This window comes from Mesorhizobium sp. M0983 (assembly GCF_040318975.1).
In the GTDB taxonomy this organism is placed as follows: Bacteria; Pseudomonadota; Alphaproteobacteria; order Rhizobiales; family Rhizobiaceae; genus Mesorhizobium.
Genome location: NZ_JAMYNH010000001.1, coordinates 105,579 through 218,360 on the forward strand (window position 1 = coordinate 105,579; position 112,782 = coordinate 218,360).

A 112,782-nucleotide genomic window follows, 5' to 3' on the forward strand; every position below is an offset into this window, starting at 1 on the left:
CGGCGCGGCGAGATCGTCGCCGAGCAGACGGTCGCCGACACCGACCTGCTGACCGTGGAAAGTATCATCACCGGCGCCGACATGTCGGCCCTGCTCAAGGAGACGAGAGCCAAGTGAAGGACGGGAGCAAAGTGAAGGAACTGGCCGTCACATGGTAGAGCTTTACGGCAAGACGCTGTCGCGCCGGCAGGTCTCGGAACGCTCGGGCATGCTGTCGCAGTTCGCCGGCGTGCGACTGATGACGCTTGGCGACGGCGTCGAGCGCGGCATCCGCATGCTCGAATTCCGCACCGGCTCGGGCCTGCGCTTCACCGCGCTGGTCGACCGGGCGCTCGATATCGCCGATTGCGACTTCAAGGGCCAGGCGATCGGCTGGCATTCGCCGAGCGGCTTTCGCAATCCCGGCCTGCACGAGTATGAAGGCGAGGACGGGCTGGCCTGGGCGCGGTCGTTTTCCGGCCTTCTACTGACCTGCGGCCTCGACCATATATTGTTCATGAACGAGGTACCCGCCGACACCTACAACTATCCGCCGAAGAAGACGGTGCGCCATTCGCTGCATGGCCGCATCAGCACCATCCCGGCGCGGCTGAGTGGCTACGGCGAGACCTGGGACGGCGACCGCTGCGTGTTGTGGGCCGAAGGCATCGTCCAGCAATCGACTGTATTCGGCGAGGATCTGCATCTATTGCGGCGGATCGAGGCCGATGTCGGCGGCAACGAGATCCGGCTTTCGGACCGTGTCGTCAATCACGGTTTCAACCGAACACCGCATATGTTTTTCTACCACATCAATGTCAGCCATCCGGTGCTTGACGAGGGCGCGCGCTATCTGGCGCCGATAAGGGATGTCGTTTGGGCCGGGCATGCCGGCGAGCGTTATGAGGCGCAAAAGGTCGGCTATCGCACGGTCCCGGCGCCGCAGCCGCGTTTCAGCGAACAGGTCTGGCAGCACGAGCTCGGCGCTGGCAGCACCGGCGAAGTCCCGGTGGCGGTGGTCAACGATAGGCTCGGCCTCGGGTTCGAGGTGGTCACGCGCAAGGACCAATTGCCCTGCACCTACCAATGGCAGAATTTCCAGGCTGGACAGTACGCGCTTGGCATCGAGCCGTCGACGCATCATGTGCTGGGAAATCTGGCGGCGCGCGAACGCGGCGAGATGATCTGGCTGGAGCACGGCGAGAGCCGCTCGTACGATGCGGTGTTCCGGGTTCTCGACGGCGCCGGCGAGATCGCCGCCGCCGAGAGCCGGATCGCGGCAATCGCCAGGCAGCCGCAGCAGGATTATCCCCAGCCGTCGGGCCGTTTTCCTGTTCTTGGAGGCAGGTCGTGATAATGGCTAGGACGATACGAGACACCAGTTGGGAGGCTGGTCCCGGCCGGAGCGGGGAGGGTTCGCGGCCGAGCTGGAATTGGAGGTCACAATGGCTGGCACGGTAAAGCGCGATTACAGCCTGGTCGGCGAAAGCACGCGCAGGGCGATCGAGACGGGACTGGCCTCGGCGGAGTGGTACCACACCGATGTCCCCCGCAAGGCGATCAAGGAGTTGATGCAGCGCTCAGACGGCCCGGCGATCCGCGACACGATCATCTGGATCATCGCCATCCTCGGCTCCGCCGCCGGCGCCATCTATTTCTGGGGCACCTGGTGGTGCGTGCCGTTCTTCTTCGTCTACGGCGTGCTCTACGGCTCCTCCAGCGACTCGCGTTGGCACGAATGCGGCCACGGCACGGCTTTCCGCACGCGCTGGATGAACGATGTCGTCTACCAGATCGCCAGCTTCATGCTGATGCGCAATCCGGTGACCTGGCGCTGGAGCCATGCCCGGCACCATACGGACACGATCATCGTCGGCCGCGACGCCGAGATCGCCGTGATGCGCCCGCCGGACCTGCTGCGTGCCGCGCTGGCTTTCACCGGCATCCTCGATTTTCGCTATTCGCTTCCGGCGCTGGTACGCCAGGCGTTCGGCAAGCTGACGCCCGACGAGAAAAGCTACGTTCCCGAGATGGAACAGCACAAGGCCGTCATCGCGGCGCGCTGGCATATCGCGATCTACATCGCGACGATCGCGCTCGCCGTGTTCATGCGGTCGTGGATACCGGTGGTGCTCATCGGCGTGCCGCGCCTCTACGGCACCTGGCACATGGTGCTGACCGGCCTGCTGCAGCATATCGGTCTGGCCGACAACGTCGTCGACCACCGGCTCAACACCAGGACCGTCTACATGAATCCGATCAGCCGGTTCATCTACTGGAACATGAACTACCACGTCGAGCATCACATGTTCCCGATGGTACCGTATCACGCGCTGCCCAGGCTGCATGAACTGATCAAGCACGATCTGCCCGAGGCGAACCCGTCGATATGGCATGCCTATCGCGAGGTCTGGCCGGTCCTGCTCAGGCAGCTCAAATACGAGGATTATTTCCTTAAGCGCGAACTGCCGCCAACGGCACGGCCCTATCGTGGCGAGTTCCACGAAGTGAACATGTCGGCAGCGGCTGAGTAGGCACTGCACGAGCGCAACGCAGAAATTTCAGGAGAAGCAGAGATGGCCGATTGGGTCGAAGCGTGCGCCGTGGACGATGTCGAAGAGGAAGATGTCATCCGCTTCGACCATGGCGGCCGCACCTTCGCGATCTACCGTTCGCCGGACGATGAATTCTTCGCCACCGACGGGTTTTGTACGCATGAACAGGCTCATCTGGCCGACGGGCTTGTCATGGACGACATCATCGAATGCCCCAAGCACAATGGCCGCTTCAATTACAAGACCGGCCAGGCGAAGGGCGCTCCCGTTTGCGTCAATCTCGCGACCTATCCAGTCAAGGTCGAAGCTGGCAAGGTGATGATCCAGATCGCCTGACCGGCCTTCTGTCACGTAGCAAAGGGGACCAAAATCCATGAGCCGGAAAAGACCGACCGTCGCCGACCTGCGCGCCATGAAGGGCAAGCGGCAGCTGACGATGCTGCGCGTGCTGACGATGGACGAGGCCGAGGCCGCCGAACGCGCCGGCGTCGATATCGTCTCGGTGCCGCCGGAGCTGGTGCTCAATCCGCAATATCGCGATGCGGCACCCAGCCTGTTCACCATGCCGGGCGAGAATTTCTTCGAGATCGGCACCGCCGATGATTTCGTCCGCTGGGCGTTCCGGCTCTACAAGGCCAGCGCCGATGCGGTCTATTGCAGCGCCGGCTACGCCACCATCAAACGGATGGCCGACGATGCAATTCCGGTGATCGGGCATGTCGGCCTCATCCCGTCACGCGCCACCTGGACCGGCGGCTTCAAGGCCGTCGGCAAGACCGCCGATACCGCCATGCAGGTGTTCGAGGCGGTGAAGCAACTGGAGGCCGCCGGCGCGATCGGCGCCGAGATCGAGGTGGTGCCAGTCGAGGTGGCCAAGGCGATTTCGGAACGCACATCGCTGATCATGTTGTCTATGGGGGCGGGCACCGGCTGCGATGCGCAATACCTGTTCGCAGACGATATCCTCGGCCAGAACCGTGGCCACATGCCGCGCCATTCCAAGGTCTATCGCAATTTCGCCGCCGAATACGATCGGCTGCAGGCCGAACGCATCGCTGCCTTTTCCGAATATGTCGCCGATGTGAACAGCCTGGCGTATCCCGAAGACAGGCACGTCGTGCACATGGACCCGGACCAGCTCAGCCTGTTCCTGGAGAAGATCGAAGCCGCATGAGACACGCCGGCAGTGGCGCGAAGCGCCATCGCGGATCGTAAAACGCCGGTTCGGCGGCAGGGCCAGGTCATCGCATAGCCGGGCTGCGATGCCACACGAAAGTTTGTTGGTCCATGTCTGGACGGCACCGGCCAAATGCTGTTGAAACCGGTGCGTCATCGGTTTGCCGGACATTTGTGCGGCTGCCGATGGGGCGGGAGAAGATTCCCCTTCGGACAGTTCTACGCATGACCGCCATTCCCGAAGACAAAGCCTTACCCGAAACCGCGCCGGCGGCGCGGCAAGCCCGGCGGGTGGCGCTGATCGTCGCCGTCGCCTTCTTCATGCAGCTTCTAGATTCGACCATCATCTCGACCTCGCTGCCGCAGATGGGAGAATCCTTCGGCGTGCCGGCGGTGGCGATGAGCATCGGCATAACCGTCTATATGCTGACCATGGCGGTGTTCGTGCCACTGTCCGGCTGGCTCGCGGACCGTTTCGGCGCGCGCAACATCTTCCTCATGGCGATTGCCCTGTTCACGCTGGCCTCGCTCGCCTGCGGCGTCTCGCAGAACCTGGCTGAATTCGTCGCCGCACGTGCCGTGCAGGGCCTGGGCAGCGCGCTGATGACGCCGGTCGGCCGCATCCTGGTGCTGCGCAATGCGCCGAAATCCGAGCTTCTCAACGCTACGGCGCTGATCACCTGGCCGGCGCTGTTCGCGCCGGTGGTCGGGCCGGTGCTTGGCGGCTTCATCACCACCTATGTCTCCTGGCACTGGAATTTCTTCATCAACATTCCCCTTGGGGTTGCCGGTTTGGCGCTGGTCGCCCGCTTCATTCCCGGCGACCGCGAAGCTGGGGCCAAGCCGCTCGACTGGCCGGGCTTCCTGCTGACCTCGGTAGGGCTCGCCGCGATGCTCTATGGCCTCGAGCGCATCGCGCATCCGCGAGGGGGGGTGTTGCCGACCGTGGCACTGCTCGGTACGGGCATTTTGGTCGGCTGGCTGGCGGTGCGGCATCTGCGACGCGCCAACCATCCGCTGCTCGATCTCACAGCCTTCAAGGTGCAGACCTTTGCCATCTCGACGCTTTCGGCCGGCACGATTTTCCGGATCGCCATCAACGCCACGCCATTCCTGCTGCCGCTTTTGTTCCAGGTCGGCTTCGGTCTGAGCCCGGTCGATGCTGGCATGATGATCCTGGCCTATTTCCTCGGCAATCTCGGGATGAAGGCGGTGACGACGCCGACGCTGAGGCGCTTCGGATTCCGTTCGGTGCTGATTGTCAACGGAGTGATCGCCTCTTTGTCGATCATGGCCTGCGCGGCGCTTTCGCCGCAGACGCCGCAAGCATTGGTGATGGTGCTGATGCTGATCGCCGGACTGTCGCGTTCGATGCAGTTCACCGCGCTCAACACGCTGGCTTTCGCCGATGTTGCCTCACCGCAGCGCAGCTCGGCGGCGACGTTGTCCAGCATGCTGCAGCAGGTGGCGATGCTGTTCGGCGTAGCGGTCGCGGCGGCACTGCTCAACCTGTCGCAGATCGCCAGGGGCGTGGCGGCGCTCGGTCTCATCGACTTCCGCCTTGCCTTCCTGGTGATCGGCGCAATCGGGCTCGTCGCCTCGTTTCGCTTCCTGGCGTTGCCGAAGGCCGCCGGCGCCGAGGTCTCGGGCCATGTTTTGCGGATTTAACGCAGGAACTGCGCGGCGAGCGCGGACGTAAATTCTGCCTGCTCCGCTCGTCCGGGAGCAAACCTTTGCCAGCGGTTCGATCAGCGCGATCAATTGCAAAAGTGCTTGAGTTCCAGGCATTGCGCCAGCCTCGCAATCGGTGCGTCCAACCGCGGAATTTCCTCGCAAGCCGGCCTGCAATGCGCGGATTCATTTGACGGATTGGTCTTGAGCCGATTAGCTTTCGTTCCGATGGCCGCAGAGGGAGCAGGGCGTAGCCATCGCGGGTGAAAGCGGGCAATGAACGCGACCGGCTGGCTAAACTGGAGAAGCCTGAACCAGGAGGGCATTGTCTTTGCCATCGCGGTCGTGCTGTTCATTGCCGCCGCCATCGGACTGCCTGGTTTTATCAACTCGAACAATCTTGTTGCCATCGTGCGCTCGGTCTCGGTGCTGGGCATATTGGCGCTCGGCATGGCGGTCGTCATTATCGGCAGGGGCATCGATCTGTCGGCGGTGGCGATCATGGCGATGTCGGTCGCTTGGTATCTGCAATTGCTGAGTTCGGGAATGTCCGACGGGCTGGCCTTCGCCTATGTGCTCGCCGGCGTTCTCGCCATCGGGCTTTTGAACGGCATTTTGGTCGCCTACGCCGAGGTTCCGGCGATCTTCGTGACGCTGGCGACCGCGTCCTTCGTCTTCGGCTATGTGCGCTCACAATTGATCACACAGGACGCCGTGCCGGTGCCGCCCGGCCATTGGGTCGAGCTTCTGGGCGGGCTTCGGTTCCTCGACATCCCGGTCGAGGTTTTTGTCTTCGCCGGGCTGGCTTTCGCCTTTTTCCTGTTCCTGCGCTACACCAAATGGGGCCGCTACGTCTATTTCGCCGGCGACAACCCGGTTGCGGCGCGCAATATCGGCATTCCAGTGCGCCCGATGCTGGTGCTGCGCTACGTGTTGTCGGCCTTGGTCTCGCTGATTGCCGGCTTGCTCACCGCCGCCAGCCTGCATTCGATCAACACCCGCATCGTCAATTCCACGCTGCTCTACGACATCGTGCTGGTGGCGGTGATCGGCGGCATCGGTCTATCGGGCGGGCGGGGCGGGGTGCGCAACGTGCTGGTGGGTGCCGCGCTGATCGGCATCCTGCTCAACGCCATGACCATCATCGACATTCCGCTGCTCTATCAGAACCTGATCAAGGCGGCGATCCTGCTGGCGGCGATCATCGTCGATGGGTTCATCAATCCGCGCGACGAGCAGACCGCGCAGCAAGGCGACATTTAGACTGACGCGAACGGTTGGGGCCGGCCGCGAACGACAACGACCAAACCAGAGGATGTGACATGAAAATGATCAGGACGTTTATGGCCGCCGCGGCAGCGCTTGCCGTCTCCGCCTTCGTGGCGCCAGGCTTCGCCGCCGAAGATCCGGGTCCGGGCGCCTATTCGCAAGCGCTCAAGGGCAAGCGCGTGATGCTGGTGCCGATGGCGATGGGCTTCGATCTGGCACAGGGCTGGGCGCATTACCTGAAGACCGAGGTCGAGGCCTGGGGCGGCGTGTTCGAGACGCGTGACCCGAACTGGGTGGTCGATGCCGGCGCGCAGGCGATAACCGACGCTATTTCGTCTGACACCAGGCCGGACGTGCTGATCATCCATTCGCCGGACCTCAACTCCTATGCCAAGCTGATGAAGAAGGCGCAGGCCGCCGGCACCTATGTCCTGCTGGTCGACAATCCGGCGAACTTCCCGGCCGATGCCTTTGTCGGCAGCGACTGGGATCGGCTCGGCCAGCTGGAAGCCGATGCGGCGATCAAGGGTTGTGGGCCGAACTCCTCCAAGAAGATCGGGCTGGTGCAGGGCGACCAGGCCAACTCGTCGAGCCTCTATCAATATGCCGGCATTATGAAGGTGCTGGACAAGAACCCCGACTTCAAAGTCGTGGCCAAGCCTGACTCGAACTGGGATGCGACGACCTCGCGCAACGTGACGACGACGATGCTGCAGCAGAACCCCGACATCTGCGCCATCATCGATTTCTGGGACGGCGACGCGACGGGCGCATCTGCTGCGATCCGCGATGCCAAGCTCGAGGGCAAAGTCTTTCTGGTCACCACCGGCGGCGGCGAAAAGACTGCCGACTGCGACAAGCTGCAGGACGGCACCTATGGCGCGGTGGTGATGACCGACCTTGCCCGCCAGTCGGGCGACATGAACGCCGTCATCAAGTTCCTGTTGCAGAGTGGCCAGCCAGCCGGCACCTCGCACACCTACATCTACACGCTGGAGAAGGCGACGACCAAGGCCGACCTCAAGCCAGACAGCTGCTGGGACTTGAAAGCACTGCAAGCCCAAGCTGCGGCCAAGTAAACCGCGGGTCCGTTGCAAGCATCGACGAGGTGGCCGGACCTTGTTCGGCCGCCTCTTTCTCTCTTGAGTGGCAGCAGCAACCGATGTCCTTTCGCGAACGCCTTCAATCCTGGCGCTACAATCTCGTGCCCGACCACCTTGTCGGCGAGATCCTAAGCAAACGCTGGACTGATAACGCCATTCCGTTCCTGGCGCTGGTGGCGACGCTCAGCGTGTTCGGTTCGATCATTCCCGGCTTCTTCAAGCCGATGTCGCTGCAGGAATCGACCCGCCAGCTCGGCGAATTTTCGCTGGTCGTCACCGGCATGACGGTGGTCATGCTCGGCGGCGGCATCGACCTTTCGGTCGGCTCGATCTTCGCGCTGTCCTGCTTTTCCGCCGTGTTCGTCTTTTTCATCCTCGAACAATCGGTATGGCTGGCGCTGGCCGCCTCGATCGCCACCGGGCTGCTGTTCGGCGCGATCAATGGTTATCTGATCGGCTATTTCAGGCTGCGCGCTTTCCTGACGACACTGGTCACCTTCATCTTCGGGCGGGCGCTGTTCGACATATTGGTCACCACCTATGCCGCCGACGTCCAGCTTTCCGATGCCACATCGGATGTGCTGGACTTCATCGGCGACGATACCTTCTGGGGCCTTTCGGTTGCGGTGTGGGCGGCGATTATCCTGGCCATCATCACCCATGTCGCGCTGACGCGCTCGCGGCCCGGCTGGCATGTGCAGGCGGTGGGCGGGTCGCGGCGATCGGCCCACAATGCCGGCATCCGCGTGCGCCGCACCGTGTTCATGACCTATGTGTTCTCCGGCTTCTGCGCCTCGCTCGGCGGCTTCCTCATCGCCTGCCGGCTGAGCGGGGCAGGGCCGGGCACAGGGCTCAATCTCGAGGTCATGGCTTTGACAGCAGCGGTCGTCGGCGGCGTCAGCCTGGGCGGCGGCCGCGGTTCGGTGATCAAGGGGCTGATGGGCGCGATCATCGTGCTGACGATGACCAACGGGCTGATCCGGCTGGGCTATGGCACCGGCACCAACCAGATGGTGTTGGGCATCATGCTGGCCGTGGCGGTCACCATCGACATTCGCTGGCTGAAGAACCGCCACAAGGTGCTGGACGAGGTCTATGTCGCACCGGTCTATTTGAAGATGGGGGCAACGCAGTCGGCCGCACCGGGCTCCGGCACGCCTTACGAGCTCGACAATCGCCTATCGGAGGCCGACCATATCGGGCTTGGCGAGCTGGAAGGGCCGGAAGACGTCATCCTCGACCGCGACGACCATCTCTATTGCGGCACCAGGCATGGCGAGATCGTCCGTTTCTTCGCGCCGGACTACAAACGTTCGGAGGTCTTTGCCCATATTGGCGGCTTTCCGCTCGGCCTGGCCTTCGACAAAACAGGCAATCTGATCAGCTGCGTCGGCGCGATGGGCCTTTATTCGGTCTCGCCGGACCGGGAGGTGAAGCGGCTATCGGCGGAAACATCGCGCTCCTGGACTTCGATCGTCGACGATGGGCGGCTGCGCGACCCCAATGATTGCGACATCGCGCCGGACGGCCGCATCTACTTCACCGATTCCACCAAGCGCTATGACGCCCACGACTGGGCGCTGGACTCGATCGAGAACCGCGCCACCGGGCGGCTGCTCGTCTATGACCCGAAGGACGGTTCGACGAAGACATTGCTCGACGGCTACCGCTACACCAACGGCGTGTGCATGGCGCATGACGGCAAGTCGCTGTTCTTTGCCGAAAGCTGGGCCTGCCGCGTGCACCGCTACTGGCTGGAAGGGCCGAAAGCAGGCACCGCAGAATGCGTCATCCGCGACATGCCGGGCTACCCCGACAACATCAACCGCGCCTCCGACGGCAACTACTGGATGGCCTGGCTTGGCATGCGCACGCCGAGCTTCGACCTGTCGCTGCGGCATCCCGACATGCGCAAGCGCATGACGCGCCGGCTGCCGCAGGACGAATGGCTGTTCCCCAACATCAACACCGGCGGTGTGGTGAAATTCAACGAGAAGGGCGGCATCGTCGAAGCGATGGGCGACCTGTCGGGCGCCGTGCATCCGATGGTCACTTCGATGCGCGAGCACAAGGGTTTTCTGTTCGTCGGCGGTATCCTCAACAACCGCATCGGCCGCTACCGGATTGCCGCTGCCGATCCGAACTGGACCAGCCCCGCTTCCTATTGGGGAGCGAAGCCATGATGCTGGACCCGATCCTCGACATCTTTCGCGGCAAGGCGGTGACCATCCCGCCGCTCGATGGCGCCTTCAGGCCGAATACGCTGCTGGACGATGTTGCGGCCTTCGCCGAACTGCCCGAGCCCGATAATCTGCTGGTCGCCGACGGCCGGCTGCTGGTTTCCAGTGCCAATGCCGTCTACGCGGTCACCGCCGGTGCCGCGCCGACGATAGTCGAGACATTTCCGTCCCCGGTCATCGCGCTCGCGCGCTCGCCCGCCGGCGAACTGACGGTCGGGCTCGAAAGCGGCAGGCTGTTGATCGCAGGCAAGGAGGCCGCCCTGCCGGCCGAGATCCGCTGCATCACAGCGCTCGCCTACGCAGAAGATGGCACGCTTTGGCTGGCCAATGGCTCGGCCCACCACGCGCCGTCGCAATGGGCCGCGGATCTGATGAAGAAGGGCGCTTCCGGTTCGCTGTGGAAGCGCGATCCGGCAGGCAGCGAATTCCGCAAGCTCGCCGGTGACATCGCCTTTCCCTATGGGCTGTATCCAACCGGCAAGGATGTGTTGGTCAGCGAGAGCTGGCGGCACCAACTCGTCCGCTTCGATAGCGCGACAGGCAGCCGCTCGACGGTGCTGGCGCATCTGCCTGGCTATCCCTCGCGCCTGTCGCCTGCCGCCGGTGGCGGTGCCTGGCTGGCGCTGTTTGCGCCCCGCAACCGGCTGATCGAATTCGTGCTGCAGGAAACGCACTATCGAAACGACATGCTGGCGCAAGTGTCACCCCAACACTGGATCGCGCCGGCACTTGCCTCCAACCGCAGCTTCCTCGAGCCGCTGCAATGCGGCGGCATTCGCACCATGGGCATTCACAAGCCATGGTCGCCGAGCCGCTCCTACGGCCTGGTGGTCAGGCTCGACCGGGAGATGCGGCCGCAATTCAGCCTGCACAGCCGCGCCAACGGCACGCGCCACGGCATCTGCAGCGTGGCGGAGAAAGACGGTCGCCTGTTCATTGCCTCGAAAGGCGGCGATTGCCTGCTGGCCATCGACTTGGGTCCAGGAGGACATCGCTGATGGAACCGATCGTCCGCCTGGAGAACGTGACCAAGACCTATCGCGGCGTGCCCGCGGTGAAGAATGTCAGCTTCGAGCTGCGCAAGGGCGAGATCCACGCGCTGCTCGGCGAGAATGGCGCGGGAAAATCGACGCTGACCAAGATCATCGCCGGCGTCGTCGACGCGACCTCGGGAAAGATGTTCCACAACGGGCAGGAGATCGCCTACGCCTCGCCGCATGCGGCCCTTCAAGCCGGTATCGCCATGGTGTTCCAGGAGACCAGCCTGGTGCCGTCGATGACGGTGGCGCAGAACCTTTATCTCGGCACGGAAAGCTTTCTCAACCGGCTGCGCGGCACCTACATTTCAGCGCAGCAATTCCTGCAGTCGTTGAACTTTCCCGTCGACCCGAACGCCATGGTGGCGACGCTGGGCGCGGCCAAACGGCAGATGGTCGAGATCGCGCGCGCCGTCCACCACAATGCCGAGATCATCATCTTCGACGAGCCGACGGCGACGCTGACGCCGGAGGAGAAGCGGCACTTCTTCGCGCTGATCCGCCGGCTCAAGGCAAGGGGTGTGTCGATCGTCTTCATCAGCCATGCGCTCGAAGAGGCGCTTGATGTCGCCGACCGCATCACCATTCTGCGCGACGGCGAACTGGTGATCACCGACGACACAGCCGCCTTCGATCGCGACAGGATCGTCGCCGCCATGGTCGGGCGCACGCTGTCGGGGCAGCTCTACAGCCAGCGCGACGAGGCCAAGCTGCGCAAGGCCGGCAAGAAGGTGCTGTCGGTGCAGGACATCTCGATGAGCAATGTCGTGCGCAACAATTCCTTCTCGATCTTCGAGGGCCAGATCACCGGGGTGTTCGGGCTGATCGGCTCGGGTCGCACCGAGACGTTCAAGATCGTTTCCGGCATCTACAAGCGCGACTTCCTGCGCGGCGGCACCATAGAGCTGGACGACCGGCCGGTGCGCTATCTCGTTCCGAGCGAGGCGGTGGCGGACGGCATCGTCTATGTCACCGAAGACCGCAAGAGCGAGGGGATTTTCGAGACCATGGACGTTGCCGAGAACCTGTTCGGCGGCTTTTTGGCGGCCGGGCGGGAAAAGGGCTGGGTGATCAATGCGCAGGAGATGCGGGCGCTGTCGGCCGAATGGACCAAGACGCTGAACGTCAAGGCGATCAACGACAATGCGCGGGTGGTCGAGCTCTCGGGCGGCAACCAGCAGAAGGTGGTGATCGGCAAGGGGCTGGTGCAGAAGCCGCGCATCGTCATCTTCGACGAGCCGACGCGCGGCGTCGATGTCGGTGCGATCGCCGAAATCCACCAGATCATCAACCGGCTGGCCGATGAGGGCCTGGCCGTCGTCGTCATCTCGTCCTACCTGCCGGAGATCATGAACCTGTCCGACCGCATCCTGGTCTGCCGGCAAGGCCGCATCGTCGAGGAGTTCTCGCCGGCCGAGGCGACGGAGGAGAAGATCATGTATGCGGCGGTTCATTAGGTTCCAGGCGATGCGTACTTCGACAATTGGCGGAGTCACCAGTCCATTCGTCATCGAGGGGCGAAGCAAGGAGCGCAGCGACGCGGCGCAGACCCCAGGATGACGACGGTGAGGGCCTCTGCATTTCCAGGGTTCTGGGCCGGCCTGCAAAACGTGAATCACCAGAGCAAGTTAGCCGCATTCGCTACCAAGCCGATTCAACGACCTCTCTCATCGATTCAAACCGAAAGGAGCCTGCCCATGGCCACCACAAGACTTCTGACCGATGCCGAGGTCGAGGCGATTCCCGCTGTGAAGGCCGTGTTCGACGACATCCGCGCGACGCGCAAATCCGATTTCGTCAATAATTTCTGGCGCGGGCTGGCCAATGATCCGGTCTCGCTGAAGCGGGTGTGGGAACAGCTCAAGGCGGTGATGGTCGCGGACAGCGCCATCGACCCGCTGACCAAGGAGATGATCTACATCGCCGTCTCGACCGCCAATGGCTGCTCCTACTGCGTCCACTCGCACACGGCGGCAGCCCGCGCCAAGGGCATGACCGAAGCGCAACATGGCGAGCTGGTGTCGATCATCGGACTGGCGGGGCAGACCAACCAGATGGTCACTGCGATGCAGATCCCGGTCGATCCGCAGTTCGAGGTGCGGTGAGGCGCGGCGCCTTCCCTTCTCCCCTTGTGGGAAAAGGTGGCCGAGCGAAGCTCGGTCGGATGAGGGTGCCGGAAGGATTGCTAGCTTGAAGACGTAAGTGCTTCAAATTGCCTGTATTTCCACCGCCGCGTTCCTTCCAACACCCCTCATCCGTCTCGGCGCTGCGCGCCAATCCACTTTCTCCCACAACAAGGGGAGAAGGGAATGCGCGCTACACCGGCCGATAAACCCGCTCCGCCGTGTTCCAGTAGATATCGGCCTCGGCGGCTGCGCCGTGCTTGCCCACCGCTTCCCGGTGCGCCTTGATCAGCTCGGCGTGGCTGGTCCACAGTTTCTCGATCGGGAAGTTCGAGCCGAACATCAAATGGTCGCTGCCGAGGATGTCGATGGCATTGTCGACGATATAGCTGATCAGCGCCGGGTCGTTGCGGTGGACGAAGGTGCCGAGGCCGGACAGTTTTGCATAGAGGTTGGGGGCCGCTGACAGCGTGCGCAGGCCGGCTTTCCAGGCCTCGGTGGTCTCTGGCTCCATGTCGGTCAGCATGCCGGCGTGGGTGAGGATGAAATTGGTCTCGGGGTTCTCGCCGACAAGCGTCAGCCCGTCCTTCATCTGGGCGGGGAAAAGCTGCAGGTCGAAGGACAAGCCGTAGTCCTTCAGACGCGCCACATTGGCCCGCACCTTCGGGTCGATGACCTGATCGGCCGAGGCAGCGAAGCGGAAGGCCGGCATTTCGTGCCAGTGCAGCTGCATGCGCACGCCGCGCAGCAGGGGGTATTTGATCAGCCGGTCGATCTGGGAACGCACGTCGTCCACGGTCATGTCGGCATAGCCGACGATGGCGTGCGGCCAGCCGGTTTGTTCCGCGGTTTTCTGCAGGAAGGCGACCTCATTCTCGAAATCCTCCTTGGCCCAGTTGGTCTGGACATAGACCGCCTTCTCGACGCCCGAGCCTTGCTGGTCGGCGAGGAATTCCCCGATAGGATAGTCGCGGCGGATCGGCTCATACGGTCCGAAGATGCGCGGCACCATCGGCCCGACCAGCCAGGGCTGGTCCTTTTGGCGCCAGATGTGGAAATGCGCGTCGATCGCCTTCTGCATCACGAAACCCTCCTCCAGATTGCCGCGGCCGCCGGGGCTGGGCGGGCGAGCGACAGGATGAAATCGGTGAGGCCGGCGATCGACGAACCGTCGACCAGGTCGTCGAGCACTGGCAGGATGGCGCGAAGCGCTGCCGTCGCCGGCCGAAAGCGTGGATCGCCGGCCAACGGCGTCGCCAGCGAAAGCCGAAAGGCGCGGGCGCTCAGCCGGCGCATCGCCGTCTCCAGCTCGGCATGATCGCCGCGCTCCAGCGCATCCGACAGGATGACGATCGCCGCCCCGCGCGCAAAGGCCGAAAAACGCGGCACCGAGAGGAAGGCAAGCAGTGTCGGTCCCATGCGGGTGCCGCCGTCCCAGTCGTCGACCTGGGCAGCGGCGCGGGCCAGCGCCTGGTCGCGGTCGCGAATGCGCAGCGCCGAGGTGATACGGGTCAGTCGTGTGCCGAAAGTGAAGACCTCCGCCCGGTCGGCGCCTTGCACGGCCGCATGCGCCAGCTTGAGATAGTCTGAGGTGTAGAGTTTCATCGAGCCCGACACGTCGATCAGGATGAGTAGCTTGCGTGGCACTGTCTGCCGCCGGCGCAGCAGCGGCGAGGGGATATCGCCGTCGGCACTGACGATTTCGCGCAGCGAGCGGCGCAGGTCGAGCTTGCCGCGCGCATGCGTGCGCACCGTGCGGAAGGAGCGGCGGGCGGGCAAAGCGGTGGCGAGCTTGCGGCGGAAGGCGGCAAGCCCGTCGCTATCGCGGCTGAATTCGCGGACGCTCAACTGTTCGCTGGCCGAAGACAGTTCGCCGCCTTGCTCCTGGCGGACCACCTCGATTTCTTGTTCGCTGGTTTCGCCGTCATCCTTGATGCGGGTTTCCTCGTCGGCCTCGCCTCCGACCACTGCCGCGGTGCTGCCATAGAAATGGCTCCGAAAATGCGCCTCGAATTCGTCGCGGCGGTCGGGCGGCGGCGCCAGCGTGGCGAGCGCCGCTTCGCGGATGTCGGCCATCGAGCGCGGCCCAAGCAGCGTCACCGCTTGCATGAAGCCGGAGACCTGCTCGGGCGCCACTGAAAAGCCATAGCGGCGCAGCAGCCGGCCGAAGCCGAGGAAGGGCGTCGCCCCTTGAGGCAGATCCGCGGGGCTCACGCCAGCGCCTCCTCGACAATCTTGCCGAAGTCGGGCGCGATGCAGGAAAGGTCCTCCTCGTCCTTGATCAGCACGCCAATGGCGCGGCGAAACGCTTCCGGCCACGGACTGCCGCCTTTTTCGAGGATCGTCGCGGCGTTCGCCCATTCGACCGCTTCGGCGATGCCGGGCGGCTTCGCCAGCGGGCGGGCGCGAATGTCGCGCACTGCGGCAGCCACGGCGCGCGCCGTGGCCTCGGCGACGTCGCCGGCGCGCAGCATGATGATCTCGGCTTCGCGCCGGGCGTCGGGATAGGTGATCCAGTGGTAGACGCAGCGCCGCCGCAGCGCTTCGGCAAGCTCACGGGTGCGGTTCGAGGTCAGGATGACGATCGGCTGCGCAGTCGCGCGAATGGTGCCGCGCTCGGGAATGCTGATCTGGAAATCGGACAGGAACTCCAGCAGCAGCGCTTCGAATTCATGGTCGGAACGGTCGATTTCGTCGACCAGCAGCACGCGCTTTTCCGGCGCTTTCAGCACCTGCAGCAGCGGCCGCGCGATGAGAAAGCGGTCGTCGTAGATGTCGACCTCGTGCTCACCGGCATGGCGGATGGCGAGCAACTGGCGCTGGTAATTCCATTCGTAGAGCGCATGTGCGGCGTCGATGCCCTCGTAGCATTGCAGCCGCACCAGGTCGCGCCCGAGCACCTCGGCAATCGCCTTCGCAGCTTCCGTCTTGCCGACGCCGGGTGCGCCTTCGAGCAGCAGCGGCTTTCCCAGCCTGATCGCCAGGAAGATGGCGGTGGCCAGGCTTTCATCGGCGAGATAGCGCGAGGCGGCGAGGCGCGACGCCACCGCCTCAGGCGAGGTCGCGACTGTCTCAGCGCTTCTCTTGGGCATTTTCAGCACTCAGTTCGGGGCTTGCGCCTTCAGCGCCCGCAGGATGCGCTCCGGCGTGATCGGCAGCGTATCGATGCGCACACCGACAGCGTCGAAGACGGCATTGGCGACCGCCGGGATCTGCGGGTTGGCGCACATTTCGCCCGGCCCCTTGGCGCCATACGGCCCGTCCGCCGAGGGCCGTTCCAGCACGATGATCTCGGTTTGCGCGAGATCGCCAGGACCCGGCATCAGATATTGGTTGAAGTCGGTGCCGCCATGGTCGCGGTTGGGATAATAGGGCTCGGTCGTTTCGTAGAGCGCATGGCTGATGCCCATCCACGAGCCGCCAACGAGTTGCTGCTCGACCATTTTCGGGTTCAGCGCGCGGCCGATCTCAAACACGTTCTTCACCGTCAGCACGGTGACCTCGCCGGTCTCGTCGTCGACCTCGACCTCCGCCACCGTGCAGGCATGGGCGTAGCAGGTAGAGGGCTTCATCGCTCCGGTCTCTTTCTCCGGATAGGAGCGGGGGATCAAAAACATGCCGCGGCCGGAAATCGAACGGCCGCGCTTGAAATGCGCCGACAGCGCGACATCGAAGATCGAGATCGATCTTTGCGGCGCGCCCTTGACCAGGATGTTGCCCTCGCCATCGGTCTCGAGGTCCGAGGCGTTTACCTCAAGTTCCTCGGCCGCCACTTCCAGCATCACCTGGCGGGCTTCCCTGGCGGCCTGGATGACCGCATTGCCGGCCCGATGCGTGCCGCGCGAGGCGAAGGTGCCCATGCAGTGCGGGCCGGTGTCGGTGTCGGCGGTGTCGACGACGACGCGGTCGGTCGGTACGCCGATCGTCTCGGCGCAGATCTGTGCCATGATCTGCTTCATGCCCTGGCCCAGGTCGACGCTGGAGAGCGTGACCATGAAATTGCCGGTCGGCGTCGAATGCACCAGCGCCTGCGTCGGGTCGCCGCCGAGATTCATGCCGGTCGGATAATTGATCGCGGCGACGCCGCGTCCGCGCCTGATCGCCATCTCAAGCTCCCTTCGCGTAAGACGACATCGTCATGAACTTCTCCGCCACTGGCCAGTTGGCGGCGCGCGAGGCTTCCTGCATGCACTCGATCAGCGCCGCCCCCTCCGTCGGCTGCCGGTGTGCCTTCATGTCGCCGTCGCGGTAGGCGTTGATGAAGCGGAATTCGAGAGGGTCCATGCCGATCAGCCGGGCGAGCTTGTCCATCTGCACCTCCAGCGCGAAGTCGCCGATGGTGACGCCGAAACCGCGCATCGCCGAGGACGGGGTACGGTTGGTGTAGACGCAGTAGGTGTCGATCCAGACATTCGGGATCGTATACGGGCCAGGATAATGCCCGGCGCCCTTCTGCGCGCCGTAGGGCGAATGGCGCGAATAGGCGCCGGCATCGGTGTAGCCGGTCACTTTCCGCGCCACGATGCGGCCGTCGTTCATGACGCCGTCCTTGATGACGACCTTCTCGGCGGCGCGCGGCGAGGAAATCTGCATCTCCTCCTCGCGGCTATAGACAAAACAAACCGGTCGTCCGGTTAGTTTGGCGCCGAGGATGGCGATCGGCTCGACGATGACGTCGACCTTGCCGCCAAAACCGCCGCCGACGGTGCCGCCGACGAAATGCAGCTTGTTGCCGGGCATCTGCAGGATGATCGAGGCGTTGTCGAGCGTGAAGAACATCGCCTGCGTGTTGGTGTAGCAGGTGAAGCGGTCGTTGCCCTCCGGTGCGACGATGCAGCCGGTCGTCTCGGTCGGCGCATGCTCGATCGGCGAGGACTGATAGGTCTGTTCGAGCACGTGGTCGGCTGTGGCAAAGCCTGCCTCGACATCGCCAAAGCGCACCTTGCGGCATTCGCCGCTGTCGTAGAGGTAATAGTTCCGGCCGTGATACTCGTTGACGATCGGCGCGTCGGGCTTCAGCGCTTCCTCCATGTCGAAGACGGCCGGCAGCACCTCGTAGTCGACCTTGACCTTGGCGGCGGCTTCCTGCGCGGCGCGCTCGGTCTCGGCCAGCACCGCCACCACCGCCTCGCCCTTCCAGCGCACCTTGCCGTCAGCCAGCACCGTCTCGTCCTCCGGCCCGATCTGGATCAGGATCAGGATGGTGTAGACATTGTGCGGCACATCCTTGGCGGTCAGCACCTTGACGACACCCGGATGCTTTTCCGCCTCGGACGTATCGATGCTGCGTATGCGGGCGTGATGGTGCGGGCTGCGCACCATCTTCAGGTGCAGCATGCCGGGAAAATTGCGGTCGGCGAAATAGGTGGTCTTGCCAGTGACATGGCCGGGTGAATCCGAACGCGGCCGCGGCTGGCCGATCTCGTGCAGATCGTCCTTGCGCTGGTCGGCGAAATAGCTCTTGCGGAGTTCCATTTCTTAACTCCCTCAAACCGCGTTCTGCGAATTGGAGCGCGCGGCGGTCAGCACCGCCTGGATGATCGGCTCGTAACCGGTGCAGCGGCAGATATTGCCCGACAGCGCCTCGACCACGTCCTCGCGGCTGGGGTTCGGCGTGTGATCGAGCAGTACCTTGGCTGCCATGATCATGCCCGGCGTGCAGAAACCGCATTGCGTGGCGAAAGCATCGAGGAAAGCGCGTTGCAGCGAATGCAGCACGCCGCCTTCCGAAAGCCCCGACGTCGTGGTGACGGCCGCACCGTTGCAGGTCTCGGCCAACGTCAGGCAGGACAGCCTGAGCTCGCCATCGATGATGACCGTGCAGGCGCCGCAAGTGCCTTGATGGCAGCCGCCTTTTGGCGAGGTGTCGCCGATCTTGTCGCGCAGCGCGTGAAGCAGCGTCGTGCCGCTGTCGATGAACTCGGCCTTTTCGGCACCATTGAGCGTGAACTGAACCGGGACCTTCGCCATCTTTGTTACTCCTTGCGCCGCAGCCAGGGCGTTCAGGCGAGCAGCAGCCGGCCGAGATGGACCGGCAGGACTTCGTTGCGATACCAGGCACTGGCGATCGGATCGGTTGGCGGCGAAGTGCCGTCGTGGGCAACGGCCAGTGCCGGTGCGATGCCGTCTGCGGTGAGTTTGCGGCCAATCAAGGCTTTCTCCGCCGCCCTGGCACGGATCGGCCGGTCGGCCATGCAGCCGAGCGCGATCCGCGCTGACGTGACAGTGCCGTCCTGTGCCTGTTCCAGCACGGTGGCGATGCTCAGCACCGCGACGCCCTTTGGCTTGACCCGCGACTGTTTCAGGAAGCGAAAACCGCCTTCCTTCGGAAGCGTGAAGCCGACCGCAGTGACGATGGCGTGATTGCTCTCGCGCTTTGCCAGAAAGGTTTCGATCGGCAGCTCGCCGTAGTCGGTGGTGACGGTTGCGTCCAACGCCAGCAGTGCAACGGTGAAATCGCCGTAAGGCGTTGGCGCGAAGAGATTGCCGCCGACCGTAGCCATGTTGCGGATCGCCGGTCCGCCGACGGCGCGCGCGGCGTGGGCCAGTGGAGCGAGATCCGGGTGACGGGCGATCGCCGCCATGGTCACCGAAGCGCCGATGCGGACCTCGCCGCCGGAAATGCGGATGATCGACAGCGCCGGTTCGGTCGACCGGATGAAACCGGAAATCGACACGTCGCCTTCGTTGGCGGCGCGCACGACCAGTGTGCCGCCACCGAGATAGCGGGTGCCGGCGGCCTTCAGCGCCGCGCCAGCGTCCTCCACCGTCGGGAAAGTCTGCAGTGCAAGCGCCATGGAACGCTCCTGTTTGTCAGCTCAATTCAGTTCAACCTTGCCGGCGAAATGGGCCTTCAGGGCGTTGAAGCCGCCCTGGAAGACGTTGGCGCCCATGCCTTCGGCCAGCTTGTCGGCTTCTTCGGGAGGGGCGTCGAAGCTGGCGGTCCATTCGGCATAGGTGCGGTCGCCGTCGGTCACCCGCCGCAACTGCAGCGTCGCCTTGTGGTTGGTAAGCGGTTGCGGCGTCTCCAGGATGGAGTAGCTGACGAGGAAATTCTCGTCGGAGAAATCGAGCAGCTTTTCGCGGAGGCGGGCGCCGCTGGCGAGCTGGAAATTGCGCACGCAGCCGATCGTGCCGGCGTCCTTGCCGTCCTCGATGTGGCTTTCGACCATGCGCGGATGCCAATTCGGCAGACCGTTGAAGTCGCGTATGCGCGCCCAGACCTTTTCGACCGGCGCATCGATGACGCTGGAGATGGTGACTTTCGCCATAGGATCGTTCCCTTGCAAATCAGCTGCTTGGGAGGGTAGGGCGGCGGGCTACGCGGCGCTTATCAATGCGTCTTGAATGCCTATCAATTAGTCTGAAAAACGGGCGCTCAGCTGATCGCCCGCGCCGCCTCGCGGTAAAGCGTCGGCGGGACGCCGACATGGTCGCGGAAGAAGCGCGAGAAATTGCCCTGGGTGGTGAAGCCGAGATTGCAGGCGACCGAGATCAGCGGCTCCTGCGACCACTGCAATTGCCGCACCGCTTCCTCCATGCGCAGCGTGTTCCAATAGACGTTGGGCGTCAGATTGGTCTGTTCCTTGAACAGGGCGAAGAAATGCGGCCGCGACAGGCCGACGCTGCGCGCCACGTCGTCGAAGCAGATGCGCTCGCAGACATTGGCTTTCATCAGCTGGATCGCCTTGCGGACGCGAAAATCCTGCATGGTGTTGACGCGGGCGCGCACCGTCTGCGGTGCGCAGGCGTCGGCGGCATCGAGCACGCTGTCGATGAAGCGCTCGATCTCGTAATTGGCGATGTCGTCGATGCTCTCATTGTCGCTGAGATGGTCGAGAAGGTTGGCCGCTGCCTTGTGCAGCCAAGGCTCGAGCGTGATTGCCGGGGCGGAGAACAGCGGCGCCGAGGAAGGCAGCTCGCGGCGCCTTCGAGCCCAGTCCGGATCAATGTAAAAGGCGAGGAACAGGCCGGGCGTGCCGTCGCGGGACAGAGCGTGGCTGTGCGGCTGGAAGGAATTGATGCCGGCGGCGGTGCCCGGTCCAAGCCGCACCGTCTCGCGGCCGATGGTCATCTCGCCGGCCGTGCCTTCCAGCCAGATGATGATATGCGCCTCGACATGGGCATGGGTGACGAAGTCGCTGGCGACGTTCAGGACAGAAACATGTCCGAACCGGCCCCAGTAGAGCCTGATCGCTTCCGTCATGGGTCTATCCTCCCGCAGGCGACTGGCCTCCCTTCGCCTGCTGCGAGCGATTGTGCGGCTCAGTTCGGGCTTGCGTCAAGACGGATGTGCACGCCCGGGCGCCGGCCATGCGCCGCAGCGGCGGATTTTCAGACTCGGCGATAGGAAGAAGGCGAGCGTTTCCAGGCCGGTATGGCAAGACCGGTGCGGTCGACGGCAACCGGCACTCCCTTCGAGGCTGAGCAAGGACTTTTGCCAGCGAAGCAACTTTGCCCCGCCGGCGGAAAAGTTCAGTCGTTGCGCCTGAAATTGCGGATGCGGTCGAACAGCACGGCGAGCAGGATGGCGCCGCCGATGAACACGCCTTGCCAGAAGGCATTGATGCCGAGCAGGCCGAGGCTGTTGCGGATGACCTCGATCAGCGCCGCGCCAACGACTGCGCCGAAGGCTGTGCCCATGCCGCCGGCCAGGTTGGCGCCACCGATGACGGTGGCGGCGATCACCTGAAGCTCCATGCCGTTGCCGAGATTTGTGGTGACCGCGCCCAGCCAGCCGGTCTGGATGATGCCGGCAAGGCCCGCCGCCAATGCCGAGATCATGTAGACGACAACCTTGATCTGGCGCACCGGAACGCCGGTCAGCGTCGCCGCATGCTCGTTGCCGCCGATGGCGAAGATGTGCCGGCCGAATTTCGTCCAGCGCAGCACGAAGCCGGTAATCATCGCTAGCACGATCATGTAGAGCACCGGATTGGCGATGCCGAACACCCAGGCGCCGCCGCCAAGCGCCAGCAGCTTGTCGTGGTCCGGCCCGAACTGGAAGACGACGGTGTTGTTGGAGGCGACCATGGCAAGGCTACGTGCGATCGAGAGCATGCCAAGCGTCACCACGAAGGGCGGAAAGCCGAGATAGGCGATCAGAACCCCGTTGAAGGCGCCGATGATCAGCGCCGTCGCGATCGCTGCGGCAATGCCGGTCTCGATGCCGTAGCCGGCATGCATGGTCACGGCCAGCACCATCGAGCACAGGCAAAGCACCGAGCCGACCGACAGGTCGATACCGCCGGTGATGATGACGAAGGTCATGCCGAGCGCCACGATGGCGACGAAGGTGATGTTGCGGGTGATGTTGTAGAGGTTCTTGGTCGTGGCGAAGGAATCCGTGGCCACGGACAGGAACAGGCAGGCGAGGATGACCGCGATCACCACCCAGAAGGTCTGGCTGGCAAACACCTTGCTCAGCAAGGTGTGCTGCTTGTGCGCGATCGTCTGATCAAGGGTGACTGCCATTATCGACCTTTTTTACTCTGGTTGAGGCGTCAATCATACCTGTTCGATGGCGCCGGTGATGAGTCCGGTGACTTCTTCCGGCGAACTCGATGCGATCGTCTTGTCGGCGACCTTGCGGCCGCGCCGCATGACGATGACGCGGTCGGCGACGTCAAAGACGTCAGGCATGCGGTGGCTGATCAGCACGACGGCGATGCCCTGGTCGCGCAAATGGCGGATCAGGTTCAGCACCTCGGCGACCTGGCGCACCGAGATCGCTGCCGTCGGCTCGTCCATCAGCACGATCTTGGCCTGCGAAAGCATGGTACGGGCGATCGCCACCGCTTGCCGCTGGCCGCCCGACATTTGTTTGACCAGGTCGCGCGGGCGCGTTTCGGATTTCAGCTCGGCGAAGATCTGGCCGGCACGTTTGTACATGGCGGCATAGTCGAGGATGCGAAGCGGCCCGAGGCCGCGGCGCAATTCACGGCCGAGATAGACGTTGGCGGCGGCCGTCAGATTGTTGCACAGTGCCAGGTCCTGATGGACGATTTCGATGCCGTGCTGGCGCGCCTCGACCGGCTTGTGCAGGATCAGCTCCTTGCCGTCCATCTGCATCGTGCCATGGCTCGGTGGGAAATTGCCGGCGATCATCTTGACCAGCGTCGACTTGCCGGCGCCGTTGTCGCCCATCAGGCCGACAACCTGTCCGGCCTCGATCGACAACGAAACGTCGTTGACCGCCTGGATGGCGCCAAAATGCTTCGAGATGTTGGTGAGTTCGAGAACCGCCACCAGCCTTCTTGCCTCCCCGTGCTTTGCGGCCTGCGGTTCTGCCGCGGCCTTTCGCTCTCCCCAGTTCCTCCCGGAAGCAGCGATTTTGCCCATTTACGCATAAGCCACCTTGGCGTCAACCACGGCTTCTTTCGAAAAATCAGTTTTGTAGGACAAATAGCATTGACGTCGGTGACAAGGCGATATTAGCTAAGTGTCGGAGGAGCTTGCGCCGATCCCCCGGGTTGCCGGAAGGAATCGGTGAAGGTTTGTCGGTCAGGGATTTGGTAACCAGCAGTATCTGTCGGTGCCGGTCTGAGACTGAATATGAAAATGCTTATCGACCTGGCTTGGCGACACGAGTGCGACGTCCTCTGTCATCTTGCTCCGGGTCGATCTGTGTGTGGCGGGCACGTGGTGTCCGTTTGTTTCAAAAGGGAGGACTGACATGAGGAAATCACTATTGCTCGCTGCCGCCGCCGTCATGGCGTTGGGTGCCGGGCCGGCTATGGCCAAGAAACAGCTCGTCATCGTCGTGAAGGGTCTCGACAATCCATTCTTCGAGGCCATCCACCAGGGTTGCGAGAAATGGAACAAGGAAAACGCCAGCTCGGAATATGAGTGCTTCTACACCGGACCGGCATCGACCTCGGACGAAGCCGGTGAAGCCCAGATCGTCCAGGACATGCTGAGCAAGCCCGACACTGTGGCGATGGCGATTTCGCCATCGAACGCGCCGCTGATCGCGCAGACGATCAAAAGCGCCAATCCGTCGATCCCGATCATGACCCTCGACGCCGACCTCAGCAAGGAAGATGCGGCGCTGCGCAAGACCTACCTCGGCACCGACAACTACCTGATGGGTCACAAGATCGGCGAATACATCAAGAAGGCCAAGCCGAATGGCGGCAAGATCTGCACCATCGAAGGCAATCCGGCGGCCGACAACATCCTGCGCCGCGCGCAGGGCATGCGTGACGCGCTTTCGGGCAAGGACGGCCTCGCCGCGCTGGCAGGCGAAGGCGGCTGGACGGAAGTTGCCGGCTGCCCGGTGTTCACCAATGACGACGGCGCCAAGGGCGTGCAGGCGATGACCGACATCCTCGCTGCCAATCCCGATCTCGACGCCTTCGGCATCATGGGCGGCTGGCCGCTGTTCGGCGCTCCGCAGCCCTACCGCGACCTGTTCAAGCCGATGGCCGACAAGATCGCCAGCAACGCCTTCGTCATCGGCGCCGCCGACACGATCGGCGACGAGGTGGCGATTGCCCGTGACGGGCTGGTGACCGCGCTGGTTGGCCAGCGGCCGTTCGAGATGGGCTACAAGGCGCCCTCGGTGATGATCGACCTGGTCGAAGGCAAGCCGGTCGCCGATCCGGTGTTCACCGGCCTCGACGAATGCACCAAGGACACGGTCGACACCTGCATCCAGAAGTAGGTTCGCAGTTTCGGGGCGCCCTTCGACGGGCGCCCCGTCACAGACCGTCCATACAAACGCACGAGGCGACGCTGCTTTGGAGCGTAGGCCGCTGCTTTGTCGTGTCCTGAGTTCAGGCTTTCGACAAGCGGCTGCCGGGGAATACGAATGCCGGACGCGACATCAAAAAAGCGACCCGCCAAGTTGAAGGCAGAGGCTGAGCGGCCGGCCGGCGTTCGGCGTGCCGACGCCGCACACTTTCCCGGATCGAGCGTGCATGCCTCGCTCGCCAACGAAATCGGGCTGAGGATCGTGCGCGGCGATTATCCGCCGGGAACCATCCTGCCCAACGAAGCCAAATGGTCGGAGACCTTCGACGTCAGCCGCTCGGCGGTGCGCGAAGCCATAAAAATGCTCATGGCCAAGAGCCTGCTTGCGTCACGTCCCAAAATCGGCAGCTGGGTCGAGCCGAAGGAGCGCTGGAACCTGCTCGATCGCGACGTGCTGGCCTGGTACGCGACCTCGCCGGACCGCGAGGTGTTCCTCCGGACGGTGCAGGAATTCCGCCACATCATCGAGCCGGAGGCCAGCGCTTTTGCCGCGATGCGGCGCACCGACGAGCAGATGGCCGAGATCAGCCAGGCCTGTCGCGAGATGGGCGAGGCGACCAACCTGCAGGAGCGCACCCGCGCCGACACGCGGTTCCACCTCGCCATCCTGCGCGCCTCGGGCAATGATCTGCTGGTGCCGCTCGGCGTGCTGATCGAATCGGCGCTCGATCACCTCTTTGTTTTCGTCACACGCGAAACCAGCGACCAGCGTCGGGCGCAGGCACTGCACGAGGCGATCGAGAAGAACATCCGCCTGCAGCGGCCCGCCGCAGCCCGTGCCGCGGTGCACAGGCTTCTCGCCAACACCGACGATGTTATCGGGCGGTCGCGGCGGTGATGGTTGCACCAGGGCTGGCATTGCTCCGAACGATTGTAAAACTCGGCATTCCTTCGCGCCCCTCTCTGTCCTGCCGGACATCTCCCTCACGAGGGGGGAGATTGGATGCCACTTCGGCTTTCGCTAATCATCAACGTTAGGCAATGAGGGCGGCGACCTCGGATGGGCCAGGGATTCGGACTTTTTTACCGCCGCAGCGTATTTTGTTCTTGCTTTGTGCCGGCAGCTATGCTACTAATCTGGTTATGGTGCTGATTGGCGCCGGCGACCCGCCTACCGAGGCGGGTTTTTTGTTTCTGGCTTTGAAATTGCAGTGTTGCCGATCTGAGGTCTGAGGGACAGCACCCCCCTCTGCCCTGCCGGGCATCTCCCCCAACAAGGCAGGGCAAATCGCGTAAGGAGTCCCCCTCATCCGGCCGCTTCGCGGCCACCTTCTCCCCGCTGGGGAGAAGAGGCTGACGCCGGCGCTGGCGATCTCCTCTCCCCTCGGGGAGAGGTTGGATTGCCCCGAATTGCCCTTCGCAATTCGGTTGGCAATCCGGGTGAGGGGGCTCTTGCCTACATGCGATTGCACTGCCTCAAGGGGGAAGATTGGCAGGTTCGCCAGTGGCGCTGACGCCTCGGAATGTTGCGGCAAGCTTGCGTGGCCAAAAGCTGATCGGCCGGCTCAGATCGTCTGCTTCTTGCCATCCCTGGTCGGCATCAGGTCGACGCCGTTGACCTTGCCGATATGCGTGGCCAGCATCGGCACATATTGGTCGGCGGGGCCGGCCGCGAAGGCGCCGGCGAAGGCGTTTTTGGTGGCGTTGCCGAGTGGGTTGGCGATGCCGGCAGCACCCGCCATCGATTCGAGATAGGTGAGATCCTTGAAGGCGTTGGCGATGCTGAATTTGTGCGCGTCGCGGTCGCCTTCCAGCGTCCAGCGCATGAAGGTCTGGTAGAAGCCGCAATCCATGCGGCCGTTGCGGATGACGCTGTCGAAGCGCGGCGGCGAGATGCCGACCTTCTGCGCCAGCGCCAGCGCCTCGGAATAGATCGCAGCGTAGCCGAGCGAAATGAAGTTGTTGAGCAGCTTCATGCGATGGCCGTCACCGGTGTCGCCGATATGGACGATGCGCCCGGCCCAGGTGTCGAGCACCGGCTTCAGCCGGGCAAAGACCGCGTCGGGCGCGCCGACCATGGCATCGAGCGTGCCTTCCCAGGCCTCCTTCGGCGTGCGGCTGAGCGGGGCATCGACATAATCGACGCCGAGCGCCTTGAGTTCGGCGGCCAGCGCCACCGTCGAGACAGGATCCGAGGTCGAGCAGTCGACGACAACCGATCCCTGCTTCAGGCCTTCCTTGAGGCCGCCTGGGCCGCGGATGATGGCTTCGACCTCGCGCGAGCCGGTGACGCAGATGAAGACGATATCGGATGCCGCGGCGACGTCGCGCGAGGTCGCCGCTTCCTTGGCGCCGCGGCCGAGCAGGTCTTCCGCCGGTGCGCGGTTCTTGCGGCCGAGAAACGTCAACGGATAGCCCTTGTCGACGATGTTCTTCGCTATGCCGTGCCCCATCAGGCCCAGCCCGATGAAGCCGATCTTTTCGCTCGCGGCGGTCGTGTTCATGTCGTTTCGTCCTATTTGCAGTGATGGATGACGGCGCTGCACCTTGCCGGCGAATTGTTGAAGCGGGTTTTTGCCGCATGCCGTGGCAGGCGATTGCAGAGTTCGATATTGTCTGACAATACACGTGAATTCCAGGGAGAGCAAAATGACGAAGCGGATCATGTTCACCGGCGGCAGCGGCAAGGCCGGGCGCCACGTCGTGCAGTATCTGGTCGAGCAGGGCTGCCAGGTGCTCAACATCGACACCAAGCCGCTCGACAATCCCAAGGTGCGCACGCTGATCACCGACATCACCGACAGCGGGCAGGTGTTCAACGCGCTGTCGAGCTATATCGGCCTGCATGAATTCGATCCGTCGCTGCGTTCGCAGCCGGTCGATGCCGTGGTGCATTTCGCGGCGATCCCGCGCATCATGATCACGCCCGACAACGAGGTGTTCCGCATCAACGCGCTCGGCACCTACAATGTCATCGAGGCCGCAGTGAAGCTCGGTATCCGCAAGGTGGTGATCGCCTCCAGCGAGACGACCTACGGCCTGGTCTTCGCCAACGAACCGCGCGATCCGACGCATTTTCCGCTCGACGAGGAGTACGACGTCGATCCGATGGACAGCTACGCGCTGTCCAAGGTCGTCAACGAGAAGACCGCGCGGGCGTTTGCACAACGCGATGGCTTCGACATCTATGCCTTGCGCATCGGCAACGTCATCGAGCCGCATGAATATTCGCTGTTTCCGAAATGGTTCGCCGATCCGGGTTTCCGCAAGCGCATTGCCTGGAGCTATATCGACGCGCGCGACCTCGGCCAGATCACGCTGCGCGCCATCGAAAAGGACGGGCTCGGCTATCAGGTGTTCAACGCCGCCAATGACGACACCTCGTCCGACCTGCCGACAGCCGAACTTTTGAAGCGGTTTTACCCCGATGTGCCGGTCAAGGGCGAACTTGGCGAATACGAGACGCTGCTCTCCAACCGCAAGGCACGCGACATGCTCGGCTTCCGGCCGGAACACAGCTGGCGGAAATATGTCAAGACGACCTGACGGGCGTACGTGATACGGAGCCGGCACTGGGCCAGCCCCGACGCGCAACGTTGAGAAGGCTCTGACTCAACCTCGAATTTGACATAGGCTATCTGCTGGCTGGTAATAACACGTTTCCCCCTTCGAGAGGAACGGTGCGGCCTGCGGGGGAATTGTTGACTTTAAACGCAACTAACTCTATTCTGTATCAGCGGTCGAAACCGGTCGGCTCGTCGCGCGGCCTGCACTTAACCAAAAGGTGGAGGCCAAGCGGTTTCTGTATGTAACGCCAAATGTTTATAGAGGATTGGCTGGGAAGGATCCCGACTTAAGCCATTTGCCGATGGCGAAAATGGAAGAACTGATAGCAATTTTTTGTTTCGGTTGGTTCGTGACGGCAAGCCTCAAAGGAGACCCAGACGAGCGGGGGCCAGACATCGAACGATTGCATTCTGTTGACGAGGTCTGGGTAATTTGTGCGCGAAAGCCTAGGCATGTCCAAGTGCGTCTGTTCGGTAGGTTTCTCGACGCCGGGGTATTCATAGGTTTAGGACTGCATTGCCGACATTGGCTAGGGATCAAAAAGAACTATAGCGAAACCGTCGCTGGAATCCCCGATCTTTGGGGCAACACCATGGGTAATGCGCAACCTTTTCGTGCAGCAACGGCGTTAGAGTACGTGAAGGGAATATGTCGAGATGTGGATGAAAAAATCTAATAAGGTTTCCGACCAAGCGTTCGTTGAAGAGTTCGAACGCGGGATACTTCGTTCGGCTTTTGTGAGCGCCTTTTGGGCGGTCATTCAAGCCAGGAAAGCGGAAACGGGGCTCACCCTAAGTCAGCTTGCCGATCGCCTCGGAATTAACAAGTCTGCGGTCTCTCGCTGGTTTTCAGGAACAAAGCCGAACTGGGAAATAGACACTATCGCGGACCTCGCGACTGCCCTTGAGGTAGACGTAGAGGTTGTGGTCGTAGACAGAAAAATGAACCGTCGGTTTGGGCCTGCGGGCGAGATACAGCCGCTTACGCTCGGAGCGGGGACCACACTAAGTTCCGGGCAGCATTCCATCCTGCCGGGAACCGATGCCGTGAGTGCGGTGTCAATACGCCTTGAGGCAGCATGATTTTGAACCCCCATGCTAGCGTCGTGTTTTGCGATGACCTTCGACAGGAGGCCAACGGGAAGCAACTGCACATAGGGGTCTATAATGATGCCGTTTTATTCGACGGACCTTTGCCGTGGGCATTGCCCACGGGGCTGTGGTGTCTGATTAAGTATCTTGAACCGTATCCAGAAACTTTGCCTACCCTCGCGATAAAAGTTCGTCTTGAATCCAAGGCCGGTGGGGTAGTTGATTTGATAGAAGCTCCAGTGCCGAAGACCGACATCATCCCCCAGAAAGGACCCCTCGAATTTGAGAAGGATACAGTCAAATTATTGGCCCTTAGCATGAACATTCAACTGTCAACCTTGGTCTTCCAAGAGCCTGCAAAACTCGTGGTCGTAGTCGTTCGGGACGGGGAGGAAATCTCAGCTGGCCGATTGCGCATCTCGCAGTTGAGTAGGGATGGAGCCGGCAACCCCATCCCCGCTGTTTAGGCCCAAACGGGTCAAGGTTCTCCGATACTTCACTTGTTGAAGGGGCAATACCCTTGATCAATAAGTTCTGAGCCTAGCCCTCACTCGTTTCCTGCCGTGCGGCAATTAAGCTACTTGTCTTTCCAGAATTCGGCCTGGAGTTGCGCCGCCTCATCGGCAAGCAGCGGACCAACGACTTCAGTCGGACGCTGCCCAGCTTCGAAGACGATCCTGCAGGGCAGGTCGAGTGTAGGATTCTCGACATGTGCACCCGTCGATGCCTTGAGGTCATGTTCGCTCTGGCCAAAGACGACCCGTCCGATGCCCGCCCAATAGATTGTGCCGGAGCACATCGCGCAAGGTTCGGCCGAAGTGTAGAGTGTGCAGGAGGCCAGCTTTTCGAGACTGAAATTCATCCCCGCCCATGAGGCCAGCAGCCTTTCGGCATGAGCGGTGCGGTCGCCCCCGCCGGCTTTGTAAGCGTTGGGCTGCTCGCGCAAAACATTGCCGTCCTTGTCAGCGAGGAGCGAACCAAAGGGATGTTCGCCGGCATCGCGGGCCTTGCGCGCGACTTCGAACGCCTGACGGAGCAGGCGCTCATCATAGGGGCGTTGTGGCATCGGCGGATCCTCCGGCTATGCCGCTGGACCATAGTGCCGAACAATCCGCCGACACAAGTCGGCGGCCTAAAACGCGTCGCGTTCGACCGGCCTCATGCTACGCGCTTCAGGTTCTTGTTTTGATGCATGTCGTATCGCAAACCCGCTGCACACTTTTGAGCGACATGCATCAGGACTCGTTGCGATTGGGGCGTTGAGCCAGCCAGATGCTGCCGATGACGAAAACGACGCCGGCGATCTGAGGCAAGGTCAGCGTCTGGTCCAGGAATACCCATCCAAGCAGCACGGCGGTCACCGGGCTGAGGAAAAGCAGCGATGACACCACGGCAGATTCCAGTCGCGCAATGCCCCGGAACCAGAGGACGTAAGTCAGCGCCGCACCGATCAGGCCGAGCCACACCAGTCCAAGCAGGTTGGCCGCGGTCGGGAGCGGGATGGAGGGCTCGAAAAGCAGGGCCACCGGAACGAGAAGCAGACCGCCGGCGGTCAGCTGCCATGCCGTAAAGGTAAGCAGCGATACTGGCGGTTGCCACTTACGGGCCAATACGCTTCCGAAGGCCATGGAGGCCGCCCCGGCGAGGCCGGCGGCAACGCCGACCGCATCGAGCGTCGCGTTCGGGGTCAGCACCAGCAATGCAACACCGGCGATCCCGACAAGGGCGGCGACGATCGCCAACCGACGGACAGGGCTGGCAAGCAGGGCAGCGGCAAGGAAAATCACGATCAACGGCTGGACCGACAGCACCGTCGCGGCGACCCCGCCCGGAAGCCGGTAGGCGGCGACAAACAACATGCTCAGGAAGATCGAGATGTTGAGGGCTCCGAGGACGAAACTGCGCAGCCACCAGATGCCCGTCGGCAGTTGCCGAACGATCGCCAGCAGCAGCAATCCGGCTGGCAAGGCACGCAGCATTGCGACCGTCATCGGCGAAAAGTTGGGCAGGAACTGGGTGGTGACGATATAGGTGCTGCCCCATATCGCGGGTGCAATGGCTGTCAGCAACAGATCGAAACGGCGCGTTTTCATAAGATTTCCAGTACTTCGGCAAGAGGGCGGCGCGGCTTTTGCGGCCAGTTGCCGGGCGCGGCGCGGCCGACCGCGATGAGCATCACCGGCACTTCATTCAGGCCAAGGCCAAACTCGCGGGCCACGCCTTCGGCATCGAAGCCTCCCATCGGACCAGCGACGAGCCCCAGCGCTTCGGCTGCAAAAATCAGCGTTGCAGCGCCAAGCGTTGCAGAGCGCACCGCTTCGTCGCGGGCAGCCCGAGGATCGGCATATTGTGCGCGGGCGCCTTCCTGCCAGCCCGAAGCCATATCCGCCGGCATGAAGCCGGCTTCGACGAAAGGACGCAGCCTTGCATTGAGGGCGGCGTGGTCGGGCAGTACGCCGCAGACGATGAAGGTGACCGCTGCTTCCTGCACCTTGGCCTGGCCATGGGCCACGCTGCGCAACCGCGCCTTTGCTTCCGGCGTCCGCACGGCGATGAACCGCCAATTCTGAAGGTTGTAGGCGGTTGGCGCGCGCGTTGCGAGACGTGCCAGTTCCTCAACCTCGGCATCCGTCAATGCGTACGAGGCATCGAACCGATTGGCCGACATGCGTCGCTCGATAAGGGAGATTGTGGGGTTGGTCATCATATCATTCCGAAATTGAGAAAGTTGTTCGGGAAGCAGATATGGAATTTACCAACAGACGATAATATGTGACAATTGAAAGACATTGTTTACTGGGAGAGAATGGTGCAGTGGATCGCCTGACTGCGTTGCAGGTTTTCCGTCATGTGGCGGAACTGAACAGCTTTGCCGAAGCCGGACGGCGGCTCGGTCTCTCGCCTCCCGCGATCAGCAAGAACATCGCCGAGCTGGAGGCGCATCTGGGGGTGCGGCTCATCAACCGGACGACGCGGCGGATGGCCCTGACCGAAGAAGGCAGGATCTATCTGGAGCATGTCACGCAGGGGCTCGATGCGCTGGCCAGGGCCGACCAGGTCCTCGGCCCGATCAAGACGGCGCCGAGCGGCACGTTGCGGGTCAGCGCGCCGATGACTGTCACGTTGACGCGGCTTTCGGCTGCCATTCCCGCGTTTCTATCGCGCTATCCCGATTTGAAACTCGATTTGCATCTTGATGACAGGCGCGTCGATATCGTGCGGGAGGGATTTGACCTTGCCATTCGCGGCAGCGACAATCTCGAGGATTCCAGCCTGGTCGCCAGAAAGCTTGCGGTCATGCCGCACGTGCTTTGTGCAGCTCCTGCCTACTTCGAGCAGCACGGCCGGCCTCAAACGCCTGCCGATTTGAAGGCGGCCAACTGCATCCGGTTCAGCCTCTCGGGGCATGCGGACATATGGGAATTCCGCAAGGACGGCCGCAGCGAGCGGATCGCCATCGACGGACGATATTCGGTCTCCTCGAGCCTTGCCGTACGCGATGCGCTGCGCGCCGGCTTCGGCGCCAGCCTGATCCCCTATCCCTATGTCGAAAGCGACCTGAAAGCAGGCCGGCTGCAATCGGCTCTGGATGACTGGGACAAGGTCGAAACCACACTCTACGCGGTCTATCCGGCACGGCAGCATCTTGCCCCGAAAATCCGCGTCTTCCTTGATTTCCTGATCGAGGAATTCAGTCGGGACAAAGAGAAGCCGTTCGTGCCTCCCCGGCGTGAACGCCCGGCAAAGCGCGGTGTCGGCGAGGCGACGGATACGGAAAATCAAACCGAGATATTGCCGTCGATTTCATCTCCTTGACACGCCTCCAAATCCGGACTTTGTGGAGCCATGCAGGACGCGAAGCCGAATAAGGGAAAGACAGCGGCCGAGGCGTTCGCCGAACGCACGAGCGGTATTCGCCGCGCCGATGCGGCGCGCATGCCGGGGTCGAGCGTGCATGCGTCGCTGGCCAACGAAATCGGGCTGAGGATCGTGCGCGGCGACTATCCGCCGGGCACCATCCTGCCCAACGAAGCCAAATGGTCCGAGACCTTCGACGTCAGCCGCTCGGCGGTGCGCGAAGCCATCAAGATGCTGATGGCGAAGAGCCTTTTGTCGTCACGTCCCAAAATCGGCAGCTGGGTCGAGCCGAAGGAGCGCTGGAACCTGCTCGATCGCGATGTGCTGGCCTGGTACGCGACCTCGCCGGACCGCGAGGTGTTCCTCAGGACGGTGCAGGAATTCCGCCACATCATCGAGCCGGAGGCCAGCGCCTTTGCCGCCATGCGGCGCACCGACGAGCAGATGGCCGAGATCAGCCAGGCCTGCCGCGAGATGGGCGAGGCGACCAACCTGCAGGAGCGGACGCGCGCCGACACGCGGTTTCATCTCGCCATCCTGCGCGCCTCGGGCAACGATCTGCTGGTGCCGCTCGGCGTGCTGATCGAATCGGCGTTCGATCATCTGTTCGCTTTTACGACCCGGGAACTCGACGATTTGCAGCATGCCCAGAGGCTGCATGAGGCAATCGAGAAGAGCATCCGCCTGCAGCGGCCGGACGCGGCACGCAATGCAGTGCGCAAGCTGCTGGCCAATACCGACGGCGTCATCAAGTCCAGGTAGCCGCCGTTCGGCTCCCGGTTTGAGTGCTCAGTCGAACGGTCCGGTCGCGAGATGCCGCCGGGTCAGCCCGAGCAGCAAGGCCTGATCGCGGGCGGCGTGTTCGGGCGGGTTGACGACGGGGTCGCCATTGACGATCGCCGCCCAGAAGCCACGCATCTCCTCGACGAAGGCTTCCGCGTAGCCGGCGCGCAAATCTTTCTTCGACAGCGTGTGACCGTGCGAGGTCGTCACCGTCAGCCGGGTCGGATGATGGTTGAGCCAGGGCGAGGGGAATTCGAGCTCCAGGCTGGCATCGTCGAAGAACAGCGTGATCCGCTCCTTGTAGTCGGCAAGCTTAGGTACGGTAAGATGGGTCATGGTCCACAGCGCCTGTCCGTCCAGCAGCTTGACGGCGCCCTGGCCGCCGTCGCCATTGGCAAAGATCTGCGCGCCGACGATCTCGCCGTCCGGCACGCCGAGCGCATCGAGCAGGCCGTGAACGGCATTGACATCGTGAATCAAGGCCGAGCTGTAAGCGCCGGTAAATCCACGGAAAGCGAGATCAGTGAAAGGCACGCCAATGGCTTGTTCGACCTGGCGCTTCTGCTTGGCGGCGACAGCGGCGACCATGTCCTTCGGGATATCGGTGCCGCGCCTGTAGGGCAGGTGGGCGATGAACGGCCAGGCGTCGGGATCGTTCACTTCCACCGAGACCGAGCGCAGCGTGCTCGATGTCCCCGGCAGCGAAGCGAGCGCCAGCCGGTAGCTCGGATCGAAGCGCTTCATGTAGCCGACTTGCATGATTTTCCTGGCGGCATCGCGCGCGGCGACGATCTCGGCGATTTCCGCCAGGGAATAGCAGAGCGGCTTTTCGCAAAAGACATGCAGGCCGCGCGCCAGCGCCGCCAGCACCTGTTCGTGATGCAATGGGTCCGGCGAGCCGATCACTACCGCGTCGAGGCGCTGGTCGAAGAGCTGGTCGATCGTTTCGAAATTGGCGATGCCATGGGTGTCAGTGACGAACTGCCGTGAAATCCTGGAGGGGTCGGCGACGCCGACCAGCTCGAACAATTCACCGAGGCGCAGCAGATTGGGAATATGCTCGACCTGCGAGATCATGCCGGCGCCGACGACCCCGACGCGTAACCTGCTCATGCCATCATCCCCGCGATGTCCGATTGTCAGCTCAAGCCGCCGCAGGCGGCCGGTTGCCGATCTGGGCGAGCAGGCCGGCAATCTCCGCCTCGACCGCCTTCAGATCCTCGCCACCCGACATGATCGAGATGACCTCGTCGCGCGAGATGTCCGATTTGGCGTAGGTACCGCGATTGCGGCCGCGGTTGAGCAGCGTGAAGGTGTCGCCGACCGGATAGGCATGGTGGATGTTGTGGCTGATGAAGATCACGGCCAGGCCCCGCATGCGTGCTTCGATGATGAACTTCAGCACCATCGCCGCCTGGTGGACGCCGAGTGCCGAGGTCGGCTCGTCAAGGATCAGCACGCGCGCGCCAAAATGCACGGCGCGGGCGATCGCCACCGACTGGCGCTCGCCGCCCGACAGCGTGCCGACGGCTTGCGTCGGGTCGCGCACATCGATGCCGATATCGGCCATTGCCTGCCTGGCGATAGTGTTGGCGCGCTCCTTGTCGATGCGCGAGAAGGGCAGGCTGCTTTTGGTCGGTTCGCGGCCGAGGAAGAAGTTGCGGGTGATCGACATCAGCGAGATCATGCCGAGGTCCTGGAACACCGTTGCCACGCCGAGCTCCTGCGCGTCGCGCGGGCTGCGGAAGGTGACCGTCTTGCCGTCGACCAGGATTTCGCCTTTGCTCGGCCGGTAGACGCCGGACAGAACCTTGATCAGCGTCGACTTGCCGGCGCCGTTGTCGCCGAGCAGGCAGTGGACCTCGCCCGGATAGACCTTGATGTCGATGTCCTGGAGCGCGCGCACCGAGCCGAAATTGACGCTGACGCCGCGCAGTTCCATTGCGGGTTCGCTCATTTGGGCCCGCTCGGTCATTTGCCACCTCCGCGGCCGAGCGCCTTCAGCCTGATGTAGTTGTTGACCAGCACGGCCATCAGGATGACGATGCCGAGGAAGACCTTGAACCAGTCGGTGTCGATGCCGGTGTAGAAGATGCCCATCTGCACCAGCCCGAAGATCAGCGCGCCGAACAGCACACCATAGACTGTGCCGTAGCCGCCGGTGAGCAGCACGCCGCCGATGACGGCGGCGATGATCGCCTCGAACTCCTTGAGCAGGCCGCGCGTGGTGTCGGCGGAGCCCGCCTCCATCACCTGGATGGTGGCAAGCAGCGTCGCCGCGCAAGCGGTGTAGATGAACAGGCTGATCTTGACGCGATCGACCGGCACGCCGACGTTGCGGGCGGCGATCAGGTCGCCGCCGGTAGCGAAAATCCAGTTGCCGTATTTCGTCTGGGTGAGCACGTAGCCGGCCAGCGCCGTCAGGCCAAGCCACCAGACGATCGACATCGGAATGCCGGCGACGAAGGGAATGCCGTCGCTGCGGGTGCCGATCCAGCCTTGCGCGCCCATCCAGTGGAACAGGCCGGTGAGCAGATGGCCGTTGAACAGGCCAGCCGTCGCCGGGTCCGGTGCGCCTTCGAGGATGTAGGGAATTTGTGTGCGGCCGGTGACGGCGCGGGTGATGCCGATCGACAGTCCGCGCAGGATATAGAGCGTGGCGAGCGTGACGATGAAGGAGGGCAGGCGCGTCTTCACCACGATCAGGCCATTGAGATAGCCGGTGAGGATGGCAACGGCGAAGGCACAGGCGATGCCGCCCCATAACGGCAGGCCCCAGTACTTCACCGTCAGCCCGATGACGACACCGGCAAAGCCGACCATGGAGCCGACCGAAAGGTCGAACTCGCCGGCGATGATGAGAAGTGCTGCTGCGGTGGCGACGATGCCGAGCTCCGCCGACAGCGTCAGGAAGGTCATCGACCCCTGCAGCGAATAGAGGTTCGCCGCGCCCGGCAGCAGCGCAAAGATGATGATCGTCGCAAGCAGCCCGCCGGCAGCACCGGCTTCCGGCCGGCGCAGCCACTGGGTCAGCTTGCCGGTGCTGGCCAGCCGCTCGTCGGCGCCGGCGGCCCGCTTCGACGTCATGCCGAAGCGGTCGGTCGCCTTCAGTTCGCCCGGAGGTATCGCCTTGTCTTCCACGACCGCCATTAGGCTCTCCAATCGCTCAATTCGCAATCTTCGAACGGATCGGGAGAGCGCCTGGCGCATTCTCCCGTTCCGTCGGAGTGCTGGCCTAGCGGATGCCCTCTTTGGCGAGGGCCAGGATCGCCTTGGCTTTTTCGGGCGAGTCGATGAACAGCGGCCCGGTATAGGCGTTGTTCTGCGGCCAGAAGCCGTGCGTCGCCTGCTCGACCAGATAGATCACCGGCAGATAGCCCATCAGATATTGCTGGGCGTCCATGCCGAAGCCCATTTCGCCGGCGACGACAGAGTCGAGGACCTCCGGGCTGATGTCGAAAGTGTAGAGCTTGAGCTTGCCGAACAGTTCCTTGTCGCGGAACATCGGGATCAGCGGATTGGCGGCGGTGGCACCAAGCGCAAAGACGGCTTGGGTGTCGGGATGCGCCGACAGATAGGCTTCGGTGCGGCGCTGGATGTCGGCCGGATCGGGCGCCACGGCCAGAACCTCGGTGCCGCCGCCGGATGGCTTCAGCCCGTCATTGAGGCCCTGGCAGCGCTGGTCGAGGCTGACATTGCCGACCTCGTGGTTGATGCAGACGACCTTGAGCGTGCCTTCCTTGGCCAGCCGCTCGCCGGCCTTCTTGCCGGAATCATATTCGGAAACGGTGCCGACATAGAGCGTGGTGCCGAGCTCGGCGCCTTCCTTCTCGCCGGAATCCAGAACCACCATCGGAATATTGGCGGCAAGCCCGGATTTGACGGATTTGCCGAGTGCATTGGCGTCGGCGATGGAGACCGCGATGCCGTCCGGCTTGGTGGCGATGGCGGCGTCCAGAAGCCGGGCCTGCTCGACCACGTCGAAGACCTGCGGCGCGTAATATTCGACCTTGGCGCCGGTGAGGGCGGCCGCGTCATCGACGCCGCGCTTGACCACCGACCAATAGGGATCGGACGCCGACCCATGCACGACGAACGTGATGTGGACGTCCTTCGGATCCTTGAGGCCCGCGGCATATGCAATGCCTGTCATCAGGCCCGCCGTGACGAAGGCGCCCAATGCCGCTTTCAGAAGAGTTTTCATCTTATTCTCCCATTTGTCGTTGCAGTTCCAATCCCTCTGGCGCCGTTTTCCGGCCGCGACGATCGGCTCACGTCGCGGATCGGGTGGCCGCTTTGCGGGCCTTTGCCGACGTCAATCGCTGTTCGCCCGCGTTGTTGCCGCGGGCTGATGTTGACGATCGCCCGGCCGAGAGTGCTGCGCGAAGCTCCTCGCGCAACGGCTTCATGCCGATGACATCGATCGGCTGTGCGGCGAGCCAGTCGCGAAAGCCCTGGTCGCGGAACAGCTCGTACTCTTCGGTGCGGATATAGGCGGAGCGCGGCTCGATCAGCTCGAGTTCACCGGGCGCGTTGCAATGCAGGCAAAAGAAAGTCAGGCCCTCGCGCACACCCTCGATGAGCGCTTTGTAAACGGGCTCGATCGGCCTGGAGCGCGGCCGGCCCCAGGTCGTCTGGATGGCGGCGTCGAAAATGGCAAAGCCGCCGGCGCGGGCCAGCGCCACGCCGCGCTGGAACGCCTCCTCGGTGACGCCGACCAGATTGTCGTTGGGGGAATAGGCGGACAGCGTCTTGGTCAACAGCACGGGCAGCTGATATTCCAGCCCGAGCTTGATGTATATGTCGCAAAATTCGGGCGACAATGCCGCGCCCATATGCGCGTCGAGGTGGGTGACGTCGATGCCGGCGCGATAGGCGGTGTCGATCTGGGCGCGAAGCTCGGCCTCGATCGCCTGCGGCACCGCCTTGCGGCGCGTGGTCGCCACGTCGGGCCATAAGAAGCCGAACTCGTCGGTCAGGCCGGCCGCCCGCGACGGCGCGGTCAGCGGCCGCCATTTGTAGTGCTGTTTCTCGCTGTTCAGCGTCAGGTGGACGCCAAGGTCAAGGCCAGGGTTGGCTGCGGCGCTTTCGGCCATTTCGAGGAACCACGGGCACGGCACCATCACCGCGCCGGAACTGCAGACACCTAGCCCGTTCAATTCGAGAAAGGCGCTGTTGGCGCCGTGGCACATGCCGACATCGTCCTCGTGGAGCACGATCCGTTTGCTGGAGCCGGCGGCGTTCACGAATGTCAGCCTTTCCGCCGGCGCGCCGGTCTCGAGGGTCTTCCAAAGTGTGTCCCGTATTTCATGGAACCAACCGTTTGCCCAACTGGCCGGAATGGAACGCCGAAAGCTGGCTTTCCGACAGGGCCACTTTGGCGAATTCGGATGGGTACGATTTGCCTGCCGGCTGAGACACTTAGCTGCCGATTTCCCCAATCAGGGTTCAAAACCACTCATAGGAACCGTCTTCCGGGCGCAGATGGCTTGGTCGAATAGCGGCGGAGTGGTTCTTCCAAACTGTGCCCACAAGCCTACAGCTGTCCACACCATCAAGCGACCCACATTACCAAGTGACCCAAACTACCAAGTAACTTGGAGGCCTGCCATGTACACCGCCGGCGAAGAGGAAATCGAAGCCATTGCCAGGGTGATCCGCTCGGGCGCGCTGTTTCGTTACGGCAAGGACAGCGAATGCGACCGCTTCGAGGCCCGCTATGCGCAGCATCTTGGCGTCGAGCATTTCGCACTGGCCGCCAGCGGCACCTATGGGCTCGCGGCCGGCCTGATCGGGCTCGGCATCGGTCCGGGGGACGAGGTCCTGGTGCCCGCGCACACCTATATGGCGACCGCGACCGCGGTGCTGTCGGTCGGGGCCATTCCCGTCATCGTCGACATCGACGAGAGCCTGACCATCGATCCCGTCGCCTTGCGCGATGCCATAGGGCCGCGCACCAGGGCGGTCATCCCGGTGCATATGTGGGGCGCGGCCTGCAACATGAATGCGATCATGGACATTGCTGCCAAGCGCGGCTTGCTGGTGCTCGAGGATGTCTGCCAAGGCATCGGCGGCGGCTATGAGGGCCGCAAGCTCGGCTCGATCGGCCATGCCGGCGCCTATTCCTTCAACTACTTCAAGAACATGACCTCGGGCGAGGGCGGCGGCATTGCCACCAGCGACCCGAAAGTGGCGGAGCGGGCGCGCTGCGCCATCGACCCTTGCCATTTCTACTGGCAGGGCAGAAGCGACAGCATCAAACCCTTCGCCGGCATCGGCGCGCGTGCTTCCGAACTGATGGGGGCGATGCTCAACGTCCAACTCGATCGACTGGACGGCATCATCGAGGCGATGCGCGCCGAGAAGAAGATGGTGCTGGCCGGCACCCGCCATCTCGGCAATCTCGGTCTGACACCGTCGCCGATGAACAGCCCGGACGACGATTGCGCCGCACAGGTGATGTACCTACTGCCGAGCGAGCAGGCGGCGCAGACTTTTTCGAAGACCATTCCGAGCGTCGTTGCCGGCAAGACCGGCCGTCACAATTTCACCCAGTGGGACCAGGTGCTGATGCATGAAGGCGCGCATCATCCGGCGCTCAATCCTTATGCATTGCCCGAGAACCAGGGCCTGCGGCTGGATTACGCCGACGACCTCGGCAAGCGCTCGCTCGACATCCTCAATCGCACGGTGATGATCGCCATGAACCCGGCGCATGACGATACCGATATTCAGGACATGATCCACAACATCGACGCGGCGGCGCGGGTGGCGCTGGAAAATGCTTCGCTGGATGATGTCGAATTGCGCAAGGCGGCACCGCTTGATCTGCAGAAGTTCGACAGTGTGAACTAGACCCGTTCCGACGCGGTTTGCTACCCTGCGGCCGAGTTCCTTGTCCGGCGGCCGGGCGGGGATTCCGGCCGGCATAACCGGTCGTCAAAAAATCCGCAGGCCCGTGTCGGATAGGCCGGGCTCCCGCTCGTCCTAGGGGCATCGATCACCAACCACGGAGGATTAACGATATGCCCGGCACCGTACGTCTGCACCGCGTTCTGACAACCAGCCCGGAGAAAGTCTACCGCGCGTTCCTCGAAGCGGATGCACTTGCGAAATGGCTGCCGCCGAACGGCTTCACCTGCACGGTTCATCACTTCGAGGCGAAAGTCGGCGGTACGTTCAAAATGTCCTTCCGCAACTTCACCACCGGCGACAGCCACTCGTTCGGCGGCGAATATGTCGAGCTCGTGCCCAATGAGCAGCTGCGCTACACCGACCGGTTCGACGACCCCAACCTGCCCGGCGAGATCGAGGTGACCGTGACATTGAAGAAAGTGTCGGTCGGCACCGAAGTGAATATCACGCAGGCCGGTATTCCAGATGCCATCCCGGTTGAGGCCTGCTATCTCGGCTGGCAGGAGTCGCTGCGAAATCTGGCGAAACTCGTCGAACCCGAGATCGAGCAGTAGGGTAAGCGCGCGCGGCTGATCCGTGGGGGCGATCTCTTCGCGCCAAGAGAGCGAAGCGGGCGCTGCCTTGGCTGCATCGGCGTCGCTAGCCGGGATCCTAGGGATTCCCGATCTTGCCAGGCAACATGCGCCGGCGCCGGAAAGCCCGGATTGGGGAAGCCTGGCTCTAGCTTCTGTCCAACCTTAGGAACGCGGCGCGCAGCGCCAGCACCGCGCGCAGGATCTGGCGTTCGTCCATTGCCGCATAGCCGAGCAGCAGGCCGTGCTCGGGTTCTGTGGAATGGTAGTTGATCGAGATGCCCTGGACGTCGAGCCCCTCCTTGACGGCGGCGGCGACCACGTCGCTGTCCTTGTAGGGCCTGACGAAGCTCGCCAGCAGCTGCATGCCGGAATCGTTTTCCGTGACGGTCAGCCATTCGGCCAGATGCTCCTGGCACAGCTTGACGAAGTTCGCCTGCCGGCGCGCATAGAGCCGGCGCATGCGTTTGAGGTGCGTGGCGAAATAGCCCTGCGTGATGAAATCGTTGACCGTTGCCTGCAGGATCAGCGGCGCGAACTGGCCGGTGATGCTCACCGCCCGGTCGAACGGCACTGACAGTTCGCGCGGCACGATCAGATAGCCGATGCGCAGCGCCGGGATCAGCGTCTTGCCGAAGCTGCCGATATAGACGACGCGGTCGGCATGATCGAGCCCGCGCAGCGCCGGCACCGGCCGGCCGCGGAACCGGTATTCGCCGTCATAGTCATCCTCGACGATCCAGGCGCCGTTGCGTTCGGCGATGTCGAGCAACTGCAATCGCTCCTCGATGCGCATGATGGTGCCGAACGGCCATTGGCAGGATGGCGTCACATAGATCAGCCGCGGCGGCGGCAGCTCCGGATCGGCAAGATGCCAGCCACGCCGGTCGACCTTCAACGGTGCCAGCCTGGCGCCGCTGGCGAGAAAGGCGCTCTTGGCGCCGAGATAGCCGGGCTCCTCCATCCAGACATGGTCGCCTTCGTCCATCAGCACGCGCGAGACGAGATCGAGTGCTGCTTGTGCACCGGTGACGATGATCACCTGGTCGGCGGTGCAGCTGATGCCGCGCGACAGGCCGATGGTCGAGGCAATGGCCTGACGCAGGCCGGGGTGGCCGGCAAAGGAGAGATAGCCAAGCAGGCTCTCGTCGCGGCTGCGTGCATTACGCACCAGAAGGCTTGACCAGATGGTGAACGGAAACGACGCCGTTTCAGGCACGCCCGGATGGAAATTAATGACGCCGGCATTACGCGGCGGTTGCGGGCCGTTGACGATGGTCTGACCGCGCCGCGACAGTTTTTGCGGCGCTGCCAGTCCGGCGCGCAGAGATGCCAAGGGGCGGTTCTGCTGGATCGGCGCTACCCAGGTGCCCGATCCGGCGCGCGCCTCGATAAAACCTTCGGCAAGGAGCTGGTCATAGGCGGCGATGACCGTGTTGCGCCCGACCTTGAGGTCTTCGGCCAGCGAGCGCGTCGACGGCAGCAGCGTGTTCTGCGGGATTTGGCCGTCAAGGATGAAGCGTCGCAAGGCGCCGTAGATCTGACGATGCATCGGTTCTTCCGAAGCGCGGTCGACCGACATGATGTCGAGGGAAAGGCGCATGTGGTCGGCCAAGGCACTATCCCCCGACGAACCGGGCGGCGCGGGCGATCTTTTCCTCGTTGAGCCGACAGACGGTATCAAGCACCAGTCGCCTGGTTTCGGGGTGGACCTCGCGGCTGTTCTTCAGCGCGCGATGAACGGTGGCGGCGCCAAGTTCCGCCTTCTCGGCAATCTCCCGGATGGTGCAAAGCCGTTCCATGCCAAGCGCAGCTTCGAAAGCCATGTCGCTCCTCCTCGGTTGCATCAAGGCACGGCTTCCGGCCGGCCTCAAGCTTGAAAGTCGGGGTTTGAAATCCAGAGCCGGGATTCTGCGATCCGCGCCGCGCAGGGCGCAAGGCGGCGCGGATCGCCGGGCGCATTCGCGTCGCTAACCCCATCGAGGCGCGCGCCCATTATGTTCCCCCGGCTCGCAAATGCGGGCCGGTCAGTCTGCCTGCCGCGTCGCCACTTCGAAGCCGGCCTGCCGGGCGGTGGCGAGCAGCGAGAAATAGCCCTTGCTGGCATAGGTCAGCGGATGCGCCTTGGCCGGATCCTGCTCAGCCTCGACAACAATCCAACCTTCATAGCCGCGCGCGGCGAGGGATTTCAGCAATGGCAGGAAATCGACCGAGCCGTCGCCGGGCACGGTAAAAATGCCTTCCAAAACTGCCGCCATGAAGCTCATGTCCTCGCGGCGTGCCTTTTCCAGCACCGCCCTGCGAACGTCCTTGCAATGGAAATGCACGATACGGTCGAGATGTCGCTGCAACAGCGATTGCGGGTCGCCGCCCGAAAACAGGCAGTGGCCGGTATCGAACAAAAGGCCGACGCTTCGGCCCGTCGCCGCCATCAGGCTGTCGACTTCATCGTCCGTCTCGACGATGGTGCCCATGTGGTGGTGGAAGGCCATGCCGACCCCGAATGCGGCCATGCTGTCGGCGAGGGCGGTCAGTTTCTCGCCATAGGCCCGCCAGTCGCTGTTGGCGAGGCGCGGACGCTCGGAGATCGGTGCGAAAATGCCGTCATGGCGACCGCGCGAGGTGTCGGCATAGACGACGATCTTGGCGCCGAGGTCGCGCAGCAACGCCAGATGCGGGGTAATCGCCGCGAATTCCTCTTCGACCGTACGGTCGAGGATGCGGCCATCATACCAGCCGGAGACGAGTTCCAGGCCATAGGAGGACAGGAGCGGCCCAAGCACCTCAGCCTGGCGCGGAAATTTCCCGCCGAGCTCGGTGCCGCGATAACCGGCCTGTGCGGTTTCGGACAGGCAGGTCTGCAGCGGCGTGTCGCCGCCAAGCGCCGGGACGTCGTCATTGCTCCAGGTGATGGGATTGATGCCGATCTTGACCGTCATGACGCCAGGCTTTTGCAGGCTTGCGAATGCAAGCCAGCCTGCAGACTGGCGACAAAGAGGCCCTGTCACTAGGTCCAGTTCAGCCTGATTTGGCAGAACCAATCAATAGTGACCAATTCTAGTCTTCCTTTGGGCGGCCAAAAAGGACGCGCAGTTCGTCCTTTGCGTCCTCCAGCACTTTCTTCTGCGCCGCCGGCAGGTTCTTGCCGGCGCGGTTAATGTAGAAATTCAGCATCGACATGGCGGACTGAAACGGCCCCGCCTTGCGCCGGTCGCTGTGCTCGGCCGACCGCTTCAGCGAGGCGGCGATCTTCCTCGGATCGTGGGATTCGAAGATGTGCTCTTCGAGATCCAGCGCATCGCTATGCTCGGTGACGTCGGCAGACCATTTCCGTTGCGCGGTCATGGCAAACTCCTTTCACAAGGTCGTTGCCGGGAAAACGTCTGGTGGCGCACCCCTGTTCCACTTCGGCCCAAATCCCTGGAGCCACGGATTGGCCTGTCGTGGCGCTGCTCCGCGATGCGAATGCCCTGATAGTGGTCAGAACCGCCGATTTAAGAACTGCGGACAGGAAACGTTCTTGACCCCAATCGTCTCAAACCAGGCAGCAAGTTCCGGCATCGACAGCGCCTATGCCTGGATACGGCTCGGCGTCTCGATGCTGCTGGCAACCATAGGCGGGGTCGGCATGTGGGCGGTGGTCGTGGTGCTGCCCGCCGTGCAGGCAGAATTCGGCGTCGATCGCGCCGCTGCCTCGATGCCCTATACCGCGACCATGGTCGGCTTTGCCGCCGGCAATGTGCTGTTCGGCCGCGCCATCGACCGCGTGGGGTATTGGGTTCCGGCGCTGATTGCCGCGATTACACTTGGCGCCGGCTTCCTGCTGGCGTCGCTGACCAGTTCTATCCTGCAGTTCACCCTTGTCCAGGGCCTGTTGATCGGCGTCGGCTCGTCGGCGATCTTCGGGCCGCTGATCGCCGACATCTCGCACTGGTTCAACCGGCGCCGCGGCGTTGCGGTGACGGCTGCCGCGTCCGGCAACTATCTCGCCGGAGCGATCTGGCCGACGGCGATGCCCTATGTCATGCAGACCGAAGGCTGGCGCTTCACCTATGCCGCGATCGGCATCGTTTGCGTGGTCACCATGGTGCCCTTGATCCTACTGCTCCGGCGCGGCGCACCGCCCCAGGCGGCTCCCGGATCGCCGGGCAGCCGCGTGGTCCAGCCGATCTCGCTGTCGCCGGCGGCCTTGCAGGCGCTGCTCATCGTCGCCGGACTCGGCTGCTGCGTGGCGATGTCGATGCCGCAAGTCCATATCGTCGCCTACTGCATGGATCTCGGCTACGGCGTGGCGCATGGCGCCGATATGCTGTCGATCATGCTGGCGGCGGGCGTCGTCAGTCGGCTTGGCTCGGGTTTCCTTGCCGATCGCATCGGCGGCGTGAAAACCCTGCTGATCGGCTCGGTGCTGCAATGCCTGTCGCTGTTGTTCTATATCCCGTTCGACGGGCTGGCCTCGCTATATGTCGTCTCGCTGGTCTTCGGCCTGTCGCAGGGCGGCATCGTGCCCTGTTATGCGATCATCGTGCGCGAATATATGCCTGCCAAAGAGGCTGGCCAGCGCGTCGGCATCGTTATGATGGCGACCATCTTCGGCATGGCTATCGGCGGCTGGATGTCGGGCTGGATCTACGATTTGACCGGTTCGTATGCCGCCGCGTTCCTCAACGGCATTGCCTGGAACCTGCTGAACATTTTGGCCATGGTGCTGCTGCTGTGGAAGGCCCGGCGCAGCGCTGCCGTGACGGCCTGAGGCACGGCGGTACGGACACAGTCTCTCCGGCCGTCGCTTGACAATAGCCGAAGGCTGCGCGACGCCAGACAAGGTGTGGCAACGGGTTGGCAAGGCAGCAGTGGCAAAGACGCTGAACATTGTTTCGCGGTCACGTCTGGGCGGTTGCCCGGCGTCGGGACGAGTATAGTGATCAAGCCGCGCTCGCGCCGCGGCGGCGGCCGCCCGACCATCGCCGACGTCGCGCGCAAGGCCGGTGTCGGCGCCATTACCGTATCGCGCGCCTTGCGTGAGCCGGGGCGTGTCTCGGAAGATCTGCGCCGCCAGATCGAGTCCGCCGTGAATGAACTCGGCTATGTGCCCGACCCGAATGCGCGGGCGCTGGCTTCGGCGCGCGCCGAGGTGTTTGGCGTCCTGGTACCGTCGCTTACCAACAACGTCTTTGCCGAAGTGGTGCGCGGCATCTACGACAGCCTGTCGGACGGCCCTTTCCGCATCCAGCTCGGCAACACCCACTATTCCGGCCTCGAGGAAGAGCGGCTGCTGCAGGTGTTTGGCCCGCAACGCCCTGCCGCGCTGATCGTGGCCGGCATCGACCAGACGCCGGCCTCGCGAAAACTGCTGGAAACGGCTGGCTGTCCGGTGGTGCAGGTGATGGAGACCGGGCTCGATCCGGTCGACATGATGGTCGGTTTCTCACATTTCCAGGGCGGCAAGGCGGCTGCGGAACATCTGATCGAGGCCGGCTATCGCCGGATCGGCTTCATCGGCGCGCGCATGGATCCGCGTTCGCAGCGGCGGCTTGCCGGCTATCGCGCGGCGATGGAGGCGGCCGGCTTGTTCGATCCGAGGCTCACGACCACGACGCCGGTGCCCTCCAGCGTCACCCTCGGCCGCGAATTGTTCCGCGACGCGCTGGCCAAGGTGCCGAGCCTCGACGCGGTATTCTGCAACAATGACGATATCGCGCTTGGCGTGCTGTTCGAATGTCATCGCGCTTCGATCGCCGTGCCGAAGACGATCGGCATCGTCGGCTTCAACGATCTGGACATGATGGAGGTTGCTTTCCCGTCGGTGACCAGCGTTCGGACCTATCGCTACGAGATCGGCCGGCGGGCTGTCGCCATGGCGCTTGCGGCTATCGAGGGCAACAGGCCGGAGCAGCGGGTCGTCGACCTCGGCTTCGAACTCAAGCGGCGTGAGAGCACGGCGCGCTGAAGCGAGCTTCAACGCAATGTAAATGGCGCTTTACATAACGTCATGGTAGCGCTACCACTTTTCATAGGCGGGATTTCGCCTCGAAGAGTGGAATCTGTTTATTATACATAAGCGACAGCTCATGCTTGTTTATTATGTATAATATGATAGTTTTTTACGGGATTAGCCGGGCAATAAAGGAGGAAATCGGGTCGGCATTCGGTCACCTGAACGCGCAACGGGTATGGCGGGAGGTGCCGGGCCGGGAACGCGCAAATTCATCGACGTAACAACAAACAAACTGCAACTGGGAGGAATATCGATGATCAAGTCACTCGCTGGCGGTATCGTTGCCGCCACTGCTTTTGTCATGCTGAGCTCGTCGGCGATCGCCGAGCCTGAAATCGTCAAGGGGCCATCGGCCGAGCCTGAGTGCTTCGCACCCTGGTCGGCCGATACGCAGTTCTTCAAGTTCCCCAAAAAAGACGGCCCATACCGCATCGCTCTGGCCAACGGCTACATCGCCAACACGTGGCGCATCCAGATGGTGCAGACGGCGAAGGCCTATGCAGCGCAGCCGGAGGTCGCAGCCAAGCTCAAGGAATTCAAGGTGGTCTCGACCGGCGAAGACGTGCCGGCCCAGATTTCGGCAATCAACAATTTCATCGATTCCGGCTATGACGCGATTGTCGTCAACGCTCAGAATCCGACCGCATTCGGCCCTGTCATCAAGCGGGCCAAGGAAGCCGGCGTCGTGTTGGTCGCTTTCGACAACATCCTCGACACCAAGGATGCCATCAACGTCAATGTCGACCAGAAAGGCCTTGGCGAATTGTGGGGCAACTGGCTGGTCAAGCACGTGCCGAACGGCGGCAAGGTGCTGGAAGTGCGCGGCGTCGCCGGCACGTCCGTCGACACCGACCGTCACAACGGCATCCACGAGGTTCTCGACGCGTCCGGCAAGAAGTGGGATGTTACCGAGGTCGTCGGCAAATGGGATGACGGCGTTGCGCAAAAGGCTTCGGCCGACGCCATTGCCACCAATGGTCCCTTCGACGGCGTTACCGGGCAGGGCGGCGATACCGGCATCGTGCAGGCGATGATCGATGCCAAGCATCCGTTCGTGCCGTTCGGCGGCGAGACGGAGAATGGCTTCCGCAAATTCTGCGCCAAGTTCGCCGCTGACGGCCTGAAATGCTCGTCGGCCGGTACCGGCCCGGCCCAGGTTGCGGTTGCCATCAAGACAGCGATCGCGGCACTTGAAGGCCAGGTCGTGCCGCAAGCGGTCAAGCTGCCGCTGGCGATCGTCGAGGATCCGAACTTCAAGGCAGGCCAGGATTACTTCCCCGACCAGTCCGACAATTTCTTCGTCGGCAATTCCTTCCCGACCTGCGGCATCAATTTCACGGCGCAGGAAATCATGGGCCAGAGCAAGGAAAACCAGTAAGCTCCAACAGCCCGACGCCGCGGGAAATCCCGCGGCGTCGGCGCTCGACATCCTGATTGCCAAGCGCCTGGGGAGGGCCGATGGACGGTGCGGTTCCGCTCTTCCGCATGGAAGGCATATCCAAGCGCTATGGCGGCGTGCGGGCGCTGGAAAAGGCCGAGCTGTCGGTCACTCCAGGCAGCATCCACGCCATTCTCGGCGAGAACGGCGCCGGCAAATCGACGCTGATCAAGGTCATGGCGGGGGTCGTCGCGCCCGACGAAGGCCGCATGATGCTGGACGGAAGCGAAGTGACCTTCGCTTCGCCGGCCGCCGCCAACCAGGCCGGCATCGTGTGCATCTTCCAGGAACTGTCGCTCGTCCCCGAACTCAGCGTGGCTGACAACATCGCCATTTCCGATCCGCCCAAGCGTTTCGGCATGATCGATCGCAAGGCACAGCGCCGCGTTGCGGAAGAAGCCCTGGCTCGCGCCGGCGCCTCCGATATCCATCCACTGGCGCTGGTCAAGGATCTTCCTCTTTCAAGAAGGCAGATGGTCGAGATCGCCAAGGCACTGGCGCGCAAGCCACGCATCCTGATCCTCGACGAGGCGACCTCGGCTCTGACCGCCGCTGACGTCGCCAGGGTTTTTGCCGTGTTGAAGCGGTTGCGTTCGGAAGGGCTGGCGCTGCTCTACATATCGCACCGCATGAACGAGATCGCCGAGCTGGCCGACCAGTGCACGGTGTTCCGCAATGGCCGCAATGTCGCCAGCTATGCGGCCGGTACCAAGAGCGACAATGAGGTCGTCGAACTGATGATCGGGCGCGAATACAGCCACATCTTTCCGCCCAAGCCCGCGCGGGCGGCTGCTGCAGCCACGCCGGTTCTCGAGGCGCGCAGCCTGTCATGGACTGATCGGCTGCACGATGTCTCGCTGTCGGTCGGGGCGGGCGAGGTGGTAGGGCTTGGCGGCCTCGACGGCCAGGGCCAGCGCGAATTGCTGCTCGCCTTCTTCGGTGTGCTGCGCGGCCTGTCGGGCCAAATCCTGATCGACGGCAGGCCGGTGGCGATCGCCAGCCCGGCCGCCGCGCGCGATGACCGGATCGGCATGGCGCTGATCCCGGAGGACCGCAAGACCGAAGGCTTGATGCTGCCGATGACGGTGCGCGAAAACCTCTCCTTCGCCGCCCTTGACCGGCTGTCCAGGGCCGGCATCATCGATCGCGCCGCCGAGCAGCGGCTGATCGACGACATGGTCGGTCTTCTGGCGATCAAGACGGCCGGCCTCGACATCCCCGTCGGCGCGCTGTCCGGCGGCAACCAGCAGAAGGTCGTCATCGCCAAATGGCTGATGCGGCAGCCGCGCATCATCCTGCTCAACGATCCGACACGCGGCATCGATGTCGGGACCAAGCAGGAGCTTTACCAATTGATGCGCAAGCTTGCCGACGGCGGCGCGGCAATCCTGTTCTATTCGACCGACTATGACGAGCTGATCGGCTGCTGCGACCGGGTGCTGGTGCTCTATGACGGCGCGGTAAAGCGTGAACTGGTCGGCGCCGAAATCACTGAGCGGGCGCTGATCGCCAGCGCGCTCAACATTCACGAAGAGATGCCAAAGCAAGGAGCGGACGCGTGAAGGATTGGCGCTACTGGCTTGCCGAACAGCGCGGAACGCTGCTGGCGTTCGGCATCTTCGTCGTCATGTTCGTCATCTACACCTCGAACCATCCGGCGGGCTTCACCGCCAACGTCGTACAGACGGCTTCGAACAAGGGCGTGCTGCTCGCCTTCGTCGCCATGGCGCAGACGCTGGTGGTGATCACCGCCGGCATCGACCTCTCCGTCGGCATGATCTTCACGCTGACCAACTGCCTGGCGTCGTGGCTGGTCGTCGGCACCGGCATCGAGACCGCCTTCGGCGTCATCGCCGTGCTCGGCACCGGGCTGCTGTGCGGGGCAATCAACGGCGCCATCGTTATCTATGGGCGCCTGCAGCCGATCGTCGCCACCATCGCCACCGGCGCGGTCTATTTCGGCATCGCGCTGCTGCTGCGGCCGTTTCCGGGCGGCTCGGTCAATGAGGGGCTCGCCGACGCGCTAACCGGGCGCCTGTTTGGTATTGTGCCGGCGAGCCTGGTGGCGCTGGTGGCGGTCGTGCTTGTCGTCTGGGTGCCGTTCAGCCGGTCGGTGCTCGGCCGCGCCGCTTATGCAGCCGGCTCCTCGGAGATGGCGGCCTACATGTCCGGCGTGCCGATCCGGCGTGGAAAGTTCGCCGCCTATGCGCTTGCCGGGCTGCTTGCCGCGATCGGCGGGCTGTTCCTGACGTTCTTCACCTATACCGGCGATGCGGCCTATGCGAGCGGCAACGCCTACACGCTGTTTTCAATCGCCGCGGTCGTGCTCGGCGGCGTGTCGCTGTTCGGCGGCAAGGGCAGCGCCATCGGCGCGATCTTCGGCGCGCTCGCCTTCCGCACCATCGGCGACCTGCTGTTCGTCTTCGATTTCGATCCGCTCTGGCAGCCGCTGTTCCAGGGCGTGATCCTGCTGATCGCGGTCAGCCTCGGCGCCTTCGCCCTGTTTCGGGTCCGCAACCGGCTGGAGTGGTTCCTGTGAGCGAAACGACTGTAAGTGGTCTCGCCGGCCGCATGCCGAAATTCCTTCGCCGCGCCGACCCGGCGGTGCTGACGGCGTTCGCTTGCATCGTGCTGCTGCTGTTGCTCGGCAGCCTCTATTCGCGCAGCTTCCTGTCGCCTGAATACCTGCTGCAGCAGCTCAAGGTGGCCTCGTTTCTCGGCGTCATCGCCACCGGCATGATGCTGGTCATCCTGCTCGGCCAGATCGACCTGTCGGTGCCATGGTCGGTGGCGGTCGGCGCCATGATGGCCTGTGCCGCAGCCGCGTACGGCCCTGTCGGCGTGGCGCTTGCCATTCCGTTCGGCATCTTCTGCGGTGTCCTGATCGGCATCGTCAACGGCATTGGCGTCGCCTATCTGCGCATTCCCTCGATGATCATCACGCTCGCCACCAACGCGGTCGCGCAGGGGCTGATGGTGGTCTATACGGGCGGTTTCTCGCCGCAGGATTCGGCAACCGGTGCGATGCGCTATCTGGCGACCGGCTTTGCCGTTCCTGGCGTGCCGAACGCAGTTCTCATCTGGGCGCTGATCGGCGCCGCAATGGTGTTCGTGCTGACCCGCACCGGCTTCGGCCGCACTGTCTACGGCATCGGCAACCGCGAGCGTGCCGCCTATCTTTCCGGCATCGACACACGGCGCGTGGTGATGATCGCCTTTGCGGTTTCGGGTGGGCTCTCGGCCTTCGGCGGCGTGCTGTTGGCCGGCTATGCCTCCAAGGCGGCACAGTCGATGGGCGATGCCTATCTGCTGCCGTCGATCGCCGCCGTGGTGCTCGGCGGCACCTCGATCCTCGGCGGGCGGGGCTCCTATCTCGGTACCGTCGCCGGCGTCATCCTGATCACGCTCCTGCAATCAATTCTCTCCGTCATGCAGATGCCGGAGGCGGGGCGGCAGATCATCTACGGCGTCGTCATCGTCGCTATGCTGCTGCTCTATGGCCGCGCGCCGGCAAGCCGCTGACCTGCATGACCGGGAACGACGTGTCATATAAGCCGGCGAGCACTGTTCGAACGATACCCGCCATCGTGGTGATGGGCGTTGCCGGATGCGGCAAGTCGGTCGTCGGCGACGCGCTTGCAGCAGCATTGGGCGCCCTCTTTATCGAAGGCGACAGGCTGCATCCGCCCGAAAACGTCGCGCGCATGGCGAGCGGACAACCGCTTACCGACGCGCTGCGCGAGGGCTGGCTCGACGCGATCGGCCAGCGCATGGCCGCGTCGATCGCAAGCGGGCAAGGTGTGGTCGCTGCCTGCTCGGCGCTGAAGCGCAGCTATCGCGATCGCCTGCGCGGCTTTTGCCCGGATATCGTTTTCGTCTATTTGGAGATCGACCCGGCAACGGCGATGCGGCGCGTCGGCAATCGCAAGGGCCATTTCATGCCGGCAAGCCTGGTCGACAGCCAGTTCGCCACGCTGGAGGCGCCAGCGACGGACGAGGCGGCAATAACCTTGGATGGCACGCGTCCGGTCGCCGACATCGTCGCGACTGCCTTGAGCTTGCTGGCACGCTAGTTTAGCGCCTCGTTCAGTCCTGCAACTTTCGAGATTGGCTGTCATCCCTGGATTTCGCCAATCACAATGGTGAAGAGCGTAGAACTCGACGCGTGTGCTTGCATCGCTCTATGCCTCATCGCCATCGTCGAGCAAGCGGGTGGCGCGCCAGCGGGTGAGCACGATGTTGGTCTGTTCGATGACGAAGAAGCGCGCGGAATCGCGGTCATAGCCTTCGGCCAGCAGCTTTTCGTAGTCGGTGTGCATATGGCGGATGTGGGCTATTGTCGCCAGCCATACGGCAATGCTCGGTGGCAAGGTCTTCATATGCACGGCGCCGGCATCGGCACGGATCTTTTCCATGTCGGCATAGGGCGCCAGCGGCAGGAGCGCTGTCAGCGCCTTGGCGATAGCGCGGCGGCGGCCGGTCGGCGCGCTCACTGCTCGCCCGATCTGGACGACTCGTCCCGCCCGGACATGGTCGCCTCGGCGAAGGCATCGGTCGAGGCGAAATAGGGCTTGATGTCGATGACCGGCGTGCCGTCGAGCACGTCGATGGCGTCAAGCTCGACGCGGCCGGTGTCGATGTCGACGGCAACCAGCCTGGCGACATGCAGCCCAATTGGGTTCGGCCGGGCAGGGGAGCGCAGCGAAAAGACGCCTTTCGGCTCCGTGGCATGGCGGGGTTTCTGGACAATCAGTTGCCGCGGCGCATGGTGCAGCCAGGACAGGATGATCACGTGGCTGGCGCGTTCCAGCCCAAGCAGGCCGTCCCGATAGAGCGGATCGATCGTGAGAACCGCCGGCTGTCCCGTCTCCCGCGCTGCCTTCATGTTCTTGGGGCAGGTCTCCCGCGTGACCCAAGGCGAAGCGATGCGGCCGATGAAGACGACATTGCCATCCGGCGGCATCGTTGCCGGGTCGGTTTCCAGAAGCTTTTCGCCGCTGCGCGTTTCGAACATGGTTCTCGCCCCGATCATGCGTCCGTTTTTGCGCGATCCGCCACGCATGCGTCATTTTCTTGTCCGGAAGCGACATAGCGCTTGCAAGCCTATCCAAACCGACATAAACATATGTTTATATCTTTTCAAAGAGAATGCTCGCATGCATGTCGCTCTCGACACGATGGTAGATACATTGAAGGCGGCGGCGGAATCCAGCCGGCTGCGCATATTGGCGCTGCTGTCGCGCGGCGATCTGACCGTTTCAGATCTCACCGAAATCCTTGGCCAGTCGCAGCCGCGCGTCTCGCGCCATTTGAAATTGCTGCTGGAGGCCGGGCTGATCGGCCGCTACCAGGAGGGCTCGTGGGCGTTCTTCCGGCTATCGGATTCCGACGCGTCGCGCGATTTCGTGCTCAGGCTGGTCTCCGGCATCCGCGGCGCCGATCCGCAGGTCGAGCGTGATCTCGAACGGCTGGCCGCGGTCAAGCGCAAGCGGCAGGACCGGGCTGCCGAATATTTCTCGGTAAACGCCGCAAGCTGGGACCATATCCGCTCGCTGCATGTGCCGGATCGCGCGGTCGAAGCAGCTCTCATCAAGCTCGTCGGCAAGCGGCCGTTCCAGTCGATGCTCGATCTCGGCACCGGCACCGGACGGCTGCTCGAGATCTTTTCGCCGCTCTATCGGCGCGGTGTCGGCATCGACATGTCGCGCGAGATGCTGACGGTGGCGCGCGCCAATCTCGACAAGGCCGGCGTTTCGAATGCGCAAGTGCGCCAGGGTGACATTTTTGCGCCACCGGTCGAACGCGACGCCTTTGATCTCGTTACCATCCATCAGGTGCTGCATTATCTCGACGATCCCGCCCGCGCCATCCGCGAGGCGGCGCGTCTGTTGCGCCCGGCCGGCCGGCTGGTGATCGTCGATTTCGCGCCGCACGCGCTGGAGTTCTTGCGCGAGGAGCACGCGCATATGCGTCTCGGCTTTTCCGACCGGCAGATTGGCGACTGGTTTACCGAGGCCGGCCTCGACCTTGAGGACAGCCAGGAATTCGAGCCGCGCGGCGGCAACGAGGCCAAGCTCACCGTCAAACTCTGGCTCGGCCGCGATCGGCGCATGCTGATTGCCGAGCCTTCCAACGACAGACAACCGGCCAATGCGTATCCGATAGGGGAAACCGCCTGATGAACCAGTTCCGCTTCTCCCGCCGCCCCGACATCGGCGACAAGGTCAGGGTTTCGTTCGAGTTCTTTCCGCCGAAAAACGACGAGATGGAAGCAAGGCTGTGGGATACGGTCACCCGGCTGGAGCCGCTCAAGCCCAAATTCGTCTCCGTCACTTATGGCGCCGGTGGTTCGACCCGCGAGCGCACGGCCCGCACCGTCAAGCGCATCCTCAACGAAACGACGCTGACGCCGGCGGCGCACATGACTTGCGTCGATGCGGCGCGTCACGAGGTCGATGCGGTGATCCGAGAGTTCGCCGATATGGGCGTCAAGCGTTTCGTCGCCCTGCGCGGCGATCCGGCCGAGGGCGTCGGCGCGGCCTACCGGCCGCATCCGGAAGGCTATGCCAATGGCGCCGAGCTGGTCGACGCGTTGAAGGGCGCCGGCGATTTCGACATATCGGTCTCGGCCTATCCGGAAAAGCATCCGGAAAGCCCGGATTTCGCCACCGACTTCGACATGCTGAAGCGCAAGGCCGACAATGGAGCGACGCGGGCGATCACCCAGTTCTTCTTCGACAACGATCTTTATGAACGCTATGTCGAGCGGGCACGGCGGGCCGGCATCTACATACCGATCGTGCCGGGCATATTGCCGGTGCACAATTTCACCCAGGTCGCCAACTTCTCGGCGCGTTGCGGCGCCTTGGTGCCGGCATGGCTGGCCGAGCGCTTCGATGGGCTGCAGAACGACCCGCAAACGCATGCGCTGGTGGCGTCCGCGGTTGCGGCCGAGCAGGTGCTGGACCTTGTCGAGCGCGGCGTCGGCGATTTCCACTTCTACACGATGAACCGGGCCGATCTGGTCTTTGCCATCTGCCACATGATCGGCATCAGGTCGCACGAAGTCGAGGCAGCTGGATCGGCCGCGGCGTAATGCGAAATGTCAAAGATCGGGGGAATGCAAAAGGCCGGGCAAAATGCCCGGCCCTTTCAATGGTTGTAGTATTCGGTGCTGGTCTTCCCCCGCTTAGCGGCCTTATGGAAGGACGCCCATAATGAGGGCGCCGATGAATGCAAACGCAGCACAAATCATCAATGCGTTGATCGGCCTCGTCAGTCCCATGTCATAGCCTCCTCTTAAAGAGCTATGGCGAGAGTCTAGGGTCATTTGTGCCACAGGCAAGCAGAAACTTTGCTGCAATGCGACGAGATTGTGGAATTTGCGACCTGCCGTTTGCCGTTAGGCATTGAAACTCTTTGTCAAAAGCCGGCTCGGGACCTGTGAATAATCTGTGGCAAAGCCGGGGCAGTAACGAGAATGGCAGCGCTACCGCTCCAGAAATCGGATTCGATTTTCGGACCGACTGAAGGTTCGGAGCGTCAGAGCGTCCTTTGCATGTCCAACCGGGTGCTGCACGCCATACGAATGCGATGGGGCAACCAGCAGCGCGTTGTGAGGATAGCCGGGACTTGCATATCCTGCCAATTGGCAGTATATTGTCTGCCAAGTGATGGAGGTTGGAATGAGTGTCGCTTATGCGGTTCGCGATCCTGCAAATCAGGCTTTGCCGGCAAATCTGGCGGATGCCTCGGCACGGGCGCGGCTCACGCCAGCGGCTGTTGCCGGCATCGTCAGGCTCGCAGACATCTGGCATCTGACCAGCACCGAGATATGCACCTTGATCGGCGACGTATCGGAGAGAACCTGGTTCCGTATGAAGAAAGGCGAGTGGGAGGGCGTTCTCTCCCAGGATTCGCTGACACGCATCAGCGCCCTGATCGGCATCTTCAAGGGACTGCGGCTTCTGTTTTCCGAAGCGCTTGCCGATGAATGGGTGCGGTTGCCGAACAAAGGACCTCTGTATGGTGGCCGGCGCCCCCTGGACGTGATGATCGAGGGCGGCATTCCGAAGCTGCTGCAGGTTCGCCAACACATCGACGCTTTGCGTGGCGGACTTTGAATGCAGATCCCGCCGCGCGCCGACATTTCCCAGCGCGACACGATCCGGCTGATTTCGACAGGCAGGCTCAAGGAGCCGGTCCTGATGCCGTTGGCCAGGAATCATGGAGATATGGAGGACCTTGCGGAGCTTGAAGGAGCCACCAGCGGCCGTCTTCAGGCGCAGCAAGGGGGATTGCCCGACCTCGATCCGCGCGAACTGGTCTTCGGGAGGCCGGGCTACACCTTCATCAATGCGGCGTTCGCTTACACCCGTCCGGGCGGCAATCGTTTCAACGATGATGCCAGGGGCGTCTGGTACTGTGCGTTCGATGCGGAAACCGCGCTCGGCGAGGTCTCGTTTCATCTGACGCGCGAGCTTGCTGCGATCGAACGGTTCGAAAACGTTACCGACTATGCGGAGCTCGTTGCCGACTTCATAGGCTCGTTTCACGATCTGCGCGGCGCTGAGTTCAGCAAGGACCCGGTGCTCGATCCGGATACTGCCTTAGCCTATCCTGCCGGGCAGGCGCTGGCGAAGCAACTCCGCAAGCAAGACCCCGCGACCGGTTTTGTCTATCCTTCCGTGAGACATGTTGGCGGGACCTGCCTTGCCGCCTTCCATCCAGATCTCGTTCAGAATCTCCGGCAAGGCGGTATCTGGCGTCTGGAATGGCAGGGTTCATCTGTTCCGGCGATCACGCCCATATAGCGCCATCTCTAACGCCGCCCGAACAGGCGACCGTCGATGGTGACGAGGCCAAGCGCAATCAGCGCCATGCCGCCCAATTCGAACAGTTCGAGCCGCTCGCCTAGGAACAGGAAGCCGAGCAGGATGGCACTGGCCGGCACGATGAGCGTGACCAGCGAGGCGTTGGTGGCGCCGGCCGAGGCGACAAGGTTGAAATAGAGGATATAGGCGAACGCGGTCGACAGCAGCGCCAGCGCCAGCACCGCCGCCCAGACCGGCGGCGAAGCCGAAAACAGATTGGCGGTCCCGTAGGTGAACAGAACGACCGGGATCATGATGATGGTCGAGCAAGTCAATTGTCCGGTGGCAATGACCGGTGACGGCACACCCTTGAAGCGGCGGGCAATCATCAGCGCAATCGCATAGGATAGTGACGCTCCGATGAGCGCGAATTTCGCCCAGACCGGGCCGCCGAGCCCGGCGACGAGGCCGGGACCGATCATCACCGCCGTTCCCGCGATACCGAGGGCGATGCCGGCAAGCTTGTTCCAGGACAGCTTTTCGTCGCTGGTCAGGGCGTTGGCGAGGATCAGCGTCCAGAACGGCGTCGTCGAATTGAGCACCGAGGCGACGCCGGCGCCAAGCTCGGTCTGGCCGGCAAAGATCAGCGAGAAAGGGATGACATTGTTGGCGAGCGCCAGCAGGAAGAACAGGCCGGCATGCGGCAAAGCGAGGCGAAAGGATGGGCCGCGAACCGCAAGATAGAGCTGAAGTGCCGCCGCCGCGATGGTGACGCGGAACAGCACCAGCACCAGCGGAGGAAGTTCCGCCACCGCAATGCGGGCAAAGAAGAACGAACCGCCCCAGATGGCGCCGAGCAGCAGAAGCTGCGCCCAGTCCTTGAGCACCATCGGCCCGCGCATCGTGGTGGTGGCAGCTATCGCCATTGGTCGTCCTCCCAGACGAGATGCCTTGCTCTTCAGGCGTCTGTTCACGCCATACCCGATCCGGCCGCAAGGGCCACCCGAAACCTGAGCGATGGCCTAGCTCGCCCATAACCGGCGTACAGAAAGGCGTAGCGCCGCGAAGCCGGGGCGGCGAGACATAGAATTGTTTTCATTAGCCGCTAGCTTGGATTAATTGTGCGCAGCCTCAGTCAAGGGATTCGTCCATGCAGCGATTCGAAAATGCCCGCGAGGCAGCGCTGGCGCTGCGCCCGGACGATCCGATCTATTGCTTCCGCCCGCAGGTGCTGAAGGCGGACGCCAAACAGTTCATGGGCATGTTTCCCGGCAAGACCGCCTATGCGGTCAAGACCAATGGCGAGCAGATCGTGCTCAACGCGCTGGTCGAGGCCGGCGTCAGCGCCTTCGATGTGGCCTCGCCCGGCGAATTCGCCGCCGTGCGCGCCGTCTCGCCCGACGCCGAGATGCTCTACATGCACCCGGTGAAGGCGCAGTCGGACATCAGGCTGGCGCTGGAGAAATACGCCATCCGCGTCATTTCGCTCGACCATGAGGACGAGATCACCAAGCTGACCAGGGTGGTGCGGGCGCTCGACATCGATCCGGGCGCGATCACCGTGTTCGTGCGCATCCAGACGAAAGGCTCGGCGGCCTACGAACTGTCGAAGAAGTTCGGCGCCGGACCGGCCAATGCGGTGGAACTCGCCGAACGGCTGAACCGAACCGGCTACAAGGTCGGGCTGTGCTTTCACGTCGGCAGCCAGATCGAGGATCCCGACACCTATGAGCGGGCGCTGGCTTCGGCCGACTGGGTGCGCAACCGCGTCGGTTTCGACATTGCCGGGCTCGATGTCGGCGGCGGCTTTCCGGCCGAATATGGCCATGACCCGAACAGCCGCAAGCCGGAGATGCCGTCGCTCGGCCAGATCATGTCGCGATTATCGGGCGACCTCCAGGAGTACCAATTCGACCAGATGCCGCTGGTGGCCGAGCCCGGCCGGGTGATCGTGGCGCGCTGCCTGTCGCTGATCGTGCGCGTGCTGCTGCGCAAGGGCAAAAGGCTCTACATCAATGACGGCATCTGGGCGTCGCTGTCGGATTCATGGACCGGCAAGATCACGCTGCCGGCGCGCTTCATCCCCGATCCGGCGATCCGCTCGCGCAATGGCGAGGACAAGACCATCGTGCCCTTCAAGGTCTGCGGCGCGACCTGCGATTCCGTCGATATATTGTCGCGGCCGTTCTGGCTGCCCGAAACCGTCGATACCGGCGACTGGATAGAGATCGGCCATATCGGCGCCTACTCGCTGTCGCTCAGGACACGGTTCAACGGCTTCTATCCCGACACCTTCGTCGAGGTGGCAACGCCATTCGACGAAGGCGACGCGCCGCAAGGGTTCGCCAGCCTCGAGACGATGGCGGATTAGTGAATAGTGAATAGTGAATAGTGAATAGTGAATAGTAGTAGCTCTTGTGCTCTGCGCGGCTCAGGTGTTGTTCTTTTCACCATTCACCATTCACCATTCACCATTCACCATTCACCATTCAGTCAGGCTACTCCGCCGCCGGCCTGGATGTTCTCGCCGGTCAGCCAGCGAGCTTCGTCCGAAGCCAGGAAAACCGCGACATCGGCGACGTCGCGCGGCCCTCCGATCCGGCCGAAGGGCGACATGCCGGCGGCCACGGCCCGGTCTCGCTCCGGAAGCAGGTCGGTGTCGGTGAAGCCTGGCGAAAGCGCATTCACGGTAACGGCGCGCGGGCCGAGTTCGCGCGAGAGGACGCGGACGAACTGCTCGACGGCTCCCTTACTGCCGAGATAAAGCGCCGTGTGCGTGAAGAACATCTTCGTTCCACCGGTGGAGACGGCAATGATGCGGCCACCGTCGCGAACGCGGCGCGCCGCTTCCTGAAGCGTGAAGAAGGTGCCCTTGGCATTGGCCCCGAACACATGATCGAAGTCCGCTTCGGTGGCCTCGACGAGCGGCTTTATGACGGCGACGCCGACATTGGCTACGACGATGTCAATCGGCCCCATCTGCCGTTCGGTTTCGTCGAACAACTTGCGAATGTCGGGGATGCTGGAGACGTCCGCCTGGATGGCGACGGCTTTTCCGCCAATCCCTTCAATGGCGGCAACGACTTCCCTGGCTGCTTTCTCGTTGCCGACATAGTTGACGACCACGGCAGCACCCTTGGCCGCGAGCCCCTCGGCGATGGCGCGTCCGATGCCGCGCGAGCTGCCGGTCACAAGTGCGGTCTTGCCTTCGAGTGGACGATGCATGGCTGTTCCTTCGTCTGGCTACGGCCGCCTCGATCGAGCGGCGTTCCGGGGAAAAGCTAGGGGCATGCTATTGCTCAGAGAATAGCCTATTATCTAACTGACTTGTTAAGCCTGAGGTACATAATGCGAGGAAGCGAGTTTTCCGAACTCACGGCATTTGCAGCAATCATCGAAGAGGGAAGCTTTGTCCGCGCCGCGGCCAAGCTCAGGATTTCGCCTCCAGCACTCAGCCAGACGATACGTGGGCTGGAAGAGCGTCTCGGTGTCCGCCTGCTTAACCGCACCACGCGCAGCATGTCGCCGACCGCTGAGGGCGAGAAGCTGTTTGCCCGCATCGCACCGGCATTCGGCGAACTGGAAGGCGCCGTCGCGGACGCGCATGCATCACGCGGCCGGCCAGCAGGCTCGCTGCGCATCAATGTTCCGCGCATCGCCGCCACGCGTTTCATCGCGCCGATCCTCGGCGATTTCCGCCGCGCCTATCCCGATATCGCCCTCACAATCATTGTCGACGACATGCTCACCGACATCGTCGAGGGCCGCTTCGATGCTGGAATCAGACTGGGTGAGCGGCTGCACAAGGATATGGTGGCTGTGAAGCTCAGCGAGGAGCTCGAGATGGCTGCAGTGGCGGCGCCGAGGTATCTGCAGCATCACCCGATACCCCGTCACCCCGCGGACCTGCATCAGCACCAGTGCATCAATTTCCAGTGGCCGAGCGGCGGCAATCTCTACCGGTGGGAGTTCGCCCGAGGCCAACGTGCCCTGGAAGTGGCCGTCAGCGGTGGCCTGACGGTCAACGATACGGACCTGATGATCGGGGCGGTTCTGGATGGGGTCGGCGTGGCGTACATGCTGGAATACCAGGTCCGGCCGTGGATCGAAGCGGGAAAGCTCATCCGCTTTCTCGAAGCCTGGTCGCCGAGATTTCCGGGTTTTTATCTATATCACGCAAGTTCCCGGCAGGTTCCCGCGCCGCTGCGAGCCTTCATCGATTTCTTGCTTGCCAGGCGGTGATGTGAATAGTGAATAGTGAATAGTGAATAGTAGTAGCTCTGGTGTTCAGTGCGGCTCCGGTGCTATTCTTTTCACCATTCACCATTCACCATTCACCGCCCTCACAGCCCCGCCAGCAGCTCGAGCGTCGGCCAGCCGTCGACCGGCAGGCCCAGCCGCATCTGCTCCTTGCGGATCGCTTCGCGGGTGTTGGTGCCTAGAATGCCGTCGACGGTGCCGACGTCATAGCCTTTCGCCTCGAGCTTGGTCTGTAGCGCCTTCATCTGGTCGCCGTTGAGGCCGGGTTCCGGGTTGCGCGGATCGAATCGCGGCGCGCCCCCCAGCCGGGCGGCAAGATTTGCCGCGGTCAGGGCATAGGTGAAGGATTGGTTCCACTCGAGATAGACGTCGAAATTGTCGTAGGTCAGGAAGGCTGGCCCCTTGCGACCCATGGGCAGCGCCAGGCCGGCCTTCAGGCCGTTGTCGAGAAGCGGCGTACCGTCGGGCCTGGTAACGCCCCACTGGGTCCATTGCATCAACGGCAGCTTGTTGGTGCGTCCCGTCTGCTCCCACGGCAAATCGTCGGGCACACGGACTTCCTCGATCCAGGGCTGGTCGCGCTTCCAGCCGCGCGACTGGATCTTGCTGGCCGTGCTCATGATCACATCAGGCGCGCTGCCGCGCAGGTCGACCAGGCCATTGCCGTCGCCGTCCACGCCGTGGCCGAGATAGTCGGAAGGCAACATCTGCGTCTGGCCGATCTCGCCGGCCCAGGCACCGGTCACGTCGGCCGGCACCACGCCGCGATCGATCAGCATCAGCAGCGGCACGATCTGCGGCCGGAACAACTGCGGGCGGCGGCAGTCATGCGAGAGGCTGACCAGTGCGTTCAGTGTGTGGAAATCGCCTTGCACGGCGCCAAAATCGGTTTCCAGGGCCCAGAAAGCAGCGATGACCGGCGCCTGGACGCCGAATTCGCGATCGGCGCGGGCAAAGATCTCGGCATATTTTTGCAGATTGGCCGCGCCTTGCTTCAGTCGATGCGACGAGATCATGCGGTTCGAGAATTCGATGAAGGTCTGGGTGAAGACGCCCTGGGCGCGGTCGCGTGCCAGCGCCTTCTCATCGAGGGTGGCGTTTTCCAGCGCATCAAGGCCGGCAGCGCCGACGCCGGCCGCCCTGGCCTCCGCCGCCACGCCCTGCTTCCATGCCTCGAAATCGCCGCCGCATTGCTGTGCCGCGGCCGGCACGGCGGTCAGGAGCAGCGCCGCGAGAATTCCAAAGCGCGATCGCATCGCCATCCTTCCGAGAAGATTACCAGCGGTTGCGGGTATTCGTCATTGGCTGTGTCGAAAAGCAGGCGGCAGGCCTGGTGTCAACGGGTGTTCTGCCGCAACCACTTCTTCCAGGCGGCTTCGGAGCCGTTGAAGACGTTGATGTCGGCGTTTCCGGCCATGCCCGGCACGACGCCCGTTCCGGTATACTGCCAGAAGGTGAATGGATGGCTGCCGTATTTCTGGCGCGGGTGCCCGGCGACGGAGCGCAGCCAGTAGGGGTAGCCCCGGAAACCCGATAGACCATTATCTTCGAAGAAGTCGACCGACGTGTAGATGATCGGCTTCTTGCCGTAGTGTTTTTCGACGATTTTGAGGAATGTGCTCATCTCGCTGCGTACCGTGGCGGAATCTGGCCGCAGCTTGCAGGTCGGCGATTTCGGGTTCCATTCCATGTCGAGAACGGGCGGCATCGCCGAACTGTCTTTGGGCACGTTCTGGATGAACCAGCGCGCCTGGGTAGCGGCCGGCGTGCAAAAGTAGAAGAAATGATAGGCGGCACGGGGGATACCCGAGGCCTTCGTGCGGCTCCAATGCTCGTTGAAAGCTTCATCGAACCGGTCTCCGCCTTCGGTAGCCTTGATAAAGGCAAAGGAGATGCCGCTGGCCCTGGCCGCCGGCCAGTCGATCGATGTCTGGTATTTGGAGACGTCGGTGCCGTGGACGGCGTAGCTCCACGGTGCGCCGCTATCCCATTCATGCGGGTCGGAATCGGCAAAACGGGGCGCGCGTACCGCAACCGTCGGGGCGCTGGACGACGACAGCGATGGCGTCAGATCATCGACCGTCGAGCAGGCACCAAGCAGCATCAGCGTGATGAGGACCGCGAAACGGCGCATCGCTACTTCCCGAGCCGGTTTCAGCCGGCCGCTGATGGGTCTTTCCGCGGGTGGCCCCTCGACCGGGCGCGACGCGTTTGAAACTGACTTACGCGAAGCGCCTGGATCTTCGTTTCATGCATTCCCAAACCGTTGCGCAGTTTGGGACACATGCATGCAAGCCCAGCCGGACGATCACCCCACAGAATCGCCCAGTCCCTCGTGATCGCCGATCATGGTTGATATTCGGTTGACGGCGCTCGACAAGAGCCGCGATTTTGCCGAAACAATGGCGGCAAATCGATGACATAGATCGCGCTCGGGGGGAATTCGAAAAAAATGCAGATCCTTCTGAAGTTCGTCAAATGGCTGCTGGGCCTGGCTGTGCTGGCCGCTGCGATGCTCGCCGGCTGGCTGTATTTCGCGCCGCCGGAACTGATCCGCGTCGGTTCCGGCTATTCGGCCAAGATCGTCTGTTCGAACGTCTTCATCGCAGGGCGAGACGCCGACGACGTGCTCGCCGTCGATGTGCAGGCGCCGGGCCATCCGCTGCTGAAGCTGATGAGAGTGTCGGTGGACAAGGAGAAGGGAACGGTTTCGGCGGGCCTGTTCGGCGGGCTCGGCAAGAGTGTCGCGGTCGCCCGCGACGGGCTCGGCTGCGCCTCGGTTCCCGACAGCGATATTGCCGCCGCCAAGGCTGTCGCGGGAGTTGCACCGACGCCGGCGCCGCTGCCCGATGCGATCTGGCCGGAGGGCGACAAGGCCGATGCCTCGCAGGATCCCGAGGTCACGGCAATCCTCGACGATCCGGCATTGACCGGTGCTGGCATGCGGGCGGTGGTGGTGGTCAAGAACGGCCGCATCGTCGCAGAGCGCTATGGCGACGGCTTTTCCGAAAAGACCCCGCTACTGGGCTGGTCAATGACCAAGACGGTGAATGCGGCGATCGTCGGCACGCTGATGAAGGACGGCAAGCTGGCGATCACCAACCAGGGCCTGTTTCGACCCTGGCAAGCAGATGGCCGTGCCGTGATCAGCCTCGCCGACATGATGGCAATGTCGAGCGGACTGGAATTCAACGAGGATTATGGCGACGTCGCCGATGTGACGCGCATGCTCTATCTCGAACCGGACATGGCAGGCTTTGCCGGATCCAAGCCGCTGACCGGCGAGGTCGGCAAGGTGTTTTCCTATTCGAGCGGCACGGCGGTGATGCTGTCCCGATTGTGGCAGGACGCGATCGGCGACAAGGACAAGGCGCTGGCGTGGCCGAGGGTCGCGCTGTTCGATCCGCTCGGCATGCGGAGCGCGGTGCTAGAGGCCGACGAGCACGGCACCTTCGTCGGCTCGTCCTATCTCTATGCCACGGCACGCGACTGGGCGCGCTTCGGCCAATTCCTGCTGCAGGGTGGCGTCTGGAACGGCAAGGCGATCCTGCCCGCCGGCTTCGTCGACTGGATGCGGGAACCGGCAACTGCCTCGAAGGTCTACGGCAAGGGGCAATTATGGATCGAAGGGCCGGGCGACGAGGAAAATCCCGGCGCCGGCATTGCCGCCGGCCTGCCCAAGGACACCTACTGGATGGAGGGGCATGATGGGCAAACGGTCGCCATCATTCCCTCCGAGCAGCTGGTTGTGGTGCGGCTCGGGCTGACGCCGGCCAGGCTCGGCTACCGGCCGCAGGTAATGGTGGCGGCGCTGGTCAAGGCGCTGCATTAGGCTGTATCGATACTCAGGTGATACCGGCCTGCAAACGGCGGTTTCCTGCGCTTCCGGCCTTCGCCGGCCAAAGCACTCATGAGCGGTCGTGGCAGTTAAGGCTACGGCCGGCGTAGGCCGGTGCTCACGTACCCAAAAGTACACCCCGCGCCGGTTCTCGGAGCCCACCGTTTTCGACTCGGCCTGACCTGAATCTCAACACACCCTGGCTATCGACCTAGGCCGATCACAGCGAGCCACGCATAGCCGCGATAAAGCGCTTGGAAACGGAAGCTTGCACCGGTTCTTGCAGATTCCGAATCCAGAACCGCGCGCAGCGATTGACGTGGCTCGACATGGAATTTTTTCAGCCAGCCGCGCAGCAGCGTGCGGAACCAGCGGGGCAGGGCCTCCTGCTGGCCGAAATCGACGATATGCAGCGAGCCGCCAGATGACAGGGCAGCAAGAGCCGCGGATACCGTCTTCTCCCAGCCGGGGATCATCGACAGCGAATACGAGACAAAGACGCGGTCGAAATTTTCGACGCCGAACAGCGCCTTTGCGTCGAAATCCGTGGCATCGCCGCGCGCCAGCGTGACGCGGCCGGAGAGGCCTTCGCGGGCAAGGGCGGCGGTGGCCGTCTCCAGCATCTCGGCCGAAATATCGAGGCCGAAGAAGCGCGCGCCGGGATAGCGGCGGGCGGCAAGGATGATGTTGCGGCCGGTGCCGCAGCCGAGCTCGAGCACGGTGCCGCCGGCCGGCACATCCAGGCCGGCGATAAGCCGGTCGCGACCGAGCAAATAATATTTGCGGGTCAGGTCGTAGATATGACGCTGCCAGCGGTAAACGCCGTCCATCAGCTCGGCATGGCTGGCCGGCAACTCGGTCGTGCTCATGCGCCCTGCTTCACGTAGAGATGAAAGCCGCCATAGATCGCCGAGCGGTCGCGCGCCGAAAACTCGCGCGAGGCGTCGTTCTCGTAGCGCCACTGGTCGAGCAGCGAATTCGAGACGCGGCCGGGCAGCAGGCTGGGTTCCGCTGCGGTGCGGAAGATGACGCGGGCGCCGGTGGAGGCGGTTCGGGTGATCTCGGCCCACAACCCGTTGAGCTGGTCGTCCGTCATCCAGTCCTGTGCGTCGAGCAGCACGAAGCGGTCGACCGAACCGGCATCCTTGCCGGCAAGGAACTCGATCAGATTGGCATGGTGGATTGCCACGCGATCGACATTGTTGCGGATCGTCTTGTAGTTGCGCTTTTCGAGATAGGCGGGCAGGGCGGCCTCGCCGGGATTGGGATAGCGGCGGGCAAAAGCCTGCCAGGCGAAATAGTTGGTCTTCAGCGGAAAATCGCAGGCGAGCTTTTCCAGCCGCGCCTTGAGCACGCTGGCCATGGTGCCGTCACCCGAGGTGATCAGCGAATCGTACTGGGCCGGCGGAATGCCGAGGCCGAACAGCGAAGCTTTTCGCGAAGTCGCCCATTTCAGCAGCGGTTTTTCGAAGACCGGCGCCAGCTCTTCGTCGAAGAAGCGGCGCTGATCGGCGATGCTCTTGGCGTCCATGATGTCGGCCGGGTCGATGCCGAAGAATTTTGCGGTGCGATGGCCCATGGCGATGAACAGGCCAAGCAGGCCGGTCTGGTAGAAATTGCGGTCGAAGACAGCGATGCGGCGACGGCCGCGCCAGCTGCGGCGCTCCCAATAATGGCGGCTGACCGGGTCGAGATGCGGTGCGATGAAGCGGTCGTAGGCCTGCGAATTGTGCCCGGTCTCAGCCGCGCCGAAGAAACGGAACAGGTCGCCCTGCGACGGCAGGTGACGGACGGCTTCGAGCTTCATACGGTTCAGCGCGATGTGGGCGGTGTTGAGGTCGACGGCATCGATCCTTTCCGGCGACCGGGTGAGATAGGCGAGGATGTTGCAGCCGCCCGAGGCAATGGTGACGATGCGGTGACCCTTGCCGAGCTGCATCGCGTCCATGTCGATTTCGGGGTCTTCCCAGATCTGCGGGTAGACAAGGCCGGAGAACAGGAACGCGAACAAGCGCTCGGAGATGCCGGCTTTCGACAGCGGGCGGTTCTGGTAGACGGCTTTGCCAACTTCCTTGCCGCGGCGAAAAACCAGTTCTCCAGAAATGTCCGTCATGGCAAGGCGATTCCCCGTTTGCTTTGCCGCAAGCGGGTAGCGCAGGGTCATGACAGGCCGGTGACAGCCTGTTGACGCGAGTTCAGGCCTTGCCAAATCCACCAGGCGTCGGCGTCGTCACGATGACTGCCTCGCCGGCGTCGAGGATGGTCTGATCGCAGGCCTTCAGGACCTCGACGCGGCCATCCTTGCGCCGGACCTTGGTCGAGCCGGCCTCGCCATCGCCGCCTCCGTCCAGTCCCTGCGGCGGGCGGTTGCGATGCGAGGACAGGATCGCGCATTCCATCTTTTCAAGAAAGCGGATGGTGCGCTTGGTGCCGTCGCCGGCGCTCCATTTGCCTTTGCCGCCGGAACCTTCGCGGATATGAAAGTCCTCGAGCAATACCGGGAAACGCAGTTCCAGCACTTCCGGGTCGGTCAGGCGCGAATTGGTCATATGGGTGTGGACGCCGGAGGTGCCGTCAAAGCCGCGACCGTTGTTCATGCGGCCGGCCGGCGAACCGGAGCAGATCGTCTCATAATACTGGTACTGCTTGTTGCCGAAGGTGAGATTATTCATCGTGCCTTGCGCATTGGCCATTGCCCTCATCGCGCCGAACAGCGCGTTGGTGACGTGCTGCGAGGTCTCGACATTACCGGCGACGACTGCCGCGGGATAGGCGGGCTTCAGCATCGAGCCGTCGGGAATGATGATGTTGATCGGCCGCAGACATCCGGCATTCATCGGGATGTTGTCTTCGACCATGACGCGGAAGGCATAAAGCACCGCGGCACGGGCGACCGGCTCTGGCGCGTTGAAATTGTTCTTCATCACTGGCGACGTGCCGGTGAAGTCGACGGTCGCTTCGCGCTTGTGCCGGTCGACCGATATCTTCACCTTGATCATTTGGCCGGTGTCGGTCGGATATTCGTATTCGGAACTGTCGGGCAGCCGCTCCAGTACGCGACGCACGCTTTCGGCGGCATTGTCCTGGACATGGCCCATATAGGCTTCGACGACGCCAAGGCCGAAATGCGCGACCATCTTGCGCAGCTCGGCGACGCCCTTTTCGTTCGCGGCGATCTGCGCCTTGAGGTCGGCGATGTTCTGGTGCGGATTGCGCGCCGGGTAGGGGTGGTCGGTCAGCAGCGTCTCCAGGTCCTTCTCGCGGAACCTGCCGCGATCGACGATGCGGAAATTGTCAAACAGCACACCTTCCTCATCGACGGTAGTGGCAAGCGGCGTCATCGAGCCGGGCGCCGTGCCGCCGATGTCGGCATGGTGGCCACGCGAGGCTACGTAGAAGAGGATCTCCTCCCCCCTCGAGGGGGAGGTGGCGGCGAAGCCGCCGGAGGGGGTCGTTGCGGCAGTGCTCGACGCATTTGTGGTGCCTTCTGAGAGGACCCCACCCGGCCGCTTCGCGGCCACCCTCCCCTCGAGGGGGAGGGAAAACACCGGTGTCACCACGGTGATATCAGGCAGATGCGTGCCGCCATTGTAAGGGGCGTTCAGGGCAAAGACGTCGCCGGGGTGAATGTCGCCGGAATTGAGCCGGATGATGGTCTCCACCGAGCGGTCCATCGAGCCGAGATGCACCGGCATATGCGGCGCGTTGGCGACCAGCGCGCCATTCCGGTCGAAAACGGCACAGGAGAAGTCGAGCCGCTCCTTGATATTGACCGAATAGGCGGTGTTCTGCAGCGTTACGCCCATCTGCTCGGCGATCGACATGAACAGATTGTTGAAGACCTCCAGCATCACCGGATCGGCTTCGGTGCCGAGTGCGGCCTGCCGGTGCTTCTTCTCGATGCGGCGCATCAGTACATGGTCCTTGGCGGTGATCTCGGCCTGCCAGCCGGGCTCGACGACGATGGTCTGGTTCGGCTCGATGATCAAAGCGGGGCCGGCGATCTTGTTACCGGGCTTCAGCGTTTCGCGAGGGAAGATGCCAGCGTCGCGCCAGATGCCGTCGACGAAAATTTTCCGCGTCCCGGAAGGACTTGCGGCCTTGTGTTCAAGAAATGAATCGCTTTCGTCGCGGCCGGTGCTGCCGGTATCGGTACCTTCGACGCCGACCGATTCGACGATCATCGGCTTGTCGTCATAGACGAAGCCGAACTGCGCCTTGTGCGCCAGTTCGAAGTCCGCCTTGGCCTGCGCAATCGAGCCGTGCCCAAAGTTCACAGGCAGCGCGGTATCGGTGCCGTCATAGCGGATCTGCAGCACCGGCTTCGAGGCGACCGCGTCTTCGGTGATGCCTTGCGCGGCGAGTTCGTCGATGACGGCTTTGCGCAGCGTTGCGATGAGCTCGTTGATCGCCGGCCCGGAATCGTCCGCCAGCGGCTTCAGCAGCGCCTGCTGGCGTGACGCAAACACCGAGGACAGGCCGATGCCGTATGCCGAGAGCAGGCCGGAAAAGGGATGGATCAGCACAGCCTCCATGCCGAGCGCATCGGCGACGAGGCAAGCGTGCTGGCCGCCGGCGCCGCCGAAACAATTCAGCAGGTATTCGGTGACGTCGTAGCCGCGCTGCACCGAAATCTTCTTGATGGCATTGGCCATGTTTTCGACGGCGATGGTGACGAACCCTTCGGCAACGGCTTCCGGCGAGCGGCCGTCGCCGATTTCGGCGGCAAGTGCGGTGAACGTCTCGCGAACTGTCCGCACGTCGAGCGGTTCGTCCTGGCCCGGCCCAAAAATGGCCGGAAAGAAGTCGGGCTGCAGCTTTCCCAGCATGACATTGGCGTCGGTGACCGCAAGCGGACCGCCGCGCCGGTAGGCGGCCGGGCCGGGATTGGCGCCGGCCGAATCCGGCCCGGCGCGAAAGCGGCCGGCCTCATAGTGCAGGATCGAGCCGCCGCCGGCGGCGACGGTGTGGATGCGCATCATCGGCGCGCGGATGCGCACGCCGGCGACCTCGGTGTCGAAGGCGCGCTCGTAGTCGCCATCATAGTGGGCGACATCGGTGGAGGTGCCGCCCATGTCGAAGCCGATGACTTTGCCGAAACCGGCGAGTTTTGCCGTCTCGACCATGCCGACGACGCCGCCGGCCGGGCCGGACAACAGCGCATCCTTGCCCTGGAACATGTCGGCGGCGGTGAGGCCGCCCGACGACATCATGAACATAAGGCGGGGGGATTGGCCAATCTCCCCCGTTGTGGGGGAGATGCCCGGCAGGGCAGAGGGGGGCGTGACAGACTGAGATGTTGGCGGGACAGCGCCCCCCTCTGTCGGCTTCGCCGACATCTCCCCCACAAGGGGGGAGATTGGCGCGGCACCCAGTTCCGCCGCAACGCTTTGCACATACCTTGCCAGGATCGGCGACAGATACGCGTCGACCACCGTGGTGTCGCCGCGGCCGACCAGCTTGATCAGCGGCGAGACCTCGTGGCTGACCGAGACCTGCGAGAATCCGAGTTTTCGACAGACTTTGGCGACCGCCTTTTCGTGATCGGGATGTTTCCAGGCATGCATGAAGACGACCGCGACCGCATCGATACCGTCAGCCTTGGCCTGTTCGATGGCAGGACGCACGGAGGCGATGTCGAGCAGGCGTTCGACACGACCGTCGGCGCGCACGCGTTCGTCTATCTCGATGACGTGCTCGTAGAGCTGTTCGGGAAGGATGATCTGCTTGGCAAAGATATCGGGCCTGGCCTGATAGGCAATCCTCAGCGCATCGCGGAAGCCCTTGGTGATGAGCAGCAGCACGCGGTCGCCCTTGCGCTCGAGAAGCGCATTGGTGGCGACCGTGGTGCCCATTTTGACGTCGCCGATCAGAGCGGAGGGGATTGGGGCGCCGGGCTGGACGCCGAGCAGTTCGCGAATGCCCTGGAGGGCAGCGTCGGCATAGGCTTCGGGATTTTCCGAAAGGAGTTTCCTGGGATGCAGCCCGCCTTCCGGGTCCCGGCCGATGATGTCGGTGAAGGTACCGCCGCGGTCGATCCAGAAATCCCATCTTGCGGTCATGGCAGCGCCTCCGGCATTTTCACTTTACGCATCCTGTTAGTGCTCAACGCTTTGTACGGCCAAGCGCTTGATGTTACACGCGGAAACGCAACGTTACGAAACTCATCATGACCTGATGCATTGTGTTCTCGATCGTCGCCGGTAACGGTGGCGTGATTAGAGGAGAGATATCATGAAGAAACTCATTCTTGCGTCGGTCTCGGCGCTTGCCTTGCTTGGCGTTGCGGCCTGCAGCGATAGCGGCACCGACAACACTACGACGCAGAGCACTAACCCGCCGGCATCCGACCAGACGATGAAGCCGGCTGCTCCTGACGCTAACAAACCGGCCGAGCCGGCCCCGGCCCCCGCTCCTGCGCCGGCTGCCCCTGCGCAGTAATTGATGTGACAACCAAGAGAGGCCGGCCTCACACGCCGGCCTTTCTGCTGCTTACGATACCCGCGCCTTGCGGCCGAGTGCGCCGACGCTGGCGCCGAAACGACGACCCAAGGCGCCAATCGCTAGGCTCGCCGTTTGCGCGCCGAGGCTGCCGTCTGCGGATTTTCCATGGGTGAGCGCTAGCGCCAGCCGCCTCAGGCATTCCGCCAAATCGATTGGGCCAGCCCCTGCGGCACTGTCTTGGCTTGATAGCGATGGGCGGTTGGCCCTATGAAACCCTCATGTCGATTTGGGACCGCCTCGGCGACTTCGTCACACGCGTTTCATCTTCAGCGTCGTCAGGCGTCGCCGAAGTGGTCGAAGCCGTGCGCACGGTTTTCTCCGGCGATGCCGATCTGCGCCGGCGCGTCGCCTTCTCGGTGGCGATGATCGCGCTGTCGGCCAAGATGGCCAAGGCAGACGGCATCGTCACCCAAGACGAGGTGCGCGCCTTCCAGGAAATATTCGAGGTGCCGAAGGAACAGAGGCGCAATGTGGCGCGGCTCTACGATTTGGCCAAACGCGACATTGCCGGTTTCGAAACCTATGCCGAGCGGATGGCGCAGCTTTGCGGTTCGGGCCATTCGAATTGCCTGATGCTGGAGGACATACTCGACGGGCTGTTCCACATCGCCAAGGCCGACGGGCTGGTGCATGAGCGCGAGCGCCAATTCCTGCATCGCATCGCCGAGATCTTCCGCATCGATGAGGCGCACTACCAGAGCATCCTGGCGCGGCATGTCGATCTGGGCGCCGCCGATCCTTATGTTGTGCTCGGCATCGAGCGTGGGAAGCCGTTCGAGGAGGTCCGCAGGCGCTACCGCAAGTTGGTCTCCGACAATCATCCGGACCGGCTGATCGCACGCGGCCTGCCGCAGGAATTCATCAAGATCGCGACGACCAGGCTGGCGGCGATCAACGCGGCCTATGAGATGATCGAGCGAGGCCTGCGGCACGCATGAGCGGCTTTCCGCCCGACGAGCCGAGCGCCGAGGTTAGGGTATCGCCGAATTTCGGACCGCGGCGCGGCAGGCTTAGACCCGATATGATCGTGCTGCACTACACCGGCATGGCGACCGGCGCCGGTGCCGAGGCATGGCTGTGCGATCCGGCAAGCGAGGTCTCGTCGCACTATCTGGTCCATGAGGACGGCCGCATTGTTCAGATGGTAAGGGAAAGCGATCGCGCCTGGCATGCCGGCAAGAGCTCGTGGTTCGGACAGAGCGACATCAACTCCTGTTCGATCGGCATCGAGATCGTCAATCCGGGGCATACTCTCGGCTATCGCAATTTTGCAAAACCGCAGATCGACGCGGTGATCGGCCTGTGCGTCGGCATTGTCGAGCGCCATTCCATTCTGGCGCAGCGGGTGCTCGCCCATTCCGACGTGGCACCGGGGCGCAAGGTCGATCCGGGCGAGAAATTTCCATGGAAAGCCTTGTTTGCCGCCGGTGTCGGCCATGTTGTGCCGGCAGCACCGATCCGGCGCGGCGCCGTACTGAAGCCAGATGATACCGGCGCCGAGGTCGAGGCGCTGCAGTCGATGCTGTCGCTCTATGGTTATGGCGTCGAGATCACCGGCGCTTTCGACCGGCAGACCGAAATCGTGGTCGAGGCATTTCAGCGGCATTTCCGGCAGCGCCTGGTCGATGGCATGGCTGACGGATCGACGATCCGCACGCTGGAAAGGCTGCTCGCTTCCGCAAGGATAGCCTCTCTCAAATAATCTTTTCCAAGATTAAAAGTTACAATCTGTTACCTAAAGTGACTTGCGCCGCCTTCTTTGGCGCCAATTCCGTCGTCAAAGGCGATCCGTACAGATTGTCGGATCTCTATCCCCAGATGTTCCGATGTTGATTGAGGGTATCTGCGCGAAGTTCTTTGTGCAGATCAAACAGAACAGGATCACATGCAGAAATTGACCGTTTTAACGGCAGCCATTGCTGCCGGCGTAATGACTTTTGCCTTCAGCGCGGCGAACAGCGCGCCGCTGAGCCAGCGGGTCGATCAAGGCTTCAGTGCCGCAGCCGGCAAAACCGCCATGCCGAAAGGTGGTACAAAAGTAGAGAAGACCACCACCGCAAAAGTGGAAAAAGCGGCCGCGGTAAGAACGAAAAAGCCAGTCTCCGCGAAAAGGCCAACCGCTGCGAGAAAGACAATCTCCAAACAGCATGTGAAGCGTAATCGCAAACGCATCGACCGTATGGCAACAGCGTCAGTCGCTCCGAAGAGCAGGCCAGCGCCCCAGGCGGCGGTTGTCGGCGGCAGCGGACAGTATTCGGCGATCATTGCGCGATATGCCGCCAGCTACGGCGTGCCGGTATCGCTCGCCAATGCCGTCATCAAGATCGAGAGCAACTACCAGCCGAACCAGGTCGGCAGCGCCGGCGAGATCGGCCTGATGCAGATCAAGCCGGCGACGGCAAGAATGATGGGCTATAGCGGTTCGGTTCAGGGTCTCTACGATCCCGATACCAACATCAAATACGGCATGAAGTACCTTGCCATGGCGCGGGATCTCGGCGGCGGCACGACCTGCGGCACGATCCTGAAATACAATGCCGGCCACGGCGCCACACGGATGAACCCGGTGTCCGCAGCCTATTGCGGCAAGGTCAAGGTGCAACTGGCAGCACTTGGAGCGCCCGCCTGACAAGCGATAACTTGCTTTTTCGTTTGCGTTTTCGGGCCTGAACCCCTTTATACGCCTTGCCAGCTGGCCGGGCGGCCGCACCCGCGAAGCCGAAAGGCTGCGGGTGAGGAAAGTCCGGGCTCCATGGAGACACGGTGCCGGTTAATGGCCGGCGGGGGCGACCCCAGGGAAAGTGCCACAGAAAGCAAACCGCCACGATCTAATCGTGGCAAGGGTGAAAGGGTGGGGTAAGAGCCCACCGCGCGACTGGCAACAGGAGCGGCACGGTAAACCCCACCGGGAGCAAGACCGAATAGGGGCGGTGCGAGGGGAAACCCTCGAGGGCTGTTTCCGGCTCACCGTCCGGGTAGGTTGCGTGAGGCGCATGGCAACATGCGCCCAAGATGAATGGCCGCCACGTTCTCGCCCCGTAAGGGGCGAGGGCCATACAGAACCCGGCTTACAGGCCAGCTGGCAGTTTCCCCGATAAAAGGAAATCTCCTGATATCAGCAGGTTACGTCTTCGGGCGCAGCCGTTGATTCACTTTTCGACCCGCAATCGAGCGCGACATTCCTTGAAAATGGTGCGATTAAATCGTACCAGTTGATGACGATATTCAGGAGCGCGTCATGGGACAGGTCGATAAACGCAGCATCACGCTGTCGCCGGAGTTGGCCGCGGCAGTCGACGACGTGGTCGCCGCCGGCGAATATGCCTCGGCGAGCGAGGTGATCCGCGACGCACTGAGGCAATGGAAGGACAGGCGCGACCTGCTCGGCTACACGGTCGAGGAATTGCGCAAGATGGCGCAGGAGGGGATCGACAGCGGACCGGCGCTGGACGGGCCGCCAATCATGGAACGGCTGCGCGCCAAATATCTGAAAATGGCCGAGGCCAAAGGCCTTGAGGAGTGAAATATCGCCTGCTTCCTCAGGCATTGATCGACCTCGAAGCCATCGTCGACTACATTGCCGAACAGAATCCAAATGCGGCGGTTCGCCTCGTGGATCTCTTGCAAAGGCGGTGGATTTGCTGACCCTGCATCCCTTCTCAGGTGCACCGCGCGAAGACATTGCGCCCGGCATCCGTCACCTGATCGTCGGCGAATACCTCACTTTGTATCGTGTCCGCGAAGAGGCGATCGAAATCGTTCGCGTTCTCCACGGCCGGCGCAAGATCGACGCCGGCGATCTGAATTCGTAGTCGCGCTGCTCAGGTGCCGATGCGGTCTAGCGACGTCTCGATCGCCTGCCAAAGCTCTTCCACCGGCTCGCAGCCGATCGACAAGCGAACGAAGCCGGGCGGAACGGCATCTCCCCTTTTTGATCGCCGTTCGGCCGAAGTGTGGACGCCGCCGAACGATGTCGCTGCCTGCATCAACGCGCAGTTGTTGATGAAATCCTCGGCCTTGTCCTCCGAGGCGAGCACGAACGAGATGAGAAATCCGAAGCGCTCCATCTGGGCGCGGGCAAGATTGTGTGATGGGTCGCTCTCCAGTCCCGGAAAGCGCAAGCCGCTGATTGCGCGATGGTCTTTCAGCCGTCGCGCTATCATTTCGGCGGAAGCGCACATGCGGTCGAAGCGCACGTCCAGCGTTTCGAGGCCGCGATGTACCAGCCATGCCTCGAACGGCCCGGGGATGGCGCCCGACGTCTCGCGCCAGTCGGTCACCCTCGAGATAATATCTGCGTTGCGGCTGGCGACATGGCCGAACAGCACATCGGAATGGCCGTTCGGCGCCTTGGTGTCGGCAGCAATGACGATATCGGCGCCGAGATCGAGCGGGCGCTGGCCGAAAGGCGTCATCGTCGTGTTGTCGACCACAAGCATCGCACCCGCTTTGTGCACGGCTTCGGCGACGGCTGCGATGTCGCATATGTCCAGTCCTGGATTGGCGGGCGTTTCGACGAAGGCAAGCCGGTATCCGTCAAAGCCGCCGTCGAGGAAGCTCGATGTCGGCCGGACATCGTACGCGACGCCGAAGGACTTCAGGAAACGGTCTGCCAGCGCTCTCGTCGTATGGTAGCCGTCGGACGGCAGCAGGATACGGTCGCCGGCTTTGAGCAGGCCGAAAAACACCGCCGAGATGGCAGCCATTCCCGAGGGAAAGGCGACGCATGGGGCGTCTTCCAGATGCGCCAGCATGTGCTCGACTGCATCCCAGGTCGGATTGCTGAAGCGGCCATATTGATCGTAGCCGGTGGCGTCACCCGGCGCGTGGAAAATGGCGGCCATGGTCAAGGGCAAGGGAATTGGGTCGCCCTTGGCCAGCCCGGCGCGACGCAGATGAGGAAGTGCCGCGGCGCGCGACTTGGCTGTTTCAGACATGGCTTCAAACCTCGTTACTGACCGGAAAAGGAGATGCCGAGGCTATGCGCGGCAACGATCCGCAGCAAGCCGCGTCCGGTTGGACCACACGGCTCTAAACCCTTCGTTAGGCTTAATGGAGGATAAAGACCGGAGTGCCGTCAAAGCTGCTCTCCCCAGTCGTGGCAGGCGCGTTTTGAAGACTGTTCCCGTTGACGCCCATAACACCCCATGATATCCCATTCCGATACTCAAGCCTTCGTTCCGTGTCAGGGTGAAGCGTACGCCAATCGGGCAGCCGCGGCGGCTGCGCGTTTGCCTGCGTTCGCCCGTCATAATGAAGTGGGTTTTGGACGGCGACCGGGCCGGGGCGGCGCGGACAGGAAGATGCAGAGGGGTGCGGCGGCGCAAGCGGCCGTAAGGCGTAATGGACCGGTTTCTGTCGAACGCGGTGAACAGGATCGATGCGAAGGGACGGGTGTCCGTGCCGGCGCATTTCCGTGCCGTTGTGCAGAAACGCGGCTATTCGGAACTTTATGCGCTACGCTGCCTGGATCGCCCGGCGATGGATGTCGGTGGGCTCGACCTGCTCGATCGCTACGAGCAGCGCATCGCGCAGGAAGACCCGTTCCTGCAGGCGGCGGACGACATGTCGTTCTTCTGCCATGGCGATGGAACGTTTCTGAAGCTCGACCAGGACGGCCGTATCACGATGAGCGATTTCATTCGCGAGCATACCGGCATTTCAGCGGAAGTGGCCTTCGTTGGCCGCGGCAATTTCTTTCAGATCTGGGAGCCGGGACGGCTCAGCGCCTATGGGACGGAAGCTCGCGCCCGGCTTTTGCAGCTTCGGCAGGGGACGAAGCCCGGGGAGCGGCCGGAATGATGGCGGGCGACGGCGATGAAGTTCATGCCGTTGGCGGACCAGCCCGTCACATTCCGGTCCTCCTTGCCGAAGTTCTGGAGGCGCTGGCGCCGACAAAAGGCGAGGTGCTCGTCGACGGCACGTTCGGTGCTGGCGGCTACACGAAGGCCATTCTGGCAAGCGGAGCCTCGGTCGTCGCCATCGACCGCGATCCGGATGCGATCGCGGCGGGGCGGACCCTTGAACAGCAGTCCGGCGGCAGGCTCAGGCTTGTCCAGGCACCGTTCTCAACGCTCGACGAGCAGGTTGAAAGTGCCGATGGCGTCGTGCTCGACATCGGCATCTCCTCCATGCAGATCGACCAGCCGGAGCGCGGCTTTTCATTCCGCGCCGATGGACCGCTCGACATGCGCATGGCGCAGGCGGGCCTGAGCGCCGCCGACGTCGTCAACACTTTCAAGGTGGGCGATCTTGCCCGCATCTTCGGTTTTCTCGGCGAAGAACGCCATGCTGGGCGCATCGCCCGTATGATCGAGAGCCGTCGCGAAAAACGCCCCTTTGAGCGCACGCTCGACCTTGCCGATGCCATCGAGACGCATATCGGCCGCGCGCCGAAAGACAAGATCCATCCAGCCACCCGGGTTTTCCAGGCGCTGCGCATCTTCGTCAACGACGAGCTCGGCGAGCTGGCAAAGGCGCTGTTTGCCGCCGAGCGCGTGCTGAAACCGGGCGGGCGGCTTGCCGTGGTGACCTTCCATTCGTTGGAGGACCGCATGGTCAAGCGCTTTATCGCCGACAGAGCTGATTCAGCGACCGGATCGCGGCACCTGCCCGAGGCGCAGGCGCGCACCGCCACCTTCACCAAGAAGGGCAGCGGCGTGACGCCTGGCGATGCCGAGATTTCGGCCAATCCGCGGGCGCGCTCGGCAAGGCTGCGCGCTGCGATCCGTACAGAGGCGCCGGCGCGCGCTGGTGATTTTTCGATTTTCGGCCTGCCAAAACTGCCTGGCCCAAAGCTTCCCGGTGCCGATCGACCGGGAGAGAGGTGAACACGTGTTTCGTACCAGCGACATAGTCCTGATCGCCGTCATGGTTTCGGCGGCTGCCTTGACCTACAAGACCAAGCGCGAGGCCGAGGAGCAACTGGCGGCAGTGCACAAGATCCAGGCGCAGATCCGTTATGAAGAGGACACGATCGACCTGCTCAAGGCGGACTGGAGCCTGCTTACCCAGCCGTCGCGCCTGCAGAAGCTCACCGAAATCTACAAATCGCAACTCGGACTCGAGCCGGTCAATGCGCGCCAGATCGTCGGGCTGGACGATCTGCCGGCCAAACCCGTCAACATCGAGGACCTTTCATCGCAGCGGCTGGGCGGCATGGCTGATATTGGCGGCAAGGATCCGGTGGTGACCGGAGGCATCGTCCAATGATCACCGGATTTCCAATGGCCGCCAGATTTCCACAGGTTGGCAGGCTGCTGAAGCGCGGTTCGAAGCCCGGCGCGGGCGGATCGATCGTGGTCGAAGGTGCCCGCAAGGCAACCGGTGGCAAGGGCAGGACCCGCATTGTCATGACGATGGCGGTGTTCTTCGGTATCTATTCGACCATTGCTGGGCGGCTGGTCTATCTGGGTTTCCAGAACCCCGACCTGTCGGGCGGGCCGCAGAGCCGGGTGACGGCATCGCGGCCCGACATCGTCGACCGTAACGGCGAAGTGCTGGCGACCGACATCAAGACGGCGTCGCTGTTTGCCGAACCGCGCCGCATCGTCGATGCCGACGAGGCGATCGAAAAGCTGTCGACGGTGCTTCCCGAGATCGACTACGAGCAGACATACAACAAGCTGAAGAGCGGCGCCGGCTTCGTCTGGCTGCAGCGGCAACTGACGCCGAAGCAGCAGGCCGATATCATGCAGCTCGGCATCCCCGGCTTCGGCTTCCGCACCGAAAAGCGCCGGTTCTATCCGGCCGGCGAAACCTCGTCCTACATTGTCGGCCTCACCAACATCGACAATCAGGGCATCTCCGGCATGGAGAAATACATCGACGAACAGGGCTTGAGCGATCTTCAGGCGTCGGGCCTGGCGGTGGCCAAGGATTTGAAGCCGGTCCAGCTCTCGATCGATCTGCGCGTCCAGCATATCGTACGTGACGAGGTCGCCACCGGCATGGAAAAGTACCATGCGATCGCGGCGGGTGCCGTCGTGCTCAACGTCAAGACCGGTGAGGTGCTGGCGATGGCGTCGGTTCCAGATTTCGATCCGAACAACCCCTATAACGCGCAGGACAAGGACCGGCTCAACCGTATGTCCGCCGGCCTGTACGAAATGGGGTCGACCTTCAAGAGCTTCACCACCGCCATGGCGCTCGATTCCGGCAAGATAACGCTGCAAAGCCGCTTCGACGCATCGCGCCCGATCAGGATCGGCCATCAGACCATCCATGATTTCCATGGCAAGGGCCGGGTGCTGTCGGTGCCGGAAGTGTTCATCTACTCATCCAATATCGGCTCTGCCAAGGAAGCCGAAGCGGTTGGCATTGACGGACACCGCGAATTCCTGCATCGCCTGGGAATCCTCGAGAAGATGCAGACCGAACTGCCGGAAGTCGCCCGGCCGACCGAGCCCAAGGTCTGGAAGCAGGTCAATTCGATTACCATCGCCTTCGGCCACGGCGTGTCGACGACCCCGCTGCAGACGGCGGTCGGCTGCGCCGTGCTGATGAATGGCGGCTATCTGATGGACCCGACCTTCCTGCCGCGCACCCAGGAGCAGGCGATGGCGGTGGCCAAGAAAGTGGTCAGCGACAAGACCGTCGAGGGCATGCGGTATCTCTATGCCCTCAATGCCGAAAAGGGATCCGGCCGCAATGCCCGGGTGCCAGGATACCGGGTGGGCGGCAAGACGGGAACGGCGGAGAAGGTCGTCAACGGCCGCTACTCGAAGGAAAAGAATTTCAACGCTTTCGTTGCGGCTTTCCCAATGGACGATCCGCAATACATAGTGCTTACGATCGCCGACGAACCGAAGCCGGAAAAGCCCGGCATGGGTGCCACGGCTGCCTCGAATGCGGGCATCATGGCTGCAAACATCATCCGACGTGCGGCTTCCATGCTTGGCGTGAAGCCAGATTTCAGCCATGAAAATGGTGCAACGCTGGTTTCCTATCAGTGATTCTTGGGGCGCGCCGGCAACTGCGCGCTATTTTGTTGCGATGAACGGGGTTCGATGAAGCTGAAAAATCTAGCCGGTATCCTGCCTGTCGAGGGGACAGCTTCCTTCGACATGGAGGTTACAGGGATTTCGTCGGACTCCCGCCAGGTAACACCGGGTGTTGTCTTTTTCGCGCTCACCGGCTCCAAGGCGGATGGCGCAGCCTATGCCGCCGATGCCGCGAGCCGCGGCGCTGCCGCGATTGTTGTCGGCAAGGGCAGTGCGGTCGCCGGGCTGCCAGTTCCGGTTCTTGTCGTAGACGATCCGCGCCTTGCGCTGGCGCTGAGTGCTGCCCGTATTTTCGGCAAGCAACCGCAAACCATGGTCGCGGTGACCGGCACCAGCGGCAAGACCTCCGTCGCCGCATTCACCCGACAGATATGGGAGCAGGCGGGTTTGGTCGCCGCTTCGATCGGCACGACCGGCGTGGTGGCGCCGGGCCGCAATGAATATGGCTCGCTGACCACGCCGGATCCGGTGGCACTGCACAGGCTGCTCAAGGAGTTGGCGGAGGCCGGCGTCACCCACGCCTCGATGGAAGCGTCCAGCCATGGCCTCGACCAGCGCCGGCTCGATGGCGTCAGGCTTGCGGCCGGCGGCTTCACCAATCTCGGCCGCGACCATATGGACTATCATCCGACGGTCGAGGACTATCATCGCGCCAAATTGCGTCTGTTCGATGCGCTGCTGCCGAAGAGCGCGCCGGCCGTCATCTTTGCCGACGACCCGTGGTCGGAGCCGACAATCAAGGCGGCGCGGGCAGCGGGACTGAACGTGCTGACGGTCGGCCGCCACGGCGATTTCCTGCGGCTGAAGCGGGTCGAGCACGAGCGCCACCGCCAACGCGCCGAGGTCGAAGTTGACGGCGTTCTCCATGAAGTCGACCTGCCGTTGGCGGGCGACTTCCAGATCGCCAATGCGCTGGTGTCGGCGGGCCTCGCCATTTCGACTGGAACATCTGTTGCCAAGGCGTTGATGGCGCTAGAGAAATTGAAGGGTGCGCCGGGGCGGCTCGACCTCGTTGGGACGGCCGCCAATGGCGCACCGGTCTATGTCGACTACGCGCACAAGCCGGACGCGCTGGAAAACGTGCTGGCTTCGGTGCGTCCCTTTACCACCGGCCGCGTCATCGTCGTATTCGGTTGCGGCGGCGACCGTGACCGGGGCAAGCGGCCGATCATGGGCGAGATCGCCACAAGGCTGGCCGATGTCGTCATCGTCACCGACGACAATCCCCGCTCGGAAGTTCCCGAGACGATCCGCGCCGCGATCCTGGAGGCCGCACCTGGCGCCATCGAGATCGGCGACCGGCGCAAGGCCATCCACGAGGCAGTCGGGATGCTTCACGCTGGCGACACGCTGATCGTGGCCGGCAAGGGCCATGAGGAAGGCCAGACCATCGGCACCGAGACGCTGCATTTTTCCGATCATGAGGAAGTTCGCTCGGCGCTCAGGGAGCAAGCGGCGTGAGCTATCTGTGGACCTCCGAGGCGCTGGTTGCCGCCATGGATGGCCGGCCGCTCGGTCCGATGCCTGAAGGCATCGCCGGCATTTCCATCGACAGCCGCAGCCTGCAGCCGGGAGACGCCTTCTTCGCCATCAAGGGCGAGGTGATGGACGGCCATGATTTCGTCACCGCCGCCATCAAGGCGGGCGCCGGCGTGCTTGTCGTCGCCGAGGGCAAGCTGCCGTCGCTGGGGCGGCTGACGGCACCGATGATCGTCGTGGAGGACGTGCTCGTCGCGCTGGAAAAGCTCGGCGTTGCGGCGCGCGCACGCTCGAAGGCGAGGGTGATTGCCGTGACCGGTTCGGCGGGCAAAACCACCACCAAGGAAGCACTGCGCCACGCTCTGTCCGCGGTCGGTACGGTGCATGCATCGGCTCAGTCGTTCAACAATCACTGGGGCGTGCCGCTGACACTGGCGCGCATGCCGCAGGATTGCGACTATGCCGTCTTCGAGATCGGCATGAACCATCCGGACGAGATCCGGCCCCTCGTCAAAATGGTCCGGCCGCATGTCGCCATCATTACGCTGATCGCGGCCGCTCATCTCGGCTTCTTCCGCAACCTGGACGAGATCGCCAAGGCCAAGGCAGAGGTTTTCGAGGGACTGGAGCCCGGTGGCGCCGCCCTTCTCAACCGCGACGACCAGCGCTGGAAGCTGCTGGAGAAGATGGCGAAAGAAGCGGGCGTCGAGCATGTCTACGGGTTCGGCGAGAATGCACGGGCGACCTTCAAACTGATCAAATGCGAGCTCAATGCCGATCACTCCGTGATAGCCGCCAAGATTGGCGGACACGAGATTGTCGCCAGGATCGGCGCGCCGGGCCGCCATATGGTGCAGAATGTGCTGGCCGTGCTGGGTGCCGCGCATCTGGTCGGCGCCGACGTCACCAGGGTTGCGCAGGCGCTGGCCGATCTTTCGCCCGAACGCGGACGCGGCAAACGCTATGTGTTGCGCCATCCCAAGGGGCCGATCACACTGATCGACGAGAGCTACAACGCCAATCCGGCGTCGATGACCGCTGCAATGGCACTGCTCAACACCACACCGGTGTCGGGCGAGGGCAGGCGCATTGCCGTGCTTGGCGACATGCTCGAGCTCGGCAGCCATTCGGCGAAATTGCATGCCGCGCTTGCCGACCTGATCGTCGGCACCGATACGCGCACGGTTTTCCTCGGCGGCCCGGAAATGCGGGCGCTGGCCGACGTGCTGCCGGGCGAGATCAAGACGGAATACCGCGCCGGCGCGGAAGATCTGAAACCGGTGCTTCTGTCGGAATTGAAGCCCGGCGACGTGGTCATGATCAAATCGTCGAAGGGCATAGGCTTTTCAAAGCTGGTCGAGGCGTTGCTCGGCAAGTTTCCGGCGGAAGCCACAACCAGCAGACAGACCTAGGATCGGTCCGGGGGACGCAAGCGCATGCTAACACTGCTCGTCGAATTTGCGGACAAGATCTCGGTCTTCAACGTCTTCCGCTACATAACTTTCCGCACCGGCGGAGCGCTGATCACAGCGGCGCTGATCGTGTTCATCTTCGGACCGACCATCATCAATTCGCTGAGGCTGCGGCAAGGCAAGGGCCAGCCGATCCGCGCCGACGGGCCGCAGACGCATTTCAAGAAGGCGGGAACGCCGACAATGGGCGGACTGATGATCCTGTCCGGCATCGTCGGTTCGTCGCTGCTGTGGGCGAACCTGTCGAGCATCTACGTCTGGGTGGTGCTGCTGGTGACGCTGGGGTTCGGCTCGATCGGCTTCTACGACGATTATCTCAAGGTGACGAAGCAATCGCATCTCGGCTTTTCCGGCAAGGCGCGGCTCGGGCTCGAATTCGTCATTGCCGGCATCGCCGCCTGGGTGATCATGCATAACGGCCAGGTGCCGTTCTCGTCATCGTTGACATTCCCTTTCGCCAAGGAGTTTCTCGTCAATCTCGGCTGGTTTTTCATCCCGTTCTCGTGCTTCGTCATCGTCGGCGCCGGCAATGCGGTGAACCTGACCGACGGCCTCGACGGGCTGGCGATCGTGCCGATCATGATCGCGGCGGCGTCCTTCGGCGTCATCGCCTATCTCTCCGGCAATGCGGTGTTCGCTGAATATCTGCAGATCCATTTCGTTCCCGGCACCGGTGAGCTTGCCGTGGTCCTCGGAGCGGTGATCGGTGCCGGTCTCGGTTTCCTGTGGTTCAATGCGCCGCCAGCGGCAATCTTCATGGGCGATACCGGCTCGCTGGCGCTGGGTGGGCTGATCGGCACGGTCGCGGTGGCGACCAAGCACGAGATCGTGCTGGTCATCGTCGGCGGCCTGTTCGTCGTCGAGATATTCTCGGTCATCATCCAGGTCGGCTATTTCAAGATGACCGGCAAGCGCGTCTTTCTGATGGCGCCGATCCACCATCATTTCGAAAAGCTCGGCTGGACCGAAAGCCAGGTGGTGATCCGCTTCTGGATTATCGCCGTCATTCTGGCGCTGGTCGGGCTGTCGACCCTGAAGCTCAGATAGGAGGCCGCTTGATCCCCGCCGCATCCTTTTCAGGCAAGCGCGTTTCGCTCTTCGGGCTCGGCGGCTCGGGGATTGCCACGGCGCGCGCGCTGATCGAGGGCGGCGCGGACGTCCTCGCCTGGGACGACAATCCCGACAGCGTTGCCAAGGCCGGCGCGGTCGGCATCGCCACCGCAGACCTGCGCGGCGCGGACTGGGCGAGGTTTTCCGCCTTCGTGCTGTCGCCCGGCGTGCCGCTGACGCATCCCAAGCCACACTGGACCGTCGAGCTCGCGCGGGGCTCAGGCGTGGAGATCATCGGCGATATCGAGCTTTTCTGCCGCGAGCGGACGGCGCGGGCGCCGGCAGCAGCCTTCATCGCCATCACCGGCACCAACGGCAAGTCGACGACCACGGCATTGACGGCGCACATCCTCAAATCGGCCGGGCGCGACACGCAGATGGGCGGCAATATCGGCCGCGCGGTGATGACGCTCGATCCGCCGCAGCCCGAGCGGCACTATGTGGTTGAGTGCTCGTCCTATCAGATCGATCTTGCCCCTTCGATCAATCCGACGGCCGGCATCCTGCTCAACCTGACGCCGGACCATCTCGATCGCCATGGCACGATGCAACACTACGCCTCGATCAAGGAGCGGCTGGTGGCCGGCAGCGAGACGGCAATCATCGGTGTCGACGATTCCTGGTGCGCCCAGATCGCCGACCGGCTGGAGCGAGCGGGCCGGCAGATCATTCGCATCTCCAAGCGCCTGCCGCTGACCGACGGCTATTTCGCCGAAGGCACCAACCTGATGGAAGCCGTGCACGGCCGCTACAGCCGGGTCGCCTTTCTCGAAGGCATCGGCTCGTTGCGCGGCCAGCACAACGCGCAGAATGCGCTGGCCGCCGCCGCCGCCTGCCTCAAGGTCGGGCTCGAGCTCGGCGAGATCCAATCCGGACTGGAGAGTTTCCCGGGGCTGGCGCACCGCATGGAGCAGGTCGGCCGCAAAGGGCATGTGCTGTTCGTCAACGATTCCAAGGCGACCAATGCCGATGCCGCGGCACCGGCGCTGTCGAGCTTTGCGCGTATCTACTGGATTGCCGGAGGTCTGCCGAAAGAGGGTGGCATCGAGCCGTTGCGCGGCTTCTTCCCGCGTATCGCCAAGGCCTATCTGATCGGCGAAGCCGCACCGGCCTTTTCGGCGACGCTGGGCGAAGCGGTGCCCTACGAGATATCAGGCACGTTGGCTGCGGCGGTCGAACACGCCGCCCGCGATGCGGCCAAGGATAGTAGCGGCGAGGCGGTGGTGCTGCTGTCGCCGGCCTGCGCCAGTTTCGACCAGTTCAAGAATTTCGAAGTCCGCGGTGAGGCGTTCAGGCAAGCCGCAACCGCCATTGATGGCGTGAAGCCCATCGGAGGGACACGATAATGCAAAGCCGTCTCGACAAAAGCCCCGTGGCGACCTGGTGGTGGACGATCGATCGCTGGTTCCTGGCGGCGTTCCTGTCGCTGATGGGCCTCGGCATCGTTTTGTCCTTCGCCGCAAGCCCGGCGGTGGCCGAACGCATCGGACTAGACAGTTTCCACTTCGCCACACGCCAGATCATCTTCACCATTCCGGCACTTGGAGTGATGCTTGCCGTCTCGTTCCTTGAATCCAGGCAGATCCGGCGCATGGCGCTGGTCATGCTGTGCATCACGCTGTTTTTGATGGTGGCGGTGCTCTATATCGGCGTCGAGGTGAAAGGCGCGCGGCGCTGGGTATCGCTTGCCGGCCTGTCGATACAGCCGTCCGAGTTCCTGAAACCGGGCTTCGTCATCATCTGCGCCTGGCTGTTCGCCGAGCACAAGCGCCAGCCCGACATTCCGGGCAATCTGTTCGCCATGTTGCTGCTTGCGCTGGTCATCTCGCTGCTAGTGGCGCAGCCTGACCTGGGGCAGACCATGCTGGTGCTCGGCACCTGGGGGGTGATGTTCTTCATGGCCGGGCTGCCGTGGCTGTGGATCGTCGCGCTGGGTGCTGCCGGCGTCGGCGGCGTGTTCGCCGCCTATGCGGTGTTCCCGCACGTTGCCGGCCGCATCGACCGCTTCATGACCGGCGAGGGCGACACGTTCCAGGTCGACATGGGCCGCGAGGCGCTGATCAATGGCGGCTGGTTCGGCGTCGGGCCGGGCGAGGGCACCGTCAAGCGGGTCATCCCCGACAGCCATGCCGATTTCGTCTTCTCGGTCGCTGGCGAGGAATTCGGGCTGATCATGTGTTTCTTCATCATGTCCATCTTCGGCTTCATCGTGCTGCGCGGCCTCAACACGGCACTCAAGGAGCAGGACGATTTCACGCGCTACGCGGTTGGCGGCCTGGTCACCGTCTTCGGCCTGCAGTCGGTCATCAACATGGCCGTCAATCTGCAACTGATGCCGGCCAAGGGCATGACGCTGCCGTTCATCTCCTATGGCGGTTCCTCCCAGATCGCGATCGCCATCTCGATGGGCATGGTGCTGGCGCTGACGCGCAAGCGCCCGGAAAAGCGCAAGCAGCTGGGCTTCATGCCGTCGCCGCGTGCGATGCCGGCGGAGTGAGATGGCGAAGGGGGTCATCCTTCTAGCTGCTGGCGGAACGGGCGGACATCTGTTCCCGGCCGAGGCGCTGGCACATGAGCTCAAGGCGCGCGGCTGGGCGGTACATCTGGCCACCGACGACCGCGCCGAGCGCTTTGCCGGGCAGTTCCCGGCGACCGCCATCCATCCGATCCAGTCGGCGACGATGGGCTCGAAGAATCCTTTTGCCATGCTCGCCGCGTTTTGGAAAATCTGGCGCGGGGTGCGGCAGGCGTCGGCCGTCATCGCCAGCATCAAGCCCGCCATCGTGGTCGGCTTCGGCGGCTATCCGACACTGCCGCCGCTTTACGCGGCGACCCGGCGCAAGGTGCCGACGCTGATCCACGAGCAGAATGCGGTGATGGGCCGCGCCAATCGGGCGCTCGCCGGCCGCGTCGACGCCGTTGCCGGCGGGTTCCTGCCGGAAGACATCAGTGCCACTGGCGCCAAGACGGTGACCACCGGCAATCCGGTCAGGCCGCAAGTGTTGGAAGCAGCGAATACACCCTATGCTGCATCGGCCGGCGAAGAGCCGTTCCGGTTTCTGGTGTTTGGCGGCAGCCAGGGCGCGCAGTTCTTTTCCGATGCGGTGCCGGCGGCGATCGCCCGGTTTTCCGATGCACAGCGTAGGCGACTGGCGATCACGCAGCAGGCCCGCGCCGACGATGTGGCGCGGGTGGAAGCCGCCTATGCCGCGCTTGGCATCGAGGCCGAGGTGTCGCCCTTCTTCACCGACATGGCGGCGCGGCTCGCGGCGGCGCATCTGGTGATGTCGCGCTCCGGCGCGTCGACCGTATCGGAAATCGCGGTGATCGGCAGGCCGGCGCTGCTGGTGCCTTATCCGCACGCGCTCGACCACGACCAGGCGGCGAATGCGGCCGCCCTTGCCGCAGCGGGTGGCGCCGAGGTGCATCCGCAATCCACGCTTTCGGCGGAGCGGATCGCTGCGCTTGTCGGCGGGCTAATGGATGATCCAGGCAGGGCGGCGACAATGGCTGCGGCGGCGAAATCGTCCGGTAAACCGGATGCCGCGCGGTTGCTCGCCGATCTGACAGAGGCTATTGCGTCCAGGAAATCCGTTTCGGAATTCAGGAAGGAGACGCATTGATGAAGATGCCACAGACGATCGGCCTCGTGCATTTCATCGGCATTGGCGGCATCGGCATGAGCGGCATCGCCGAGGTGCTGCACAATCTCGGCTACAAGGTGCAGGGATCCGATCAGGCCGACAGCGCCAATGTGCAGCGGCTGCGCGACAAGGGCATCGAATGCTTCGTCGGCCACCAGGCCGAGAACCTCGGCGAGGCCGAAGTGGTCGTCGTCTCCACCGCAATCAAGAAATCCAACCCGGAGCTGAAGGCGGCGAGAGAGAAGTTGCTGCCGATCGTGCGGCGCGCCGAAATGCTAGCCGAGCTGATGCGCTTCCGGCAGGCGGTCGCGATCGGCGGCACGCACGGCAAGACAACGACGACTTCGATGGTGGCGACGCTACTCGATGCCGGCGGGCTCGACCCGACGGTGATCAATGGCGGCATCATCAATGCCTATGGCACCAACGCCCGCATGGGCGACGGCGAATGGATGGTGGTCGAGGCCGACGAGAGCGACGGCACCTTCCTCAAGCTGCCGGCCGAGATTGCCGTCGTCACCAATATCGACCCCGAGCACCTCGACCATTACGGCTCCTTCGATAAAGTGCGCGAGGCGTTTCGCCAGTTCGTCGAGAATGTGCCGTTCTACGGCTTCGGCGTGATGTGCACCGACCATCCCGAGGTGCAGGCGCTGGTCGGCCGCATCGAGGACCGGCGCGTCATCACCTATGGCGAAAATGCGCAGGCCGACGTGCGCTTCACCAATCACCGCATGGACGGCCCAACCTCGGAATTCGACGTGGTGATCCGCGACCGCAAGACGCACGGCCAGATAACGATTGCCGGTCTGCGGCTGCCGATGCCCGGACGCCACAACGTTTCCAATGCGACGGCGGCGATTGCCGTCGCGCATGAGCTCGGCCTTTCGGCCGAGGCGATCAAGAAGGGCCTGTCGTCCTTCGCCGGCGTCAAGCGGCGCTTCACCCATACCGGTTCGTGGAACGGTGTCGATGTGTTCGACGATTACGGTCATCATCCGGTCGAGATCACGGCGGTACTGAAGGCGGCGCGCAGCGCCACCAAGGGCCGCATCATCGCCGTTACCCAACCGCATCGCTTCACTCGGCTGCGCGATCTGTTCGACGAGTTTTCCGTCTGCTTCAACGACGCCGATACGGTAATGGTGGCGCCCGTCTATGCGGCCGGCGAGGAACCGATCGACGGCGTTACGTCCGACGCACTGGTGTCGCGCATCCGCTCCGGCGGCCATCGCGACGCACGCTACATCGAAGGTCCGGCGGCGATTGCGCCGATCGTGCGCGAGGTGGCGAAGCCGGGCGATTTCGTCGTCTTCCTCGGCGCTGGCAACATCACCCAATGGGCCTATGCGCTGCCCAAAGAACTCGGCGGGACTATCTCATGATGCGCGGCCAGGCGTTGATCGACAAGCTTGGCGACCGGCTTGCCGGATTGCGCGGCCGCATCACGCCCAATGCCGAGATGGACAAGATCACCTGGTTTCGAGCCGGCGGGCTCGCGGAGGCATTGTTCCAGCCGGCCGACGAGGACGATCTTGCCGCGTTCCTGAAGGCGGTGCCCGAGGAAATACCGCTGACCATCGTCGGCGTCGGCTCAAACCTGCTTGTCCGTGACGGCGGCATTGCGGGCTTCGTCATCCGGCTTTCGGCCAAAGGCTTTGGCGAGACCGAAGTGATAGCGCCGACCACGATCAAGGCGGGGGCCGCGACACCCGACAAGCGCGTTGCGGCCGTTGCCTACGAGGCCGGCATCGGCGGCTTTCATTTCTACCACGGCATTCCCGGCGCCATCGGCGGAGCGCTGAGGATGAACGCCGGCGCCAACGGTGTCGAGACGCGCGAGCGCGTGGTCGAGGTGCGGGCGCTCGACCGCAAGGGCAATGTGCATGTGCTGAGCAACGCCGACATGGGCTATGCCTATCGCCATTCAGCTGCGCCGTCCGGGCTGATCTTCACGTCGGCGCTGTTCGAAGGCGTTCCGGAGGACAAGGCGGCGATCAAGGCCGCGATGGATGCTGTCCAGAACCATCGCGAGACCGTGCAGCCGATCCGCGAAAAGACCGGTGGCTCGACCTTCAAGAATCCCGAGGGCACCTCGGCCTGGAAGGAAATCGACAAGGCCGGCTGCCGCGGCCTGATGGTCGGCGGGGCACAGATGTCGCCGATGCATTGCAACTTCATGATCAACACCGGGACCGCCACAGGCTACGAGCTTGAATATCTCGGTGAGACGGTGCGTGCGCGCGTGCTCGAAAGATCGGGCATCCGGCTGCAGTGGGAGATCAAGCGCATCGGCAATTTTCGGCCGGGCCATGCCGTCCAGGAATTTCTCGGGCAGCTGCTTTAGCGCAAGCCGAAGACCGTTGCCTCCGGACCTCATGAATTCACATTTTGCTGCCGTTTTTGCGGAAAGTGAATCCATCGGAATCGTAAGCACTTGCCAGCGAATCAACTCTCTGATTCTCTGCCCTGAAGCGTTTCCTGATTTGAGTCGTTTCGACGCGTTACTCGCGTTTCCGTCTGGGGGGCAACCTGCCGGGAGACTCGGACTCAATGTTGCGGAAACACGGGAGCAAAGCTGCTCGGCGTATTTGAGTGCGCGCGATGCTTTTCGGGCCATGCACGATGGTGCAGGCCTGCTGTGAGAGGAAATGACGGGGAATGACAAGCAAGCACGTGGCCGTCCTTCTGGGGGGATTCTCGTCCGAGCGGCCCGTGTCCCTGTCGTCGGGCAAAGCCTGCGCCGATACACTCGAGGGGGAGGGCTACCAGGTCACCCGGGTCGACGTCTCGCGCGACATCAGCTCGGTGCTCGTCGAGCTCAAGCCCGACGTCGTCTTCAACGCGCTGCACGGCCCCTTCGGCGAGGACGGCACCATCCAGGGCATCCTCGAGTATCTGGCCATTCCGTACACCCATTCCGGCGTGCTTGCCTCGGCGCTCGCGATGAACAAGGAACAGGCCAAGAAGGTCGCCAAAGCTGCCGGCATTCCGGTAGCGGAATCGAAGGTGGCCAATCGCTTCGCCATCCAGAACAAGCACCCGATGAAGCCGCCCTATGTGGTCAAGCCGGTCAACGAAGGATCGAGCTTCGGCGTCGTCATCGTGCATGAAGGCCAGTCGCATCCACCGCAGATCATCGGCTCGTCCGAGTGGAGATATGGCGATACGGTGATGGTCGAGCGTTATGTGCACGGGCGAGAATTGACGTGCGCGGTGATGGGCGATGTGGCGCTCGGTGTCTGCGAGATCATCCCGACCGGCCATTCCTTCTACGACTATGATTCAAAATACGTCGCGGGCGGATCAAAACACGAATGCCCGGCAAAACTTTCACCGAATATTTACCAAAAAATACAGACACTGACGCTCAAGGCTCACCAAGCTATCGGCTGTCGGGGCGTTTCCCGGTCGGACTTCCGTTATGACGATCGTCACTCCGAAAACGGTGAAATTGTCTGGCTCGAGGTCAACACCCAGCCGGGTATGACGCCGACGTCTTTGGTGCCGGAAATCGCCGCGCAAGCGGGACACTCGTTCGGCGATTTGTTGAGTTGGATGGTGGAGGACGCTTCGTGTCTGCGTTGAAGTGGGGACAGGGCAAGGGGAAGGGCGCGGCCGGGCCGGTGCTGTTCGGCATGCCGTTGTCGTTCGACCATTTCGTGCTGCCACGCCTGCTCCGCCGGCCGGTGCGTGTGCTGGCGCGCCTCGGCGAGGGCGATTTCGAAGCGCCGCCCTATTGCGCTGCCATCCTGTCGGCGGCACTGCTTATTTCGAGCAGCGCCTATGGCGCCTATCTCGGCGGGCATGCCGACGCCATCGTCCAGAGTGTCACCGCCCGCACCGGTTTTGCCGTCGACCAGGTCAAGGTCGTCGGCAACCGCGAAACCTCCGAGATCGATATTCTCGACAGGCTGGAACTCGACGGCTGGACCTCGCTGATCGGCTTCGATGCCGAAGCTGCGCGCGAACGCATCACCACGCTGCCCTGGGTCGAAGCCGCGGCAGTGCGCAAAGTCTACCCGCATACGCTGGAAGTGCGCGTCGAGGAGCGCGAGCCGTTCGCGCTGTGGCAGCAAGGGAGCGCGCTTTCGGTCATCGAGAAATCCGGCACCGTGATCGCGCCGTTCTCCGGCGGCAAGCAGATATTGCTGCCGCTGATCATCGGCACCGGCGCACCGGCCAAGGCGCCGGATTTCCTGGCCAGGATCAAGAATTATCCGGAGCTTGCCGCGCGGATCAAAGGCTATATCCGCATCGGCGAACGGCGCTGGGATCTCAAGCTTGAGAATGGCATCACCGTCAAGCTTCCCGAAGACGGTGAGGACCAGGCGATTGCCGACCTGGTCAGGATGGACCACGAGAACGGGCTTTTGACGCGCGACATCGCAGCCGTCGACATGCGCCTTTCCGACCGTCTGGTCGTCCAGTTGACGCCGGAAGCGGCGACGCAGCGCGAGGCTGCGCTTAACGAAAAGCCCAAGATGCTGAAGCGCAAGCCGGAGACGAAGATATGAGCTGGCTTGGCGGCAACAGCGATGCCTCGTCGCGCCGGTCCGGCATCCTGACGGTGCTGGATGTCGGTTCCAGCAAGGTCTGCTGCGTGGTGGCCAAGCTCAAGCCGCGCGACGATGGCAAGCTGCTGCGCGGACGCTCGCATCGCATCCAGGTGATCGGCATCGGCCACCAGAAATCGCAAGGCGTGAAATCGGGCGTCGTCATCGATCTCGACCGTGCCGAGCACGCCATCCGTCTTGCCGTCGACGCCGCCGAACGCATGGCGGGACTGACCGTCGATTCGCTGATCGTCAACATGACCGCCGGCCGGCTGAAGAGCGAGGCTTTTTCGGCCACCATCAATCTCGGCGGCCATGAGGCTGACGAGGCCGACATCAAGCGCGTGCTTGCCGCCGGCGCCAAGCAGGCGCTGCGGACTGAGCGCGAGGTGATCCATTCGCTTCCCGTGGCCTTTTCGCTGGATGCCGAGCGCGGTGTGCGCGATCCGCGAGGCATGGTTGGCGACCAGCTTGGCGTCGACATGCACGTGCTGACAGGCGACGCGGCGCCCCTGCGCAATCTGGAGCTCTGCATCAACCGCTCGCATCTGTCGGTCGAGCGCATGGTGGCGACGCCCTATGCCAGCGGGCTTGCCGCGCTGGTCGACGACGAGCTCGAAATGGGCGCGGCCTGCATCGATATGGGCGGCGGCACGACGACGATCTCGGTATTTTCGGAAGGCAAGTTCGTCCACGGCGACGCCATCGCGATTGGCGGCAACCACGTCACGCTGGATATGGCCAAGGGCCTATCGACCTCGCTCGATGCCGCTGAAAGGCTGAAAGTGATGCATGGCTCGGCGCTGCCAGGAAGCGCCGACGACCGCGACCTGGTCTCGATCCATCCGATCGGCGAGGACGGCGAAGTGCCGTTGCAGATCCCGCGCTCGGTGATGACGCGCATCATCCGCGCCCGCATCGACGAGACGCTGGAACTGCTGCGCGACCGGCTGAACAAGTCCGGCTACGGCAATGCCGTCGGCAAGCGTGTGGTGCTGACCGGCGGCGCCAGCCAGCTTGCCGGCCTGCCCGAAGCAGCACGCCGCATTCTCGGCCGCAATGTACGTATTGGCCGCCCGCTCGGCGTGGCAGGCCTGCCCGAGGCGGCCAAGGGGCCGGCTTTCTCGACCCCGGTCGGACTTCTGATCTACCCGCAGATGGCGAGCTTCGAGAGCCGCCCGGCGAAGGGAATTTCCGGTCTTCGGATGACCGGAACAGGCGGAAAACTGCATCGAATGAGTCAGTGGTTGAGAGACAGTTTTTAATTTGACGGGGACAGCCCCATAGGCGGCCGCGGCGGCGAAGCGGCGGGAAAGGCAAAGGACGAAGACAATGACCATCAATCTGCAGAAGCCGGACATCACCGAGCTCAAGCCGCGCATCACCGTGTTTGGTGTCGGCGGCGGCGGCGGCAATGCCGTCAACAACATGATCACCGCCGGCTTGCGCGGCGTCGAGTTCGTGGTGGCCAACACCGACGCGCAGGCACTGACGATGTCGAAGGCCGAGCGGCTGATCCAGCTCGGTGCGCATGTCACCGAGGGTCTCGGCGCCGGATCGCAGCCTGAAGTCGGGCGCGCGGCGGCGGAAGAGTGCATCGACGAGATCATCGATCATCTCTCGAACACGCATATGTGCTTCGTCACCGCCGGCATGGGCGGCGGCACCGGCACCGGGGCGGCGCCCGTGGTCGCGCGCGCTGCCCGCGAAAAGGGCATCCTTACCGTCGGCGTCGTCACCAAGCCGTTCCACTTCGAAGGCCAGCGCCGCATGAAGACGGCCGACATGGGTATCGAGGAACTGCAGAAATGTGTCGATACGCTGATCGTCATTCCCAACCAGAACCTGTTCCGGCTGGCCAATGACAAGACGACCTTCGCCGACGCCTTCGCCATGGCCGACCAGGTGCTCTATTCGGGTGTCGCCTGCATCACCGACCTGATGGTCAAGGAAGGCCTGATCAATCTCGACTTCGCCGACGTCCGCTCGGTCATGCGCGAAATGGGCAAGGCGATGATGGGAACCGGCGAGGCTTCGGGCGAGGGCCGCGCAATGGCCGCCGCGGAAGCCGCCATCGCCAACCCGCTGCTCGACGAGACCTCGATGAAGGGCGCCAAGGGCCTGCTGATCTCGATCACCGGCGGCCGCGACCTGACACTGTTCGAAGTCGACGAGGCCGCAACCCGCATTCGCGAAGAGGTCGACCAGGACGCCAACATCATTCTGGGCGCCACCTTCGATGAGGAACTCGAAGGCGTTATCCGCGTGTCGGTGGTCGCCACCGGCATCGACAAATCGGCGGCCGAAATCGCTGCAGCGCCGATCGCCATCCGCACGGCTCCGCCGAAGCCGGTCAGCCGCCCGGCGACTCAGGTCACGGAAATGCGCCCGGCGCCTGTCCAGCAGCCGATCTATGAACCACGTGCTGCCGATCCGGTCGCCGAGGCCATTCAGCTCGCCGAGGCGAATGCGGCAGCGATGGCGCAGGCCCGCCCGGCACCGGTCGCGCATTCGGAAGACTTCCGTCCGCAGAGCAAGATCTTCCAGGCGCCTCCCGCTCAGCCGCAGCCGATGATGCAGCCAGTGGTTCAGCAAGCGATGCAGCCGGCTCCGCATCGTGAAATGCCGCAGCCGATTGCCGCGGCACCCCAGCGCATGCCGCGGGTAGAGGATTTCCCGCCGCAGGTGAAGGCTGAAGTGGAAGCCAAGGCCCGCCCGGCCGACCACGAGAACAGCGGCCCGATGGGCTTGCTCAAGCGCCTGACCAACGGCCTAACCCGCCGCGAAGAGGAACCTGCACGGCTGCAGCCGGCGCAGCCGCGCGAACCGAAACTGCGCCAGGCGCCGGCGGAAGTGCGCCGCCTAGCCAGCCAGGATCCGCAGCTTTACGCGCCGCGCCGCGGCCAGCTGGACGAGCAGGGCCGACTGACGCCGCAGAGCCGGGCTGTCCAGGAAGACGATCAGCTGGAGATTCCCGCCTTCCTGCGCCGGCAGGCCAATTGATCTGTTGACGGTTCGTAACAGTTGTTAACAGGCGAGCAGGAAACTGTTCGCCTGTTAATATTAAAAGCGATTTTGAAACAAGGACTTATGGGGCAATCCCGCGCTGGACCGCAGTTACAAAGAGTAAGAAACCGTGATTTGGAGTCTCCCTGTGGGACCATTATCTTCGCCACCGACCAAAGTCGGTTTGCTGGGAGTCTCGGGGAAGTGGCCCTGCCTGCCGATCAATCAAGAGCCGCGCCCTTAGGGCAGATGAAGCGGACCTAGGCAGTACGGGCTATGGGGATTGTTTTGCACGACTATCAGACGACACTTAAATCGCGTGCGACGCTGACTGGTATCGGCGTCCATAGCGGCAATCCGGTCACCGTCCATTTCCTGCCGGCAGATGCCGATACGGGTATCGTCTTCCAGCTTTCGAATGCAAGCGGAAGCCACGAATTTCGCGCGCTCGTTTCCGAGGTCGGTGCCACCGACCTCTGCACCATGCTTGGCGATCCGCAAGGCGAGCACATTGCCACGGTCGAGCATCTGATGGCGACGCTCTTTGGGCTTGGGATCGACAATCTCGTCATTGAAATCGACGGCCGTGAGGTGCCTATCCTCGACGGCAGCGCGGTCATGTTCATCGAGGCCATGGACCAGGCAGGCATCGAAACGCTGCCGGTCAAGCGTCGCTACATCAGGGTGGTCAAGCCGGTTCGCATCGAGAACGGCGCCTGCTGGGCGGAGTTCAGGCCCTATGATGGCACGCGCTTCGAGATCGAGATCGATTTCGAAAGCCCGGCGATCGGCCGCCAGCTTTTCGCATCTGATATGAATGCCGACATTTTCCGCCGCGACGTCGCGCGGGCCCGCACTTTCGGGTTCATGAAGGACGTCGAGCGGCTATGGGCAGCTGGCTACGCGCTCGGCTCCTCGCTGGAGAACTCGCTGGTGATCGGCGATGACAACCGCGTGATCAACATGGGAGGCCTGCGCTATCCCAACGAGTTCGCGCGGCACAAGACGATGGATGCAATGGGCGACCTGGCGCTCGCCGGTGCCCGGTTTATCGGCTGCTTCCGCTCCTATCGTGGTGGCCACAGGCTGAACGCCGCGGCGCTGCGCCGTCTCTTGTCCGACCGTTCGGCTTTCGAGATCGTCGAGACGACGCGCCGCGAGCGCGGCCGTGCCGCTGAGATGAGCGCCGTCAATGCCCCCCTCTTTGCGCCCTGGATGATCTGATTCTTAACGTTTTTGCGGCTCTTATTGCGATCAGCTGTGTTGCAAGGATGCATCACTGGCCGGCCAAATCGCACAGCTTTCCAGGTGGCGCCAAACCGCCACAAAAATGTGCGATTGGCCGGGGATAGCGTTGCCGGGCAAGGCGGTTATGGTTTATGGCTGCTGCCGTCGACTGAAATGACGCCGAAAGGGCGGAATCCAATCATGTTTTTCAAGCGAGTTGGTCAATCGAAGGCGCCGCGGCGGGCTGTTTTCCTGGCGCTTTCGGTCGTCGTTCCATCGCTGTTTCTGTCGGCCTGCATGTCGTCCGAGAAGGACGTCGATCTATCGACCTATGTCGATCAGACCGAGCCGGCCGACGTGCTCTATAATCAGGGTCTCGCCAATCTGAATGCCGGGCGCCTGCAGGAGGCAAGCCGCAAATTCGATGCCGTCGACCGCCAGCATCCGTATTCGGAATTCGCCCGCAAATCGATGGTGATGGGCGCCTTTGCCGACTACCGTCAGGGCAATTACGACGAGGCGATTGGTTCGGCCAAGCGCTACCTGACCCTTTACCCGTCGACCGACGATGCAGCCTATGCCCAATATATTATCGGGCTGAGCTACTACCGCCAGATCAAGGACGTCACCCAGGACCAGAAGGAAGCGCGTCTTACCGTGCAGACGATGCAGGACCTGGTGACGCGCTGGCCCACGTCCGAATATGCCGACGACGCCAAGGAGAAGATCCGCTTCGCCAACGATCAGCTCGCCGGCAAAGAGATGCAGATCGGCCGCTATTATCTCGAGCGCCGCGAGTACATCGCAGCCGTCAAACGATTCCGCAACGTGGTGGAGAACTATTCCAACACACGCCATGTCGAGGAGGCGCTGGCGCGTCTGACCGAGAGCTACTACGCGATGGGGCTGACGTCGGAAGCGCAGACCGCCGCGGCCGTGCTCGGCACCAACTATCCCGACAGCCAGTGGTACAAGGACTCCTATAAGCTCCTGCAGAGTGGTGGGCTCGAGCCGCGCGAGAATGCCGGATCGTGGATCTCCAAGGCCGGGAAGCTGATCACCGGCGCCTGAGCGGCGCGTCACCATGCTCTCCAGGCTGTCGATCCGCGATATCGTTCTGATCGAGAAGCTGGACATCGACTTCTGGTCCGGCCTTTCGGTGCTGACCGGCGAAACCGGCGCCGGAAAGTCCATCCTGCTCGACGCCTTGTCGCTGGCGCTTGGCGCCCGCGGCGACGCCTCGCTGGTGCGGCATGGCGCGGCACAAGGCCAGGTCATCGCTGTGTTCGACGTGCCGCGCAACCACCCGGCCCGTATGCTGCTCGCCGAGAACGCCATCGAGGACGACGGCGACATCATCCTGCGCCGCGTCCAGACGGCGGACGGCCGCACGCGCGTTTTCGTCAACGACCAGCCGTCCAGCGTGACGCTGATGCGCGACGTCGGCCATGCGCTGGTCGAGATCCACGGCCAGCACGACGAGCGCGCTTTGGTCGATCCCGGTGCGCATCGGGAATTGCTGGACAGCTTCGGCGGTCATCTGGGCGCCGCGCGTGCAACAGGCGAGGCGTGGCGGCACTGGCGCGCCTGCGAGCAGGAATTTTCACGGCACCGGGCCAAAGTCGAGGCGGCTTCCCGCGAGGCCGATTATCTGCGTGCGGCGGTCGCCGAATTGACCAGGCTCGATCCGCAACCGGGTGAAGAGACCGAGCTCGCCGAACTGCGCGCCTCGATGATGCGTGCCGAAAAGATCGCCTCGGAAATCCACGATGCGCAGGATGTGCTCTCGGGCCCGTCCTCACCCTTGCCGCAGTTGGCCAGCCTGCTCAGGCGGCTGCAGCGCAAGGTGACGGAAGCGCCCGGCTTGCTTGAAGAGGTCGTCAAATCGCTCGACGAGGCGATGCTGTCGCTCGACGCGGCGCAGTCGGGCGTGGAAGCAGCACTTCGCGCCACTGAATATGATCCGCAGCGGCTGGAGAAGGCCGAGGAGCGGCTGTTTGCGCTGCGTGCCGCCTCGCGCAAGCACAGCGTCGCTGTCGACGATCTGGCGCAACTGCGCGACACCATGGCGGCCGACCTTACCGATCTCGACGCTGGCGAAGAGCGCCTGCATGCGCTGGAGAGACAGGCTGCAGCTGCGCGTCAGGCCTATGACATTACGGCGGCCCAGCTGTCGTCGCTTCGCCATGCGGCGGCCGCAGGGCTGACCAAGGCGGTAATGGCCGAACTGCCGGCGCTGAAGCTCGAACGGGCTGAGTTCATCGTCGAGATCGCAAGCGATGCCGGGAGCCGCATGGAAGAAGGCATCGACCAGGTCGAGTTCTGGGTGCGCACCAACCCCGGCACCCGGCCCGGCCCAATGATGAAGGTCGCTTCCGGCGGCGAGCTTTCGCGCTTTCTGCTGGCACTCAAGGTGGCGCTGGCCGATCGCGGCTCGGCGCCGACCCTGGTCTTCGACGAAATCGACACCGGGGTAGGCGGCGCGGTTGCCGACGCCATCGGCCAGCGGCTGGCGCGGCTGGCAAAGCGCGTGCAGGTGCTTTCGGTCACGCACGCGCCGCAAGTGGCGGCGCGCGCCGCGACGCATTTCCTGATCTCCAAGTCAGGCGGGGCCGACCGGGTGTCGACCGGCATCGCCGAGATGGACCGGGCGGCGCGGCAGGAGGAGATCGCGCGCATGCTCGCCGGCGCCACCATCACCGACGAGGCGCGCGCGGCGGCCGAGCGCTTGCTGCGGGAGAACATCGCGGCAGCGTAGAGCGGTTCATCACGCCGAACCGCTCTACCTCTTTGTTTTGCGCAATTCCGGACGGAAAACCGTTTCACACTTTTCCTGGAATTGCTCTAGACGAGTTCGTTTCCGGCGCTCGTGACCTGAGTCAGGGTCTGGCTCCATCCTGCTGTTCAGGAATGATTTCCGTGTCTGATCTCTCCCTCATGAGAGAATCCTGTTCTATTGTGTCGCGCCACCGTGGAGGGAGCAGTGTATGGACGAAAAACCAGTCGATTCGCTCAGCGAAAGCGAGGCGGCAAGCGAGTTGAAGCGGTTGGCGCAGGAGATCGCCGAGCACGACCGGCGCTACCACGGCGAGGACGCGCCGATAATCACGGACGCGGAATATGACGCGCTGACGCGGCGCAACCTCGCCATCGAACAGCGCTTCCCCGCTTTGGTGCGCGAGGATTCGCCCTCACGCAGGGTCGGCGCACCGCCGGCGGAAGGCTTTGCCAAGGTGCGTCATGCGGTGCCGATGCTCAGCCTCGCCAAGGCCTATACCGACCAGGACGTCACCGATTTCATTGTACGTGGCCGGCGGTTCTTTGATCGCGACAAGGATCTGGACATCGCCTTCACAGCTGAGCCGAAGATCGACGGGCTGTCGGCTTCGCTGCGTTATGAAGGTGGTGTGTTCGTGCAGGGAGCAACGCGCGGCGACGGCGCCGTTGGCGAGGACATCACCGCCAATCTGAGGACCATCGCCGACATTCCCAAGACCTTGAATGGATCGGGCTGGCCCGAGGTCATCGAAATACGCGGTGAGGTCTATATGACCTACGCGGAATTCGAGGCGTTGAAGCAGCGGTCGGCGGCGCTCGGCGGCCAGGACTACGTCAATCCGCGCAATACCGCGGCCGGGTCGCTCCGTCAGAAAGACCCGTCCGTTACCGCCAGCCGCAACCTCAAGTTCTTTGCCTACGCCTGGGGCTTTACCACAAAGGATCCGGCTCCGACCCAATACGATTCCGTGCAAAAATTCGCGGAGTGGGGATTCAAGGTCAGCCCGCTGATGGTCCGGGCAAGATCGGTCGAGGAACTGGTCGCGCATTATCACCTGATCGAGACCCAGCGCTCATCACTGGGCTACGACATCGACGGCGTCGTCTACAAGGTCGATCAGCTGGAATTGCAGCGCAGATGGGGTTTCGTCACTGGCGAACCGCGCTGGGCCATCGCCCACAAATTTCCGGCCGAACAGGCGATGACAACCGTGCTCAGGATCGACATTCAGGTGGGCCGTACCGGTACGCTGGCGCCCGTTGCCCGGCTTGCACCCGTCACGGTCGGCGGCGTAGTGGTCGAAAACGTCACGCTTCACAACGAAGATTACATCAAGGGTCTGGACAGCAACGGCCAGCCGATCCGCGACGGCTATGACGTGCGTATCGGCGACACAGTGGTCATCCAGCGGGCAGGGGACGTCATTCCGCAGATCGTCAGCGTCGTAGCCGATAAGCGTCCGCCAGATGCCGTGCCCTACGAATTCCCGCACAAATGTCCGATCTGCGGCTCACCCGCAACGCGCGAGATCAGCGAGAAGACCGGCAAGGAGGATTCCCGCCGCCGCTGCACCGGCGAACTGATCTGCCCCGCGCAGGCCGTGGAAGGATTGCGCCATTTCGTGTCACGCGGCGCCATGGATATCGAAGGCCTGGGCGCTGAAAACATAGATCTGTTCTTCAACGCCGGGTTGATCAAGACAGCCGCCGATATCTTTACGCTCAGGGATCGTCGTCCCGCCGTTACCAAGGCGCTGGCCGAGCGGCGGGAAGAGCAGGCCAGGCAGCGTGAGGCCGCGTCGGGCAAGACGCGCAAGAATGTACGCAGTGTCGAGGAACGCAACTACGACGGCCTCGACAAGCTCTTCGCTGCCATCGACGCTCGCCGCGAACCGGAACTCGATCGCTTCATCTTTGCGCTGGGCATCCGCCATATCGGCGAAACGACGGCCGCTGTGCTTGCCCGAACCTTCTCGACGATCGAGGAGTTGATCCGCATTGGCAAGGAGACAGCAGCGGCAGCCGATCCACACACCGTTTTTCCTTCGATCAACGGCATCGGCGATACGGTGATAGGTGCGCTTCGCGATTTCTTCGGCAATGAACGCAACGACGCCGTGCTTGAAGCGCTGCTCACACAGGTCCACCCGAAGCCATACATCGTGAACGTCTCAGCCGATAGTGCGGTCGCCGGCAAGACAATCGTGTTTACAGGCACGCTGGAAAAGATGACGCGCCCCGAGGCCAAGGCGATGGCCGAACGTCTCGGCGCGAAGGTCGCCGGCTCGGTTTCTGCGAAGACCGATCTCCTGGTAGCGGGGCCGGGCGCCGGTTCCAAGCTGAAGGACGCGACCAAATTCGGCATCGAGGTGATCGACGAGGACACCTGGTTGCAGCGGATCGGCAAGGGCGCGTGATGGCGGCTGCGTTCAACGGTTTTGGGCAAAAGGCCATTCCCTTCCTCAAGGCGCTGGATTTTCATCAGAGCCGGGAGTGGTTTTTGGAAAACCGCGACCTTTTCGAACGGGATCTGCGCGACCCCTTCGGCGATCTGGTCGAAACGCTCTCCGAGCGCTTCACGGCCGCGGGGCTCGGCCTGCGCGGCGACCGCAAGAAGTCGCTGTTCCGGATTAATCGCGATGTGCGTTTCGCCAAGGACAAACGGCCTTATAACCGGCATTTGTCGGCGATCCTTTCGCCTGACGGCACCAAGATGGAACAGGGCGTGTTTTACGTCCATATCGGGCTCGATCGCTGCTTTGCCGCCGTTGCCTGGTGGCAGCCCGGACCGGAGCTATTGCTGGCGCTGCGCAACGCGATCGCGAAGCGGCCGGCTGAATTCCGCACCCTCGTCGCGGCGCTGAAGAAGAACGGCCTCGAGCTCGACCCGGACGGCTGCATGAAGCGCACGCCGCGCGGCTTCGAGCATATCGCCGAGCCCGATCTCGCTGCCGCGATCCGCAATCGGCATTTTGCCGTCCGGCACGCAGTCGAGCCGGCGGATATTTATGGAGCTGGATTGGTCGACGAACTCGTCGGCTTCGTCATGCGGGCAAAACCGCTGCTCGACTGGGGCAGGGCGATCGAAGGCAAGGCTTCGCCGCGCTAGCGGATAAATCAGACAGTCAAATGCGCCGCGCAGTGTAGAGGCTGGTGGTCATGTTGCGGGTTATGGAGCCTTGGAACTCGTCGCGGACGATGCGACCCAGCTCCGCCAGGATTGCTTCGCGGTCGCTGCGGATGTTGATGTTGGAAAAAGTGGCATAGAGGGCGACCGTCTGGTCAGGATCGAGGACGAGCGACCAGACACTTGTCCCATGTTCGATGGAATCGAACGCGCCGGTTCGCTCCAGCGCCGCCACGCGGGCCTCGGCATCAAGGGCGAACGGAATACCATTTGAGCCCGCCGAAGGGCTCGAAGGCCCTTCAAGCAGTGCCTTCGTCGCATCATGAAAGGGATCGGGGCGACTGTTGTCGCCGAATACATTCCAGACCATTGCCCACCAGCCGCCCGGCCGAAGCAGCTCGGCGACCTTGACCAGCGCGGTGTCCTCATCCAGCCAATGAAAGGCAGTGGCGCTGACGCCGAGATCAAAACCGGCCTTCTCAAGGACGGCATCCTCAAACGCAGAGACGCTCACCGAGAGCGCCTTGTCCTGAATAGTCTCGCAAAGGAAAGTCGCGAGGCGAGAATCCGGCTCGATGGCGAGCATCGGGCTCGCGCCCAGTTCGAGTAAGCGGCGCGTAGCAGTTCCTGTACCTGCGCCAATCTCGAACGTCGCCGTGCCAGGGGCGAGACGGCACCGTTCACATAGAATTTCGAATACCCAATCAGGATAGCCAGGCCGCGTCGCGTGATAGCTGCCGGGATCGGCGCCGAAGGCCAGGCGGCCGAATTTTGGATCGATGAAAAATTCGCTCATTGCAACCACCTCTGGGGAACCACCTCTGGCCTTGGGTCTGTGGCCGCCACTTTTGGCAAGGACCGATGGGCGCCAACGGATATGCCCTCCCAGGTGCCAAGCGTCTGATTTTTATCCACTGGGCACTGGAGCGCCTTGCCGCCCGCCTCAGCCATCACTTCCGCTGATCATTTGCCTCAATCGAATTGGTGTGACAAGGAGGGCGGCCCTCCCTACATACGACCGTCCCGAGGAGGCGATTGATGTCGGCGGAAGCAATCTCCGAAAACAGTGCGAAAAGCGATTTCTGGGACGGCGTGCGGCTCAGCATGCCCGTCGTGGTGGCATCGGCGCCGTTTGCATTGCTGTTCGGGGCGCTCGCAGTCGACAACGGGTTTTCCGTGCTCGAAGCGTTCCTGATGAGCGCAACGGTGTTCGGCGGCGCCAGCCAGATGGTCGGCATCGAGCTGTTCGGCCAGCATGTCGCGCCGTGGCTGATCGTGCTGTCGATCTTCGCGGTGAATTTTCGCCACGTGCTCTATTCGGCCGGTATCGGCCGGCGCATCGCGCATTGGCCACTGATCCAGCAGGCGATAGGCTATTTCGTGCTCACTGATCCGCAGTTCGCGATGGCCGAGCGCAAGGCGGAGGCCGGCGAAACCGTCGGGTTTACCTGGTATATGGGGCTTGGGCTGCCGGTCTATGTGTTCTGGGTCATCGAAAGCGCGCTCGGCGCGATGTTCGGCAAGCTTATTCCCGACACCCATGTGCTGGGCATCGACTTCCTGCTGCCGATCTATTTTCTCGGCCTGGTCATGAGCTTCCGCAAGCGGCCGCTGTGGCTGCCGGTGGTCATCGCCAGCGCTGCCGCCTCCACCATTGCGTACAAAACCGTCGGCTCGCCCTGGCATGTCTCCATAGGTGCGCTGGCCGGCGTGCTGCTCGCCGTCATCCTGCCGCCCCGCCACAGCGGCGTGGAGACACGGCCATGAGCACGACCTTGTGGATCATCGTCGCCGCTTCGATCGCGACCTATCTGACCCGCATCGGCGGTCATCTGGTGATCTCACGCTTCGACCATATCCATCCGCGCGTCGAGGCCGGGCTCAGCGCCGTGCCGGCGGCGGTGCTGACCACGCTGGTGGCGCCGGCGGCGCTCAGCGCCGGACCGGCGGAATGGGCAGCCTTGATTGTTGCCGGCCTGGTCTCGCTGCGCGGCGGGCTGATGGCGATGTTCCTGGCGGGTGCTGCCGTGCTGATCCTTGCGCGGCAGCTCGTCGGGTAGTGGACCGACGGAGTACGCCTGTCTTCCTGCCAGATCGCCGCTCTATGGTATTTTGCCGTCCATCTTCGGGAAGAGAATGACACTCTCCTGTGCGGTCGGTTCGTTGCGGGCGCCAATAAAGGTGGCCGGCGTGCTTGCCCGGTTCACGGCAACGTGAAGCACGTTGGCGGGAATGTAGAGATAGTCGCCGGGATGCACGAGGTCGCGAAACTGCAGTTCGTCCCCGCTCCACATCTCCAACTCGTCTCCGCTCAGCATATAAAATGCTGTTTCGTGGCGCGCATGGACATGGGCTTTGGTCCGCTTGCCCGGCGGAATTGAGGCGACGCCCAGCCAAAGGGCCTTCGCTCCGACGGTCTCAGCACTTATTCCCGGCAGATAGTCCGACCCCTGTTCGGCCCGATAAGCCTCGCCGCCCCTAACAACCAAAGCCTTTCCCTCGCTGGGCGCAGCACTGTCCATTGCGGCCGGCTGTTTCAACATCATCATCTTGAACCTCCATTTGTGTTAGTCTGTGCGAAGGACGGCCAGAATGATCAGTCCCCCGTCCGAAGTCCTTAACAGGAGGCGAAAAGTTCCGAATTCTTCCGAAGCCGGAAAGCGAGATGCTTCAGCACCGCGACGCTTCGCGTTCGGGCCGTTCGTGCTCGACCTGCTGCGCGGGACGCTTGTTCGCGAGGGCAAGCCAGTTGCGGTCGGGCAAAAAGGCTTGTCGTTGCTTCAGGCCCTGGTGGAGGCACCGACGCAGGCGCTGAGCAGGACGGCCCTCATGGAGGCCGCCTGGTCCGATGCCGTCGTCGAAGAAAGCAAATCTTTCGGTGCAGATTGCCGCCCTGCGCAAGCTACTCGGCCCGCAGCCGGACGGCAGCGAATGGATCGCCACCGTCCCCCGCACCGGATATCGCTTCGCCGGCAGTGTTCATGTGCTTGACCCCGCTGCAGACGATGCGCTTCCGAGCCAACTGGCGGGTCTCTCCGAAAGGGCGTCCATTGCGGTGTTGCCGTTCGCCAATGTCAGCGGCGACAGGGAACAGGCCTATCTGGCTGACGGCATCACCGAGGACATCATCACCGCGCTGACGAGGTTCCGATGGTTCCGGGTGATCGGGCGCAATTCCAGCTTCGTCTATAAGGACAAGTCGGTCGACTCCAAACAGGTGGCCCGCGAGCTTGGCGCCCGTTATGTCTTGGAAGGAAGTGTGCGCCGGTCCGGCCAGCAGATCCGGGTCTCGACGCAACTGGTCGATGCCGCCTCGGCCAATCAGATCTGGGCCGAACGATACGAGATGGAACTGACGGAGGCGTTCGCCGTCCAGGATGCCATAGCCGAGCGGGTGGCTGGTGCGATCGAACCCGAACTGCTCAAGACGGAGTCGCTCCCAGCCGTTGGACGCAACAGCGGAAATGCGACGGCCTGGGACCTGGTGCGGCAAGGTACCTGGCATTTTCACCACGTCGGCCGTCAAACTCACTTGCGTGGCCGCGAGTTATTTCGGCTGGCGTGCAAGCTCGATCCTGAACTCGCAGAGGCCCATCTCTGGCTCGGTCGGGTGAGCGCCGGCATCGTCGCTTACGGCTGGAGCGACAAGCCGGCACAGGATATCCGAGAAGGCCTGGATGCAGCCCTGAAGGCGGTTCGGCTCGACGAGAAAAATCCCTATTCGCATTATGCGCTCGCCATCTGCAGCATCTATGCCAATGCGCAGGAACAAGCCGTTCTTGCTGCGGAAAGAGCGATCGAGATCAGCCCAAGTTTCGCTCTTGGTCATCTGGCTATGGGAATGGGGCAGCTTTTCCGCGGCAGCGCATCCGAAGCGATAGCGCCGCTCGAACACGGCCTTATGTTGAACCGGTACGATCCGCAGAACTTCGTCTGGTTTAATGTCCTGGCGCTCGCTTATCTATTTGCGGGGCAGGCAAACGAGGGGCTCGTCGCGGCGATTGAGGCTCGCAAGGTCGGTCCCACATGGCGACCCACCCATGAAACACTCGCCTGCTGCTACGTCTCGCTTGGCCGTCTGCCGGAGGCAAGATCTTGCGTCGAACTGATGCGGGAGATGGAGAACCCTACAGGCGATGCCTTGGCGCCGCTCAGGCTGCGCAATCCACATTGGGCAGACCAGATGGCGGATCTGTTGAAGAAAGCCGGTTGGCAGCAGTAAGGCTGCGGTCAATCCCCTGCAGATTGGCGTCGTCTGTGTGATGTCGGTCACGCAGTTGTTGGGCAGCACAAGCCAGGTCGGCTTCGCACTCAGGGTGATGCTGCGGTCCGGTCGATAGCCGACCCACCGCCATTGCGAAAATCACCACTTCTGATCGTACGCTTCGCCGCAGCGCCCATAAGCCCAGCGAACGAAACAATAGCTCCTGCCCAGCCAGCAGGCTTCTTGAATATCGACGCGACCCGCGACAGGCTCAGCCGGATCGCCTCCGCTCTCTCCTGGTGGGCGCGACGCACGGCGCCGCTATAGAGCGCCTCGCGCTGCTTCGGCGTCAATGCGCTTAGATCGATCGGCTGGATGCCGAAGGGCTCAGGCGACATTTCCATCTCCCCTGGTTTGCCGTGTTGATCGGCAGCTACACCGACGATTTACGGGAAAGGGCTAATCAGCTAAAATGAATAATTAAGATCGTTATGTTCTCCAGGAGAGATATATGGATTTGGCCGATCTGCGCATCTTCCGCACGGTGGTGCGCGAGGGCGGAATCACCAGGGCAGCGGAAAAACTGTTTCGAGTGCAATCGAACGTGACCACACGCATCCGGCAGCTCGAGGAGGATCCCGGCGTGCAGCTGTTTATCCGGGAGGGCAAGCGCCTGCACGTATCGCCCGCCGGTCACAAATTGATCGGCTATGCGGATCGGCTGCTGGCGCTTGCAGAGGAGGCGCGAACGGCGATGCTCGATCCACGCCCGCGCGGCACGCTTCGCCTAGGTGCCATGGAGAGCACCGCCGCGGCACGGCTTCCAAGTCTGCTCGCCGACTATCACGCACGTTATCCCGAAGTGGAAATCCAGTTGCGCACCGGCAACCCGCAGGTTCTCGCGACCGCCATGCTTGCCGGCGAACTCGATGCAGCCTTCGCCGCCGAGCCGATCGCCGACGCTCCGTTCGAAAAGCAGTCAGCATTCCAGGAGCAACTGGTCATTGTCTCGGCGGCATCGCGCGTTTCGATCGACGACCGCCTGGACATGCCCAAAACCATGATAGCCTTCGAGCACGGCTGCCCGCACCGCAAGCGGCTGGAACAATGGTACGCGCGCAGAGGGTTCATGGCCGAGAAAACCATCGAGCTTGGTTCATACCATGCCATCCTTGGTTGCGTGGTGGCTGGCATGGGCATAGCGCTGATGCCGAAAAGCGTGCTTTCGGGTTTCCCGGAGAGCCGCTGGCTAAAGCTGCACGAACTGCCCGCTGACGAAGACAACGCCGTTACGGTGTTGTTCTGGCGCAAGGGAGCCGGTTCTTCCAACGTCACGGCTTTGCAAGAACTGCTTGCGGAGCAAAGCCTGTCAACCGGCGTTGCCGCCGCCGCTATTGCTTGAAGTCGTGCGGCAGCGGGGCGGTTGCCTTTTCCAGCCAGGCCAGCGTCTCGCCGTCGAGCATCGGTCCGATCTCGGCCAGCACCCGCGCGTGGTATTCGTCGAGCCAATGCAACTCGTTACGCGTCAACAGATCCGACCGGATCAGCCGCTTGTCGATCGGCGCCAGCGTCAGCGTCTCGAAGCCATGCATGGCGATGTCACCGCCTTCGACCATCTCAGCCGGAGTGACCAGGACAAGATTTTCGATGCGGATGCCGTAAGAACCTTCCTTGTAATAGCCGGGCTCATTGGAGACGATCATGCCGGCCAGCAGCTTTTCGGTGCCGGTCTTGGCGATACGCTGCGGGCCCTCATGTACGGCAAGATAGGAGCCGACACCGTGCCCGGTGCCATGGGCGAAATCGCAGCCGTGTCTCCATAGCGCCAGGCGCGCCACTGCATCGAGTTCGGAACCGCGCGTGCCTGGGGGAAAGCGCAGCATGGAGATGCCGATCATGCCTTTCAGCACCAGCGTGAAGCGTTCGCGCATCTCCTCGGCCGGCGTACCGATCGGCACTGTGCGGGTGATGTCGGTGGTGCCGTCCTGGTACTGTCCGCCGGAGTCGAGCAGGAACAGCTCGCCATGCTCCAGTTTGCGATTGGTGGCGCGGGAGACGCGATAGTGCATGATGGCGCCGTTGGGGCCGGCGCCGGAGATGGTGTCGAACGACACGTCGCGCAGCGGCATCTGTGTTTCGTCGCCGGTGTGCCGGCGCGTCTCTTCAAGCCTGGTGACAACGGTGATTTCGTCGAGCGTGCCGGGCTCCTGACGGTCGAGCCAGCACAGCAGCTTCGCGACCGCGGCGCCGTCACGGCGATGCGCGGCGCGGGCGCCGGCGATCTCGGCTTTGTTCTTCGTTGCGCGTGGGATGCGGGCCGGATCCGGTGCGGCAGTGACGGTGCCGCCATTGTCCTCGACCAGCATGCTGAGCTTCTCCGCCGCCAGAGCGGGGTCCAGCGCGATTTTTGCACCGCCCTTGGCCAGGGTGACGATCGCTGTTTCGAATTCACCGGGTTCGTGCAATTCGGCGAGCTGCGTCAGATAGGCTGCGACGGTGCGTGAGAACTTGCGCTGGTCCATGAAAAGCAGATGCGATCCGTCGGCGGCGAGCACGGCAAAGCCGAGCGCCAGCGGTGTGTGCGGCACGTCGCCACCACGGATGTCGAAGGCCCAGGCGATGGAGGAGGGGTCGGTCAATACGGCATGGGTGGCGCCCTCCTTCTCGATGGCTGCCGCCAGCCGGACCAACTTGTCCTTGGCCAGTTCGCCGGCAAAGCCGATCGGGTGGATCTCGACCGGCGCCAGTGGCGGCCCGGGCTGGTCCTGCCAAATGGCGTCGATCGGATTTTGTTCGAGCGGCACCAGTATCGCGCCGGACTTCACGGCCGAGGCCCTCAGCGCCTTGACGTCGCTGATCGTATGCAGCCATGGATCGAAGCCCAACCGCACGCCCTTGCCGAGATTGTCCTTGATCCAGTTGGCCGGCGGGTTGTCGACAAGGCTCTCGATCGAAAAGATGTCGAGATCAACCTCCTGGCGCACCTGCAGCGTGTAGCGCCCGTCGACAAACATGGCGGCGCGCTTGCCAAGCACAATGGCGACGCCGGCCGAGCCGCTGAAGCCGGTCAGCCATTTCAGCCGTGCCGAGCGGTCGGCGACATATTCGCCCTGGTGCTCATCGGCGCGGGGCACGATGAAGCCGTCCAGCCCATTCGCCGCCAACCATTGGCGTAGCATTGCCACGCGCGGCTTGCCAACGGCCGGATCGCCGGCGGAATCGAAGGTCTGGAACATGTGGGCTCTCCTCGAATGCTGGCGCGACCGTAGCGCATGACCTCGAAAATCGGAATCGATTTTCGGAACGATCATGCCTGGTCGCGACAGCCTCTTTTTGCGCATGGAGGCCATGCAGAATCGGCGATTTCAAAAAGCGTCAGCAAGGCTTACCTTCTTAACGTGGAGGAACGTGTCTTATTGCCTGCAAAGGAGACCATCATGTCCACGATTTCAGCCAGACGCGGATTTTTCAGAAGCGCTGTGAACGCGCTGATCGAAGCTCGCCAGCGCGAAGCGAGCCGGTATGTGAGCGGCGTTTTGCTTGGCTTTGATGACGAAACGCTGAAAGCTCACGGCTACGATCGCGAAGAGCTGAAGAAAGCGGCGAACTCTCGCTAGGTCCGGGCGGATGCGTTGAAGGCGCGGCGCCTCAGCGCTTGAGATGGATCGTCACCCAGCCTTCGCGGTGCAAGGTGCGGACGTGCCGGAATTTCTGGCCGACATAGGCCGCGATCACCGCGTCGCGCTGGCGCTCGAGAATGCCTGACAAAACGATCGAGCCACCGCGCGCGATATGCCCGGCCATTTGCGGCGCCAGCCGCATCAGCGGCCGCGCCAATATATTGGCAATTATCAGGTCGAAGGGCGCACGCGCGGCAAAGATCGGATGATGAAAACCGGGTGCAGCCACCGTTTCAATGAGCGCCTTGACATGGTTCAGCCGCGCATTGGCGGCGGCCACCTTGACGGCGACCGGGTCGATGTCGGTCGCCAGCACTGGAATATGAGCGAGCTTGGCCACCGCGATGGCGAGCACCGCGCTGCCGGTGCCAAGGTCGAGCGCGTTGCGCGGATGCTCGCGCTCTATGACCTGCTCCAGCATTTCGAGGCAGCCGGCGGTGGTGCCGTGATGGCCGGTGCCGAAGGCAAGGCCGGCCTCGATCTCGATGGCGAGCTCACCGCTGTGGCGCTTCCTGCGGTCATGCGCGCCATGGACGAAGAAGCGCCCGGCCCGCACCGGCTTCAACCCCTCCAGCGAGCGCGCCACCCAGTCGATGTCGGGCAGCGCTTCGCGCTCTATCGATTTCGACAGCGACAGTCCGGCAAGGATGTCCCTAAGCCGCGCCTCGACCGCATCGACGTTGTCGTCCGCATAGAGCGATACTTCGTGGATGTCGCGGTCCTCGTCGACCTCGAGCACCGCAACCGGCAGGCCCTCATCGTCGAACGCCGCACCGAGCGCCGCGAAGATGCGATCAGCCTCGATCTTGCCCGCGGTGAAATACAAACGCGTCTGCGTCATTACCGGATATGTCAACCTTCCGCCACCAGCCGTTTGAGCTTGGCGATGGCGGCGTCCGGGCTTTCGCCATAGGCAATGGTGCCGGCGAAATCGCCCTTGGCATTGAGCAGCAGCACCGAAGCGGTGTGGTCCATCGTGTAGTCGCCGTCGTTCGTGTCGACTTTCTTCCAGT

107 protein-coding genes, 1 other RNA gene and 1 pseudogene (2 of these 109 running past the window's edge) are annotated in these 112,782 nt (G+C 63.1%); 69 read left to right on the forward strand and 40 right to left on the reverse strand.

What is annotated here, in order from left to right:
* From NKH71_RS00695 to NKH71_RS00750, 12 genes are all read left to right on the forward strand, one after another.
* On the forward strand, positions 1-117 hold the end of the coding sequence (locus NKH71_RS00695) for an ATP-binding cassette domain-containing protein (protein ID WP_352481708.1). Its footprint begins 666 nt before the window's first position; only the last 117 of its 783 coding nucleotides appear in the window; its start codon lies off the left edge, out of view; the stop codon is at positions 115-117.
* A gap of 34 nt (positions 118-151) precedes the next feature.
* Positions 152-1,333 carry an aldose 1-epimerase family protein gene (locus NKH71_RS00700; RefSeq protein WP_023721276.1) on the forward strand — a complete coding sequence of 394 codons (1,182 nt, stop codon included), beginning with the start codon at positions 152-154 and terminating at the stop codon, positions 1,331-1,333.
* A gap of 91 nt (positions 1,334-1,424) precedes the next feature.
* Complete coding sequence (locus tag NKH71_RS00705) at positions 1,425-2,513, forward strand: fatty acid desaturase family protein (RefSeq protein WP_023721275.1); 1,089 nt, start codon at positions 1,425-1,427, stop codon at positions 2,511-2,513.
* A 42-nt stretch (positions 2,514-2,555) separates the two neighbouring features.
* The gene (locus tag NKH71_RS00710; RefSeq protein WP_352481591.1) at positions 2,556-2,870 is read left to right on the forward strand and encodes a MocE family 2Fe-2S type ferredoxin; all 315 of its coding nucleotides are present in this window, start codon (positions 2,556-2,558) and stop codon (positions 2,868-2,870) included.
* A 37-nt stretch (positions 2,871-2,907) separates the two neighbouring features.
* Positions 2,908-3,708: a 3-methyl-2-oxobutanoate hydroxymethyltransferase gene (locus NKH71_RS00715; protein ID WP_023675787.1), complete on the forward strand. Its 801-nt coding sequence runs from the start codon at positions 2,908-2,910 to the stop codon at positions 3,706-3,708.
* Positions 3,709-3,935: 227 nt separating this feature from the next.
* Positions 3,936-5,378 (forward strand): DHA2 family efflux MFS transporter permease subunit, encoded by a 1,443-nt coding sequence (locus NKH71_RS00720; protein WP_352788625.1) that lies wholly within the window; start codon positions 3,936-3,938, stop codon positions 5,376-5,378.
* Between the two features lie 279 nt (positions 5,379-5,657).
* Complete coding sequence (locus tag NKH71_RS00725; RefSeq protein WP_023721272.1) at positions 5,658-6,644, forward strand: ABC transporter permease; 987 nt, start codon at positions 5,658-5,660, stop codon at positions 6,642-6,644.
* 59 nt (positions 6,645-6,703) lie between these two features.
* Positions 6,704-7,729 carry a sugar ABC transporter substrate-binding protein gene (locus NKH71_RS00730; RefSeq protein WP_352481587.1) on the forward strand — a complete coding sequence of 342 codons (1,026 nt, stop codon included), beginning with the start codon at positions 6,704-6,706 and terminating at the stop codon, positions 7,727-7,729.
* A gap of 83 nt (positions 7,730-7,812) precedes the next feature.
* On the forward strand, positions 7,813-9,936 hold the full coding sequence (locus NKH71_RS00735; RefSeq protein ID WP_352788622.1) for an ABC transporter permease: 2,124 nt from the start codon (positions 7,813-7,815) through the stop codon (positions 9,934-9,936).
* Entirely contained in the window at positions 9,933-10,991 is a 1,059-nt protein-coding gene (locus NKH71_RS00740; RefSeq protein WP_352788620.1) for an SMP-30/gluconolactonase/LRE family protein, read from the forward strand. The genes NKH71_RS00735 and NKH71_RS00740 overlap by 4 nt, the downstream gene beginning before the upstream one ends.
* Positions 10,991-12,487, forward strand: coding sequence for a sugar ABC transporter ATP-binding protein (locus NKH71_RS00745; RefSeq protein ID WP_023721268.1), 1,497 nt, complete (start codon positions 10,991-10,993; stop codon positions 12,485-12,487). Before NKH71_RS00740 ends, NKH71_RS00745 begins: the two co-directional genes overlap by 1 nt.
* 240 nt (positions 12,488-12,727) lie before the next feature.
* Positions 12,728-13,135: a carboxymuconolactone decarboxylase family protein gene (locus tag NKH71_RS00750; protein ID WP_352788618.1), complete on the forward strand. Its 408-nt coding sequence runs from the start codon at positions 12,728-12,730 to the stop codon at positions 13,133-13,135.
* 211 nt (positions 13,136-13,346) lie between these two features.
* Here the strand turns inward: NKH71_RS00750 and NKH71_RS00755 are convergent, their stop codons facing one another.
* The 11 genes from NKH71_RS00755 to NKH71_RS00805 all read right to left on the reverse strand — a co-directional run bounded on the left by NKH71_RS00755 (position 13,347) and on the right by NKH71_RS00805 (position 23,401).
* Positions 13,347-14,234 (reverse strand): amidohydrolase family protein, encoded by an 888-nt coding sequence (locus NKH71_RS00755; protein ID WP_352788730.1) that lies wholly within the window; start codon positions 14,232-14,234, stop codon positions 13,347-13,349.
* Positions 14,234-15,367, reverse strand: coding sequence for a vWA domain-containing protein (locus NKH71_RS00760; protein ID WP_352788615.1), 1,134 nt, complete (start codon positions 15,365-15,367; stop codon positions 14,234-14,236). The genes NKH71_RS00755 and NKH71_RS00760 overlap by 1 nt, the downstream gene beginning before the upstream one ends.
* A complete protein-coding gene (locus NKH71_RS00765) occupies positions 15,364-16,245 on the reverse strand; it encodes an AAA family ATPase (RefSeq protein WP_352894128.1) in 882 nt (293 codons plus the stop codon). The genes NKH71_RS00760 and NKH71_RS00765 overlap by 4 nt, the downstream gene beginning before the upstream one ends.
* Before the next feature lie 9 nt (positions 16,246-16,254).
* Positions 16,255-17,259 (reverse strand): xanthine dehydrogenase family protein molybdopterin-binding subunit, encoded by a 1,005-nt coding sequence (locus NKH71_RS00770; RefSeq protein ID WP_023721264.1) that lies wholly within the window; start codon positions 17,257-17,259, stop codon positions 16,255-16,257.
* Between the two features lies 1 nt (position 17,260).
* Positions 17,261-18,628 (reverse strand): xanthine dehydrogenase family protein molybdopterin-binding subunit, encoded by a 1,368-nt coding sequence (locus NKH71_RS00775; RefSeq protein WP_023721263.1) that lies wholly within the window; start codon positions 18,626-18,628, stop codon positions 17,261-17,263.
* A 12-nt stretch (positions 18,629-18,640) separates the two neighbouring features.
* On the reverse strand, positions 18,641-19,123 hold the full coding sequence (locus tag NKH71_RS00780) for a (2Fe-2S)-binding protein (RefSeq protein ID WP_023721262.1): 483 nt from the start codon (positions 19,121-19,123) through the stop codon (positions 18,641-18,643).
* 32 nt (positions 19,124-19,155) lie between these two features.
* On the reverse strand, positions 19,156-19,950 hold the full coding sequence (locus NKH71_RS00785; RefSeq protein WP_023721261.1) for an FAD binding domain-containing protein: 795 nt from the start codon (positions 19,948-19,950) through the stop codon (positions 19,156-19,158).
* 21 nt (positions 19,951-19,971) lie between these two features.
* A complete protein-coding gene (locus tag NKH71_RS00790) occupies positions 19,972-20,424 on the reverse strand; it encodes an SRPBCC family protein (protein WP_023721260.1) in 453 nt (150 codons plus the stop codon).
* A 107-nt stretch (positions 20,425-20,531) separates the two neighbouring features.
* A complete protein-coding gene (locus tag NKH71_RS00795) occupies positions 20,532-21,359 on the reverse strand; it encodes an AraC family transcriptional regulator (protein ID WP_023721259.1) in 828 nt (275 codons plus the stop codon).
* Positions 21,360-21,628: 269 nt separating this feature from the next.
* Entirely contained in the window at positions 21,629-22,627 is a 999-nt protein-coding gene (locus NKH71_RS00800) for an ABC transporter permease (RefSeq protein WP_023721258.1), read from the reverse strand.
* 33 nt (positions 22,628-22,660) lie between these two features.
* Entirely contained in the window at positions 22,661-23,401 is a 741-nt protein-coding gene (locus NKH71_RS00805) for an ATP-binding cassette domain-containing protein (RefSeq protein WP_023675804.1), read from the reverse strand.
* 427 nt (positions 23,402-23,828) lie between these two features.
* Between NKH71_RS00805 and NKH71_RS00810 the strand changes: the two genes are divergently transcribed.
* Together NKH71_RS00810 and NKH71_RS00815 are read left to right on the forward strand one after the other, a co-directional pair.
* A complete protein-coding gene (locus NKH71_RS00810) occupies positions 23,829-24,818 on the forward strand; it encodes a sugar-binding protein (RefSeq protein ID WP_023721257.1) in 990 nt (329 codons plus the stop codon).
* 147 nt (positions 24,819-24,965) lie between these two features.
* Positions 24,966-25,745 carry a FadR/GntR family transcriptional regulator gene (locus NKH71_RS00815; protein ID WP_023721256.1) on the forward strand — a complete coding sequence of 260 codons (780 nt, stop codon included), beginning with the start codon at positions 24,966-24,968 and terminating at the stop codon, positions 25,743-25,745.
* Between the two features lie 667 nt (positions 25,746-26,412).
* Here the strand turns inward: NKH71_RS00815 and NKH71_RS00820 are convergent.
* A complete protein-coding gene (locus NKH71_RS00820; protein WP_023721255.1) occupies positions 26,413-27,351 on the reverse strand; it encodes an NAD(P)-dependent oxidoreductase in 939 nt (312 codons plus the stop codon).
* A gap of 145 nt (positions 27,352-27,496) precedes the next feature.
* Here NKH71_RS00820 and NKH71_RS00825 point away from each other — a divergent pair, with 145 nt between their 5' ends.
* The 4 genes from NKH71_RS00825 (at position 27,497) to NKH71_RS00840 (ending at position 29,972) form a co-directional block, all read left to right on the forward strand.
* Positions 27,497-28,393 carry an NAD-dependent epimerase/dehydratase family protein gene (locus tag NKH71_RS00825; protein WP_023721254.1) on the forward strand — a complete coding sequence of 299 codons (897 nt, stop codon included), beginning with the start codon at positions 27,497-27,499 and terminating at the stop codon, positions 28,391-28,393.
* Between the two features lie 331 nt (positions 28,394-28,724).
* A complete protein-coding gene (locus NKH71_RS00830) occupies positions 28,725-29,090 on the forward strand; it encodes a hypothetical protein (RefSeq protein ID WP_156948174.1) in 366 nt (121 codons plus the stop codon).
* Positions 29,071-29,496, forward strand: a complete 426-nt coding sequence (locus tag NKH71_RS00835; protein ID WP_031194604.1) for a helix-turn-helix domain-containing protein — start codon at positions 29,071-29,073, stop codon at positions 29,494-29,496. The genes NKH71_RS00830 and NKH71_RS00835 overlap by 20 nt, the downstream gene beginning before the upstream one ends.
* On the forward strand, positions 29,493-29,972 hold the full coding sequence (locus tag NKH71_RS00840) for a hypothetical protein (protein WP_023721252.1): 480 nt from the start codon (positions 29,493-29,495) through the stop codon (positions 29,970-29,972). Before NKH71_RS00835 ends, NKH71_RS00840 begins: the two co-directional genes overlap by 4 nt.
* Positions 29,973-30,082: 110 nt before the next feature.
* Here the strand turns inward: NKH71_RS00840 and NKH71_RS00845 are convergent, their stop codons facing one another.
* From NKH71_RS00845 to NKH71_RS00855, 3 genes are all read right to left on the reverse strand, one after another.
* Entirely contained in the window at positions 30,083-30,571 is a 489-nt protein-coding gene (locus tag NKH71_RS00845) for a nucleoside deaminase (protein ID WP_023721251.1), read from the reverse strand.
* A 169-nt stretch (positions 30,572-30,740) separates the two neighbouring features.
* Positions 30,741-31,598, reverse strand: a complete 858-nt coding sequence (locus NKH71_RS00850; protein ID WP_023721250.1) for an EamA family transporter — start codon at positions 31,596-31,598, stop codon at positions 30,741-30,743.
* On the reverse strand, positions 31,595-32,209 hold the full coding sequence (locus NKH71_RS00855) for a nitroreductase family protein (RefSeq protein ID WP_352481572.1): 615 nt from the start codon (positions 32,207-32,209) through the stop codon (positions 31,595-31,597). The genes NKH71_RS00850 and NKH71_RS00855 overlap by 4 nt, the downstream gene beginning before the upstream one ends.
* A gap of 110 nt (positions 32,210-32,319) precedes the next feature.
* Here NKH71_RS00855 and NKH71_RS00860 point away from each other — a divergent pair, with 110 nt between their 5' ends.
* Complete coding sequence (locus NKH71_RS00860; protein ID WP_352894134.1) at positions 32,320-33,321, forward strand: LysR family transcriptional regulator; 1,002 nt, start codon at positions 32,320-32,322, stop codon at positions 33,319-33,321.
* Positions 33,322-33,351: 30 nt separating this feature from the next.
* Positions 33,352-34,125, forward strand: a complete 774-nt coding sequence (locus NKH71_RS00865; RefSeq protein ID WP_023721247.1) for a FadR/GntR family transcriptional regulator — start codon at positions 33,352-33,354, stop codon at positions 34,123-34,125.
* A gap of 27 nt (positions 34,126-34,152) precedes the next feature.
* On the opposite strand, the gene NKH71_RS00870 is transcribed toward NKH71_RS00865, so the two are convergent.
* From NKH71_RS00870 to NKH71_RS00890, 5 genes are all read right to left on the reverse strand, one after another.
* Entirely contained in the window at positions 34,153-35,259 is a 1,107-nt protein-coding gene (locus tag NKH71_RS00870) for a Gfo/Idh/MocA family protein (protein WP_352641203.1), read from the reverse strand.
* 31 nt (positions 35,260-35,290) lie between these two features.
* Positions 35,291-36,103, reverse strand: coding sequence for an ATP-binding cassette domain-containing protein (locus NKH71_RS00875; RefSeq protein WP_352788587.1), 813 nt, complete (start codon positions 36,101-36,103; stop codon positions 35,291-35,293).
* Between the two features lie 14 nt (positions 36,104-36,117).
* Positions 36,118-37,233: an ABC transporter permease gene (locus tag NKH71_RS00880; protein WP_352788727.1), complete on the reverse strand. Its 1,116-nt coding sequence runs from the start codon at positions 37,231-37,233 to the stop codon at positions 36,118-36,120.
* A 148-nt stretch (positions 37,234-37,381) separates the two neighbouring features.
* Positions 37,382-38,350, reverse strand: coding sequence for a rhizopine catabolism ABC transporter substrate-binding protein (locus NKH71_RS00885; RefSeq protein WP_023721243.1), 969 nt, complete (start codon positions 38,348-38,350; stop codon positions 37,382-37,384).
* Positions 38,351-38,417: 67 nt separating this feature from the next.
* Positions 38,418-39,392 (reverse strand): polysaccharide deacetylase family protein, encoded by a 975-nt coding sequence (locus NKH71_RS00890; protein WP_245278677.1) that lies wholly within the window; start codon positions 39,390-39,392, stop codon positions 38,418-38,420.
* A gap of 364 nt (positions 39,393-39,756) precedes the next feature.
* On the opposite strand from NKH71_RS00890, the gene NKH71_RS00895 reads away from it, so the two are divergent.
* Both NKH71_RS00895 and NKH71_RS00900 read left to right on the forward strand, forming a co-directional pair.
* Positions 39,757-41,001, forward strand: coding sequence for a DegT/DnrJ/EryC1/StrS family aminotransferase (locus NKH71_RS00895; RefSeq protein WP_352894138.1), 1,245 nt, complete (start codon positions 39,757-39,759; stop codon positions 40,999-41,001).
* 170 nt (positions 41,002-41,171) lie between these two features.
* Positions 41,172-41,615 (forward strand): SRPBCC family protein, encoded by a 444-nt coding sequence (locus NKH71_RS00900; RefSeq protein ID WP_023721240.1) that lies wholly within the window; start codon positions 41,172-41,174, stop codon positions 41,613-41,615.
* A 166-nt stretch (positions 41,616-41,781) separates the two neighbouring features.
* Here NKH71_RS00900 and mocR read toward each other — a convergent pair whose 3' ends face one another.
* The 4 genes from mocR to NKH71_RS00920 form a co-directional block, all read right to left on the reverse strand.
* On the reverse strand, positions 41,782-43,248 hold the full coding sequence (gene mocR, locus NKH71_RS00905) for a rhizopine catabolism transcriptional regulator MocR (protein WP_245274662.1): 1,467 nt from the start codon (positions 43,246-43,248) through the stop codon (positions 41,782-41,784).
* A gap of 4 nt (positions 43,249-43,252) precedes the next feature.
* The gene (locus NKH71_RS00910; RefSeq protein WP_023721239.1) at positions 43,253-43,459 is read right to left on the reverse strand and encodes a LacI family DNA-binding transcriptional regulator; all 207 of its coding nucleotides are present in this window, start codon (positions 43,457-43,459) and stop codon (positions 43,253-43,255) included.
* A 201-nt stretch (positions 43,460-43,660) separates the two neighbouring features.
* Positions 43,661-44,572, reverse strand: coding sequence for a myo-inosose-2 dehydratase (iolE, locus tag NKH71_RS00915; protein WP_352894140.1), 912 nt, complete (start codon positions 44,570-44,572; stop codon positions 43,661-43,663).
* Positions 44,573-44,690: 118 nt separating this feature from the next.
* On the reverse strand, positions 44,691-44,978 hold the full coding sequence (locus tag NKH71_RS00920; RefSeq protein ID WP_023721237.1) for a DUF3175 domain-containing protein: 288 nt from the start codon (positions 44,976-44,978) through the stop codon (positions 44,691-44,693).
* Positions 44,979-45,153: 175 nt separating this feature from the next.
* Between NKH71_RS00920 and NKH71_RS00925 the strand changes: the two genes are divergently transcribed.
* The 7 genes from NKH71_RS00925 (at position 45,154) to NKH71_RS00955 (ending at position 53,142) form a co-directional block, all read left to right on the forward strand.
* The gene (locus NKH71_RS00925) at positions 45,154-46,386 is read left to right on the forward strand and encodes an MFS transporter (RefSeq protein ID WP_023721236.1); all 1,233 of its coding nucleotides are present in this window, start codon (positions 45,154-45,156) and stop codon (positions 46,384-46,386) included.
* A 168-nt stretch (positions 46,387-46,554) separates the two neighbouring features.
* Positions 46,555-47,583, forward strand: a complete 1,029-nt coding sequence (gene gntR / locus NKH71_RS00930; RefSeq protein ID WP_023721235.1) for an HTH-type transcriptional regulator GntR — start codon at positions 46,555-46,557, stop codon at positions 47,581-47,583.
* 301 nt (positions 47,584-47,884) lie between these two features.
* Complete coding sequence (locus NKH71_RS00935; protein ID WP_023721234.1) at positions 47,885-49,009, forward strand: sugar ABC transporter substrate-binding protein; 1,125 nt, start codon at positions 47,885-47,887, stop codon at positions 49,007-49,009.
* Between the two features lie 80 nt (positions 49,010-49,089).
* On the forward strand, positions 49,090-50,631 hold the full coding sequence (locus tag NKH71_RS00940) for a sugar ABC transporter ATP-binding protein (RefSeq protein WP_023721233.1): 1,542 nt from the start codon (positions 49,090-49,092) through the stop codon (positions 50,629-50,631).
* Positions 50,628-51,608: an ABC transporter permease gene (locus tag NKH71_RS00945; protein ID WP_023721232.1), complete on the forward strand. Its 981-nt coding sequence runs from the start codon at positions 50,628-50,630 to the stop codon at positions 51,606-51,608. The genes NKH71_RS00940 and NKH71_RS00945 overlap by 4 nt, the downstream gene beginning before the upstream one ends.
* Positions 51,605-52,591 carry an ABC transporter permease gene (locus tag NKH71_RS00950; protein ID WP_023721231.1) on the forward strand — a complete coding sequence of 329 codons (987 nt, stop codon included), beginning with the start codon at positions 51,605-51,607 and terminating at the stop codon, positions 52,589-52,591. The genes NKH71_RS00945 and NKH71_RS00950 overlap by 4 nt, the downstream gene beginning before the upstream one ends.
* 5 nt (positions 52,592-52,596) lie before the next feature.
* Complete coding sequence (locus NKH71_RS00955; protein ID WP_023721230.1) at positions 52,597-53,142, forward strand: gluconokinase; 546 nt, start codon at positions 52,597-52,599, stop codon at positions 53,140-53,142.
* A gap of 108 nt (positions 53,143-53,250) precedes the next feature.
* Here NKH71_RS00955 and NKH71_RS00960 read toward each other — a convergent pair whose 3' ends face one another.
* Both NKH71_RS00960 and tsaA read right to left on the reverse strand, forming a co-directional pair.
* The gene (locus tag NKH71_RS00960) at positions 53,251-53,562 is read right to left on the reverse strand and encodes a DUF2293 domain-containing protein (RefSeq protein ID WP_352481556.1); all 312 of its coding nucleotides are present in this window, start codon (positions 53,560-53,562) and stop codon (positions 53,251-53,253) included.
* The gene (tsaA, locus tag NKH71_RS00965; RefSeq protein WP_352894144.1) at positions 53,559-54,083 is read right to left on the reverse strand and encodes a tRNA (N6-threonylcarbamoyladenosine(37)-N6)-methyltransferase TrmO; all 525 of its coding nucleotides are present in this window, start codon (positions 54,081-54,083) and stop codon (positions 53,559-53,561) included. The genes NKH71_RS00960 and tsaA overlap by 4 nt, the downstream gene beginning before the upstream one ends.
* A gap of 142 nt (positions 54,084-54,225) precedes the next feature.
* On the opposite strand from tsaA, the gene NKH71_RS00970 reads away from it, so the two are divergent.
* The 4 genes from NKH71_RS00970 (at position 54,226) to NKH71_RS00985 (ending at position 57,882) form a co-directional block, all read left to right on the forward strand.
* Positions 54,226-55,248: an ArsR/SmtB family transcription factor gene (locus tag NKH71_RS00970; protein WP_352699222.1), complete on the forward strand. Its 1,023-nt coding sequence runs from the start codon at positions 54,226-54,228 to the stop codon at positions 55,246-55,248.
* On the forward strand, positions 55,248-56,165 hold the full coding sequence (metF, locus tag NKH71_RS00975) for a methylenetetrahydrofolate reductase [NAD(P)H] (protein WP_023676795.1): 918 nt from the start codon (positions 55,248-55,250) through the stop codon (positions 56,163-56,165). Before NKH71_RS00970 ends, metF begins: the two co-directional genes overlap by 1 nt.
* A 589-nt stretch (positions 56,166-56,754) precedes the next feature.
* Positions 56,755-57,192 carry an MbcA/ParS/Xre antitoxin family protein gene (locus NKH71_RS00980; RefSeq protein ID WP_023676794.1) on the forward strand — a complete coding sequence of 146 codons (438 nt, stop codon included), beginning with the start codon at positions 56,755-56,757 and terminating at the stop codon, positions 57,190-57,192.
* Positions 57,193-57,882 (forward strand): RES family NAD+ phosphorylase, encoded by a 690-nt coding sequence (locus NKH71_RS00985; RefSeq protein WP_352481553.1) that lies wholly within the window; start codon positions 57,193-57,195, stop codon positions 57,880-57,882.
* A gap of 8 nt (positions 57,883-57,890) precedes the next feature.
* Here the strand turns inward: NKH71_RS00985 and NKH71_RS00990 are convergent, their stop codons facing one another.
* The gene (locus NKH71_RS00990; RefSeq protein ID WP_352589850.1) at positions 57,891-58,808 is read right to left on the reverse strand and encodes a DMT family transporter; all 918 of its coding nucleotides are present in this window, start codon (positions 58,806-58,808) and stop codon (positions 57,891-57,893) included.
* Positions 58,809-59,032: 224 nt separating this feature from the next.
* On the opposite strand from NKH71_RS00990, the gene NKH71_RS00995 reads away from it, so the two are divergent.
* Positions 59,033-60,253: an alanine racemase gene (locus NKH71_RS00995; protein ID WP_023721223.1), complete on the forward strand. Its 1,221-nt coding sequence runs from the start codon at positions 59,033-59,035 to the stop codon at positions 60,251-60,253.
* A gap of 122 nt (positions 60,254-60,375) precedes the next feature.
* On the opposite strand, the gene NKH71_RS01000 is transcribed toward NKH71_RS00995, so the two are convergent.
* Positions 60,376-61,107 (reverse strand): SDR family oxidoreductase, encoded by a 732-nt coding sequence (locus NKH71_RS01000; protein ID WP_023721222.1) that lies wholly within the window; start codon positions 61,105-61,107, stop codon positions 60,376-60,378.
* A gap of 123 nt (positions 61,108-61,230) precedes the next feature.
* On the opposite strand from NKH71_RS01000, the gene NKH71_RS01005 reads away from it, so the two are divergent.
* Positions 61,231-62,124, forward strand: coding sequence for a LysR family transcriptional regulator (locus tag NKH71_RS01005; protein ID WP_023721221.1), 894 nt, complete (start codon positions 61,231-61,233; stop codon positions 62,122-62,124).
* Between the two features lie 101 nt (positions 62,125-62,225).
* Here the strand turns inward: NKH71_RS01005 and NKH71_RS01010 are convergent, their stop codons facing one another.
* Together NKH71_RS01010 and NKH71_RS01015 are read right to left on the reverse strand one after the other, a co-directional pair.
* On the reverse strand, positions 62,226-63,398 hold the full coding sequence (locus tag NKH71_RS01010) for a lytic murein transglycosylase (protein WP_023721220.1): 1,173 nt from the start codon (positions 63,396-63,398) through the stop codon (positions 62,226-62,228).
* An 80-nt stretch (positions 63,399-63,478) separates the two neighbouring features.
* On the reverse strand, positions 63,479-64,276 hold the full coding sequence (locus tag NKH71_RS01015; protein WP_352481550.1) for a glycoside hydrolase family 25 protein: 798 nt from the start codon (positions 64,274-64,276) through the stop codon (positions 63,479-63,481).
* Between the two features lie 318 nt (positions 64,277-64,594).
* Between NKH71_RS01015 and NKH71_RS01020 the strand changes: the two genes are divergently transcribed.
* Entirely contained in the window at positions 64,595-65,974 is a 1,380-nt protein-coding gene (locus NKH71_RS01020; RefSeq protein ID WP_023721218.1) for a serine hydrolase domain-containing protein, read from the forward strand.
* 209 nt (positions 65,975-66,183) lie between these two features.
* On the opposite strand, the gene NKH71_RS01025 is transcribed toward NKH71_RS01020, so the two are convergent.
* Genes NKH71_RS01025 through NKH71_RS01035 form a run of 3 tightly spaced genes read right to left on the reverse strand, consistent with a single transcriptional unit; the run spans position 66,184 to position 72,042 of the window.
* Positions 66,184-66,849: a class I SAM-dependent methyltransferase gene (locus tag NKH71_RS01025; RefSeq protein WP_023721217.1), complete on the reverse strand. Its 666-nt coding sequence runs from the start codon at positions 66,847-66,849 to the stop codon at positions 66,184-66,186.
* Positions 66,846-68,144, reverse strand: coding sequence for a BtaA family protein (locus NKH71_RS01030; protein WP_352495786.1), 1,299 nt, complete (start codon positions 68,142-68,144; stop codon positions 66,846-66,848). The genes NKH71_RS01025 and NKH71_RS01030 overlap by 4 nt, the downstream gene beginning before the upstream one ends.
* A 31-nt stretch (positions 68,145-68,175) precedes the next feature.
* On the reverse strand, positions 68,176-72,042 hold the full coding sequence (locus tag NKH71_RS01035) for a hydantoinase B/oxoprolinase family protein (protein WP_352788571.1): 3,867 nt from the start codon (positions 72,040-72,042) through the stop codon (positions 68,176-68,178).
* A 172-nt stretch (positions 72,043-72,214) separates the two neighbouring features.
* Between NKH71_RS01035 and NKH71_RS01040 the strand changes: the two genes are divergently transcribed.
* The 7 genes and pseudogenes from NKH71_RS01040 to NKH71_RS01070 all read left to right on the forward strand — a co-directional run bounded on the left by NKH71_RS01040 (position 72,215) and on the right by NKH71_RS01070 (position 76,296).
* Positions 72,215-72,421, forward strand: a complete 207-nt coding sequence (locus tag NKH71_RS01040) for a hypothetical protein (protein WP_023721215.1) — start codon at positions 72,215-72,217, stop codon at positions 72,419-72,421.
* A gap of 281 nt (positions 72,422-72,702) precedes the next feature.
* Positions 72,703-73,422 (forward strand): J domain-containing protein, encoded by a 720-nt coding sequence (locus NKH71_RS01045; RefSeq protein ID WP_023721214.1) that lies wholly within the window; start codon positions 72,703-72,705, stop codon positions 73,420-73,422.
* Positions 73,419-74,186, forward strand: coding sequence for an N-acetylmuramoyl-L-alanine amidase (locus NKH71_RS01050; protein WP_352788568.1), 768 nt, complete (start codon positions 73,419-73,421; stop codon positions 74,184-74,186). Before NKH71_RS01045 ends, NKH71_RS01050 begins: the two co-directional genes overlap by 4 nt.
* Before the next feature lie 183 nt (positions 74,187-74,369).
* Complete coding sequence (locus tag NKH71_RS01055) at positions 74,370-75,113, forward strand: lytic transglycosylase domain-containing protein (protein ID WP_352894149.1); 744 nt, start codon at positions 74,370-74,372, stop codon at positions 75,111-75,113.
* A 59-nt stretch (positions 75,114-75,172) separates the two neighbouring features.
* Positions 75,173-75,571: RNase P RNA component class A (gene rnpB, locus NKH71_RS01060), an RNA gene on the forward strand.
* A 151-nt stretch (positions 75,572-75,722) separates the two neighbouring features.
* Entirely contained in the window at positions 75,723-76,007 is a 285-nt protein-coding gene (locus NKH71_RS01065) for a type II toxin-antitoxin system ParD family antitoxin (RefSeq protein WP_352481543.1), read from the forward strand.
* Positions 76,004-76,296 (forward strand): annotated as a pseudogene (locus tag NKH71_RS01070) (type II toxin-antitoxin system RelE/ParE family toxin). Before NKH71_RS01065 ends, NKH71_RS01070 begins: the two are co-directional and overlap by 4 nt.
* 9 nt (positions 76,297-76,305) lie before the next feature.
* Here NKH71_RS01070 and NKH71_RS01075 read toward each other — a convergent pair.
* Positions 76,306-77,421 (reverse strand): cystathionine gamma-lyase, encoded by a 1,116-nt coding sequence (locus tag NKH71_RS01075; RefSeq protein WP_352495118.1) that lies wholly within the window; start codon positions 77,419-77,421, stop codon positions 76,306-76,308.
* 406 nt (positions 77,422-77,827) lie between these two features.
* On the opposite strand from NKH71_RS01075, the gene mraZ reads away from it, so the two are divergent.
* From mraZ to NKH71_RS01180, 21 genes are all read left to right on the forward strand, one after another.
* On the forward strand, positions 77,828-78,286 hold the full coding sequence (mraZ, locus tag NKH71_RS01080; RefSeq protein ID WP_352481541.1) for a division/cell wall cluster transcriptional repressor MraZ: 459 nt from the start codon (positions 77,828-77,830) through the stop codon (positions 78,284-78,286).
* Complete coding sequence (gene rsmH / locus NKH71_RS01085) at positions 78,283-79,314, forward strand: 16S rRNA (cytosine(1402)-N(4))-methyltransferase RsmH (RefSeq protein WP_023721208.1); 1,032 nt, start codon at positions 78,283-78,285, stop codon at positions 79,312-79,314. The genes mraZ and rsmH overlap by 4 nt, the downstream gene beginning before the upstream one ends.
* 4 nt (positions 79,315-79,318) lie before the next feature.
* A complete protein-coding gene (gene ftsL / locus NKH71_RS01090; RefSeq protein WP_023676771.1) occupies positions 79,319-79,696 on the forward strand; it encodes a cell division protein FtsL in 378 nt (125 codons plus the stop codon).
* Positions 79,697-79,710: 14 nt separating this feature from the next.
* Positions 79,711-81,438, forward strand: a complete 1,728-nt coding sequence (locus NKH71_RS01095) for a peptidoglycan D,D-transpeptidase FtsI family protein (RefSeq protein ID WP_352788564.1) — start codon at positions 79,711-79,713, stop codon at positions 81,436-81,438.
* A gap of 54 nt (positions 81,439-81,492) precedes the next feature.
* Positions 81,493-82,947 carry a UDP-N-acetylmuramoyl-L-alanyl-D-glutamate--2,6-diaminopimelate ligase gene (locus NKH71_RS01100; RefSeq protein ID WP_352894153.1) on the forward strand — a complete coding sequence of 485 codons (1,455 nt, stop codon included), beginning with the start codon at positions 81,493-81,495 and terminating at the stop codon, positions 82,945-82,947.
* Positions 82,944-84,377, forward strand: coding sequence for a UDP-N-acetylmuramoylalanyl-D-glutamyl-2,6-diaminopimelate--D-alanyl-D-alanine ligase (locus NKH71_RS01105; protein ID WP_023721205.1), 1,434 nt, complete (start codon positions 82,944-82,946; stop codon positions 84,375-84,377). The genes NKH71_RS01100 and NKH71_RS01105 overlap by 4 nt, the downstream gene beginning before the upstream one ends.
* A 24-nt stretch (positions 84,378-84,401) precedes the next feature.
* The gene (gene mraY, locus NKH71_RS01110; protein WP_023721204.1) at positions 84,402-85,484 is read left to right on the forward strand and encodes a phospho-N-acetylmuramoyl-pentapeptide-transferase; all 1,083 of its coding nucleotides are present in this window, start codon (positions 84,402-84,404) and stop codon (positions 85,482-85,484) included.
* 8 nt (positions 85,485-85,492) lie between these two features.
* Positions 85,493-86,893 carry a UDP-N-acetylmuramoyl-L-alanine--D-glutamate ligase gene (gene murD, locus NKH71_RS01115; RefSeq protein WP_023721203.1) on the forward strand — a complete coding sequence of 467 codons (1,401 nt, stop codon included), beginning with the start codon at positions 85,493-85,495 and terminating at the stop codon, positions 86,891-86,893.
* Positions 86,893-88,044: a putative lipid II flippase FtsW gene (gene ftsW, locus NKH71_RS01120; RefSeq protein ID WP_023721202.1), complete on the forward strand. Its 1,152-nt coding sequence runs from the start codon at positions 86,893-86,895 to the stop codon at positions 88,042-88,044. The genes murD and ftsW overlap by 1 nt, the downstream gene beginning before the upstream one ends.
* Position 88,045: 1 nt before the next feature.
* A complete protein-coding gene (gene murG / locus NKH71_RS01125; RefSeq protein ID WP_023721201.1) occupies positions 88,046-89,170 on the forward strand; it encodes an undecaprenyldiphospho-muramoylpentapeptide beta-N-acetylglucosaminyltransferase in 1,125 nt (374 codons plus the stop codon).
* Positions 89,170-90,576 carry a UDP-N-acetylmuramate--L-alanine ligase gene (murC, locus tag NKH71_RS01130; RefSeq protein WP_023721200.1) on the forward strand — a complete coding sequence of 469 codons (1,407 nt, stop codon included), beginning with the start codon at positions 89,170-89,172 and terminating at the stop codon, positions 90,574-90,576. The genes murG and murC overlap by 1 nt, the downstream gene beginning before the upstream one ends.
* The gene (gene murB, locus NKH71_RS01135; RefSeq protein WP_031194586.1) at positions 90,573-91,538 is read left to right on the forward strand and encodes a UDP-N-acetylmuramate dehydrogenase; all 966 of its coding nucleotides are present in this window, start codon (positions 90,573-90,575) and stop codon (positions 91,536-91,538) included. The genes murC and murB overlap by 4 nt, the downstream gene beginning before the upstream one ends.
* A gap of 314 nt (positions 91,539-91,852) precedes the next feature.
* Positions 91,853-92,779, forward strand: a complete 927-nt coding sequence (locus NKH71_RS01140) for a D-alanine--D-alanine ligase (RefSeq protein WP_023721198.1) — start codon at positions 91,853-91,855, stop codon at positions 92,777-92,779.
* Positions 92,767-93,708 carry a cell division protein FtsQ/DivIB gene (locus NKH71_RS01145; RefSeq protein ID WP_023721197.1) on the forward strand — a complete coding sequence of 314 codons (942 nt, stop codon included), beginning with the start codon at positions 92,767-92,769 and terminating at the stop codon, positions 93,706-93,708. The genes NKH71_RS01140 and NKH71_RS01145 overlap by 13 nt, the downstream gene beginning before the upstream one ends.
* On the forward strand, positions 93,705-95,012 hold the full coding sequence (gene ftsA / locus NKH71_RS01150; RefSeq protein ID WP_352788554.1) for a cell division protein FtsA: 1,308 nt from the start codon (positions 93,705-93,707) through the stop codon (positions 95,010-95,012). The genes NKH71_RS01145 and ftsA overlap by 4 nt, the downstream gene beginning before the upstream one ends.
* A 67-nt stretch (positions 95,013-95,079) precedes the next feature.
* Positions 95,080-96,750 carry a cell division protein FtsZ gene (ftsZ, locus tag NKH71_RS01155; protein WP_352717182.1) on the forward strand — a complete coding sequence of 557 codons (1,671 nt, stop codon included), beginning with the start codon at positions 95,080-95,082 and terminating at the stop codon, positions 96,748-96,750.
* Positions 96,751-97,029: 279 nt separating this feature from the next.
* Entirely contained in the window at positions 97,030-97,977 is a 948-nt protein-coding gene (gene lpxC, locus NKH71_RS01160) for a UDP-3-O-acyl-N-acetylglucosamine deacetylase (protein ID WP_352481535.1), read from the forward strand.
* Between the two features lie 204 nt (positions 97,978-98,181).
* Positions 98,182-99,051 (forward strand): outer membrane protein assembly factor BamD, encoded by an 870-nt coding sequence (locus NKH71_RS01165; RefSeq protein WP_352456160.1) that lies wholly within the window; start codon positions 98,182-98,184, stop codon positions 99,049-99,051.
* Positions 99,052-99,064: 13 nt separating this feature from the next.
* Positions 99,065-100,738 carry a DNA repair protein RecN gene (recN, locus tag NKH71_RS01170; protein WP_352894158.1) on the forward strand — a complete coding sequence of 558 codons (1,674 nt, stop codon included), beginning with the start codon at positions 99,065-99,067 and terminating at the stop codon, positions 100,736-100,738.
* Between the two features lie 229 nt (positions 100,739-100,967).
* A complete protein-coding gene (ligA, locus tag NKH71_RS01175) occupies positions 100,968-103,175 on the forward strand; it encodes an NAD-dependent DNA ligase LigA (protein WP_352894161.1) in 2,208 nt (735 codons plus the stop codon).
* Entirely contained in the window at positions 103,175-103,867 is a 693-nt protein-coding gene (locus NKH71_RS01180; RefSeq protein WP_352894163.1) for a DUF2461 domain-containing protein, read from the forward strand. The genes ligA and NKH71_RS01180 overlap by 1 nt, the downstream gene beginning before the upstream one ends.
* 16 nt (positions 103,868-103,883) lie before the next feature.
* Here the strand turns inward: NKH71_RS01180 and NKH71_RS01185 are convergent, their stop codons facing one another.
* A complete protein-coding gene (locus tag NKH71_RS01185) occupies positions 103,884-104,681 on the reverse strand; it encodes a class I SAM-dependent methyltransferase (RefSeq protein WP_352495125.1) in 798 nt (265 codons plus the stop codon).
* Between the two features lie 242 nt (positions 104,682-104,923).
* Here NKH71_RS01185 and NKH71_RS01190 point away from each other — a divergent pair, with 242 nt between their 5' ends.
* On the forward strand, positions 104,924-105,652 hold the full coding sequence (locus NKH71_RS01190; protein WP_352855193.1) for an AzlC family ABC transporter permease: 729 nt from the start codon (positions 104,924-104,926) through the stop codon (positions 105,650-105,652).
* Positions 105,649-105,945, forward strand: coding sequence for an AzlD family protein (locus NKH71_RS01195; RefSeq protein ID WP_023721187.1), 297 nt, complete (start codon positions 105,649-105,651; stop codon positions 105,943-105,945). Before NKH71_RS01190 ends, NKH71_RS01195 begins: the two co-directional genes overlap by 4 nt.
* Before the next feature lie 42 nt (positions 105,946-105,987).
* Here NKH71_RS01195 and NKH71_RS01200 read toward each other — a convergent pair whose 3' ends face one another.
* Positions 105,988-106,434, reverse strand: coding sequence for a cupin domain-containing protein (locus NKH71_RS01200; RefSeq protein WP_502895805.1), 447 nt, complete (start codon positions 106,432-106,434; stop codon positions 105,988-105,990).
* Positions 106,435-106,763: 329 nt separating this feature from the next.
* Between NKH71_RS01200 and NKH71_RS01205 the strand changes: the two genes are divergently transcribed.
* Complete coding sequence (locus NKH71_RS01205) at positions 106,764-108,107, forward strand: winged helix-turn-helix domain-containing tetratricopeptide repeat protein (protein ID WP_352788536.1); 1,344 nt, start codon at positions 106,764-106,766, stop codon at positions 108,105-108,107.
* Between the two features lie 89 nt (positions 108,108-108,196).
* On the opposite strand, the gene NKH71_RS01210 is transcribed toward NKH71_RS01205, so the two are convergent.
* Positions 108,197-108,487, reverse strand: coding sequence for a hypothetical protein (locus NKH71_RS01210; protein WP_156948172.1), 291 nt, complete (start codon positions 108,485-108,487; stop codon positions 108,197-108,199).
* A gap of 113 nt (positions 108,488-108,600) precedes the next feature.
* On the opposite strand from NKH71_RS01210, the gene NKH71_RS01215 reads away from it, so the two are divergent.
* Positions 108,601-109,491 carry a LysR family transcriptional regulator gene (locus tag NKH71_RS01215; RefSeq protein ID WP_352894168.1) on the forward strand — a complete coding sequence of 297 codons (891 nt, stop codon included), beginning with the start codon at positions 108,601-108,603 and terminating at the stop codon, positions 109,489-109,491.
* Here NKH71_RS01215 and NKH71_RS01220 read toward each other — a convergent pair.
* Positions 109,481-111,325, reverse strand: coding sequence for an aminopeptidase P family protein (locus NKH71_RS01220; RefSeq protein ID WP_352894169.1), 1,845 nt, complete (start codon positions 111,323-111,325; stop codon positions 109,481-109,483). The two genes, NKH71_RS01215 and NKH71_RS01220, sit on opposite strands and share 11 nt — an antisense overlap.
* A 36-nt stretch (positions 111,326-111,361) precedes the next feature.
* On the opposite strand from NKH71_RS01220, the gene NKH71_RS01225 reads away from it, so the two are divergent.
* Positions 111,362-111,706, forward strand: a complete 345-nt coding sequence (locus NKH71_RS01225) for a hypothetical protein (RefSeq protein WP_348633244.1) — start codon at positions 111,362-111,364, stop codon at positions 111,704-111,706.
* 31 nt (positions 111,707-111,737) lie between these two features.
* On the opposite strand, the gene NKH71_RS01230 is transcribed toward NKH71_RS01225, so the two are convergent.
* Both NKH71_RS01230 and NKH71_RS01235 read right to left on the reverse strand, forming a co-directional pair.
* Complete coding sequence (locus tag NKH71_RS01230; protein WP_023721180.1) at positions 111,738-112,610, reverse strand: 50S ribosomal protein L11 methyltransferase; 873 nt, start codon at positions 112,608-112,610, stop codon at positions 111,738-111,740.
* An 11-nt stretch (positions 112,611-112,621) separates the two neighbouring features.
* Positions 112,622-112,782, reverse strand: the final stretch of a protein-coding gene (locus tag NKH71_RS01235; RefSeq protein WP_023721179.1) for an SCO family protein. 418 nt of this gene lie beyond the right edge of the window; the window shows 161 of its 579 coding nt (coding positions 419-579); its start codon lies off the right edge, out of view; the stop codon is at positions 112,622-112,624.

Bases quoted from the DNA above. Each gene is read 5' to 3' on its own strand.
- NKH71_RS00955 (WP_023721230.1), top strand. From the start codon at position 52,597: ATGACCGGGAACGACGTGTCATATAAGCCGGCGAGCACTGTTCGAACG.
- NKH71_RS01010 (WP_023721220.1), bottom strand. From the start codon at position 63,398: ATGCGATCGCGCTTTGGAATTCTCGCGGCGCTGCTCCTGACCGCCGTG.
- NKH71_RS00755 (WP_352788730.1), bottom strand. From the start codon at position 14,234: ATGCAGAAGGCGATCGACGCGCATTTCCACATCTGGCGCCAAAAGGAC.
- NKH71_RS01015 (WP_352481550.1), bottom strand. From the start codon at position 64,276: ATGCGCCGTTTCGCGGTCCTCATCACGCTGATGCTGCTTGGTGCCTGC.
- NKH71_RS00985 (WP_352481553.1), top strand. From the start codon at position 57,193: ATGCAGATCCCGCCGCGCGCCGACATTTCCCAGCGCGACACGATCCGG.
- ftsW (WP_023721202.1), top strand. From the start codon at position 86,893: ATGCAAAGCCGTCTCGACAAAAGCCCCGTGGCGACCTGGTGGTGGACG.
- NKH71_RS00940 (WP_023721233.1), top strand. From the start codon at position 49,090: ATGGACGGTGCGGTTCCGCTCTTCCGCATGGAAGGCATATCCAAGCGC.
- tsaA (WP_352894144.1), bottom strand. From the start codon at position 54,083: ATGTTCGAAACGCGCAGCGGCGAAAAGCTTCTGGAAACCGACCCGGCA.
- NKH71_RS01140 (WP_023721198.1), top strand. From the start codon at position 91,853: ATGACAAGCAAGCACGTGGCCGTCCTTCTGGGGGGATTCTCGTCCGAG.
- NKH71_RS01025 (WP_023721217.1), bottom strand. From the start codon at position 66,849: ATGAGCACGACCGAGTTGCCGGCCAGCCATGCCGAGCTGATGGACGGC.
- NKH71_RS00780 (WP_023721262.1), bottom strand. From the start codon at position 19,123: ATGGCGAAGGTCCCGGTTCAGTTCACGCTCAATGGTGCCGAAAAGGCC.
- NKH71_RS00735 (WP_352788622.1), top strand. From the start codon at position 7,813: ATGTCCTTTCGCGAACGCCTTCAATCCTGGCGCTACAATCTCGTGCCC.
- NKH71_RS00745 (WP_023721268.1), top strand. From the start codon at position 10,991: ATGGAACCGATCGTCCGCCTGGAGAACGTGACCAAGACCTATCGCGGC.
- NKH71_RS01030 (WP_352495786.1), bottom strand. From the start codon at position 68,144: ATGACCCTGCGCTACCCGCTTGCGGCAAAGCAAACGGGGAATCGCCTT.
- NKH71_RS01000 (WP_023721222.1), bottom strand. From the start codon at position 61,107: ATGCATCGTCCACTCGAAGGCAAGACCGCACTTGTGACCGGCAGCTCG.
- metF (WP_023676795.1), top strand. From the start codon at position 55,248: ATGAACCAGTTCCGCTTCTCCCGCCGCCCCGACATCGGCGACAAGGTC.
- NKH71_RS01225 (WP_348633244.1), top strand. From the start codon at position 111,362: ATGACCTCGAAAATCGGAATCGATTTTCGGAACGATCATGCCTGGTCG.
- NKH71_RS00705 (WP_023721275.1), top strand. From the start codon at position 1,425: ATGGCTGGCACGGTAAAGCGCGATTACAGCCTGGTCGGCGAAAGCACG.
- NKH71_RS00840 (WP_023721252.1), top strand. From the start codon at position 29,493: ATGATTTTGAACCCCCATGCTAGCGTCGTGTTTTGCGATGACCTTCGA.
- NKH71_RS01195 (WP_023721187.1), top strand. From the start codon at position 105,649: ATGAGCACGACCTTGTGGATCATCGTCGCCGCTTCGATCGCGACCTAT.
- NKH71_RS01075 (WP_352495118.1), bottom strand. From the start codon at position 77,421: ATGTCTGAAACAGCCAAGTCGCGCGCCGCGGCACTTCCTCATCTGCGT.
- NKH71_RS00775 (WP_023721263.1), bottom strand. From the start codon at position 18,628: ATGGAACTCCGCAAGAGCTATTTCGCCGACCAGCGCAAGGACGATCTG.
- NKH71_RS01165 (WP_352456160.1), top strand. From the start codon at position 98,182: ATGTTTTTCAAGCGAGTTGGTCAATCGAAGGCGCCGCGGCGGGCTGTT.
- NKH71_RS00900 (WP_023721240.1), top strand. From the start codon at position 41,172: ATGCCCGGCACCGTACGTCTGCACCGCGTTCTGACAACCAGCCCGGAG.
- NKH71_RS00990 (WP_352589850.1), bottom strand. From the start codon at position 58,808: ATGGCGATAGCTGCCACCACCACGATGCGCGGGCCGATGGTGCTCAAG.
- NKH71_RS00710 (WP_352481591.1), top strand. From the start codon at position 2,556: ATGGCCGATTGGGTCGAAGCGTGCGCCGTGGACGATGTCGAAGAGGAA.
- NKH71_RS00740 (WP_352788620.1), top strand. From the start codon at position 9,933: ATGATGCTGGACCCGATCCTCGACATCTTTCGCGGCAAGGCGGTGACC.
- mraY (WP_023721204.1), top strand. From the start codon at position 84,402: ATGCTAACACTGCTCGTCGAATTTGCGGACAAGATCTCGGTCTTCAAC.
- NKH71_RS00800 (WP_023721258.1), bottom strand. From the start codon at position 22,627: ATGGCAGTCACCCTTGATCAGACGATCGCGCACAAGCAGCACACCTTG.
- NKH71_RS01040 (WP_023721215.1), top strand. From the start codon at position 72,215: ATGAAGAAACTCATTCTTGCGTCGGTCTCGGCGCTTGCCTTGCTTGGC.
- NKH71_RS00825 (WP_023721254.1), top strand. From the start codon at position 27,497: ATGACGAAGCGGATCATGTTCACCGGCGGCAGCGGCAAGGCCGGGCGC.
- NKH71_RS01065 (WP_352481543.1), top strand. From the start codon at position 75,723: ATGGGACAGGTCGATAAACGCAGCATCACGCTGTCGCCGGAGTTGGCC.
- ftsZ (WP_352717182.1), top strand. From the start codon at position 95,080: ATGACCATCAATCTGCAGAAGCCGGACATCACCGAGCTCAAGCCGCGC.
- NKH71_RS00765 (WP_352894128.1), bottom strand. From the start codon at position 16,245: ATGCCCAAGAGAAGCGCTGAGACAGTCGCGACCTCGCCTGAGGCGGTG.
- NKH71_RS00880 (WP_352788727.1), bottom strand. From the start codon at position 37,233: ATGACGTCGAAGCGGGCCGCCGGCGCCGACGAGCGGCTGGCCAGCACC.
- NKH71_RS01190 (WP_352855193.1), top strand. From the start codon at position 104,924: ATGTCGGCGGAAGCAATCTCCGAAAACAGTGCGAAAAGCGATTTCTGG.
- NKH71_RS00995 (WP_023721223.1), top strand. From the start codon at position 59,033: ATGCAGCGATTCGAAAATGCCCGCGAGGCAGCGCTGGCGCTGCGCCCG.
- NKH71_RS00980 (WP_023676794.1), top strand. From the start codon at position 56,755: ATGAGTGTCGCTTATGCGGTTCGCGATCCTGCAAATCAGGCTTTGCCG.
- NKH71_RS00815 (WP_023721256.1), top strand. From the start codon at position 24,966: ATGCCGGACGCGACATCAAAAAAGCGACCCGCCAAGTTGAAGGCAGAG.
- NKH71_RS00810 (WP_023721257.1), top strand. From the start codon at position 23,829: ATGAGGAAATCACTATTGCTCGCTGCCGCCGCCGTCATGGCGTTGGGT.
- NKH71_RS00855 (WP_352481572.1), bottom strand. From the start codon at position 32,209: ATGACCAACCCCACAATCTCCCTTATCGAGCGACGCATGTCGGCCAAT.
- mraZ (WP_352481541.1), top strand. From the start codon at position 77,828: ATGGACCGGTTTCTGTCGAACGCGGTGAACAGGATCGATGCGAAGGGA.
- NKH71_RS01050 (WP_352788568.1), top strand. From the start codon at position 73,419: ATGAGCGGCTTTCCGCCCGACGAGCCGAGCGCCGAGGTTAGGGTATCG.
- NKH71_RS00785 (WP_023721261.1), bottom strand. From the start codon at position 19,950: ATGGCGCTTGCACTGCAGACTTTCCCGACGGTGGAGGACGCTGGCGCG.
- NKH71_RS00850 (WP_023721250.1), bottom strand. From the start codon at position 31,598: ATGAAAACGCGCCGTTTCGATCTGTTGCTGACAGCCATTGCACCCGCG.
- rsmH (WP_023721208.1), top strand. From the start codon at position 78,283: ATGATGGCGGGCGACGGCGATGAAGTTCATGCCGTTGGCGGACCAGCC.
- NKH71_RS00865 (WP_023721247.1), top strand. From the start codon at position 33,352: ATGCAGGACGCGAAGCCGAATAAGGGAAAGACAGCGGCCGAGGCGTTC.
- NKH71_RS00910 (WP_023721239.1), bottom strand. From the start codon at position 43,459: ATGGCTTTCGAAGCTGCGCTTGGCATGGAACGGCTTTGCACCATCCGG.
- NKH71_RS00875 (WP_352788587.1), bottom strand. From the start codon at position 36,103: ATGAGCGAACCCGCAATGGAACTGCGCGGCGTCAGCGTCAATTTCGGC.
- NKH71_RS01005 (WP_023721221.1), top strand. From the start codon at position 61,231: ATGCGAGGAAGCGAGTTTTCCGAACTCACGGCATTTGCAGCAATCATC.
- NKH71_RS00770 (WP_023721264.1), bottom strand. From the start codon at position 17,259: ATGGCGATCAGGCGCGGACGCGGCGTCGCCGCGATCAATTATCCGACC.
- ligA (WP_352894161.1), top strand. From the start codon at position 100,968: ATGGACGAAAAACCAGTCGATTCGCTCAGCGAAAGCGAGGCGGCAAGC.
- NKH71_RS00820 (WP_023721255.1), bottom strand. From the start codon at position 27,351: ATGAACACGACCGCCGCGAGCGAAAAGATCGGCTTCATCGGGCTGGGC.
- NKH71_RS00700 (WP_023721276.1), top strand. From the start codon at position 152: ATGGTAGAGCTTTACGGCAAGACGCTGTCGCGCCGGCAGGTCTCGGAA.
- NKH71_RS01180 (WP_352894163.1), top strand. From the start codon at position 103,175: ATGGCGGCTGCGTTCAACGGTTTTGGGCAAAAGGCCATTCCCTTCCTC.
- NKH71_RS00830 (WP_156948174.1), top strand. From the start codon at position 28,725: ATGGAAGAACTGATAGCAATTTTTTGTTTCGGTTGGTTCGTGACGGCA.
- NKH71_RS01200 (WP_502895805.1), bottom strand. From the start codon at position 106,434: ATGATGATGTTGAAACAGCCGGCCGCAATGGACAGTGCTGCGCCCAGC.
- NKH71_RS01210 (WP_156948172.1), bottom strand. From the start codon at position 108,487: ATGTCGCCTGAGCCCTTCGGCATCCAGCCGATCGATCTAAGCGCATTG.
- NKH71_RS01220 (WP_352894169.1), bottom strand. From the start codon at position 111,325: ATGTTCCAGACCTTCGATTCCGCCGGCGATCCGGCCGTTGGCAAGCCG.
- NKH71_RS00885 (WP_023721243.1), bottom strand. From the start codon at position 38,350: ATGAAAACTCTTCTGAAAGCGGCATTGGGCGCCTTCGTCACGGCGGGC.
- NKH71_RS00970 (WP_352699222.1), top strand. From the start codon at position 54,226: ATGCATGTCGCTCTCGACACGATGGTAGATACATTGAAGGCGGCGGCG.
- NKH71_RS00870 (WP_352641203.1), bottom strand. From the start codon at position 35,259: ATGAGCAGGTTACGCGTCGGGGTCGTCGGCGCCGGCATGATCTCGCAG.
- NKH71_RS00935 (WP_023721234.1), top strand. From the start codon at position 47,885: ATGATCAAGTCACTCGCTGGCGGTATCGTTGCCGCCACTGCTTTTGTC.
- ftsA (WP_352788554.1), top strand. From the start codon at position 93,705: ATGAGCTGGCTTGGCGGCAACAGCGATGCCTCGTCGCGCCGGTCCGGC.
- NKH71_RS00720 (WP_352788625.1), top strand. From the start codon at position 3,936: ATGACCGCCATTCCCGAAGACAAAGCCTTACCCGAAACCGCGCCGGCG.
- NKH71_RS01035 (WP_352788571.1), bottom strand. From the start codon at position 72,042: ATGACCGCAAGATGGGATTTCTGGATCGACCGCGGCGGTACCTTCACC.
- NKH71_RS01215 (WP_352894168.1), top strand. From the start codon at position 108,601: ATGGATTTGGCCGATCTGCGCATCTTCCGCACGGTGGTGCGCGAGGGC.
- recN (WP_352894158.1), top strand. From the start codon at position 99,065: ATGCTCTCCAGGCTGTCGATCCGCGATATCGTTCTGATCGAGAAGCTG.
- murG (WP_023721201.1), top strand. From the start codon at position 88,046: ATGGCGAAGGGGGTCATCCTTCTAGCTGCTGGCGGAACGGGCGGACAT.
- NKH71_RS00845 (WP_023721251.1), bottom strand. From the start codon at position 30,571: ATGCCACAACGCCCCTATGATGAGCGCCTGCTCCGTCAGGCGTTCGAA.
- NKH71_RS01020 (WP_023721218.1), top strand. From the start codon at position 64,595: ATGCAGATCCTTCTGAAGTTCGTCAAATGGCTGCTGGGCCTGGCTGTG.
- murC (WP_023721200.1), top strand. From the start codon at position 89,170: ATGAAGATGCCACAGACGATCGGCCTCGTGCATTTCATCGGCATTGGC.
- NKH71_RS00725 (WP_023721272.1), top strand. From the start codon at position 5,658: ATGAACGCGACCGGCTGGCTAAACTGGAGAAGCCTGAACCAGGAGGGC.
- NKH71_RS00835 (WP_031194604.1), top strand. From the start codon at position 29,071: ATGTGGATGAAAAAATCTAATAAGGTTTCCGACCAAGCGTTCGTTGAA.
- NKH71_RS01230 (WP_023721180.1), bottom strand. From the start codon at position 112,610: ATGACGCAGACGCGTTTGTATTTCACCGCGGGCAAGATCGAGGCTGAT.
- NKH71_RS00730 (WP_352481587.1), top strand. From the start codon at position 6,704: ATGAAAATGATCAGGACGTTTATGGCCGCCGCGGCAGCGCTTGCCGTC.
- NKH71_RS00750 (WP_352788618.1), top strand. From the start codon at position 12,728: ATGGCCACCACAAGACTTCTGACCGATGCCGAGGTCGAGGCGATTCCC.
- iolE (WP_352894140.1), bottom strand. From the start codon at position 44,572: ATGACGGTCAAGATCGGCATCAATCCCATCACCTGGAGCAATGACGAC.
- NKH71_RS01045 (WP_023721214.1), top strand. From the start codon at position 72,703: ATGTCGATTTGGGACCGCCTCGGCGACTTCGTCACACGCGTTTCATCT.
- NKH71_RS01055 (WP_352894149.1), top strand. From the start codon at position 74,370: ATGCAGAAATTGACCGTTTTAACGGCAGCCATTGCTGCCGGCGTAATG.
- NKH71_RS00795 (WP_023721259.1), bottom strand. From the start codon at position 21,359: ATGACGGAAGCGATCAGGCTCTACTGGGGCCGGTTCGGACATGTTTCT.
- NKH71_RS00895 (WP_352894138.1), top strand. From the start codon at position 39,757: ATGTACACCGCCGGCGAAGAGGAAATCGAAGCCATTGCCAGGGTGATC.
- NKH71_RS01095 (WP_352788564.1), top strand. From the start codon at position 79,711: ATGGCCGCCAGATTTCCACAGGTTGGCAGGCTGCTGAAGCGCGGTTCG.
- lpxC (WP_352481535.1), top strand. From the start codon at position 97,030: ATGGGGATTGTTTTGCACGACTATCAGACGACACTTAAATCGCGTGCG.
- NKH71_RS01100 (WP_352894153.1), top strand. From the start codon at position 81,493: ATGAAGCTGAAAAATCTAGCCGGTATCCTGCCTGTCGAGGGGACAGCT.
- NKH71_RS01185 (WP_352495125.1), bottom strand. From the start codon at position 104,681: ATGAGCGAATTTTTCATCGATCCAAAATTCGGCCGCCTGGCCTTCGGC.
- NKH71_RS00920 (WP_023721237.1), bottom strand. From the start codon at position 44,978: ATGACCGCGCAACGGAAATGGTCTGCCGACGTCACCGAGCATAGCGAT.
- NKH71_RS00715 (WP_023675787.1), top strand. From the start codon at position 2,908: ATGAGCCGGAAAAGACCGACCGTCGCCGACCTGCGCGCCATGAAGGGC.
- murB (WP_031194586.1), top strand. From the start codon at position 90,573: ATGATGCGCGGCCAGGCGTTGATCGACAAGCTTGGCGACCGGCTTGCC.
- NKH71_RS00790 (WP_023721260.1), bottom strand. From the start codon at position 20,424: ATGGCGAAAGTCACCATCTCCAGCGTCATCGATGCGCCGGTCGAAAAG.